This window comes from Variovorax sp. Sphag1AA, assembly GCF_014192575.1.
GTDB lineage: Bacteria > Pseudomonadota > Gammaproteobacteria > Burkholderiales > Burkholderiaceae_C > Variovorax.
Map to the genome: position 1 here is coordinate 1 of NZ_JACHYC010000012.1, position 99,924 is coordinate 99,924.

Genomic DNA, 99,924 nt, shown 5'->3' on the forward strand with positions numbered 1-99,924 from the left:
GACATGGATGCGGACTACTACCTGGAGACCATCCGCACGGTGTTCCAGGAGTTCGACCTGGTCAACGGCACCTGGGAGGTGAAGAGTCCCGAGGGCGTTCAGGAGCTGGTCCGCCCGCAGGACATCCGCTCGACCGGGCTGCTCACCATCGAAGGCGAGCTGGACGACATCTCGGGGGCCGGCCAGACGCGCGCCGCGCACGACCTGTGCACCGGCATCGTCTCGGAGGAACAGCGTCATCTCGAGGTGAAGGGCGCGGGGCACTACGGCATCTTCAGCGGCCGCCGGTGGCGCGAGAAGGTGTATCCGGAGGTCAGGGCTTTCATTGCTGCGCGTGGGTAAACACCGATCCCAGGCCGGCGATCCGCGGGCGGACAATCTGGCGTGTCACCCGGTGCTGCCGCTCTCGCGGCTTCTACCCTCATGCCAGAACGCCCCACTCCCACTTCGCGGTCCGCGTGCGGACCGGATGTGAAGCCGCTCTATGAGAACTGCATCTTTCGATCGGCTGAACGGGCCCGCGCCTTCGATTTCCTGGGCGAAGAGCTGGTCGATCATTCGATGAAATGGGGCCGGGGCCTGGCCGACACCGCACTGTTCAAGGGCAAGCTCAAGCATCTGGAGCTGTTCGTGCTGCGCTACGGCGCGGAAGTCACGGTCGATTCGGACACCTTCGACGGCTTCGCGCTGGTGCATATGTCGCTACGTGGCGGCACCGGCATCGAGGTCGATGGACGCGACCTCCATGTGGCCGAAGGCCGCGCGGCCGTCATCGCGCCTCGCAAGCGCCTTCGCCTGCATTGCCTGCAGGGCGCGGAGCGCATGGTGGTCAAGGTGCCCTACGAATTGCTCGGGCCCGCGCCGGAGCGCGGTGAGGGCGACATTCCTGTCGGATCGGGCTTCATGGTGTCCCGTTCGCTGACGCCCCAATGGGTTGCGCTCAGCCAGGCGTTACTGGGCATGCTGGCTGCACCGAGCGATGCGGTCTTCAGTTCCGCGTGGGTCGAGCACTTCGAGCGCAGCTCGGCGCTCTTTCTTTCGAGCCATCAGCCAGATCCCTCGTATGCATGGATGTCGGCCGAGAACGTGCGCGAGGACACCACGCGAGTTGCCTCCGAGCCGCTGGCGCTCTCCCATGGCGCGCAATGCATGGAACGCGCGCTCGAGTACATGCAGTCGCGCATGTTCGCGCCGATTTCGTTGAGTGATCTGGCGCGAGCGGCGTCGGTGAGCGAACGGACGCTGAATGTGCTGTGTCGCCGCTTCCACGGTGTGGCGCCGATGACCTTGCTCCGCAATCTCAGGCTGGACGCCGTGCGCTCACGGCTCCTGCTGCAACCCGACGCCAACGTCACGCAGACGGCGCTCGAATACGGATTCGCGCACCCGGGCCGCTTCGCCGCCTGCTACAGGGAGCGCTTCGACGAACTGCCGCACCAGACGCTGAGCCGCGCCACTCGCTAGCTCAAGCGCCTGGCGCGTCGTCTCACTGTCCGGGAGAGCCGATCGACGCGGGTTTGGACGGCTGGGAGATGCCGCCATTCGTGCCCACTGCCGCTTCGACATAGTTCGGCGTGGCAGTCGAAACGGTGTCCCACACCGCGGACACCTTCGCGTTGCCGCCGACGAAGATGGCACCTGCATGGTTTCCGGCCGCCACGAGGGTGGCATCCGCGCCTGTGGCCGTCGGGATCGCCTTCAGCGTTCCGTCGCCCTGCGTCGCGTTGATCGGGGTGCCGTAGTTCATCGCGGCCACGACATTCCCGTTGGCGTCATAGACGATCACGGCATCGCCCTTGCCCAGGCCGATCGGATTGGCCGGGTCGTTGTTGACGTTCAGCATCGCAACGACCGGCACCGTGCCTGCAAGACCCCAGGTCGTGCGGAACACGTTCTCGTCCGTTCCCGGCACACCCGGAACGACGACCAGCCGTGCGCCCGGCGCGAGGATCGTGCCGGCCACGAATGCGGCGCTGTTGTTGGCATCGTTGACGTCGGCATGGTTGTCGCCCCACTTCCAGCCGGTCAGATCGATGGCGGCACTGCCGTAGTTGTAGAGCTCGAAGAAGTCCTGGCCACCGTCGGCGTTCGAGTTCACTTCCGTGACCAGAACGGTCGGTGCCGGCGAACCAGCGGCTGCGGTGGTGAAGCTCTTCGTCGTGCCGGCGAAGGCGTTGCCATACAGGTCGGTGATCACGCCGCTGGCCACCTGCACGGTGTAGCGGGAGTTGGCCTGCAAGGGCGTCGTCAGCGTGATGCTCACCCGGCCGCCGTTGAACTTGACTTGGGTCGTATCGTCGATCGAGACGTTGCGCGTATCCGAGCCATTGCTGATGACGATGTTGCCGGCACCCGCCTGCACGATCTCGCTGAACGTCAGCGTGACGTGACTGCCGGTGATGCCGGTCGCGCCGTCGACGGGCGCAGTGCTGGTCAACGTCGGAGCAGTCTGGTCCACCGTACCGATCGTCGTGAACGAGAGCGTCGATGCGTCGCCGACTGCAGCGGTGTCGCTGCCTGCTGCGGTCTTGATCGCGCCTGCTTGGTACGTGATGCTGTAGCTGGTGTTGGCCACCATGAAGAACTTCGGATGGATCTTCATGACGCTGCCGCTGAAGCTCACCTGCGAGTTGTCGCTCACCGGAATGGCACGCGTATCGCCGGCGCCATTGCTGAGAACGAGGTTGCCGGAGCCCGCCTTCACCGATTGATTGAACGTCAGGTAGAGGTTGCTGCCGATGCCGACGTTCGATTTGCTCGTGGTCGGCTTGAAGATGGTCAGCCCCGGCAGGCTCGGGCCGGCAGCCTGCTCGCCGACGGCATAGATGGTGCCGTCCGGGCCCATCGTCACGCCCTCGTTCTGGGCGGTCGCACTCATGTAGAGGCTGCTCAGCAGCTTGCCGGTGCGATCGGTCTTGACGATCTTTCCGTCCGGCGCGCCGATGATGATGACGTTGTCGTAGTCCGGCGCGCTGCTCGGCACGATGTTCGAGAACGAGAACACGTCGTTGAATGCGGAGAGGCCCGTCTTGGCCGCATCGAACAGCACCGGCGGGTTGTCGGTCGTCGACAGGATGGGCGTGCCGTCCGACGCCGTCGCCGTACCGCCCGCGAAATCGATCGCCGCCTGGAAGATGTTGGTCGGCTGCGACTGGCGCACGGCGATATAGCCTGCCGTCCGGGTGTCGAAGGTGATGCCCTCGATGCCGACATTGCCGACTGTCGCGCCCAGCTTGACGGACTGCACGTCTGCCCTGCGAAGGGTTCCACCGGGGACATAGGTGAACAGGTCCACCTGACGCAGGCGCTCTTCCACCAGGACGAACTTGCCGCCACCGACATAGGTGATGCCTTCGGTGTCCACGAAGTCCCCGGCGTTGAGCGTCATGGAATCGAGAACATGACCGTCGCTTTTGGCAATCTGCACGACCGATGTGCCGCCGTCGCCGACGACGAACAACGAATCGGTGTCCTTGTCGTAGGTCACGCCCGATGCTTCGGCATTCAGCAGGTTCGTGCCGCTGGTCGCGTACTGCAGCGCGTAGCTGGCTGTCTGCGTGTAGTTGTTCAGGTCGTAGGTGCTCTGGGGATCGGTAAACGAGAGCACGGGCTTTCCGTCGACCGCGCCGCCGCTGCTGGTGCCAGTCGTGTTGGTGGTGCCGGTGCCACCGACGACGGCGCCGGTATTTCCGCCACCGCCACCACATGCGCCAAGGCTGGCCGCCAGGATCGAAGAAACAAGGATTGAGTGAATTCGGGTCGAGCGTGCGGTCTTCACAATGTGTAAGGGGTTGTGAGATTGACGAAGCCCGCGACGCTATCAGCCTCGTATTTCATCTCCGTGACGTGCCTGTGCGGCCCGCCACGGAGTCCCCCTTGCCTAGTTGGACGAGCCGCGCGGGTTGTCCAACTTCTGCATGGCCGATTCGACGGCCTTCTTCATGCTCAAGGTGTCGGCACCCTGGCTGGGCGGGAAGTCCTGCAGGCTCTTCAGATGGGCAGCGAGGAAGGGGCCGGCGGCCGTCGGTGCCCAGAGCTTCTGTGCAAGGAACTTGCGGCCGATGTAGCCCCATTCCTCCGAGTCCGGCGTCATCTTCTCCATGGGGTCCATGAGCAGGTTGACCACGTACGGAACACTCGGGTACTTCTTCTCGTCGAACCACGTTCCGTGGGGCTTGACGCCGATATGCATCTTCCACCCGTCCACCCGCACGGCCATCAGGTCGGTTTCGTCGTAGTAGAAGAATTCGCGTCGGGCGGACTTCTGGGTCTGGCCTGTCCAGAGCGGCAGGTTGTCGTATCCGTCGAGGTGGACCTTGTAGGTGCCGGCGCCCAGCTTCACGCCTTTGAGCAGGTCATCCTTGAGATTGGGTAGCCCGCACGCCGCTGCGAGCGTGACGTAGAGATCCTCGTGACTCTGGACGCCGTTGGAGGTGCTGCCCGGCTGGATCCTGCCCGGCCATTTCACGATCATCGGCACGCGCACGCCGCCCTCCCATGTCGTGCCCTTCTCGCCGCGGAAGGGCGCATAGCCGCCGTCGGGCCAGTACATCAGCTCGTTGCCGTTGTCCGTGGTGTAGATCACGATGGTGTTCTTCGCGATGCCGAGGTCGTCCAGCTTCTTGAGCAGAAGGCCGACCTGTTCATCGTGTTCGATCATGCGCGCCCGCACGATGTCTTCCTCGGCGCGACCTTCATCCACCGCCTGCTGCACATACTTGTTCTGCGGGTGAGACCAGATGTGGATCGCAGTTGTGTTGAACCAGACGAAGAACGGCTTGTCGCCCTTGCCATTCTTGTCGAGCCACTTCAGGGTCTCGTCGGTCACCTCCGCGTCGATGGTCTCCATGCGCTTGCGCGTCAGGGGGCCGGTGTCTTCGATCTTCTGCTTTCCGATGCGGCCGAACTTCGGGTCGGTCGTCGCATCGTCCTTGTCGGTCGCCCAGCTATGCAGGACGCCGCGAGGGCCGTACTTCTTCTTGTATTCCGGGTTCTTCTGACCCGGGTAGTCCAGCTCCTCCGGTTCCTCTTCGGCATTGAGGTGGTAGAGGTTGCCGTACCACTCGTCGAAGCCGTGGACCGTGGGCAGGAACTCGTTCCTGTCGCCCAGGTGGTTCTTGCCGAACTGCGCCGTGGCGTAGCCCCGCGTCTTCAGCACTTCGGCCAGCGTGGGATCGGACTTCTGGACACCTCGCGCCGATCCGGGAATGCCCACGGTCGTCATCCCCGTGCGCACCGGCAGTTGGCCCATGAGGAACGCGGCGCGTCCCGCGGTGCAACTGGGTTGCCCGTAGTGATCGGTGAACAGCATGCCTTCTGCTGCGATGCGGTCGATGTTGGGCGTCCTGCCCATCATCCCGTGGGTATAGGCGCCGACGTTCCACATGCCGATGTCATCGCCGAAGATCACGAGGATGTTCGGTCTCCCTTCATCCCCGGCCGCCCAGACGGGCGCGGCGGCGACTGCGAGCAGGCACAGCGCGAGCACGCGATGGGCAATGCGAAACGGGTTGAAGCCAGTAAGGGACCGCATGAATGCGGACAAGAAAAGCCGGACCGAAAGGGTCGCCATGGTTTGCCTCCTCACCATTCAGAGTTCTGAAGCCGTCGAATCTTCCCCAACCGAGAGTGCGCGGCTATGCAGAAAACGAAAGTGGAAATCCGCTGGTCTTCGTCGTGCCCTGCGGCTAGCATGGCCGTGATCCATCCGGGGGGGGATTGGTCCATGGAGCCGTTGTCACGTCATCGTGTTTTCTCTACGGGCGATGTAGCCGCAGGCGAACAATTTGCCTGCCGGATCTGGGAGCGAAACAGGACCTCCATCAAGGAAGGTAGCTACGGCCTCCGCTGGAACCATCTGGCGGGCGACCGGGTCACGTTCTCCTACATCCAGCACGACTGCGTCGTGGACCTGAGGGCCCAGGGACCGCTCTCCGATCGATTCCGCTTCTTTCTGCATGACTTCGGAGCGATGGAGCACCTCACGCTCCGGAACCCCTCCGTCTCGAATTCGGACAACGTCGTGGTTCACAGCCCGGGCATGGATCTGCGCGCGAATCTCGGACCCGCCAGGTTCCTGCTCGTGAGCCTCGATGGCCACTTCGTGCGTTCGGCGATGGAACAGCGCTTTCGTCGACTGTCTCCCTATCGCGACTGGCTCGACGTGCTGCCGAAATCGCCTGCCCTGCAATCCCTTCGCGCGTTCACTTGCAGGATGGTTGCCGCACTCGATGCGCCTGAACCTGCCCTGCTCGATGCAGCGAGTGCGCGCGAGCACGCCGAGCGCGAGCTTCTGGGCCTGTTCACCGAATGCCTTGCCGAAGTCGCACCAGGCTCCGTTGGCCGCAACGAAAGCATCGGCTTCCTGCGTGTACGACGGGCCGAGGAGTGGATCGACGCCAACCTGGGTGAGGCGATCGGCGTCGAGGAGATGGCGGCGGCGGTCGGCGTTGGCGTGCGTTCGCTGCAAATGAGCTTCAGGCAGTCACGCGGCTACTCCCCGCAGGAATTCCTCTTGCGAAGACGCCTCGAGGTCGCGCGTCAGATGCTGACACGTGCGCGAGACGGGACCACCGTCACCGGGATTGCGACGACGCTTGGCTTCTTCGAGTTGGGCCGTTTCGCACAGCGGTACAAGCGCTGCTTCGGTGAAACGCCTTCCACGACTTTGGCGCGAAGCATCGACCTGTGATGGCAGCGCTTGCGCCGTTCAATACTCGACCAGCGAGCCCGGACGCAAGCAGGGGTTGCGGTCGGCGGTGCGTGCGCGACGCATGACGTCGCGGCCGATCACGGTCTTGTGGACCTCGCTCGATCCCTCTCCAATCTGGTTGAGCTTGGCGTCGCGGAAGAAGCGTTCGAGCGGAAAGTCCTGCAGGTAGCCGCGCCCGCCGGTCAGCTGGAGCGCGTCGGTCACGACCGCCATGCACAGGTCGGTCGCCTGGAGTTTCGCCATCGACGCGAAGATCGCCACGTCCGCATCCCTGGCGTCGTACTTCTCCGCGGCGAGCGCGACCAGTGCGCGGGTCGCTTCGATCTTCGTCACCATCTCCGCCAGCATCCACTGCGGCCCCTGGTGCTCGCCGAGTGCCTTGCCGAACAGCTTTCGATCCGACATGTAGGTGGCTGCGATCTCGATCGCGCCGATGGCGCGGCCCAGCGCCATGGCGGCATGCCCGATGCGGGCGCGGAGCAGCGCGTCCTGCGCAAGGTTGAAACCTTCGCCCTCGGCCCCGAGCAGGTGGCCGTGCGGCACCTCGACGTCGCGGAATTCGAGCGACGAGATCGGCACGCCGTGCCAGCCCAGCTTGCCGACTTCGGGGCTGATGGTGAAGTCGGCGGCTTTACGCGGCACCAGCACGGCGATGAAGACCGAAGGATCTTCCTCGGCGCGGCCGACCGTGACGAACCAGTCCGAGGTCGTTCCGCGCGTGATGAACTTCTTGCGTCCGTTGACCACGTACCGGCCGCCTTCGCGCCGGATGCGCGTCTGCAGGCCGCGCACGTCCGAGCCTGCATCGGGCTCCGTGAGTGCGAAGGCCGCCTGCAGCTCGCCGGTGCAAAGGCGCGGCAGCAGTTTGTCTTTCATCTCGGCGGACGCGCCAGCGACGATGGCGCGGCTGGAGAGATCGGTGCCGGTGATGAGCGACGCGGACGTGCTGCACACCCGTCCAAGCTCTTCGATGATGCGGATGCGCAGAGCCTGCCGCGCATCGCTGCCGCCGTACTCGCGCGGGAACGCGGTGCCGACGATGCCCTCGCGTGCGAGCAGGCGGAAGGTGTCCCACGCGAAGGTGTCGGTCTTTGCCACATCCGCGGCCGACGGGCCCAGGACTTCGGCAGCGAGGCCTCTGACGCGGTCGACGACGGCCCGTTCCTCGCTGTTCAGTTGGCGAAGAAAGTGGTCTCCGAAAAGGCGTACGGGTGGTTGGATGGATTTCATGAGCGGGTCTCCTGGGCTAGATGACTTTCTGCTCGCGCAGGCGCGCGAGTTCCTGGGGGCCGATGCCGAAGCGGGCATAGACGGTTTCGTTGTGTTCGCCGGGCGAGGGCCCGGTGCGGGGGATGGCAGGCTCGTGCCCCACGACGCGCGGCACGATGCACGGCCCGGGCACGGAGCCCAGCTCCGGATCGGCCATGCGCACGATCGCGCCGCGCTCGGCAAAGTGCGGATCGCTGCGGATGTCCTCGATCGAATAGACCTTGCTGAACGGGATGCCGCCCGCTTCGAGCTTGCCTGCGATGTCGGCGTAGTCGTGCGCGGCGAACCAGCGGCCCAGTGCGCCATCGAGTTCATCGAGGTTCTGCACACGCGCGGGATTGGTGGCAAAGCGCGGATCGGTGGCCCAGCCGGAAAGACCGACCACATCGCAGGTGCGCGCGAAGATGGCATTCGACGACGCCACCAGCGACAGCCACACGCCGTCGCGGCTGCGGTACATGTTGGACGGCGCGGTGTAGCTCGCGCGATTGCCCGACGGCCCGCGCACGTAGTCCATCTGCTCGTGCTCCACCGGCAGTGGGTCGAGCAGCCTGAAGAGCGCTTCGGTGGCCGCGAGGTCCACTTCGGTGCCGGGCGCATCGGGGTCGCCTCGCAGCCGCGCGACCTCCATCGCGATGGCGAAAGCGCAGAAGAGGCCCGCGATGTAGTCGCCGATCGGATAGTTGCTGTGCAGGGGCGGGCCGCCGGCTTCGCCCGTGAGGTTGGTGAAGCCGCTCATGGCTTCGAAGATCCGCGCGAAGCCGGGGCGCTCCCTGTACGGGCCCGTCTGCCCGAATCCCGTGAGGCGGATGACGATCAGGCGCGGATTGGCGCGATGCAGCGTCTCGGTGTCCAGGCCCCACCGGGCCATCGTGCCGGTGCGGAAGTTCTCCACCAGCACATCGAATTCCGGAAGCATCGACAGGAGGAGCTCGCGCCCCTTGGGCGTGCGAACGTCCAGCGTGATGCCCTGCTTGCCGCGGTTGGCGACCTTCCACCACAGTGGCACGCCGTCCTTCACCGGCTGAAGGCCGCGAAGCGCGTCGCTGCCGTCCGGCAGTTCCAGCTTGACGACATCGGCGCCGTGGTCCGCGCACAAGGTGGCGCCGAGCGGCGCGGCGAGGACCGTGGCCATGTCGAGGATGCGTACGCCATGCAGCGCACCTTGGGGCTTGTGAGTCGTCGGCACGGGTTGTTCCTTGGCAGCTTGCTTGTTGCTCGAGGCATGGTTTGTGGCAGATGCGGATCAGCACTACAACCACTGTTTCGATACGCGAAACTGCGAGCCGATTTCGTTGACGGGAACAGTGTGGAGAACGGAACATGAAGTCACGCAACACCGCACCACGCAGCATGAGCGCCATCGCACTTCCCGGCCTCGTCGATCCGCACGACCTTGCGGATGACAGGCAGTTCTCCATGAACCTCGCAAGAGGCATGGAGGTGCTGCGCGCCTTCACGGCCGACACGCCCGTGCTCGGGAATCGCGACATCTCCGACCGCACCGGTCTGCCCAAGGCCACGGTGTCGAGGCTGACCTACACGCTGACCCTGCTGGGCTACCTGTCGCGCGACATGGCGCTGCAGAAGTACCGCCTTGGCCCCGGCGTGCTCTCCCTGGGCCATCCGCTGCTTGCGAGCATGCAGGTGCGGCAACTTGCCAAGCCGATGATGGAAACGCTCGCGCGCAAGACCGGATGCACCGTGAACCTCGGCGTCCGCGATCGCGCGAGCGTGGTGTACGTCGACTCCGTGCGCGCCGACAGGGCCAATTCGCATCTGCCAGACATCGGGACGACGCGGCCGCTGCTGGCGAGTTCGATCGGCCGGGCGCTGATCCTCGCGTCGCCGCCGGCGGAATGCACCGCGATCGTCAACTACCTCAAGGTCCACGACCCCGGGCAGTTCGATGCGCACCGCGAGGCCTTCGAACACAACCGCAAGCTCTTCGCGAGCGAGGGCTACTGCATGGCGCTGGGCGAATGGCGCAAGGAGATCCATGCAGTCGCCCTGCCCATCGGACACCGACCCGGAGACCCCGCGCTCGCGATGAACTGCTCGCTCTACTCGCACCGCGCAGCGGAAGACAAGCTGGTCCGCGTGGTCGTGCCGCTGCTCAAGGATGCGGTGCGCGAGCTGGAAGAGGCCATGCGCATTCGCTAGCGGGCCACCCGATCCGACACCAATGAATGGAGACTTCATGACATCGTTCCGACCTCTTCTCGCCGCGCTCGGTAGCATCGCTTGCCTTGCCGCTGCAGGGCCCGCTGGTGCGCAGGGCACCTACCCCGACAAGCCGATCCGCATCATCGTTCCGTTCCCGGCGGGCGGCGTCGTCGACGGCGTCGCGCGCATCGTCGGACAGGGGCTGTCGTCGAAGTACGGCCAGCCGGTGATCGTCGAGAACAAGCCCGGCGCCGGCGGCGCGCTGGGCACCGGCGTGGTGGCGAAAGCACCGCCCGATGGCTACACACTGCTCATGGTGTCTCCGAGCCATGCAGTCGCGCCTTCGCTGCAGAAGGGCATCACGTGGGATCCCGTCAGGGACTTCCGCGGCGTGGCGGGTTTCGGTGTGATCCCGAACGTCATCGTGGTCCACCCGAGCGTGCCGGCCAAGAGCATGAAGGAGTTCATCGAGCTTGCGCGCAGCAGCAAGGAACCGATGACGTATGCGAGTTCGGGCATCGGCACGTCGTCGCATCTCACGGGCGAGCTTCTTGCGCAGTCCGCGAAGGTGGAGCTGGCGCATGTGCCGTACAAAGGGCAGCCTGACGCAACCAGCGACCTGCTGAGCGGGCGCGTCAACATGATGCCGATGTCGACTTCGCTTGCGCTGCCTTACATCAAGGCGGGCAAGCTGGTGGCGCTGGGCGTGACGACCGCGCGTCCCTCGTCTTTGCTGCCGCAGGCGCCTCCGATTGCCGATGCGGCCGGCCTGGCTGGGTTCGACGTGGGTACGTGGCTCGCGATGCTGGCGCCGGCGAAGGTGCCCGATGCGATCCTCAAGAAGCTGTCGGACGACGTGGCCGAAGTGTTGGCCAGGTCCGACGTGAAGCCGCGGATCGAAGCGCTGGGGCTCGAAGGCGACTTCAGGACCGGCCCGCAGGTCGACGCGCTCGTGAAGGAAGAAGTGGCCCGCTGGAGTCGCGTCGTCAAGCAGGCCGGCATCCGCGCCGAGTAGCGCGGATGCACAAGGCCGACGGTCAGCTCGGCATCTGCGAGATGCCCATCAGGACATAGTCGGTATCACCATTGAGTTCCGGCGTGGTGGAGTCCTTGCGGGTGTTCACCATGACGTACACGTACTTGGTGAATCCATCCACCGTGTACTTGAACGCCTTGGCGCGCCGCACGGCAAGCCCACCCGTCTCCTGCTTTTCGAGACCCGCTTCGGTGAAGGCTTGCGCGATGTTCATGTCGGGCGCATCGCTGGGTCCGCTGGTGGGCGTGAACACGAAGGAGCCGTCCAACAGGAACATGGAGGTGCCCGTGGCAGTGCAGTTCTCGTACTCGATGAAGTACTGGCCCTGCAGCTCGGTCGGATCGGTCACCGGAACCAGGTCTTCGGCCACGAAGACGTACTGGCTGCGTTGTGCGCCGCCGGTCCACGAGCACAGCTCGACGGCCCGGTTCTGATCCTTGCTCACGACGCCGACGTACGGGCCCAGTTCCACGCTGGTGAGATTGCCGTTCGAGTCGAGTCCGCCGGTGGCCCATGTCGCGCCGCGGTTCGGGTCCGGGATGGCCACTGCGTATTGGCCTGCCAGGGTCTTCGCCGCACCGACGCGGAATGCCGTGAGGTTCGGCGTGGTGAACGCCGTCGCCACATAGGACTCCTGCGTCAGGTCTTCTCCGGCGGCCGCATGCGCGGCGGCCTGCGCTTGCGTGAGGCCGGAGGCCTGCAGCGCGGCGCTGTAGCTTTCGAGGATGTCGTCGCCCGCGTCGCCCTTCTTTGCGCTGAACGCCGACGTCAGCGGATTGAAGCCATCAGGCAGGGACGGCTTGCCCGGGAGCGTGGAAAGCGTCGTCTTGAGCTTGGCCAGTGCGTCGGCCAGGGCGCTCGACGTGATCGCGCCGCTGAGGGTGCCGTTGGTCACAGCCGCGAACCAGGTTGCGGGATCCTGGTTGCCGAGGATGCCCACGATCAGGTCGGTGAGCGGCGTGATGTTCGCCGTGCCGGGTGCCGCCACCACGGAATGAATCCAGGTCGTCGTCGTGGTGGGCAGGGCGTTCGCGTAGAGCGATGTGTAGACGTTGTTGACCTGCACGAATTGCACGCGTGCGACGCATGGGTAGTCGGTGCTCTTGAACGTTGCCGTCCAGACGCCGTTGGCGTCAGTCGTCGCGGAGCCCGTCGCGCCCGAAGCGCACTTGAGTTCCACGGCGCTGCTGGCGATCGGAGAACCCGTTGCCGCCACGCCGGTCACGGTGGTGGAGTCGGTCTGCGTGGTGGTGGTCGGCGAGCTGGTCGCGACGGGCAGGGCGAAGCCGCCGTTGCCGCCGCCTCCGCATGCTGTGATTGCGGCCGCCGTCAGGGCGCTCAGCGCGAGCAGAGCCAAGCGCTTCTTGTTGTTTGCTTTCAATTCCAAGTCCTTTAGATCCTGTGAAGAATCCGCCCTGCCCGGCATGCCGAGGGGCGGCTTTCAGGCGCGCCATGCGACGCCTATCGGACTTATCGGCTGCTCGGAGCCCGGTTTTAGGGTGGGCGGCCCATTGGCCTCTACTCGACCGTCGCGCCGGACCGCTTCACGACGTCGGCCCACTTGACGCGTTCGGATTGGATGTACTTCGTGAGCTCCTCCGGCGTCGAGCCGATCGTCTTGACGCCGTCGGAGGCGAAGCGCTCGCGCAGGTCCTTGGATTGAAGCGCGGCCACCGAACCGTCATGCAGGCGCTTGACGATCTCCGGAGGCGTTCCGCGCGGCGCGAGCAGCGCATACCAGACACCGGACTCGTAGCCCGGCACGCCGGCCTCAGCAATGGTCGGAACATCCGGCAGTGCGGACGAGCGCTGGCTGGAGGTGACCGCAAGCACCCGGATCTTGCCGGCCTTGATCTGCGCACTGCCGGTGCCGTAGCTCACGAACATCGCTTGCACGTTGCCAGACAGCAGGTCGGTCAGCGCAGCGCCGCCGCCCTTGTACGGCACGTGGACCAGATCGATCCCGGCCATCGACTTGAGAAGCTCCATCGACAGGTGCAGGCCGCTGCCGTTACCCGTCGATGCATACGACATGCCACCGGGCTTGGACTTCGCGAGCTTGATGAACTCGTCCAGGTTCTTGACCGGCAGCGACGAGTTGACCGCGAGGAAATACGGTGCCGAACCGAGGAGCGTGATCGGAACGAAATCGTTGAGCGCATCGTAGTGCAGCTTCGGATACAGGGCCTGGTTGATGGCAAGTTGCGAGGTGAGAGCGAGCACCACTGCGTAGCCGTCGGCCGGCGACTGCGCCACGTACTCCATGCCGATGTTGCCGCCCGCGCCGCCCCGGTTGTCGATGTAGAACGAACCGCCGAGCTGCTTTCCGAGTTCCTGCGAGAGCGGGCGGCCCACCACATCGCCGCCACCGCCCGGCGAGTAGGGCACGACGATGCGCACCGGCTTGTCCGGGTAGGACGCGGCCATGGCCGACAAGGAAACGGCCAGGGCCGCGAACAGCGAGAGAAGTCTCTTCATGATGTTGTCTCCGGGTTCGAAACGATGGGGAAAGATGCGGTTGCGCCGTCCGCGATCGCCGCGACGGCGGCATCGAGTTGCGCCTCGGCGAGTGACAGGTGCGCGCGGCGCGAGTGCGTCCAGGAAAGATCGGTCGCGAGTTCTTCGCGCTGCCGGGCAAGCATCCGATCCACCTCCGCGATCTGTGGGCCACCGGCTCCCCTGCGGCCGAACACCATGTACTCGGGGCTCGTGACCTCGGAGAAGGCTTGCGCGTCCAGTGGAAAGGCCTGCGATGCCATGGCTTCGTAGATGCGCGCGGCTTCGCGATAGGGGATGTCGCGCAGGGCGAGATGGCGCGAGCGGCCGTAGTCGGTCAGTGCCGACGCGAAATGATGGCCGATGCGGAAGGGGACGTCCGCGCGCTGCAGCAATGCGTCGGCGATCTCCGTCGCCGTCGAATAGTCGGCATGGACTTCGGCGAGCGCGCGTTCCTTGTCGACGACGAGGCCGCCGAGAACCTTGCGCAAGAGCTCGAACAGGGCAAGCGCGCGGGCGCTCGGCACGGGGTCGTAGGCGCGGTAGTCGAACATCCCGCTGCGGACGTTGTGCGCCAGCAGCGAGACGGCCTGCATGTCGCCGAGGAGCATGCTGCTCTGCACGCGCAGTTGCTCCAGGGCAGCCGGATTGCGCTTCTGCGGCATGATGCTGCTGACCCCCACGAGCTCGCCTCGCTGCAGGGTCATCCACGGTTCGGGCGCCGCGTATTGCGCGTGAAGATCCTGCGCGAACTGCCCGATCTGCACGGCTGCAATGCCGAGTGCGGTCGCCACCTCCAGACTGGTGTCGACCGGCGCGAAATGGTTCGCGTCGTAGGCGTTCTCAACCAAGCCGTCGAAGCCCAGCAGCCATGCGAGACGGTCGCGGTCGAGTGCGAAGCTCGATGTCGTCAGCGCGGCCGATCCCAGCGGGCCCTGGTTCACGTGCTGGTACGCAGCGCGCAGGCGGGAGGTGCTGCGCGTCAGCGCGCCATCCATGGCCAGCAGGTAGTGAGCGAAGGTCGTCGGCTGCGCCTGCACGCCATGCGTGTAAGCCGGCACGATGGTGCGCGTGTGCTGCGCGGCAAGAAAAAGTAGCGCCTCCCGGGCCTGCACGAGCGCATCGCATTCGTCCAGCAAGCCCGCACGGAGATTCATGCGCGCGATGGTTGCCGAGATGTCCTGCCGGCTGCGTCCGCAATGCAATCGCGAGGCATCGGCGCCCACGATGGCGAGCAGCTTGGGTTCGTAGTCGAGGTAGTCGGCGGACCATTGCCGCGGCTTGTCGCGCTCGGCTCGGATCAACGTGAGGACGCCGGCTGCGATCCGGCTGGCGACATCCGGCGACACGATGCGCGCCTCGGCCAGCGCGACGATCGAAGCCTTGTTGATCTGGTCGAGGTATTCGACGGAGCGCCCGCCGCCGCGGAAATCCGCGTTCACGTCGTGGGGCTCGGCGGTGGGTTGGAGGTTTTTCATGGGAGCGATGCCTTGATGACCGCAATTCTTCGCCTTGCGGATCATTGTGTGAAATGAATATTTGGTCGATCATCATTCCTTCAAAGGAATAGTGGAGAAGACCTTGCCAATCACCTTCCAGCAACTCCAGTGCGTGCGCCAGGTGGTCGAAAGCGGCTTCAGCGTGTCGCGCGCCGCCGAATCGCTGCATACGACGCAGCCCGGCGTCAGCAAGATGATTCGTCTGCTCGAAAAGGAGATCGGCGTCGAGTTGTTCACCCGGGCCGGCAACCGCCTGACGGGATTGACCGAGCCCGGCAAGGAAGCGCTTTCGCTGTGCGCGCGGGTGCTTCAGGATGCGCAGGCGCTCAGGCGTCTGAAGCAGGACTCGCCCGCCGAAAGCGAAGGCACCTTGCGCGTGGGGACCACGCACATCCACGCGCGCTATTCGCTGATCGAGGTGACGCGCCGATTCCTCGCCGTCTATCCGCAGGTGAAGCTCGAGTTCACGATCGGCCCGCCGTCGCAGATCCTGGCGGGCGTGACGGCGGGCACCATCGACATCGGCCTTTGCACGCTGCCGGATACCGTGCCTAAGGGCGTTGTCTCGGTGAAGGCCTATGACATCGACCGGTGCCTGATCGTGCCGCCGCGCCATCCGCTGTTGAAGATGGCGAAGACGGGGAGGGTGACGATGGAGCAGATCGCGCGATGGCCGCTCATCACCTACGACAGCAGCTTTACATCCGGCTCAGTGGTGCAGGGTGAGTTCCGCAGGCATGGCATCACGCCGTGGGTCGTGATGCGGGCCATGGACGCCAGCATCATCAAGGCCTACGTCGCGGCCGGCGTCGGTGTCGCCGTGCTGCAGAAGATGGCGTTCAGCGCAAGATTGGACAAGGACCTGCGCGCCATCCCCGTCGACCATCTGTTTCCATCGTCGAGCGCGATGATCAGCCTGCGGCGGGACCACCTGCTGAAGAAGTTCGCGTTCGACTTCATCCAGATGGTTGCGCCCGAATGGTCGCGGGAGGCGATCGACGCCCAGCTTCAGTGAAGTCAGATGTCGAGCACCAGCCGCGCCGAGAGGCTGCCGGAGCAGCAGACCATCATGGCCTGATTGGCCGCCTTCTCCTCGTGGGTGAGGTAGTCGTCGCGGTGGTCGGGCGTGCCTTCGAGCACGGGCGTGCAGCAGGTGCCGCAAATTCCCTGGGAGCACGAGTACTGGACGGTCACGCCAGCGTCGAGCAGGGTGTCCAGAAGCGTTCTTCCGGCCTCCACGTTCAAGGTCTTGCCGCTGCGGGCCAGCCGCACTTCGTATCCGCCGTCGGTGGCCGCTTCCTGGCTGGCGCTGAAGCGCTCCAGATGCACCCGCTGCGACGGCAGGCCACTGCAGGCGCTGGTGAATGCGTCCAGCATGCCGTTCGGCCCGCAGCAGTACAGATGCGACCCTGCCGGGGCTTCGCGCACGATGGCGGCGATGTCCGGGCGTGCCATGTTCTCGCTGGTGCAGTGCAGGTTCACCGCCGTACCGCTGCGGTCCAGCGCGTTGAGTTCCTGGAGGTAGGCGGCGCGTTGTCGCGAGCGCACGGCGTAGTGCAGGCGCCAGGCGCGGCCCAGCGTGTTCAGGCGCGCGGCCATGGCCATGAACGGCGTGATGCCGATCCCGCCGGCAATGAAGATCGAAAGCGGCGCGTCTTCGTACAGAGGGAAGTCATTGACCGGTACGCTGCTCGCGAAACCATCGCCCGGCCGCGGCGTGCTGTGCATCCAGGCCGAACCGCCGCGGCTCTCCGCCGCGCGGTCCACCGCAATCACGTAGCGATGGCGCTCGCTCGGGTCGTTCACCAGTGAGTAGCTGCGCTGCAGGCCGCCGGGCAGTTGCAGGTCGATGTGCGCACCCGCAGTGAAGGCCGGCAGCGGCGCGCCGCCGGCGGAAACGAACTCGTACGAGACGATGCCTTCCGCTTCGCGACGAAGCTGGCGTAGCAGCAGTTGCGGCCCGCTCACGGCGTGTAGCCGAAGCCGGCGTCCAGCCGCGCGGTCATGTGCTCGGCGTGTTCCTGCCACGGCACTTCCGCGGGCAGCGTGAGCGAGACGGCGCGCACCATGTATGTCGATGGGTCGGCCACACCCTGCGGCTCGGTGCCGCTGGCCTGCATGTTGCGCACCGTGTCCAGCAGCAGGCGGCGCGTCATCGCGACGCCGGTGTCGCTGATGCCGAGATGTTCCTTGCTGCGGTCATAGATCGCGGCCACGCCCGACTGGCAGGCCGCATCCTGCACCCACAGGCCCGGCAGGCCGGAGAACCACGTCTTGGTCTGCGCGTCGTAGTTGAAGAGATAGCCGTTCTGCCGGTTGTACTTGGTCCAGTACTTGGCGAAAGGTTCGGTCGCCGGTCGCGGCTCGAAGGCGTCCTGGCTGGCATGGCCGGTCTCGCGGCCCGCGTGGCCCTTCTCGAACAGCGCGCGCGACTTGTCGTAGAGCTTCTCCGAGGGGTGGTAGGAGAACATGATGCACAGCGAGTTGTAGTCGTCGATCGGCACCCACGCGTGACCCGACAGCTCAGGGTATTGCGACTGCGGCGGCACCAACGTCCAGAAGGGCAGGAGGAACTGGTTCACCCGCCAGTAGTTGGTCTCGTCGTCGAGCTTGCGGCGCGAGGCGATGCTCATGCCGAAGGGCTGGCGCTGGCATTGGAAGGTGGGCCGCAGGTCGCGCTTGGCGATCCAGTCGCTGATGGCGCCCTGTGCATCGATACGGCCGTGCAGGATCGGCGCGTGGGCGGAGTCGATCTCGCCTTCCACCGCCTGCAGCCAGTTGCATTCCTGCACGCGGAAGCTCACGTGAACGCGCTCGGCAGGCACGAGGTTCCATTCCACGTCGGGCAGCGGCGGCGGATTGTCCTGCTGCGGGCCCATGTAGGCCCAGGCGATGCCGTTTCGTTCGCGGCAGGCGTAGGCCTTGAGACGGACCTTGTCCTTCAGCCGGCTCTCTGGCAGTTCGGCCGGCATGTCCTGCACATGGCCGTCGGTGCCGAACTTCCAGCCGTGGTAGACGCACCGAAGGCCGCAATCTTCGTTGCGGCCGAAAACCAGCGGCGCACCGCGGTGCGGACAGGCGTGGTCCACGAGGCCGAGCCTGCCTTCGCTGTCGCGGAAAGCGATGAGGTCTTCGCCCAGCAGCCGTACCCGTTGCGGCATGCCGCCTGCAGGCAGGTCGCTGGTGGGCAGGAAAGGAATCCAGTACAGGCGCATCAGGCTGCCCATGGCGGTGCCTGGGCCGACGCGCACGAGCGTTTCGTTGTCTTCAGGGGAGAGCATGGGGGGCTCCGTGAAATGAGGTTGGATTGGATTATTGGTTAAACCATTCTAATCTCGAACTCGAAGAAGCGAAAGATGGAACGAAGCATTGCGACTCGGGGTATTACCGGGGAATGATCCATTGGTCTGTCCATTATGCTTTTGAGCAGATCTTTCGTTTCCTCAGGAGTCCTGACATGCCCACGACACGCTGCGGCCGTCGCACCGCGCTTTTCCGGATCGCGGCGGGTGCCGCCGCCCTCGCCGTTTCCCCCGATCGCCTGTTCGCGCAGGGAACCTGGCCGGATCGGCCCATCACGCTGATCACCCCCTTCGGCGGTGCCGTCGACATCCTGGCGCGCCTGATCGCCGCCGACCTCACCGGCCGGCTGGGGCAGACCGTGATCGTGGAGCAGAAGATCGGCGGCTCGGGAACCATCGGCATGGCGGCGGTGGCCCGCGCGCGTCCCGACGGCTACACGATCGGCATGGGCACGACCACGTCGCTGACTTCCGCGCCGCACCTCATCAAGAACCCGGGCTACGACGTCGAGAAGTCCTTCACCTACCTCGGCCTGATCCAGACATCGCGCCAGGTCCTGACGGTGTCGCCCAAGCTTGGCGTGGACACGCTGCAGGATTTCATCGCACTGGCCAAGGCCAAGCCCGGCACGCTCAACTTCGGATCGAGCGGGGTGGGCAACAGCATTCACCTGGCGGTGGAGCAGTTCAACGCGGCCGTCGGCATCAAGGCGGTGCACGTGCCTTTCAAGACGGGCAACGAGACCGACACGGCCATGATTGCCGGCGAAGTGCAGTACACGATTGCTTCGCTTGCCACTTCGCTGCCGCTCATCCAGGCCGGGCGCATCAAGGCGCTGGCGGTGACGGGCGAGGGCCGTGATCCGGCTTTGCCGAACGTGCCCAATCTGAGTGAATCCGGCCTGCCGGTGCGGATTCCGGATCAACTCTTCGGCATGGTCGGGCCGGCCAACATGCCGGCTCCGGTGACGCCGAAGCTTTTGAAGGCCGTCGCGGACATGCAGGCCGATCCCGCGTTCCAGGAGTCCGTGCGCCGCACCGGCGGCGTGCCTTCGCTGGTGCATGGCGAGGCCTTCCGCAAGCTGGCGCTGAGCGACAGCCAGACATGGGGCGATCTCATCAAGCGACTGGGCATCACGCTCAGCAGCTGAGGCGCCCGCATGCAAGAGAAGAAGACGGCGCTGATCGCTGGCGCGAGCGGCATCGTGGGGCGCGGCATTGCCGAGCGCCTGGTCCGTGATGGCTGGCGCGTGCTGTGCGCGAGCCGCTCCGGTGGCGGCAACTTGCCGGGTACGGAAGGTGTGGCGGTGGACCTTCTGGATGCCGAGGCTTGCGCGAGGGCCATGGCGCCGCACACCGGCATCACGCATGTGTTCCATGCGGCCTTTCAACCGGCGCCCAGTCGAGCTGCCGAAGTGGCACCCAACCTGGCGATGCTGCGCAATGTGGTCGAGGCGGTGCAGCAGGCCTCGCCGGCATTGCGTAAGGTGGTGCTGGTCACGGGCGCAAAGTTCTACGGCATCCAGTGGGGCGAGAGCCCGACGCCTTGCCGCGAGAGCGACCCGAGACAACTGCCGCCGAACTTCTACTACGACCAGGAGGACTGGTTGCGCGAAGCGAGTCGCAGCGCGCGCTGGCGCTGGGTCAACCTGATTCCGCCCTTCGTCTCCGGCTATGCAGTGGGCAATCCGATGAACCTGGTGCTGGGCATCGGGCTCTATGCCGCGGTGTGCAAGGAGCTTGGCATTCCACTGCGCTTTCCCGGCAGTGTGGGCGCCTACGAGGCTCTGCACCAGATCGCGGACGCGCGGCAGATCGGCGCCGCGGCGGCGTGGGCCGCGGACGCGCCGGCAGCCGAGGATGAGGTCTTCAACATCACCAACGGCGATCCGGCGCGCTGGCGTCATACGTGGCCTGGGCTCGCGGAAGCGCTCGGGATGGCCTTCGCCGAGCCGAAGACGCTGCCTCTCGCGGACCTCATGCCGGCGCAGCAAGCAGTGTGGGATCGCATCGCGTGCCGGCATGGCCTGCGGACGATCGACATTGGCAAGATCGTCGACTGGCGATGGATGGACTACATGCTGCGCCAGTCGCACGACATCGTGCTGGCGACGGCGAAGATCCGGCGGGCCGGCTTCCACGACTGCATCGAGACCGATGCGACGCTGGTGCAGCGCCTGCGCGAACTGCAGGCCAGCGAGGTGTTGCCGGCATGAGCGGCAATCCACGTCGCCGCGAAGTCCGCGCGCTCACGCTGGGCTTTCTTTCTCTCGGTGCCAATGCGGCGGCGCTGGATGTGCTCTCGGCAGCAGCCGAAGCAGGCTTCGGCGCTGTGGGCTTGCGTGTCAGCGGTCGCAATCCCGGGGATCCGTGGCCGCAGCCGAATGCCGAGGGCGATGGCTTCGAGCAGATACGCGCGCGAGCCGAGGCGCTCTCGATCCGCATCTCCAGCATCTCCGGCTACTACCTGTCGGAGAAGACGAGCCTGTCGCACCTGCTCGCCAACGTGGAAGCCGCACGCCGCGTCGGTGCACCGCTGATCTCGCAGGGCTGCTTCGAGCCTGATCTGCCGCGCGTGGCGGAACTGCTGCGCGACTACGCGCGCGCGGCGGCCGATGCTGGCGTGCGCATTGCGCTCGAGTTCATGCCCATGAGCTCGCTCAAGACGATTGCCGATGCGCAGCGCGTGATTGCCGACAGCGGTGCGCGCAATGTGGGCCTGCTGATCGACTCGCTCCATCTCGCGCGTTCCGGCGCAGGCAGCGCGGACGTGCGTGCGCTCGACGCCCGATGCATCTATCTCACGCAACTCTGTGACGCGCCCGCCGTGCGGGCGGCTGAAACGACCCTGTTCGACGAAGCGATGTCGGGCCGCATGTACCTGGGCGATGGCGGCCTCGATCTGAAAGGGCTTGTGGAAGCCTTGTCGCCTGACGCGGAGATCGAGTTGGAAACGCCCATCATTGCCGACTCCGCGCTGCCAGGAGGCGAGCGCGCGCGACGCGCAGCGGAGAAGGCCTTGGCCTTCTTCGCATCGCACTTCGGCTGAGCGCGTCAACCTCGCGCGGACTTCAGGCCGCTGAAGGCCGGACGCTGCTTTCCAAGAATCGCTTCGACCTGCGCGGCCGGTTCCGGCGCCGCGAAAGCGGCGGCCTGGCTCGCAGCTTCCAGCGCGAAGGCACTCTGCCTGTCGCTGTCGAGCGAGGCATTCAGCATTGCCTTGGTAAGCGCGACTGCGGTCGGCGCGGCGCGGGCCATGCGTTCGGCCATGTCGCGCGCACGTGCTTCGAGCGCTTCGCTGGCGTGCACTTCCATCACGATGCCGAGTTCGCGAGCTTCGTCGACGCTGACATCGCGGGTGGAGAACACCAGCTCCTTCGCACGCTGGAGACCCACGACACGCGGCAGCAGATAGAGCGCGCCAAGGTCCGGGACGAGGCCTAGCCGCAAATGCGCCATGGCGAACTTCGCGCGCGGGCTGGCGATGATCATGTCCGCACACAACGCCAGCGCGAAGCCGGCACCGATCGCCGGACCGTCGATCGCGGCGATCACGGGGCAGCCCACGTTAAGTAGATCGTCGGTGAGGCGAAGCCCAGCGTTGATCCGCCGTTGCCAGTAGGCGGGCCCTGCATTCGCATGCTCCTGCAGCGCGTGGAGGTTGCCCCCGGCGCAGAAGGCGCCCGCGCCGCCGGTGAGGACGAGCACGCGCACGGCAGGGTCGTTGCGCACTTGCTCCAGCACCGTCATGAGGTCGGTGCGCAGCGGCACATCCAGCGGGTTGTGGATCTCAGGCCGGGTGAGGCGAATCCAGCCGACCGCGTTCTCCACAGAGAAGTCGAGCGTCTCCATCTGCACTGTGCTCAGGCCGGCTTGAACATCGGGACCATCGCGCCGCCGTCTGCCGGCTTGAAGGTCACCTCGACGCGTTGCCCGATCTTCAGATCGTCGAAATCACAGTCGACGATGTTGGTGAGCATGGTGATGCCTTCATCGAGCGCGACGTAGGCGATTGCGTAGGGAATGGGGCCGGCGCGTCGCGTGACGCTCACGCTGTAGATCGTGCCCAGTCCCGAGAGGCTGCACCACTCGGTGTCGCCCATGCAGAAGGGGCAGAGCGCGCGCGGATACCAGTGGACCTTGCCGCAACTGGTGCAACGCCGCGTGCAAAGAAGGCCTTCCTTGGCCTGCGTCCAGAAGTGCTCGGTGGCGGCGTCGACGGTCACGGGTGCCAGAGGGCGATCGGTGTAGGGAGTGGTCATCGCTTATTGCCTTTCCATGATCAGGGTGGCGCTGCCGTGGCGCGAGCCGAGCAGGCCGCCGGTGCCTTGCGCCAGAGCCAGGGTGCAATCGGGCACCTGAACCTTCGGGTGCGCTTCACCGCGCAACTGGCGCACGGCCTCGATCACCTTCGTGATGCCGCCGCGATTGGCCGGATGGTTGTTGCACAGGCCGCCGCCATCGGTATTGAAGGGCAGCTTGCCGACGCCCGAGATCAGGTTGCCGTCGGCCACGAAGCGACCGCCTTCACCCTTCTTGCAGAAGCCCAGGTCTTCCAGCTGCATCAGCACAGTGATGGTGAAGCTGTCGTAGATCGATGCGTACTGGATGTCGGCGGGGCTCACACCCGCTTCCTTGAACGCGATCGGTCCGGAGATCGCCGCGCCGGACCAGGTCAGGTCGACCTGCCCGCCGAGCTGGCCCTTGATGGTTTCGCCCGCGCCGAGGATGTTGATGACCGGGCGTTTCAGGCGCGCAGCGATCTCGGGCCGCACCACCACCAGCGCGCCACCGCCGTCGCTCACCACGCAGCAGTCCAGCTTGTGCAGTGGGTCGGAAATCATCGGGGAGGCCAGCACTTCTTCCACGGTCACCGGTTCGCGCAGCATCGCGTTCGGGTTGTGCTGCGCATGGGCAGCGGCTGCCACCTTGATCCACGCGAGCTGCTCGCTGGTGGTGCCGTACTCGTGCATGTGGCGGGCTGCTGCCAGCGCGTACATGTTGACGGTGACGGGGCTGTAGGGCATCTCCCAGGGCACGTCCGGCGTGTTGGCCGTGACGAGCCGGGGCGCGACGCCGCTCGATCCTTCGCTGCGCGGACGACCCGCGAGGGTCACCAGCGCGACATCGCACTTGCCGGCTGCAATGGCCTGCGCAGCATGCGACACGTGGATCAGGTACGCCGACCCGCCGGTGTCGGTGGTGTCTATATGGCGCAGCTTGGTCAGGCCCAGATAGTCGGCCATGTTGTTGGCACCCAGGCCGGGCGCATCGCCGGCGCAGAAATAGCCGTCGACGTCCTGCAGGGTGAGTCCGGCATCCGCCAACGCGCCGCGCGCGCATTCAGCGTGCAGTTGCGCCACTGTCTTGTCGGGGGCCTTGCGGGTCGGGTGTTCATAGGCGCCTGCGATGCAGGCCTTGCGTTTGATGGTCATGTGTTTGCTCCAGCCACTGTTCGCGAGTAGGATATCATTGGTTCAACCATCGAACAAGCAAACAAGGAGCATCAAAGTGGATCCCATCGTCAGCCTGCAAGGGCGCACCATCGTCGTCACCGGGGCCGGCCAGGGCATCGGCAAGGGCATTGTGGAACTGGCCATCGACCTCGGTGCCAACGTGGTGGCCGTCGACCTCAACGGTCAGACGCTCGACGCTGCGGTCTCTCCGCTGCCGCAGGCGCGCGTGCTTGCGGTGCAAGGCAGCGTGGCCGACCCGGCCGTGGCCGATCGCGCGGTTACCGAAGCGGTTGCCAAGTTTGGCGCTGTGCACGGCCTCGTCAACAACGCCGGCATCATCCGCCCCGCCATGATCGACAAGATGACCGACCAGCAATGGCAGGAGGTGATCGACGTGCACCTCACCGGTTCCTTCTACTGGATGCGTGCCACTGGCCGTCACATGGTCGAACGGGCCAAGGGTGGCGACAAGACGGGCGGCTCGATCGTCAACATCTCGTCCGACGCCGGTCGCAAGGGCTCGATCGGCCAGATCAACTACGCAGCGGCCAAGGCCGGCATGCTGGGCATGACGATGACCGCCGCACGCGAATGGGGCCGCTACAACATCCGCACCAACTCGATCTGCTTCGGCGTGGTCGAAACGCCGATGACCGAAGTCGTGCGTGGCGAGAAGTTCCGCGACGGCATGCTCGCCCAGATTCCGTTGGGTCGCTGGTCCACGCCGGGCGAGGTGGTGAAGAGCGTCTGCTTCCTGCTGTCGGATGGATCGAGCTACATCACGGGCCAGCATCTGGGCGTGAACGGCGGCTTCCACATCAGCCTCTGACATGACGGGCGACAGCGTCCTCCTGGAGCGCGCGGACGGCGTGGCCGTCCTCACGCTGAACCGGCCGTCGGCGAAGAACGCGATCGACATCCCGACCACCGACGCACTGGTGGCCTCCTTGCGCGCGCTGCGTGCTGACGACGACATCCGCGCCGTCGTGCTGACGGGTGCGGGCGGCGACTTCTGCGCGGGCGGCGACGTCAAGGGCATGGCCGATGGCGGCTCGCGGACTGTCGAGCAGCGCCGCGCGGGCATGGCCCGCTATGCCGAACTGGCGCGCGCGTTGGCGTCGCTGGACAAGCCGCTGATCGCCGCAGTCGATGGCGTCGCCTTCGGCGCGGGCCTCAGCATGGCGCTCTATGCGGACATCGTGCTGGTGAGCACGCGCGCGCGGCTGGCCATGGTGTTTCATCGCATCGGCCTCGTGCCCGATGTAGGTGCCTGGTACCAGTTGCCACGTGTGGTGGGATTGCAGCGTGCCAAGGAACTGATCTATTCGGCCCGCGAGTTCGGTGCCGACGAGGCAGTGCGCATGAACATCGCGCTCGAGGCTCTCGCGCCGGAGGCCCTGATGCCACGCGCAATGGAACTGGCCCGCAGTCTCGCGGGTGCATCGCCGACGGCATTCAGCCTCTCCAAGCGCGCGCTGGCCGCGACGCTGCAGAGCGATCTGGAGACCATGCTGGACATGGAAGCGTCCTCGCAGGCGATTGCCTCGTCCAGTGCGTACTTCCGCGAAGCGATCCGCCGCTTCGCTGCCAAGGAGCCGGCGCAGTTCCGCTGGCCGAACAAGGATTGAAAGCATGATCGACTACGAGAAGACCAAGGCCTGGCGTTCCGATCCGGTGCGCCACACCTACACCGAGCGCGACACCATCCTCTATGCCCTCGGCGTGGGTTTCGCGTCCGATCCGCTGGTGTTGGAAGAACTGCGCTTCGTCTACGAAAAGGAACTCCAGGCCGTGCCGACGATGGCCGCGGTCCTGGCATCGCCCGGCTTCTGGATGCGTGATCGCAAGGAGCTCGGCATCGACTACCTGAAGCTGGTGCACGGCGAACAGGGCGTGACGATCCATTCGCCGTTGCCCGCAGCCGGCACGCTGATCGGCCAGAGCCGCGTCACCCGCATCGTCGACAAGGGCGAGGGCAAGGGCGCGACGATGCATGTGGAGAAGACCCTCACCGACGAGGCGAGCGGCCAGCATGTCGCCACGTCCGAGATGGTGCTCTTCCTGCGCGGCGATGGTGGGTTCTCGAAGAACGGCGGTGGCGACGAGCCCGCACCTGCTGCACCTGCGACACCCGACGCGGCGCCGGACGTGACGATCGAGCTGCCGACCCGCGCGGATGCCGCCGTGCTGTACCGCCTCTCGGGCGACATCAATCCGCTGCACATCGATCCTGCAGTTGCTACCAAGGCCGGCTTTCCCCGACCGATCCTGCATGGCCTCGCCACCTATGGCAACGCATGCCGCGGCATCCTGGCAAAGTTCTGTGGGCACGATGCCTCGCGCATGAAGTCGATCCGCGCGCGGTTGACCTCGCCGGTCTATCCCGGCGAAACGCTGGTGCTTGATTGCTGGCAACTGGGCTCGGAGGAGATCGCCTTCCGTGCCAGCGTGAAGGAGCGCGGCGTGCAGGTGCTGGCCAACGGACGCGCTGTCCTGGGGGCTTGATGACGGGGCTGGTCGCGGCCAGCGTGCCGAACCTGCGCGACCTGGGTGGCATCGCCACCGCGTCGGGCCATGTCATTGCACCCGGGCGACTCTGGCGTTCCAGTCATTTCGGTTCGGTCTCGGACGACGAACTGGACGCGCTGCGCGCCATTGGACTGCAGTCGGTGATCGATCTGCGCGGCGCGGACGAGCGGACGCGCGCGCCGTCGCGCCTGCCGCAATTCGGGATCCGCGAGCTGCATCTGCCGATCGAGCCGCGCGCGATGGGCGCGCTGCGCGAACTGCGTGAGGCGGGTGAACCCGACAAGTCCGCGCTGGCCGCCATCATGTTCGAGGTCTATCGGCGCTTCGTGAACGAACACACGCCTGTCTTCGCCTCGCTCCTGCGGCTGGTCGCCGATGAGGCGACGCCGCTCCCGTTGGTGATTCACTGCACCGCCGGAAAGGACCGCACCGGCTGGGCTGCGGCGTTGCTGCTGCTTGCGCTTGGGGTGCCGCGCGAAACCGTGCTCGACGACTTTCTGGCGAGCAACGGGCGCTGGTCCATGCAGGGTGTATCGGCCGATTGGGCACTGCTGGCGACGGTGCACGCCGACTATCTGCAGTGCGCGTTCGATGACATCGACAAGCGCTGGGGCTCGTTCGACGCGTACCTGGAAGGGCCGCTCGGTCTCGATCAGCAAGCGCGCGAACGATTGAGCGCGCGCCTGCTGGTCAGGCGCTGAGGACTAGAGTTTCACGCGCCCGGCATCGACGAGCTTCTGCGTGAGTGCGAGCTGGTCCTTCATGAAGCGCTGCGTCTTGTCGGGGCTCCACGGTGCCGGCTCGAAGCCCAGCTCCAGCAGCTTCGCGCGCACATCCGGCATCACGAGGATGCGGCCCAACTCCGCGTTGAGCTTGTCCACGATCGCCTTCGGCGTCTTGGCCGGCACGAAGGCGGCGCCCCAGCCCGGCATGTCGACTTCCGGATAGCCGAGCTCGGCGAAGGTCGGCACGTCGGGATACGCAGGAAAGCGCGTGGCGCTGGCAACGGCGAGCGGCTTGATCTTGCCGGGGTAGCGGTTCACGCCGCCGACCGACGCCACTGCCGCGTCGATCTGTCCGCCGATCAGGTCCTGCAACGCGGGCGTCTCGCCCTTGTACGGCACATGCACGGTGTCGATGCCGGCCGCCATGTTGAACAACTCGCCGACGAAGTGACCACCCGAGCCTGGACCATAGGAGCCATATGAAAGCTTGCCGGGCCGTGTCTTGGCGAGCGCCACGTATTGCTTGAGCGTCGAGGCAGGCAGGCTCTCGCGAACGCCGAGTGCGATCGGCGTGAGCGCCAGCATGCCGACCGGCTGCAGGTCTTCGAGCCGATAGCCCGGCTTCGGCATCAGCACCGTGTTGCTGAGGAGCGCGCTGTAGCCGATCAACACCGTGTATCCGTCGGCCGGTGCCTGCGACACCGTGGCTGCGGCGATGGCGCCACTCGCACCAGACCGGGATTCGACGATGCAGGGCTGGCCCCATGCATCGGTCAGCTTCTGGCCAATGATCCGCATCATGGTGTCGTGGCCTCCGCCCGCCGGCGTAGGAATCACGAACTTGATGACCTGTGAAGGGAAGGGCTGCGTCTGCGCCTGCGCGAGCGGCAGCACGCCCGCACCGAGCGAGCCCAGGGCTGCAGCAAGCGTCTGGCGTCGAGTGAACTTCATTGCGATGTCTCCTTGTGTGATGGATTCGGGTGCTATACGATTCGTCGAAATCATTGGTTCAACCATAGATTAAACGACAAAGTGAACAATTCATCCACCCCAACATTCACGACAGCAAGTGCGTTCGACCCGGCGCAGACGAGCGCGCTCGATGCGTTGATTCGCCGGGAGATCGGCGCCTTCGACGGCGCTCTGCGGGTACGGCAGGTGGAAGGCGGGCAGTCCAACCCCACTTTCATCGTCGATGCAGGCACGCGGCGGCTCGTGCTGCGACGCAAGCCGCCAGGCGTGCTGCTGCCTTCGGCGCATGCGGTGGAGCGCGAATTCCGCGTGCTGCGCGCGCTCGAGGGATCGGACGTGCCGGTGCCGCGCGCACGCGTGCTGTGCGAAGACCCGGCGGTGCTGGGCAGCACGTTCTACCTGATGGACTTCGTCGAAGGGCGCATCCTCACCGACCAGACCTTGCCCGGCATGGCTGCGGCCGAGCGTCGCGCCCACTACGCCGAGATGGCTCGCGTGATGGCGGCGCTTCACTCGGTGGATTGGCGTTCACGCGGCCTTGGCGACTATGGCCGCGAAGGCAGATATGTCGAGCGCCAGCTGGACCGCTGGACACGCCAGTACCGCGCGAGCGAGACCAGCCGCATCGATGCAATGGAGCGCCTGATCGAATGGCTGCCCGTGCATGTGCCGCCGCAGGAAAGCACATCGCTCGTGCACGGCGACTTCCGGCTCGACAACCTCGTGTTCCATCCGACCGAGCCGCGCATCGTTGCCGTGCTCGACTGGGAGCTCTCCACCTTGGGCGATCCGCTGGTGGACTTTGCGTATCACTGCCTCGCGTGGCGCCTGCAGCTCGGAACGCATCGCACGCTCGCGGGACTCGACCTCTTGCCGGAAGGCATTCCGACCGAAGCGCAGCACGTGGCCGACTACTGCCGCGCAAGCGGTCGCAGCGATGCGCGCATTGCGCACTGGCACTACCACCTCGCATTCAACATGTTCCGCCTTGCCGCTATCCAGCAGGGTGTCGCCCGTCGCGCGCTGGACGGCAACGCGGCCAACAGCCGGGCCGCCGCTGTGGCTGCGCGCGTTCAAGCCACCGCGGAAGCCGGTTGGGCGGCAACGAAGGAGTCTTGATGACGAGCAACCTGCCATCCTCGATGCGCGCATGGCGCGTCGAGGAAATCAGCGACCGCGGCGAGATGCATCTTCGCGACGTGGAGGTGCCCCAGCCCGCCCCCGATCAATACCTCGTCCGCGTCGAGGCCGCGGGCCTCGCCTTCGGCGACACGTTGATCGTGCGCGGCAAGTACCAGATCAAGCCATCGCTGCCCTTCACACCCGGCTCCGAAGTGCTGGGCACCATCGTGGCGGGTGAGGGCGGCGATCTACCGGTCGGCACGCGCGTCGCGAGCTCTTCGCGGCAGGGCGGCTTCGCGCAGTACGCGCTGGTGCCGCGCAGCGAAGCCATCGCGATCCCGCAGGACATCGACCCGGGCGATGCGCTCGCACTGCGCAGCAACTATCCGACGTCGCTGTTCGCGCTGCGCATGGCCGGGCGTCTGCAGCCTGGCGAGACACTGCTCGTGCATGCCGCTGCAGGTGGCGTCGGCAGCGCGGCGCTGCAACTCGGCAAGTTGATGGGCGCACGTGTGATCGCTACTGCGGGTGGACCGGAGAAGGTGCAAGCCTGTCTTGATGCGGGCGCCGATGCCGCGCTGGACTACCGCGATCCCGATTGGGTCGATGCGTTTCGCAAGGTCGCGCCCGGTGGCGCCGACGTGATCTACGACCCCGTGGGCGGGGAGATCGGTGCGCAGAGCCTTCGCTGCCTTGCCTTCGGCGCACGCTACCTCGTCATCGGCTTTGCGGCCGGCACGCTGACGCAACTGCCGGCGAACCGGCTGCTGCTTCACAACGCCAGTGCGATCGGCGTGCTGTGGGGCGAGGTGCGCAAGCGCGACATCGCGCTCGCCGCGCAGCTCACGCGCGAGGTCTATGACTGGCATGCCGAACGCCGCCTCCGGCTTATGCCCGGTCCTGCGTTCGACTTCAACGAGGCACAGACGGCGCTGGCCGCGCTCGAAGGCCGCTCCACAGTCGGAAAGGCGTGGCTTCGCGTTCCGCACTAGCGGCGCCTCTCGGTACTTACCCCGATTCAATGGCCGTCGATTCAATACTTTAATGGTAGAACCATTAAGGAGACAAGCGTGATGCGCAGCATTCTTTCTTCCGCGATGCGCGGCCTCGTCGGCGCAGGTGTTCTTGCCGGGCTTCTCACGGGGGCGCCCGCGCTCGCGCAAGAGGTCAAGATCGGCGTGCTCTATCCGATCAAGACCATGCTCGGCCAGCAGGGCCGCAACGGCTCGGAGATCGCCGCCGACATGATCAACGCCAGCGGCGGCGTGCTGAACGGCCGACAGCTCAAGCTGGTGGTGTACGACGACAACTACCAGCCCGCCGATGCCGTGGCTGCGGCGCGCAAGCTGCTCAGCGAAGACAAGGTGCCGGTCATCGTCGGTGCGATCAACACCGCGGTGTCGCTCGGCGTGACGCAGGTCGCGCAGCAGAGCGGCGCGATGTTCCTCGCCGCCGTGACGAAGGCGCCGCAGGTCACCGAGTACGACCGCGCTTTCCGTTTCAATCCGCTGGTGTCCACCGACGGCGAGGTCTTCAACCAGTACCTCAAGGACAAGGTGAAACCGCAGCGCATGGCCGTGGTGGTGGAGAACGGCGACTACGGCCGCTCGATCATCGCGAGCATGAAGAGCAGCTTCGGCAACGCGGTCGTCGCGACAGAGCTGTACGAGATCCTGAAGCAGACGGACTTCAGCACGGTTGCCGCGCGCGTGAAGGCGGCCAACCCCGATGTGGTGTGCATGGCTTTCTCCGCGCCGGAGCAGGGCGGCAGCCTGCTGCGTACGCTGGCCGAAGCGGGCGTCAACGCCAAGCGGTGCATCCTGCCCGGGTCGGTGACGCCTGCGCTGCTGCAGGTGGCCGGGCCGGCGGCCGAGGGCGCGTTCACGCTCGACATCTGGGCGCCGACGATGAGCACCGAGACCAACCGCAAGTTCGTTGATGCCTACCAGGCCAAGTACAAGGCGATGCCTGGCAAGGTGGACTTCCTCGGCTTCGAGAGCATGTGGATCCTCGGCCAGGCCATTCGCAAGGCCGGCACGGTGACCGACACCGCCAAGCTCGCCTCGACCCTGCGCGATGGCACCTGGGATTCGCCGCGCGGCACGGTTCGCTTCCCGGGCAACCAGGCGACGTCCGACAAATGGGTCGTGCTGGAGGTCAAGGACGGAAAGATCGCTTCGTCAGGCGATTGAAGTCGAAGAACGCGACACGGAAGCCATGACCGAAGCGCTGCTTCAGCAACTGCTCAACGGCTTGTCGATCGGCTTCGGCTATGCGCTGATCGCACTGGGCCTCACGCTCGCCTTCGGCGTGCTGCACATCATCAACTTCGGCCACGGGGAAGTGGTCATGCTCGGCGCCCTCACCGTGGTGCTGGCGAACAAGCTGCTGGGCCTGCCCTATCTCGCGGCGTTGCCGCTTGCGATGCTGGTGGGCGCGATCGTCGGGTGGGTCTTCGATTGGCTCGCGGTGTCGCCGCTGCTGCGCCGGGCGGATGGGCGCACCGACATCCTGCTCACGACTTTCGCAGTCGGCGTGCTCTTCAATCAGGCCGTGCTCTCGGTGTGGGGACCGGCGCCGGCGCGCGTCGACGGGCTGCAGGGCCGCATCGAACTTGCGGGCGTGGGGCTGAGTGCGCAGCGCCTGTTCGTCATCGTTGCCAGCATCGTCGCGCTGGTGGTGCTGGACCTGCTGGCACGCCGCACGCGCTTCGGGGTTGAGATGCGCGCGCTTGCGCAGAGCGAGCATGCCGCGCGCGTGGTGGGCATCAATGTGAAGTCGGTGGGCACGCGCGCATTCCTGCTCGCTGCGGTGGTCGGCGGCCTCGGCGGTGCGCTGCTGGCACCGATCACGTCCTACTCGCCGATGCTGGGGCAGGCGGTGCTGATCAAGGCCTTCGTGATCGTGGTGCTGGGTGGCCTCGGCAGCGCGGGCGGTGCAGTGCTGTGCGCACTCGCGGTGGGCGTGATCGAAGCGATGCTTGGCCTCGTCATGGAAGAGGGCATGGCCGCGGCCACGGTGTATTCGCTGATGCTCGTGGTGCTGCTGGTGCGGCCCCAGGGCCTTGCAGGAGCGGCACGATGATCCGGACGCTGCGCGACATGCTGGTCGGCATCGCCGTGGCGGCGCTTCTGGCGAGCGTCATCCGCTCACCGTACCTGCTGGATGTTGCCGCCTACGCCGCTGTGCTCGCGATCTTCGTGCTCGGCGTGTCGGTGACCTTCGGACAACTCGGCTACGTGAGCTTCGGGCATGCGGCCTTCCTGGGATTGGGCGCGTACACCGTCGGCATTCTGGTGACGCAGCACGGGTGGAACTACTGGGCTGCTGTGCCGCTGGGCATCCTGCCCGGCCTGTTGCTCGGCGGGCTGGTGGGCATCGTGTCGGCGCGGCTGAGCGGGGCCTACTTCGCCATTGCAACGCTGGTGGTGGCCGAGATCCTTGTGCTGCTCGTGGTCAACTGGGTGGACCTCACGCGCGGCCCCATGGGATTGATGGTGACGGCATCGCCGCTGCCGCTCGCGCAGAACGTGGGCTGGAATGCGCAGCAGGGTTATCTCTTCGCGGTGATCGCAGCGCTCGCCATCGCCTTCGTGCTGCTGCGCAACCTACGTGGCAGTGCAACCGGGCGCAGTTGGACCGCAATCCGAGAGGCACCGGCGTTGGCCGAATCGCTCGGCATCGCGACCGTGCGCTCGCGGGTGCTGAACATCGCGGTATCAGGCGGCGTCGCCGCGCTGGCCGGGGCGCTTCTGATTCCCAAGGTGTTCGTGCTCTCGCCCTCGCTGCTGGGCGTGACCTATTCGGCCACCGGCATCCTGGGCGTGATCCTCGGCGGCAAGGCGACCTTGGTGGGCCCTGTTCTGGGCGGGGCACTGTTCGCGATCATTCCCGAGGGCCTGCGCTTTCTCGGCGACCTCAACTTCGCGGCTTTCGCGCTGATGCTGCTGCTCGCGGTGCGATTGCTCCCGGGTGGCCTCGTGGGTTGGCTGGTCGACCGGCCAGCCTTTGCACGTTGGCGCGCGGCGCGTGCGTCGCATACATCCGAAGACTCACAGCCAGAGCCCCTCGCGCCGCGGCAGCATCGCGAAGGCATGGTGCTCCAAGTCGCCGGCGTGAGCCGTCATTTCAAGGGACTCAAGGCGGTGCAGGATGTGTCGTTCGATGTGCGCGCGGGCGAGATCCTCGGGCTCATCGGTCCCAATGGCGCCGGCAAGACCACGCTGTTGAGCATGCTGTCGGGCTTCCTGTCGGTGAGTACGGGCGCAATCCGCGTGCGCGGGCAGGACATCGCGGGGCGCCCCGCCCATCGCGTGGCTCGTCTGGGCGTGGTGCGCAGCTTCCAGCAGACCGCGCTCTGTGCGGGCCAGACCGTCGCAGCCAACATGGCGATCGCCAGCCACCTGCATCGGCCCGGAGGCTTCTGGAGCGCGCTGCTGCGGACCCCGGGCTGGCGGGCGCGCGAGCGGGAGCGCACCGCGCATGCACTGGGCTGTCTCGCCGAAGTCGGGCTGCTGGCACGTCGCGACGACTTGGCGGGCAGCCTGCCCTACGGTGAACAGAAGCTGCTCGGCGTGGCGATGGCGCTTGCTGCGCAGCCTGAACTCCTCTTGCTCGACGAACCGGCCGCCGGCCTCAACCAGGTCGAAGCGACGCGTCTCGCCGAAGTGCTGCGCGGCCTGCGCGACAAGGGCATGACGCTGATCGTGGTCGACCACAACCTGAAGATGCTGATGTCATTCGTCGATCGCGTTGTGGTGCTGCACCACGGCGTGAAGATCGCCGACGGCGTTCCGGGCGACGTGACGCGCATGCCCGATGTGGTGTCGGCCTATCTCGGCAGCGCGCCTGCCGCTCCGGTCGAGGAGCTGGCCGCATGACGTCTCCACTGCTGCAGATCGAAAACCTCGATGTCCGCTATGGCGAAACGCGTGCACTCGTCGACGTGAGCATGACACTCGGCGCACGCGAGGTTGTTGCGCTGGTCGGTGCCAATGGCGCGGGCAAGTCCTCGCTGCTCAATGCGCTGTTGGGGCTTGTGCCGCAGGCAGGTGGCGCAGTCACCTTGGCTGGCAAGCGCATCGAGACGCTGCCCACCCGCGAGCGCATCGCCACGGGGCTCGCACTGTCGCCCGAAGGCCGGCGTGTGTTTCCGGATCTCTCCGTCGAGGAGAACCTTGACCTGGGCGATCTGGGGCGCGACCCGGCCGCGCGGCGTGAGCGACGCGAGACGGTGTACCGCTGGTTCCCGCGACTGCGCGAACGTCGGCAGCAACTCGCCGGCACCTTGTCAGGCGGCGAACAGCAGATGCTGGCGATCGGCCGCGCGCTGATGGCGCAGCCGCGCGTGCTGATGCTGGACGAACCCACGCTGGGGCTTGCGCCGCTGATCGTGCAGGAGATCGCGGCCTTCATTCGGCACATCCGTTCGACCGGCGTCTCGGTGTTGCTGGCCGAGCAGAACGCCGAGATGGCGCTGTCCGTTGCCGATCGCGCCTACGTACTCCAGAACGGCGAGGTCGTGATGCACGGCGGCGCTCGCGAACTGGCTGCGCATCCGGATGTGCGCGCCGCTTATCTCGGCCTGTAGATGCGCCCCAAGAGGAACCGTCGATGAAGATCGTTGCAGAGAACCTGGACTTCCCCGAGGGCCCCGTCGTCCTCGCAGATGGCTCGCTGCTGGTGGTGGAGATCGAATCGGGAAGCCTCACCCGCGTGTTCGGCGACGGGCGCCGCGAAGTGGTGGCGAAGACCGGCGGCGGCCCGAACGGTGCCGCCATCGGTCCGGACGGCGCCTGCTACGTATGCGATGGCGGTGGCTTCGAATGGCATCAGCATGCGGACGGAACGCAGACGCCCGGCCTGCAGCCGTCGGACTATTCCGGCGGCCGCATTCAGCGTGTGGACCTGCGCACCGGCAAGGTCGAGGTTCTCTACACGCACAGCAACAAGGCGCCGCTCAAGGGACCCAACGACATCGTGTTCGGCGCCGACGGCGGCTTCTGGTTCAGCGACCTCGGCAAGCGTCGCCAGCGCGACATGGACCACGGCGCGATCTGCTGGGCGCGGCCCGATGGCAGCGAATGCAGGGAGGTCATCTTTCCCATGAACACGCCCAACGGCGTGGGGCTCTCGCCCGACGGCAAGCGCCTGTATGTGGCAGAGACCGCACCAGGCCGCCTGTGGGCCTTCGATGTGATCGAGCCGGGGCGCATCGCACGCGCGCCGGACTCTCCGGCACCGCACGGCGGCACGCTGGTTGCGGGCCTGCCGGGCTACCAGCTCTTCGACTCGCTGGCGGTGGAGGCGGATGGCCGCATCTGCGTGGCCACGCTCTTCAACGGCGGCATCACCGTCATTGCGCCCGACGGCAGCACGATCGAGCACGTGCCGCTGCCGGACCGCTTCACCACCAACCTCTGCTTCGGCGGGTCGGACATGAAGACGGCGTACATCACGCTGTCTTCCACAGGCCGTCTCGCCGCGGTGGACTGGCCGCGCCCCGGACTGCGGCCGCACTTCTTCAAACGCGATGGACTTTGAACACAGCCCCCGTACCACCGAGCTGCGCGAGCGGCTCGCCGCCTTCATGGATGCGCACGTCTACCCGGCCGAGCGCGCGGCGCACGAGCCTGCCGTCATGGAAGAACTCAAGGCGAAAGCGAAGTCGCAGGGCCTGTGGAACCTGTTCCTGCCCGACAGCGAGCACGGCGCCGGCCTGAACAACCAGGACTACGCACCGCTGGCCGAATTGATGGGGCGATCGCCGATCGCGCCCGAGGTGTTCAACTGCTCCGCGCCCGACAGCGGCAACATGGAGATCCTGGCCCGCTACGGCACCGAGGCGCAGAAGGAACGCTGGCTCATGCCACTCCTGGAGGGCCGAATCCGCTCGTGCTTCTCGATGACCGAACCGGCAGTAGCGTCTTCCGATGCCACAAACATCGAAGCCGAGATCCGGCGCGACGGCGATCACTACGTGGTCAACGGTCGCAAGTGGTGGACATCTGGCATCACCGACCCCCGCTGCGAACTCATCATCTTCATGGGCAAGACGAATGCCGCGAGTGAAGACAAGCACCGCCAGCAGTCGATGCTGCTGATTCCGCGCAACACGCCCGGCGTGCGCGTCGTGCGCAACCTGGAGGTCTTCGGCTGGGACGATGCGCCGCACGGCCACTCGGAAGTGGTGTACGACAACGTGCGCGTGCCGGTGGAGAACATCCTGCTGGGCGAAGACCGCGGCTTCGAGATCGCGCAGGGCCGCCTCGGGCCGGGGCGCATCCACCACTGCATGCGGCTGGTGGGTCGCGCCGAACGCTGCCTGGAGCTGATGTGCGCGCGATCGAAGGAGCGCGTCGCTTTCGGCCGCCCGATCGCGAACCAGACCGTGACCATGGAGCGCATCGCGCAGGCGCGCGTGTTGATCGACCAGACGCGCCTTCTCACCCTGCATGCCGCCTGGAAGATGGACACCGTCGGCATCAAGGGTGCGCGCAAGGAGATCGCCATGATCAAGGTCGCCGCGCCCTCCATGGCCTGCCAGGTGATCGACTGGGCCATCCAGGCCCATGGCGCTGCGGGCCTGTCGCAGGACTTCATCCTCGCGCGCTCGTATGCACAGGCGCGCGGCCTGCGCATTGCCGACGGCCCCGACGAAGTACATCGCAACCAGATCGCCCGCCTCGAGCTGGCGACCCATTGAAAGGATTCCCCTCATGTACATGCCGCCCGATACCCGACTCAAGCTGGACCCCCGCGACGAATACACGCACCCGCCCGAAGCGGTGGGCAACTACAACGAGAGCATGTATTTCAATGCCTTCGATTCCGCGCGCCGCATCGGCGCATGGGTTCGCGTGGGCAACCGGCCCAACGAAGGCCATGCGGAGATGACCTGCTGCGTCTACCTGCCCGACGGCCGGGTGGGCTTCATGTTCGCCCGCCCCAGCATCACCGGCAACGAACGGATGTCGGCCGCGGGCATGACCTTCGAGGTGATCGAGCCCTTCAAGCGGCATCGCGTGACCTACGAGGGCGACCTGCTGGTGATGGACGATCCGCTCGCCATGGCGGACCCCAGCACGGCGTTCAAGCGCTATCCGAAGCGGCCCGCGTCGATCGCACTGGACTTCGAAGGCGTCTCGCCCATGCACGGCGGCGAGATCGTCGACATGCAGGGGCGTCCGATCGAACTCGACCCCGAGCACGCGGTGTATCGCGGACACACCGAGCAGAACATGGCGGTGAACGGGCACATCACCGTGGACGGCGTGAAGCACGATCTCGTCGGCGGGACCGGCTATCGCGACAAGTCCTGGGGCCCTCGGCACTGGCACAGCTTCTTTTGGTACAAGTGGCTGCCCGTCACCTTCTCGCGCGATTTCGGCATCCTGCTGTCGATCAAGGGGCGTCCCGAGGGTGGCCCGAACCGCATCAGCGGCAACGTGCTTCGCGATGGGGTCTACGAACCCGTGATCGACGGCCGCATCGAGACCGAGTACGACGAGGCGTGGATTCCGAAGGGCCTGACCGCGTGGGTAACGACCGAGCGCAAGACCTATGTGATGAAGGGCCGCATCGTGACCACCGTGCCGTTGCGGCACCGGAAGGTCGGAGCCCGCGACTTCAAGACCTACACGCGGATCACGGAGAGCATGTCGGAGTACACCTGTGAAGGCCACACCGTTCTGGGCATGACGGAGTACTGCGACCTGATGAACGACGGCGTGCCGATTTCGGAGCGGCAAGCGGACGCCGTGCAATGAGCGTCTTCAGCGGCCTCAGGGTCCTCGACGTCGCAAGCTTCATCGCCGGCCCAGCGGCGGCGACGATCCTTGCCGACTTCGGCGCCGATGTGATCAAGGTCGAAGTGCCCGAGGGCGATGGTTTCCGCAAGACCGTCCTCAATCCGAACCTCGCGTACTCCGAGCACAACTATCTCTGGATGCAGGGCGCGCGCAGCCGGAGAGCCATCGCGCTGGACCTCAAGAAGCCCGAAGGCCAGGCGGTGCTGCATCGGCTCGTGCGCGAGGCCGATGTGCTCATCACCAACTACCCGCTGCCGGTGCGTGCCCGCCTTGGGTTGGCGTGGGAGACGATTCGCGAGCTCAATCCGCGCCTTGTGTATGCATCGCTGACGGGCTACGGCGAGACCGGCCCTGAAGCCGGCAAGCCGGGCTTCGATGCCACCACCTACTGGGCTCGCAGCGGGCTGGCCGATCTCACGCGGCCCGACCCCGAAGGCCCGCCCGCGAATCCGGCCAACGGTCTGGGCGACCAGCCCACTGCAGTCACGCTGTTCTCGGCGATCGTCACTGGCCTGTACGCGCGCGAGCGCACGGGCAAGGGTGGCATGGTGAGCACCTCGCTGTTGGCCAACGGCGCATGGGCGAATGCGATGGCGATTCAGGGCATGCTGGTCGGCGGACAGCTGGTGTATCGGCAGCCACGCAGCCAGCCGCGCAATGCGCTCACCAACTTCTATCGCTGCCGCGATGGCCGATGGTTCATCCTGAGCCTTGTGACGGAAGAGCGCGACTGGGAGGCCTTTCTGCGCGCGATCGAACGTCCCGCGCTTGCTCAGGACCCGCGCTTCGCCGCCACGCCGGCGCGACGCGAGAACGCACCGACGCTCGCTGCGCTGCTGGACGAGGTTTTCCAGGAGCGCGACAGCGCGGAGTGGACCTCGCGCTTCGGCGACGAAGGGCTCACGGTCGGCGTGGTCGCACGCAGTGGCGATGTGCTGGGCGACGAGCAGATGCGCATCTGCGGCGCACTGGTGCCGGGCGAAGGCATTCCGGGCACCGGTCTGACGGTCAGCAGTCCGTTTCAGGTCGACGGCGCAGACAAGACCTATCCGCGACACGCGCCCGGCATCGGCGAGCACACCGACGAGGTGCTGCGTGAAGCCGGCTACGGGGAGGACGAGATCGCGCGCCTGCGCTCGGGCGGAGCGGTGAAATGAGCGTGGTGCTGCGCGAGGACCACGACGGTGTCGCGCTCATCACGATCAACAGGCCACAGGCGCGCAATGCGATCAATGCCGAGGCTGCGCTCGCGCTCGCCGGCATCGTGGCCGATGTCGAGCGCGATCCTGCTGTGCAGGTTGCGATCCTGACCGGTGCCGGCGACAAGGCCTTTTGCGCCGGTGCCGATCTCAAGGAACTGGCGAGCGGCTCCGCGCCCGGCGGACGCTCCACATCCGAAGGCGGCTTCGCCGGCTTCGTGCACGCCCCGCGCGAGAAGTTGTGGATCGCAGCAGTGAACGGTGCGGCAGTCGCAGGCGGTTTCGAGCTCATGCTGGCTTGCGACTTCACGATCGCATCGGTCAATGCAGTATTCGCCTTGCCGGAAGTGAAGCGCGGACTGGCTGCGACCGCGGGTGGTGTGTGGCGACTGCCGCGCAACATTGCGCGCGGCGTGGCGCTGGAGATGATCGCCACCGGTGAGCCGATCGATGCCGCCGAGGCACTGCGTCTCGGCCTCGTCAACCGTGTGACGGCGCCTGAACACCTGATCCCCGAAGCGATGCGTGTGGCTGCCCTGGCGGCGGCCAATGCACCGCTGGCCCTGCGCGCCAGCCTCGCGCTCGCGCGCCGAGCCTTCGACCTGAACGATGCCGTGTTGCGCGCCGAAGCCGATGCGACGGGTCGCCGCGTCATGGCGAGCGCCGACGCGCGCGAAGGCCCGCGTGCGTTCGCCGAGCACCGACCACCGCGCTGGACTGGCGCATGAAGGAGCAAGAACATGGATGAAGACTTGAAGATCCTGGCCACCGGCCTGCAGTTTCCCGAGGGACCGGTGGTCCTTGACGACGGCTCCGTGCTGTTCGTGGAGATCGCGGCTGGGCGCTTGAGTTGCCTGCGTCCAGATGGACGCGTGGAGATTGTGGCCAAGCCCGGCGGAGGCCCCAACGGCGCGGCGATCGGGCCGGACGGCGCCTGCTATGTCTGCAACAACGGTGGCATGCAGTGGCACACCGATCCGAGTGGCGGGCTCTATCCTCATGGCCGGGCAGCGGACTACGACGGCGGACGCATCGAGCGCATCGACCTCGCGAGCGGCCGCGTCGAGCGCCTGTACGACCGCACCAGCAACGGGCCGCTGCAAAGTCCCAACGACATCGTGTTCGACGCGCACGGCGGCTTCTGGTTTACCGATCTCGGGTCGATGGGACACGATGCGCTGCATCGCGGCCGCATCTGCTATGCGCGGGCCGATGGTTCGTCGATCCGCGAGGTGGTGTTCCCGATGCTCACGCCCAACGGCATCGGCCTGTCGCCGGACGGCCGATGGTTGTACGTGGCCGAGACCGTCACCGCACGCGTATGGCGCTTCGCCGTCAGTGGGCCGGGCGAACTGGCGCTGCACGGCTGGCCGGCACTGACGCCCGGCGACATGCTGTTCGCCTCGCCCATCTATTGCATGTTCGATTCGCTCGCGGTCGAGGCTGGGGGCAATGTCTGCGTCGCGACCATCGGCGCGCCAGGCATCGCGGGCATCACGGTGATCGACCCGAACGGCGCGCTGGTCGAGCGGGTGCCGATGCCGGACCGCTCCACCACCAACATCTGCTTCGGCGGCGCCGACGGGCGCGACGCGTACATCACGCTGTCGCGCTCGGGGCGCCTCGCGGGCACGCGCTGGGCCCGCGAGGGTCTTCTCACTCCATCGTGATGCCGGTCGCCTTGATGGCGTCGGTCCAGCGGGTCGTCTCTTCCTGCACGAAGCGCCGGGCCGCGTCGGAGGTACCGCCCTCGGGCTGGAAGCCGTAGGCGAAGATGCGCGCCGATATCTCGGGCGTCTGGACGATGCGCGTGATCTCGGACGACAGCCGGTCCACGATCGGCTTGGGTGTGCCCGAGGGGACCGCCATCACCGACCAGCCCGAAAGGCTCACCGCGGGATAGCCCAGCTCACCGAAAGTGGGCACGTCCGGAAAGTCCTTCAGCCGGTTGGGCAGCGCGACGGCCAGCAGCTTCATCTGCCCCGCCTGGGCTTGGGCAGCGAGCGTGCCCGCTGCGCCGATCACGACGGCGATCTGCCCACCCAATGCGGCCTGCACGGCCGGCGCCTCGCCCTTGAAGGGCACGTGGACCATGTTGATACCGGCCTGCTGCGCGAACATGCTGCCCAGGATGTTGGCCGAACTGCCTGGGCCGCTGGTGCCGTAGTCGACGCCTTCCTTGCGGTTGCGTGCCCATGCGATGAAATCGCGCAGGTTGGTGGCGGGCACATGCTTGGCGACGGCAAAGCTGTTGGGCAGCATCGCCACCAGCGACACCGGCGTGAGCTCCTGCAGCGTGTATCCGGGCGACTTCACCATCAGGCTGGTGAGGATGAGGCTGCTCAGCGTCAGCACCATCGTGTTGCCGTCCGGCGGTGCCTTCGCGACCACGCCATAGGCGATGGCGCCATTGGCGCCGGCGCGGTTGTCCACCACCACCGGCTGTCCGAGCGAAGCTGCGAGGCGCTCGGCGATCAGGCGAGCGGTGCCGTCCAGTGCGCCACCCGGCGGCGTCGGGATGACGATACGAAGCGGCCTGTCGGGCCAGCGGGCGCTGTCCTGCGCACCGGCAGCGCCGGCGAATGCGAACGAGGCGGCGGCCAGGGCGCAAAGGGCCCGGCGTCGGGTGGTGTTGAGCATGCTTTGTCTCCTTGTTGTTCAGGCGCGTTCGGTGGTCCAGGCGGGGCTGTCGATGGCCAGTGCTTCGCGCAGGCTTTCGCGGAGGTGACGGATCAGCGCCTCGTCAGCGAGGTCTGCTGCGCCGGACTCGATGCGCTGCGCCAGCGCCGTGCGCAGCGCCGGCAGGTCCTCGTCATCCGTGTCGAGCAGCGCCTGCAGCCGTGCGTGCTCGGCGGCATCGGCCGCATCGCCCAGTGCGAGTTCGCGCGTCAGCAGTCGCAGCACGTTCACGATGACGCGCGTGCGAAAGCGCGGGAATCCGGCGAGCGCGGGAAGTACATCGCGTTCGAGGTCGTCGGCTGCGGCCTGCAGCAACGTCGAGGCGGGTGGGACGAAGGCGGGCATGGGTCGTTCTCCTCAGTCCTTGGCGGTTGCGAGCGTCATGAAGTCCCACAAAGGCTCTTCCAGGCGGCGTCCGATGGCGGCGAGTTCGCTGCTCGCGGGCTTTCCGTCCGCACCGCGCGCGAGGCCACGCCGCACGCATGAGATCGCCCACTTGAGGTTGGACATCGCTTCCCAGAAGCGCACGCGCCGTGGATCGACCGAGATGCCCGAAGCGCGCTCGTAGGCCGTGTACAGGTCCTCGCGCGAACCGAAGCCACCGACTTCGCCCTTGCCGCCGAAGCGCCAGCTGCGCATGCACAGCACGCCGAGATCGTGCATCGGATCGCCGATGCGTGCGATTTCCCAGTCGAGCACGCAGCGCACGCCTTCGGCCGGATCGACGATCAGGTTGCCGGTGCGGAAGTCGGCGTGCACCACGCGGGCCTGATCGTCCGGTGGGAGGCGCTCGCCGATCCAGCGCACCGCATATGAGAGCGCGGGATGCACGAAGGCATGCTCCTTGAGCAAGCCGGCGTAGATCGCAAGCTCGTCAGCCGGGCTCAACCGTGCGAGGAAGGGGAGCCCGTCCACCGGCATGCGGTGGATGGCAGCGAGGATCTCGCCGCACTGTGCAGCGAGGCGCGGACGCACGGCGTCGAAAGCGGCATCGGCCACGATGCGCTTGCCGAGTGCCTCGCCGTCGATGCGTTCGGTGATGTAGCCGCCGCCGAGTCCGTCCGCGGGCGCAAGCACATGCACGACGCGCGGCGCTGCCACGCCTGCTTCGCGCGCGACGATCATCAACGCGGCGTCTTCGTCGCCCGAGAGTTTGGGCGGTCGGCGGGTGGAGGTTTCCGCATCCTGCATACGCGGGGGCGTCTGCTGAAGGATGAACGGATGACGGCCTTCGTCGTCGAGCCAGTCGAAGGACCATGTCGTCTTGGTCGCACCACCGGTGAGCCGCGCCAGCGACTGCACTTCGCCGCGGCGGCCGTTGCGCGCGAGTACCGCCGTGAGAGCGCCGCGCGTCTGTTCGTCGTTCATGCCGCTGCCAGAGCCGCTGCGGCAGCGAGCCGCGCGCGGCACTGCGCAACCATGCGTTCGATCAACTCGCCGCACGAAGGAATGTCGTCGATCAATCCCGCCACCATGCCGGCCCAGATCACGCCATTGGTGGTGTCGCCACTCTCCAGCGCTGCACGCCCGCGCTGCCCGTTGACCAGCGGCCGCAGCACTTCGAAGGCCGCGCCGCCCGGGCGATGCTCCAGCTCGAGCACTTCCTCGGAGACAGGATTGAGCAGCACGCGCGAGCTGTTGCGCAGCGTGCGCATGATCAGCCGCGTCTCGTTCTCGCGCGCCTTGACCAGTGCCTGCTTGACGTTGTCATGCACCGGTGCCTCGCGCGTGGCCACGAAGCGGGTGCCCATGTTCACGCCCTCCGCGCCGAGCGACAGGGCCGCTGCCATGCCGCGCCCATCGGCGATGCCGCCGGAGGCGATCACCGGAACGTTGAGCGCCGACACCGCGGCCGGAATCAGCACGAGGCCGGGTACGTCCTCTTCGCCCGGATGGCCCGCGCATTCGAAGCCGTCGATGCTCACGATGTGCACGCCGCGCTTCTCGGCTGCCAGCGCGTGGCGCACCGAGGTGCACTTGTGCACGATCACGATGCCAGCGGCACGCAGCCGATCGAACACCGCTGCGGGCACGTTGCCGGCCGTCTCCACGATGCGGATGCCGCCTTCCACGATCACGTCGAAGATGCGCTCGTAGGGCGGCGGATTCACGGTCGGCAGCATGGTGACGTTCACGCCGAAGGGCCTGTCGGTCATCGCGCGGCAGCGCTCGATCTCGCGGGCGAGGTCCTCGGGCGTGGGCTGGGTCAGCGCGCCGAGCGTGCCGAGCCCGCCAGCGTTGGATACAGCGGCGGCCATCTCGGCACGGCCGACCCATTGCATGCCGCCCTGGATGATCGGATAGCGGATGCCCAGCAGTTCGGTGATGCGGTTCTTCATGTTTTCTTCAGTCCAGGCGAATGTCGTTCTCGCGCGCGATGCGGGTCCAGCGCTTCAGGTCTTCCTGAAGGAACTGCGCGAACTCGGTGTTGGTGTTGGCCACTGGTTCGTAGCCGAGCTGATAGATCTTGGCCTGCACGTCAGGCAAAGCCGTGATGCGGCGGATCTCCTGCACGTACTTCTCCACGATCGGCGCCGGCGTGCCGGCCGGCAGGAACATCGCGCCCCAGCCGGGCAGGTTGATGTCCGGATAGCCGAGTTCGGCGAAGGTGGGCAGGTCGGGAAAGGTCTTCAGGCGATTGGGCGAGGCCACCGCGATCAGCTTGACCTTGCCGGAGGTGATCTGGTTGGCATAGAAGCCCACCGAGCCATAGGCCAGCGCGATCTCGCCGCTCGCCACGTCGGTGAAGGACGCAGCCTCGCCCTTGTATGCGGCGTGCTTGATCCGGATGCCTGCGGCCTTGTTGAGGCCTTCGCCGATCAGGTGCGCGCCGGAGCCCACGCCGTAGCTGCCGAAGGTGTATTTCTCCGGGTCCTGCTTCGCGAGGCGGATGACGGCCGCCAGATCATTGGCCGGCAGCGCCGCGTTGGCCGCGAGCGCGATCGGAAAGCTCGCCACCAGCGACACGGGCGCGAGGTCGCTCATCTTGTACTGCGGGTTCGACTGCAGCACCAGGTTCTGGATGAAGCCGCTGATGGTGAAGAGCGCGGTATAGCCATCGGCCGGCGACTTGGCGACGTACGAAGTCGCGAGGATGGTATTGGCCCCGGGCTTCGGTTCGACGATGACCTGCTGGCCCCAGGCCTCGGTGAGCTTGGCCGCGTACAGGCGCGCCAGCGCGTCCATGTTGCCGCCCGGCGCCGTGGGGATCACGATGCGGATCGGCTTGTTCGGGAAGGGCGCGTTCTGCGCCGCTGCGGGCAACACCGCACCCAGCGTCAGGGCGGCGGCAAGGACCGCGCGTCTAGCGCGCGTGAAATGCTTCTGCATGCTTGTCTCCTTGTAGGACCGGGGAAATTCACCAGCTCGGCCGGGCGACGCCCTCGCCGAAAGGCTCGTCGCGCTTGCGCACTGCAGCCTTGAAGCCGAGCGTTGCGACCTCGGCATCGAAATCCTTCTTGGCTCGCGAGAGATGAGCGCGTGCATCCATCTCGGCCGCCAGACGCGGCAAGGTCCCGGCACCCGCCAGCTCGAGCGCGAGGTTGACGATGCGCTTCTGGGTTGCCAGCAGTTCGGGGTCGACGGTGGCGAGGCGATTCGCGAGCGTCGATACCTCTTCCTCCAGGCGATCGGCCGGAGCGCTCGCCACTACCAGGCCGATGCGCGCAGCGTCGGTGCCGCTCACCACGTCGCCGCTCAACAGAAGGCGCTTGGCCCACTGCGGCCCGACGTTGTAGATCCACATGTGGTTGGGCGGCGATCCCATCGCGCGCGTCGCGGGGAAACCGATGCGCGCGTCGTCGGCCGCGATGACCATGTCGCAATAGAGCGCGAGGTCCGTCCCACCTGCCACGCAATGGCCGTGCACCTTGGCGATCACCGGCTTGTGCACCACGAAGGCAGTGCGCAGCAGCTCCTGAAAGCGCTCCAGCTTCCACACGTCGTCGTCGAAGGAGCCGCTTCCGCTGCGGTAGTCGAGCGCGGCATCGCCTTCGGCGGCGTAGCGTGCGTAGGCTGACTTCATGTCGTAGCCCGCGCAGAAGTCCGGGCCTGCGCCTTCGAGCACGATCACGCTCACGCTGCGCAGGTCGTCCGCCTCCAGCAGCGCGGCGCGCAGCTCGGAGAGCATCTCCCACGACAGCGCATTGCGCCGGTCCGGTCGGTTGAGGGTGATGCGCGCGACGCGCTCTCTCACCTCGAAGGTGAGGTGTTCACTGGATTGCAGCCACTTGCCCATGCGCTGCCCCTCAGATCTTGCGCCCGGCGTTCTGCCAGAACGGGTCGCGCAAGCGGCGCTTGAAGATCTTGCCGCTGTCCTCGCGCGGCAGCGATTCGTGGAAGTCGATCCGCTTGGGCACCTTGAACTTGGCGAGACGTTCGAGCAGATAGGCCCGGATCTCCTCCGGTGTGACTTGCGACTCGGGCATGCGTTCGACGGCTGCAGCGAGCGATTCGCCGAAGTCGTCGTCGGGAATGCCGAACACCGCGCAGTCCTTCACGCCGGGGCACTGGGTCAGCACCATCTCGATCTCGGCCGGGTAGATGTTGGTGCCACCGAAGATCACCATGTCCGAACGGCGGTCGCAGAGGTACAGGCGCCCCTCCTTCATGTAGCCCACATCGCCCAGGCTGACGAGGCCGTCGCGCTCCACGCTCTTTCGCTTCTCTTCGTGGTTGAGATAGGTGAAGTCGGCATACGCTGGCACGCGGGCGAAGATCTCGCCGATCTCGCCTTCGGGCAGGCGATTGCCCTCCTCGTCATAGAAGGCCATGCGCGTGCCGGGCGTGGGCATGCCGACGCAACCGGGATGCTCCAGCCAGTCCTGCGGCGTGGCGAGCGTGGCGGTACCGACTTCAGTACCGCCGTAGGTCTCGTAGACCACAGGGCCCCACCAGTCCATCAGGTCCTTCTTCACCTCGCGCGGACACGGTGCACCGGTGTGCGTCACCCATCGCAGCGAGCGCACGTCATAGCGGTTGCGCACCTCGGGCGGCAGCTTGAGCATGCGAACGAACATCGTCGGCACCATCACTGCGTTGTCGATGCGGTGCGTCTCGATCAGCGAGAGCGTTTCTTCCGGATCGAACTTGGACTGCAGCACCAGCACGTCGGCCGTCATCAGCGCCTGACGGCCGTACGCGTTGGGCGACGCGTGGTAGAGCGGGCCGCTCACCAGCGCACGCACGCCGGGCTTGAGTCCGTAGACGCTGGCGAACAACTCGACATAGGCCTTGCTTTCCTCGGGCGTGGCGGGCTGGCGCTTCACGCCCTTTGGATGGCCGGTGGTGCCGGAGGTGTAGATCATGGTCGCGCGGGCGCGGCGCGGCGGTGCCTGCAGTGGCTCGAAGCGCTCGGCCCATTCGCGCCACACCGTGTCGCCCGGCAAGGGCCGCGCGAGTTCGGCCGGGACGCCGTAGCGCTGCTGGATTTCCGGCGGGGTCGGCACCACGAAGACGCGGATGCCCGCGGGCACGAGCGCGCGGATAGGCGCGAGCAGGTCGGCATGCGCGATCAGCACCTTCGGCTTCGCGTCTTCGAGCACGTAGATCACTTCTTCCGTGCGGCCGTGCCAGTTGAGCGGCACGCCGTAGGCGCCCACTGCGGCTGCGGCCTGCTGCACTTCGAAGAAGGCGAAGTCGTTGCGCAGCAGCAGGGCGACGGTGTCGCCCTCGCTCACGCCGAGTTGTTCGAAGCCGGTGGCTGCCTGCTGCGCCACGCGCAGCACCTCGTCGCGCGTCACGCCGCGGCCGTCGAGGTAGATCATGGGGGTGATGCTCATCGGTGTAGGTCTCAAAGAAGGGCAGCCGCGAGACGCGCGGCATGGGCGTCGGCGTCGCCGAACATCTGGTCGAGCACGTGGATGCGCCGCAGGTAGTGCCCGACGGCGTATTCCTCTGTCATGCCGATGCCGCCGTGAAGCTGGATGGCACCGAGCGCCACGTTGCGCGCGTTGCGGGCAACGGAGAGCTTCGCGCGGTGCAGGTCGAGGGCACTGTCTTCCGCGCTGGAATCGTCTGCTGCGACCGCCGCGGCCATGGCCATGCTGCGCGCCATTTCGAGGCTGACCAGCATCTCGGACGCGCGATGGCGCAGCGCCTGGTTTTCGCCGATCAGTCGGCCGAACTGCTTGCGCGTGCGCAGGTAGTCCATCGCGAGTTCGAAGGCGGCCTGCGCGGCGCCGCTCATGTCGGCGCACACGGCGGCGATGCCAGCGGCCACGGTGCCGTCGATGGCAAGACGTGTGCGAGTCGAATCTTCGGGGTTGGCCAATGGCTGTGCCGCGGCCTGCTTCAGCACCAGTTCGCCTGCTGCCGTGTCATCGACCAGGCGGAACTCGCGCAGTGCGACGCCTGCGTCCTTGGCGTCCACGAGGAACAGCGCGCAGCCATTCGCGTCGGCCGGTGCGCCGGCGATACGCGCACTCACGATGAAGTACTGCGCCAAGCCGCCGGACAGGACGTTCGACTTGATGCCGTCGAGCTTCCAGCCGCCGTCCTTGCGTTCGGCGCGCGTTTCAATCCACAGTGGCGCGTGGCGGCCGGCGGGTTCGTCATGCGCCCAGGCCGACACGATCTCGCCACTGGCCATGCCCGGCAGCAGTCGTGTCTGCATCGCTTCGTCGGCGCCGAGGCGCAGGGCGGTGCCTGCGAGCACCGCGCTGGCCAGGAAGGGTTCCATCGAGAGCGAACGGCCGAAGGCCTGCATCGCGGGCAGCAAGTCGCGCGCACCGCCGCCGAAGCCGTCGAGCGATTCGGGCACCGGCAACGCGGTCAGGCCCAGCTCCGCCAATCCAGCCCAGGTCTTCTCGTCATGCGCTGCGCCGGAGGCGGTGAGCGCACGACGCTTCTCGAATCCATAGCGATCGGCCAGCAGGCGGGAAAGGCTCTCCGTGAGCGCCGCCTGATCCTCATTCAGTTCGAAATTCATGATTGCCTTATCCGACGATGGCCTTGGCCAGGATGTCCTTCTGCACTTCGGTCGTGCCGCCGTAGATCGACGCTGCGCGCGAATAGAAATAGCGCGGCGTGATCGGGCCGTGCGTGACTTCGTCGGCGGAGCGGCGCTCCAGGCCGCCCGGGCCGACGATGCGTGCAAGAAGCGCATTGATCTCCTGCTGCAGCTCGGTGCCCTTGAGCTTGAGCACGGACGCGAAGGCCGGCAGGCGCTTCTGCTCGCTGTCGGTGAGCAGGAAGCGCCAGTTGGTGATCTCCAGCGCGCGCGTTTCGGCCTCCAGCATGGCGATGTCTGCGCGCAGCTTGGGGTCGTCGAGCAGCGGCTTTCCAGCCTGCGTGTAGCGCCCGGCGAGTTCGCGCGCGTAGTCGAGCCGCTCGCGGCACAGGCCGACGTTGGCGATGCCGGTGCGTTCGTTCGACAGCAGGAACTTCGCGCAATCCCAGCCCTTGTTCTCCTGGCCGACGAGGTTGGTTGCGGGCACGCGAACTTCATCAAAGAAGACTTCGTTGAGGTGATGCTCGCCGTCGATGGAGTGGATCGGCCGGATCGTGATGCCGGGCGTGCGCAGGTCGATCAGCAGGAAAGAGATGCCTTCCTGCTTGCGCGCTTCGGAATCGGTGCGCACGAGGGCGAACACCCAGTCGGCCAGATGGGCGGTCGTGGTCCAGATCTTCTGGCCGTTGACGATGTAGTGATCGCCTTCGCGGCGCGCGGCAGTGCGCAGCGACGCGAGGTCGGAGCCGGAGCCGGGCTCCGAGAAGCCCTGGCAGAACCAGATGTCGAGGTTGGCCAGGCGCGGCAGGAAGTAATCGCATTGCGCGGGCGTGCCGAACTTCATCAGCACCGGGCCGAGCATGCCGACGTTGAACACCTGCGGCAGCGGGGCGGGGGCGCGATAGGTTTCGTCGAGCAGGATCAGGCGTTCCATCGGGCCGAGGTCGGCGCCGCCGTAGCGCTTCGGCCAGTGCGGCGCAGCCCAGCCACGCTCGTTGAGGATGCGCTGCCAGATCACGGTGTCCTGCTTGCGCGGCGGATGGCCGGCGCGCAGGCGTTCGCGGATCTCTGCAGGTAGTTTTTCGCGGATGAAGGTGCGCACCTCGTCACGGAAGGCGCGCTGTTCGGGGGTGAGGTCCAGGTCCATGGCGAATCATCTTATGGTTCAACCAATGAATATGCAATACTGCGGAACCCTCAAAAGGATCTTTCATGACCAACGAATCGCTCTTCCAACCTGTGCGCACCCGGCGCGGCTTCGAGGCCGTGTGCGACCGCATTCGCGAACAGTTGATGAGCGGCGAGCTGAAGCCGGGCGACCAGCTCCCCGGTGAACGCGAACTGGCTGAGCGCTTCGGCATCGGACGCGCGGCAGCACGCGACGCATTGCGCAGCCTCGAGGTCTCGGGCGTGGTGGAAGCGCGCAAGGGCATCCAGGGCGGCTTCTTCATCAGGAATGGCGGCAGCGGCGGGCTTGCGCAGACGGTACAGGACATGGTGTCGCTCGCACAGGCGTCACTGGAGAACGTGATGGAAGCGCGCACCGAGATCATCTGCGTGGCGATCCGCCTCGCCTGCCCGCGCGCAACGGATGAGGAGTTCGACGTGATCCAGCGCGACATCGACCTGCATGCGGATCTGTTCCGCCTGGGGCGTGCATCGCGCAACACGCAGTCGGTGATCGAGTTCTACCGGCTCATCGCGCAAGCGACGCACAACCCGCTGGTACTGATGATGGTGGATGCCCTGTCGGAGGCATACCGCGCGATGCTCGCGAGCGTGGACCCGCGCCCGAACAAGGACATCATGGTGGTGCGCCAGCGCGTGCTCGACCTCATGCGAAAGCGCAACGCGCAGGCCGCCTCCGATGCCATGGCGGAACACCTGCGAAGGGTGACGGAATACCTCATCAGCGAGCGGGACAAGAAACCCAAGCGGCCCTCGACGCGATCCGCCAAGTAGCAGTCAGCCTGTGACGAGCACCACCTTGCCGGTGGTGCCGCGCGAGGTGATGCTGCGCATTGCCTCCACCGCGCGACCGAGCGGGTAGCTGCCCGAGACGAGCGGGCGCACGCTGCCCTGCTCGTAGTAGTCCAGCACCTGCTGCAGGTTGGCGCGCGCCTCGGGCCAACTGCCGTCGCGCCACACGTCGTAGCGAACACCGAGGATGTCGAAGCCCTTCACCAGCGGGTAGTTCACCTTGATGTCGGGGATGCGGCCGGAGGTGAAGCCGATCACGAGGTAGCGCCCGTCAAAGGCCATGCAGCGCACCGCCTCGTCGAAGGCATCGCCGCCCACCGGGTCATAGGCGACGTCCACGCCGCGTCCGCCGGTGAGCGCCTTGACCTCTTCGCGCCAATCGGGGCGTGTGTAGTCGATGGCGTATTCGGCACCGTGCTCGAGGCACAGGGCGCGCTTCTCGGGTGTGCTGGCAGCGGCGATCACGCGCGCGCCCATGGCTTTGCCGAGCTGCACGGTGGCGAGGCCGACGCCGCCGGCCGCGCCCAGCACCAGCAGCCATTCACCGGGTGCGAGGCGGCCACGTTGCTTGAGTGCGTAGAGCGTGGTGCCGTAGACCACCGGGGTCGCAGCCGCTTCCTCGAAGGTCATCGCCGAGGGCAACGCGAACACGCGTGTCGCATCGAGCACGATCTGCTCGGCGAAGCCGCCGCCGCGTGCGTCTGACACACCCATCACGCGATCGCCGGCCTTGACCGATTGGACGTCGGCACCGACCGCCTCCACCACGCCGCCCGTCTCGCTGCCCGGCACCCAAGGCAGCGGCGGCTTGATCTGGTGCAGGCCCTCGACCTTCAGCGAATCAGGAAAATTGACGCCAGCAGCATGGACGCGGACACGCACTTCGTGCGGCAGCAGCGGGCGGGCGGGGATCTCGGCGTAGTCGAGCTGGTCGACGGGCCCGAAGTTGCGACAGACGATGGCTTTCATGGTTGGCATTGTGATGTAAATGGTAGAACCATACAATCCTTCAACCAAAACGAATCGCCAGCCATGTCGACTCACATCCTTTGCCTCGCGGGTGACGCTGCCGTGCGCGCTGCGGCGCCTCGACTGCCCAACGCGCAGGTGCACATCTACAGCGTGCTGCGGCACATCCCGACCGATTCGGTGACCGAGGAGCAGGCGCGGCGGCCCATCGTGCCGGACGCCGAGCGCATCCACACCATCGTCGAATGCAGCTTTCCCGATGCGGCCGCGCGGGCCCAGGCGCAAGCCGGCGCGCAATGGCGCGCCTTTGCTGCCGCAGTGGAAGAGTCGGGTGAGCGAATCTGTGCCTTCGATGTCTTTTCCAACGTGCCGGTTGCATCAGTGCGCGGTGCTGTCGACGGCGGCTTCCGCCGCTGGATGCTGCTGCGCCGTGCGGCGGCCAGTCCCGAGGCCTTCCGCGATGCGTGGTTCGGTCGGCATGCCGATCTAGTGAAGCAACTGCCGCGGGTCGATGGCTATGCCCAGCACCTGGTCACGGCGCGCTTCGGCGCCGACGGCCGGCCGGCGGCGTACGACAGCCTGCGCGTCGATGGCATTGCCGAGCTCTGCTTCGCCGACGAGAGCGCGATGCTGGAGTCCTACGCCTCCGATGCACGCCTGCCGCTGCGCGACGACGGGCGTGAGCTCCTGGCAGGCAACGTCACGCTGCTCGTGCATGGAGTGCGCTTGTCATGAGCGAGCATCTCGACGAAGTGGACGTGGTGGTCGTTGGCAGCGGTGCTGGCGGACTGGCCGCAGCCGTGGCCGCGAGAAAGCTCGGGCTGGAAGTACTGGTCATCGAAAAGGAGGCCTGCTACGGCGGCACCACCGCGCGATCCGGCGGTGTGCTGTGGATCCCGAACAACCCGATCTCCACCTTCAGGCCGGAGCCGGATTCAATGGATGACGCGCGCACGTATCTGCGCCACGAGTGCGGCGCGCACTACGACGCGGCACGCGTCGAAGCCTTTCTGACGCAGGGTCCGCGCATGGTGGACTTCTTCGTGCGCCACACCGACGTGCAACTGATCCCGCTGCCCGAGTACCCGGACTATCACGCCGAGAGCCCGGGCGGCCGCACGGCGGGCCGCTCGATCATGGCGGCGCCGATGGATGGCCGCGAGTTGGGCGATCGCATCCGCCAGCTGCGCCCGCCGCTGCGCGAGATCACGTTCGTGGGGATGATGTTCAACTCCAGCGCGGAGATCTCGCACTTTTTCAATGTCACGCGTTCGCTGCACTCGGCAGCCTACGTAGCGCGGCGGCTGCTCACGCATGCGAAAGAGATGCTGGTGCACGGCCGCGCGATGCGGCTGACCAATGGCAACGCGCTCGCCGCCCGTCTGGCGAAGAGCGCGTTTGCACTGGGTATCCCGCTGTGGCTGCAATCGCCTGCCGTCGCGCTGCTGCGAGACGGCGAGCGGGTCAGCGGCGTGGTGGTGGGTCGCCGCGACGGGCAGTGCGTGCAGGTGCGCGCGCGCCGTGGGGTGGTGCTCGCAGCCGGCGGCTTTCCGCAAGATGTGGCGCGCCGTGCCGAGTTGTTCCCGCATGCGCCCACCGGTCATGAGCATCATTCGCCCGCGCCGCCCGGCAACACCGGCGATGGCTTGCGGCTTGCCGAATCGGTCGGTGGACAGGTTGCGCGCGACCTGCCGAATGCAGGGGCCTGGATTCCGGTCTCGCGGGTGCCGCGCAGGAAGGGCATCACGGGCGTGTTCCCGCACCTCATCGATCGCTACAAGCCGGGCGTGATCGCGGTCAACCGCCGTGGCCAGCGCTTCGTCAACGAATCCGACTCGTACCACGACGTGGGTGTGCAGATGCAGAAGGCCTGCGCGGACAAGGCCGAGGTCGAAGCGTGGCTGATTGCGGATCACCGCACCATCCGGCGCTATGGATTGGGCTTCGTGAAGCCCTTCCCGCTGCCGTTGGGCTCGCATCTGCGTTCCGGCTACCTTCTGCGTGGCGCTACGCTCGCCGAACTGGCAGCAAAGGCGGGCATCGATGCGGCGCAGTTGCAGAAGACGGTGGACACGTACAACGTCGGTGCCGTCGATGGCAAGGATCTGCAGTTCCGCCGTGGGTGGCGCGTCTACAACCGCTTCCTCGGCGACCGCACTCACCAGCCTAACCCTTGCGTGGCACCGGTCGTGCAGGGACCGTTCTACGCGGTGAGGATCGTGATGGGTGACTTGGGCACCTTTGCTGGCATTCGCACCGACGAGCATGCACGGGTGCTCGACGCGCATGGCCGTGCCATCGAAGGCCTCTTCGCCGCGGGCAACGACAACTCGAGCGTGATGGGCGGAGGCTATCCGGGCGGTGGCATCACGCTTGGCCCGGCGTTGACCTTCGGCTTCGTCGCCGCGGAGTTCATGGCGGGACGCGCCGGCGCGTCGACGACGGCGCCGGGCGAAGCCGCAGAGCTCAGTCCATCGTGATGTTGTTGTCCTTCACCACCTTGGCCCACAAGGTGTGGTCGGACACGATGATGTCGCCCAACGCCTTCGTGCCGCCCTTCGGGACCACATAGACCTCGCGGAACTTCTCCTGGATATCCGGCTGCGCGAGCACCTTGGCGATCGCGTCGGCCATCTTCGAGACCACTTGCGGCGGTGTGCCGGTACGTGCGACCAAGCCGAACCAGGTTTGGGTGTCGTAGCCCGGTACCACTTCGGAGATGCTCGGCACATCGGGCAGCAGCGGGCTGCGCTGCGCGGTGGACACGCCCAGGATGCGCATCTTGCCGTCCTTGACGAAGCCGGAGGTCACGGACGACGGCGTCGAGAGCATGTACTTGGTCTGCCCGGCGAGCAGCGCCTGGGCGGACGGCCCCGCGCCGGGGTAGGGCACCATCACCATCTTCTTGATGCCGGCCGCTTCGTGGAAGGCCTCCATCGCAAGCTGGCCGACGCCGCCCAGCGCAGAGGCGCCCCATTCGAGCGAGCCCGGGTTGGCGCGGGCCTGCTGCACGAACTTGGCAAGCGTGTCGGGCATCGACGGATTCGTCATCAGCACCATCGGCGAAGTGCCAAGCAGCGTGACCGGGACGAAGTCCTTCACCGCGTCGTAGCTCGGCTTGCGCTGCACGAGCGGCACCGTCACTAGACCGCTACCGTGCAGGAGGAAGGTGTAGCCGTCGGCCGGCTGCTGCAGGACATACTGCGAGGCGATCTGGCCGCCGGCGCCGGACTTGTATTCCATCACCACCGGCTGGCCGAGGAGCTTCTGCAGCGGCTCCTGGATGTAGCGGCCGAGCACGTCGTTGGTGCCGCCCGCTGCGGCGGGCACGATGAACTTGATGGGGCGATCGGGCCAGCGGTCCTGGGCCAGTGCGGGGGCGCTTGCGGCCACGGCGGCGAGCAGGGCGCCCGCCATGAGGGTACGGCGATACATGACAGAGTCTCCTTGTGGGCCGGATGATCGACCCAATTGGCCTAAATGTCTATAGGTCTTACCAAAAGACCACGAGCGGCGTATGATCGCTCCGATGAATACAACCCCCGCCACCCGCACCGTGGCCGAGCGTCAGTTCGATGTCGAAGACGCGCGCGGCCGCACCTACCGCGTGACCCGCTATGTGTGGGAAGAAGAACGCGACGGCGCCTGGATCGAGCTGTGGGACATGCTGCTCACCGCGACCGGCGGCCTGCTCGATGAAATGCCTGGCGGCGGCTACACCGTGGACGGCACCGGCACTTTCGTGCGCGAGGTACCGGGCAGCACCCGCACGCGTGCGTCTCGGCAAATGGAAACCGTCGTGCCCGCCGGCGCCACTGGGGCGCATTGATGTCACCCGCACGGCAAGGCCCGCTGGCAGGGTTGCGGGTCGTGGAAATGGCGGGCCTCGCGCCCGGCCCGTTCGCCGCGATGATGCTGGCCGACATGGGCGCCGAGGTGCTGCGCATCGATCGACCCGAGCCTGCAGCGCGTCCGATGCCGCAGCAGTACTGGTTCACCGACCGCAACCGGCGCTCGATTGCGCTGGACCTCAAGACCGAAGAGGGGGTGAGCTTCGTGCGGCGTTTGATCGGCGAGGCCAATGCGCTGATCGAAGGATTTCGTCCCGGCGTGATGGAACGCCTGGGCCTCGGCCCCGAAGAATGCCTGGCGCTCAATCCGCGTCTGGTCTACGGCCGCATGACTGGTTGGGGGCAGGAGGGCCCGCTCGCGCAGGCGCCGGGCCACGACATCAACTACATCGCACTCGCAGGCGTACTCGATGCGATCGGCCCTGCCGATGGTCCCCCTGTGTTGCCGCTGAACCTCGCGGGCGACTTCGGCGGTGGCGGCATGTATCTCGCCTTCGGCATCGCGTGCGGGCTGATCGAGGCCGCGCGATCGGGCAAGGGACAAGTCGTCGATGCCGCGATGGTCGATGGCGCCGCTTCGCTGATGACCTACTTTTACGGCTACATGGCCGGCGGCAAGTGGCCGGGCCGCGGGCGCTCGACTCTCGGCGGCGCGGCGCCGCACTACGGCGTGTACGAGACGAAGGACGGCAAGTACGTTTCCGTCGGCTCGGCCGAGCCGAAGTTCTATGCGGAGCTGCTGCGCCTCACCGGGCTGGATCGCGATCCGGTGCCGGATCGCGCAGATCCTGCAAACTGGCCCGAGCTGCGCAATCGTTTGGCCGCCATCTTCCGCACCCGTACGCGCGACGAGTGGACCGCGCTGATGGAATCGGCAGAAGTCTGCTATGCACCCGTGCTGGATCTGCGCGAGGCGGCAGCGCATCCGCACAACGCGGCGCGTCGCACCTTCATCGAGATCGACGGCCATGTACAGCCTGCGCCTGCCCCTCGCTTTTCGCGCACGCCGAGCGCAATGCCTGAGGCCGGCGTCGCTGCGGGGGTGGATGCAAGGGCCGCGCTGCAGGGGTGGGGACTGCCAGCGGAAGAGGTCGATGCGCTGGTCGCGCGCGGCGTGATTTCCTGAAGCACCTCAGTCCGCGTTGAGCCAGTCGGGCGTTGCTTGCCGCTGGCCCTTCAGCGCCGGCGGCTGCGACGCGTCGACCGGGTCGATGCGCAGCCGCGTGAGGCGCAGGAAGCTGATCTTCCATTCGCCATTGACCTCGCGGTACTCCTCTTCGTAGTGGCCATAGCCGCGAAATCCGCGGCTGCCTGGCGCCTCCTTCACCGTGCTGCCGTCTGTCCAGTCGACGTAGTCCTCCATCGCCCAGACCACGCGCGCGTGACCGGCACTGAGCAGGCGGATCTCCGGCATGTGGCAGTGGTGCACGGAGATGGTGTTCGCGAGTCGCGTCGAAACGCCCTGTACGAATGTCGCCACGTCTGCGCCGGCGGGTGCGGAGCCGAGCCCTTCGAAGCGGCAGTCGGGCGTGAACAACGAGGCGAGCCGCGACCACTGCTTGGTATCGATGTACCGGCAATAGCGTGCCTTGGTCTCGGCAATGGCCTGCGCGGCCAGCAGGCGTTGAAGCGGGGCTTCGGATTCCGACATGCGTGTTCCTTCGATGAATGCGTTGACGCTTCGAGAATTGCGTAAGTATAATGGTCTTACCAATGATATTTTAGGGTCGCCTTCCATGTTCGAACGCCTCGAAAACGACTTCCCGGTGCACACGCCACGCCCTGCCGATGCGCCCGTGGCGCTGGAGGGCATCCGCGTCATCGACTTCAGCCACTTCCTTGCTGGCCCCTTCGCCACCATGATCCTCGGCGACATGGGCGCGGACGTGATCAAGGTGGAGACGCCCGGACGCGGCGATGAATTCCGCCACTACCCGCCAGTGCCTGCCGAGGCGCCGGCGCAAGGTGCGCCCTACGCATGGGGCAACCGCAACAAGCGCAGCGTGGCGCTCAATCTCAAGAGCCCGGAAGGCGTCGCGGTCGTGAAGGAGCTGATCGCGCAGGCCGACGTGCTGTGCGAGAACTTCTCTACGGGCGTGATGGAGCGCTTCGGGCTCGACTACGAGAGCGTGAAGAAGATCAATCCGCAGATCATCTATTGCTCGGTCTCGGCGTATGGCCGTGAGGGTGCCTTCAGCGATCGGCTGGGTTTCGACCCGATCGCGCAGGCAGAAAGCGGCTTCATCTCGATGAACGGCTATCCCGATCGCCAGGGCGTTCGTACGTTGTCGCCGGTGGTGGACATCAGCACCGCGATGATGGCCTGCAATGCCATCCTGGGTGCGCTGCTGGCCCGTGGGCGCACGGGGCAGGGGCAGCAGATCGAAATCGCGCTGTTCGACAACGCAGTGCTGATGACCGGCTACGCCGCCCTGCAGCACCTCTACACCGGCGCGCATCCGCAGCGACATGGCAACACCAGCCCGGACACCTGCCCATCGGGCGTGTTCATGAGCCAGGACAAGCCCTTCTATATCAACTGCGGCAACGACAAGATCTTCCATCGCCTCGCTGGGCAGGTGCTGGAGCGGCAGGACCTGGCGGATGACCCGGTCTACTCCGATCGCAACGGCCGCATGAGCAAGCGCGACGAGATCTTCAAGCTGCTGGAGGAGCTGTTCGTGCAGCATCCATGGTCTTACTGGCAGCCGCGCATGCGAGCCGCGCAGATTCCGTGCGGCGAGGTGCGAAGCGTTGGCGATGCGCTGCGCTCGCCCGAAGCGAAGGAGCGCGGCCTCGTCTCGCGCGTCGAGCATCCGACGCTGGGATGGATTCCCAACGTGCGCCTGCCGATCCTCTACTCGGGCACGCCGCTGGCAGACCCGAAGGCTGCGCCGGCGGTGGGCCAGCACACGGAGGAGGTGCTGACCGAGGTGCTCGGCTACGACGACGCGCGCATCGCAGCGCTGCAGGCCAGTGGCGCCTTGGAGCCGGCCGCTGCCACACGACGGCCCGCTCCGGCAGCTGCGGAGGCGACCGCGGGATGAAGCAGCTCTCGCCTGCGGCGCCACGCGCACTGCTGCATACGCGGCGAGTGGAATGCACGGGGTGGGAGCGCGAGGATGGCCTCTTCGACGTCGAGGGACGTCTGTCGGACGTACGCGAGTTCGACCAGGACGGCTCTCGCGGCAACGCGCCGCGCAAGGCGGGCGATCCGGTGCATCTGATGTCGCTTCGCATCACGCTGGACGACCGCTTCACCATCGTGGCGGCGGAAGCCTGTTCGCACCAGGTGCCCTATGCGGACTGCGGCGGCATCAATGACGCCTACAAGCAATTGGTCGGGCTGCAGATCAAGGGCGGGTTCACCAAGGCAGTGAAGGAACGGTTCTCGGGCGAGCAAGGGTGCACGCACCTGACCGAACTGCTAGGCCCTATGGCCACGACCGCCTTCCAGGCGATCAACCCTGCTCTCGAACGCCGGCGCGTGCGGCGTGGCGAACCGATCGATGACCCGAAGTCTGCAGACCGCCTGCTGGGCAGCTGCCATGGGCTGCGCCGCGGCGGCGAGCCCGCGATCATTCGCTGGGGCCAGCGCGGCGCCTGAGCGCCGCGGGCCGTCGGACTCATTCCGGTTGGATGCCCTTCGCTTGCAGCAACGCTCCGAAGCGCGCACCTTCCTTGTCGACCAGCGCGCGGAACTGCTGCGGCGAGCTGAACTTCGGCTCGTTGCCCGAGCGTTGCAGGGCTTCGCGGACGGCGGGGTCCTCCAGCGCCTTGCCCATCGTCTCGTTGAGCTTCATCACCACCGCGTGGGGCGTTCCGGGCGGTGCCACGAGACCGAAGAACACCTCTGTCGTCATGCCGGGGTAGCCTTGCTCGGCCATGGTCGGAACTTCGGGCAGTTCCTTCTCACGCTGCGGGCCGGTCACCGCCAGCGCCTTGAGCTTGCCCGAGCGCACGAGGGGAATGTTGGACGACAACGCGTCGAACAGGAACTGGATGTTGCCGCCCAGGATGGCACTCGCCGATTCCGCGCCGCCCTTATAGGGCACATGGAGCGCCTCGAAGCCGGCCTCGCTCTTGAGCAGTTCTGCCAGCAAGTGCAGGCTACCGTTGACGCCGTTGGAGCCGAAGCTCAGTTGTCCTGGATGCGCCTTGCCGTAGGCCACCAGTTCCTTCACGTTGTTGACGCCGAGCGATGGCGACGCGACCAGGATGAAGCCCGAGGTGGTCGCCTGTCCCACGGGGATCAGCGTCTTCACGTCGTAGCCGGGGTTCTTGTAGAGATAGGGCGAGATCGCCATCACGCTGTTGCCGACCCACACCAGCGTGTAGCCGTCGGCGGGTGCGCGCACCGTTTGCGCCACCGAGAGCGTTCCCGAGGCGCCTGGCTTGTTGTCGATCACCACGGGTTGGCCGAGCAGCTTGCCCATCTTGTCGCCCACCAGACGGGCGGTGATGTCGGTGGTGCCACCGGCACCGGCACCCACGAGTATCTTGATGGGCCGCGACGGGAACGGCTCGTCAGCCGCCCAGAGGGGCTGGGCGGCAATGGCAGCGCCGGCGGCAAGCAGTGTGCGGCGCCGGATGCGGTACTCGGTCATGGTGTCTCCTTCGTTGAACAGGGTCCGGCTGGTTTGACTCGGCCTGGAAATGTCATTATATTGGTCCTACCATTCAAATATGCAACCAATAATCGATCCCACGATGAACTCCACGCCGGCACAGATGCTGGATTCGCTGCTCGCTCAGCGTCACAGCTGTCGCGCTTTCCTGCAGAAGCCGGTGGAGCGCGCCACCCTCGAGTCGGTCCTGCGCACCGCCCAGCGCGCCGCCTCCTGGTGCAACTCGCAGGCCTGGCAGGTCAGCGTGACTTCGGGCGACGCGACCGAGCGCCTGCGCGCAAGGCTCGTTGCCGCAGCGCGTGCTGGCGAAGGCGGCAGCACTGACTTTCCCTTTCCGCAGGAATACCGCGGCGTCTACCTGGAGCGTCGACGCGAATGCGGCTTCCAGCTCTACAACGCAGTTGGCGTGGAGCGCGGAGACCGGGAAGGCTATGCGCGCCAGACGCTCGAGAACTTCCGCCTGTTCGGTGCGCCGCACGTCGCGATCCTGACCAGCGATCCTGGTCTTGGCGTCTACGGCGCCGTCGATGTGGGCGGCTACGTGCAGGTGGTGTTGCTCGCCATGCAGGCACACGGCCTTGGCGCCATTCCGCAGGCGGCGCTCGCACACCACAGTGACCTCATCAAGCAGGAACTCGGGATTCCGAAAGAGCGCCTGATGGTGTGCGGCATCTCCTTCGGCTACGAAGACACCGCGCATCCTGCCAACAGCTATCGCACCTCGCGCGCGACGGTCGAGCAAGCGGTTCATTTCGTGGACGCGTGATGGCATGAAGTCTCTCGCAGACCGCAGCATCGCGATCGTCGGCTACGCCGAAACCAAGCTGGTGCGCCGCAGTGGACGCACCGCGCTCTCACTGGCCGGCGAAGCTGTCGATCGGCTCATCGCGCAAACCGGCATCGACCGCGCACGCATCGATGGCTTTGCCACCACGCTGGCCATGAGCGAAGGTGGCAACCCGTTCTACAGCAATCTGCTGGCCGAGGGGCTGGGGCTGTCTGTCACCTGGTGCCAGGCGACGGAGATTGGCGGCGCATCTTCGGGCGGCAACATCGCGCGCGCGGCGGCAGCCATCCAGGCGGGCCTGTGCGACATCGGGCTTTGCCTTGCATCGGATGCGGTGTCGACCGTCGATCGCTCGGTTCAGTCGGGGCATCGCACCGAGTACTGCGACCCGGCAGGTTACGCCGGGCCTCTGTCGGCCTTCGCACTGCTGTCAAACGTGTACGACCAGCGCTACGGACTGCCGCACGACGCATTGGCGAAGCTGGCAGTGACGCAGCGCGAGGGGGCGTTGCTCAATGAGAACGCGTGCGACGTGTTGCGCCGTCCGTTGACGGAGCAGGAATACCTCGACTCCAAGATCGTGTCTGACCCTCTGCGCATCCTCGATTGCGTGATGCGCTGCGATGGCGCGAGCGCGGTGCTGGTGATGTCGACGCGACGTGCGCGAGAGATGGGTTTCCAGAAGCTCGTGCACCCGATTGCCTATGCAGAGCGCATCAACTTCGATCCGACCGAGGCGTCTGGCGACATGTTGCGAACCGGCTTCACCGACGTCGCGCCCCGTGCCTTCAACGCGGTGGGATGGAAGCCTGCCGACGTGAAGATGCTGCACTGGTACGACGACTTCTTGATCGCGCTGATCTTGCAGTTGGAACAGACCGGCTTCTGCGGCCCGGGCGAGGGCGGCGCGTTCGTCAAGGCGCACGACATGACCTGGCGCGGCGAACTGCCGCTGAACACAGGCGGTGGCCAGATCTCTGCCGGCCAGCCTGGACTGGCCGGCGGCGGTGTCAACCTCGTCGAGTGCCTTCGCCAGATGTTCGGCGAGGCCGGCGAGCGACAGGTCCGCGATGCCAGCAACGCGATGCTCTCGGGCATTGGCGTGATCCAGTACGCCCGCACCTGGGGCACCAGCACGGTGATGCTTCTGGAGCGAAGCCAATGAGCACGACAACCGAACTGCCCGACGTGGGCGCTCCGTTCATCGAAGGCTTGCGTGACGGCCGCCTGATGCTGCAGTTCGATCGCAGCAACGGACGCGCGCAGTTCTATCCTCGTCCGCAGAGCCTCTGGAGCGAGTCCGGCACGGAGTGGCGCGAAGCCAGCGGCCGCGGCGCGATCGTCGCGCTGACGCTGAGCCGCGTCGGACCGCCGCATCTGGCCGACGCGGTGCCGTACCCGATGGCGCTGGTGCAACTGGCTGAAGGCCCGCGCATGCTCGCCCGCGTCCACGCGCGCTACGAGGACCTGGCCATCGGCCAGGCGGTGGAGGTGGACTGGAGCCATCCCGACTCGCGGCGTGCCTTCCCGGTGTTCAGGCCATCGAGCTGACCGGCGCGCCGCTTCCGCGTTTCTTCACTACACGATCCCAGGAGACAACCCATGATGTTCCGACGCCAATGGCTGGCCATGTCGGCGCTCGCGCTTTCCGCGCTGGCGCTGGGCAGTGCGCAGGCCGACACCTTTCCGAGCCGGCCGATCAAGATCATCGTGCCCTTCGCCGCGGGTGGCACCGGCGATGTGCTGATCCGCACACTGCAGGAGCCGCTGCAGCGGCGTCTCGGGCAGCCGATCATTGTGGAGAACCGCCTGGGTGCGAGCGGGTCGATGGGCACGGTGTTCGTCAAGAATTCGCCGGCCGATGGCTACACGCTGCTGCAGGTGGGCAACTCGACCGTGACCACGCCGATGCTGCAGAAGGCGGCCAACTACGACTCGCAGAAGGATCTCGCGCCGGTGGGCCTGATCGCCACCACGCCGATGGTGTTCCTGATCAATCCGGTGGTGCCGGCCACGAACATCAAGCAGCTCATCGACTACGCCAAGGCCAATGCCGGCAAGCTGGAGTTCTCGTCGGCTGGCCGCGGATCGCTGGCGCATCTGGCGACTGAATCCTTCAACCAGGCAGCTGGCCTGAAGATGGTCTTCGTGCCTTATCAAGGCGCTTCGCAGGCGTTCAACGCGGTCCTCGCGGGCGATGTCAAAGTGGCCCTGACCACGCCCTCCGACGCGATCAATTCCTTCGTAGGTGCGGGCCGCGTGCGCATGCTCGCGGTGTCGAGCGAGAAGCGCAGTCCGCTGCTGCCCGATGTGCCAGCCATCTCGGAGACCCTGCCCAACTTCGTGGTGAACGCCTTCTTCGGGATGTCGGCGCCCGCGGGAACGCCTCCCGCAGTGATCGCAAAGCTCAACGACGCGCTCAACAAATCGATTGCCGAGCCTGCAGTGCAGGAGAAGCTCAAGGCGCTGGGCATGTTCCCGCATCCCGGCGATGCCAAGAGCTTCGGCGACATGATGACGCGCGACCATGCGCTGTGGACAGGCGTGATCACCAAGGCCGGCATTGAGGCGGAATGACGATGAGCAATTTCCTCGACGACTACTCGCCCGAGCGCATCGCAGACCGCATGCAGATCCAGGACTGCATGTACCGCTGGTGCCGCGCGGTGGACCGGCTGGACTTCAGCGGCATCCGCGATGTTTTTCATCACGACGCGACCGACATGCATGGTGCCTACGATGGCCCGGTGGATGGCTTGATCGACTGGATTCGAAGCCGCCATGCGGCCATTCCCTTCTCGATGCATGCGGTGAGCAACCTGCTGATCGAGTTCGCCGGCCCCGACCTCGCGTTGGTGGAGACTTACGTTCGCACCACGCAGCGCTACCCGGCCGAGGCGCGCGCCGCGCTGGACCAACTCGCTGGCGGCAAGGCGGGTGCTGATGGCGGCGGCATGGACCTCATGACCTGCTCGCGCTATGTCGACCGCTTCGAGCGGCGCGAGGACCGTCGCTGGAAGATCGCGCGACGCACGCTGGTGGCGGACTGGAAGCAGTTCGTGCCGGTGCCTGCCGACCTGCCGAGCCCGCCTGCATCGCAACAGACGGGCCGGCGCAATCAGGACGACTTCATCTTCCAGGAACGCCAGGCATTGGGGATCCGACCATGAACCGAAAGCAATTCCTCCGCTTCAGCCTTGGTGCGATGGCTGCTGGCGCCGCGTGGCCTGCGCTGGCCGCCTATCCCGACAAGCCGGTCATGCTGATCGTTCCCTATCCGCCGGGCGGCATGGGCAGCACCTTCGGCAACATCGTCAGCGAAGCGCTCACCCCCAAGCTGGGCGAGAACGTCGTGGTCGACTACAAGGCCGGCGCCAACGGCGCGCTCGGCGCTGCGTACGTGGCCAAGGCGCAGCCGGATGGCTACACGCTGCTGATGGCGGTCAACAGCACCATGGCCATCAATCCGCATCTGTATTCGAAGCTGCCCTTCGATCCGATCAAGGACTTCACGCCGGTGTCCATGATCTTCACCAACGCGAACGTGCTGGTGGTCAATGCGTCGAGCCCGGTGCGTTCGGTGAAGGACCTGATCGCCTATGCCAAGGCCAATCCGGGCAAGGTGAACTACGGCTCGGCCGGCAACGGGTCTACGCCACACCTGTCAGGCGAAATGTTCCGCCAGCTCACCGGTGCGCCTGTGGTGCACGTGCCGTACAAGGGCAGCGGTCCGGCCATCGTGGACCTGCTCGGCGGCCAGATCGACTTCCTGTTCGTCGACACCTCGGTGCTGCCGCAGGTGCGCAGCGGCAAGCTGCGTGCGCTGGCCGTCACCGGCCGCACCCACTTGGGCGCTGCACCCGAGTTGCGGACGATGGAGGAGGAGGGCGTGAAGGGCTTCGTGGTCGACACCTGGTACAGCATCTGCGCGCCTGCCGGCACGCCGCCCGAGGCAGTGAAGCGCTTGAACACGGAGATCGCGAAGATGCTGGCCGATCCCAAGGTGCGCCAGCGAATGCGCGATGTGGGCGTGGACCCGGCCGAGGACACGAGCGCGGCCTATCTGCAGAAGACCATCCAGGCCGACAGCGCGCGCTGGAAGACGTTCATCAAGTCGACCGACATCCACCTCGACTGAGGCGGACGGCCAGCGCTCAGATCACGCCGTCGCGCTCGAAGGCGCGGATATCCGCGCTTGCGTAGCCGAGCAGCTCGCCCAGCACGTACTCGTTGTCCTCGCCATAGACGGGCGCGCCGCGCTGCGGCAGGCCGCCGACATGGCTTGGCGTTCGCGAGAGCCTTGCAGGCAGTTCGGTGATGGGCCAGGTGCCGATGCGCGGCGCCGTCACTTCGGTCATCCACTGCTGCTGCGCGAGCTGCGGGTCGAACTCGCAGCGGTCTTCCGCGGTCTGGCACACGCCTGCGGCGATGCCATGCGATTGCAGCAGCGCCATGCAGGCATAGCGCTCCTGCGTGCGGGTCCAGTTCTCCACGGCTTCGTCCAGCGCGTCCTGATGTGAGATGCGAGATTCGAGCGTGGCGAAGCGCGGGTCACGCAATGCCTCGGCATCGCCGGCGGCACGCACGAGTGCCTGCCAGTCGCGATCGTCGAAGCAGGCGATGGCGATCCATCGGTCCTCGCCCGCGCATCGGTAGGCGCCATGCGGTGCCGCGGGTACATAGGGTGAGCGATTGCCGGTGCGTGTGAAAGGCTTGCGCTGCAGCGCCCATTCCAGGCATTGCACGCCGGTAAGCATCAGCCCGGACTCGCATTGAGATGCATCGATCCATTGACCTTCGCCGGTGCGTTCGCGGTGCAACAAGCCAGCGAGGATGGCCTGCGCGAAGCCATAGGCGCCCATCCAGTCGAGATACGAATAGCCCCAACCCGCCGGTGGCGCGGGATCGGGCAGGCCGGACATCTCGCTGATGCCGGTGAATGCCGCGGCGATCGGGCCGACCGTGCGCATGCGGCCGTAGCGTCCGTGCGCGCCCATGCCCGATTGCTGCACGTAGACGATGTCCGGGCGGATGCGCTTCATTGCCTCGTAGCCCAGGCCCCAGCGGTCCATCACGCCGGGCGAGAAGCCCTCGGCCACGACATCGCTGACTGCCACCAGCTTCCGTGCGATCTCCAGTCCGCGCGGGTCGCGGATGTTGAGCGACAGGCCGCGCTTGCCGGCGTTCTTGTGGTTGTAGTGGCCGCCCATCGTGGGGTCGTCGACGCCTTGCAAAGGGCCGGTGGCGCGCCGGCGTGCCTCGCGGCCGCCGACCGGTGCCATGGCACCAAGGCGGCTGTCGAGGTTGTCCTTCCACTCGACCTTGATGCATTCCGCGCCGAGCGCCGTCACCATGCGCGTGCCGCCGGCGGAGGCGAGGAACCACGAGAAGTCAAGGATGCGGATGCCCTGCAGCGCGAAAGGCCTGCCGCGCGCGGAGCGTGCGCTTCGCTCATTGGTCGGCGTGTCCTTGCGGGCAGCCCGCGGTTCGCTCTTCCGCTGTTCGCCAGGTTGAGGCGCCGCACGATCGGCAACCCATGCAGTCGTCGAGCCGATCCACTTGCTGCGCGGATAGGGCAGCCCGTCGATCCACGCATACGTGCCGCGCGCGGCCCAGTGCGGGTCGTCGAGGTTCTCGTGCGGCTTACGCAGGGGCGCCCACATCAGGCCGTGCGCCTGCGCCGCTTCCCAGGGCAGGTCGCGGAATCGGAAGCTGCGCACGAAGCGCTGCACCACTTCGAAGACATGGGCCTTGTGCTCTTCGAAAGCCGTGGCGCCGGGCACGTCGCGCTTCTTCGGATCACGCGTCGGGTCCGGGCCGGTGAGGTCGTAGGCCATGTCGCGGGACGCGAGGAACTCGACGAGCTTCTTCTCATCCGCCGCGGTCACCATCCAGCCGAGGTTCCAGCGCCCGTCCTTGGTCTGCGCGAGCGGCGTCGTGATGTTGGGCAGCTCGGCAGAGTGTCTGCAGGTCTGCCGCTGCTGATGGGCGGCGCGCATCGCCCAGGACATCAGGTCCATCTCGGTGGAGACCGACACTGCGGTGTGGATCGCACAGCTCACGTCCTGGCCCTCGCCGGTGCGTTCGCGATGCATCAGCGCGCCGAGGATGCCGATCAGCGCCTGCTCGCATGCGATGTGGCCGGCGTGGAAGGCCTGCGGCGCGATCGGAGGCAGGTCGTAACGGCCCTGTGAATCGGGGTCGTAGCCCGTGTTCATCATCACGCCGCCCAATGCCAGGTGGATGAGATCGCTGCCGCGGAAGTCCTTCCAGGGCCCGTCGTCGCCGAAGGGCGTGATCCGCGCGGTCACCAGGCGGGGGAAGCGTCGGGCGAGTTCCGGCAGCGCGAGCCCGGTCGCGAATTCCGCTTGAGCCATGCTGCCGCACAGGAACACATCGGCGTCTTCCAGAAGCGCGAGCAGCGAAGCGCGCGCGGGCGCACTCGGCAGGTCCAGCAGCACCGAGTCCTTGTCGCGGTTGTAGGCTTGGAAATAGAGCGAGCGCCCGTCCGCCGCAAGCGGCGGCATGCGCCGCGACGCGGCGCCTGCGAGTGGTTCGATCTTGGTGACATGGGCGCCGAGCCCGGCGAGCAGCAGGCCGCAGTACTCGGCCTCGGGTTCGCACAGCTCCAGAACGCGCAAACCCTGGAGCAGGCCGGGATTGTCTGAATGATTGAATGGTTGGACCATTTGGAATATTATAGGCACCACTCGCGCTTTGCACGCAGAGAGAACCAGGAGACATATCCCATGAAGACCGCCCGCCTATTCGCCGCCGCCGCGATGCTCGTGGCCGCAGCGACCTCGTTCGCGCAGGGCCCGGACAACTACCCCACCAAGCCGGTGACGATCATCGTGCCCTTCTCCGCGGGCGGTGCCACCGACCTGTCCGCACGCATGATCGCGACGCTGCTGTCGAAGCAGCTCGGCCAGCCTTTCGTGGTCGAGAACCGCGCCGGTGCGGGCGGCATGATCGGCATGGGTGTCGTGGCGCGCGCCCAGCCGGACGGCTACACGCTGGGCTGGGGCGGCAACAGCCCGATGAGCGTGACACCCCATGTGACCAGGAACCCGCCCTACGACCCGCGCAAGGCCTTCGCGCCGGTGAGCCTGGCGGCGATCTCGTCTTGGACGCTGACGTCGCGGGCCGACCTGCCCGCCAAGGACTTCGGCGATCTGGTGAAGCTCGCAAAGGCGTCGCCGGGCAAGATCAGCATCGCGTCCTCTGGCAACGGCAGCGCGCCGCATCTGCTGGCCGAGATGCTCAAGCAGTCTGCCGGGATCGACCTGCTGCATGTGCCCTACAAGGGTGAGATCGAGGGCGTCAATGCGCAGCTCGGCGGGCAGGTCGACATCATGTTCACCTCCACCTCGGCCGCCACGCCGCAGATCAAGGCCGGCAAGCTCAAGGGCTACGCGGTGACCACGCCCAAGCGCGAGCCGGCGCTGCCGCAGTTCCCGACGATGAAGGAAGTGGGTCAGCCGGACCTCACGATCGAGATCTTCTTTGGACTGGTCGCGCCGGCCGGTACGCCCAAGCCGGTGTTGGACAAGCTCTCAGCGGCGATGAAGGTCGCCGTGGCCGACGCCAACTACCGCGAATCCATGGAAAAGGCCGGCGTCACCGCCACCAGCAGCACGCCCGAAGAGTTCGCGGCCCTGCTGGCCCGTCACAACGAGCGCTGGCTCGATGTCATCAAGCGCAACAACATCACTCCCGAATGAACCCGAACGCACCTGGCGTGGAGCCGAACGCCGTTACCGCCGACACCTATGCCCTGCGCGAGCTGACTTTTCCGAAAGTGCTCGCCAGATTTGCGCAACGATCGCGCGACAAGGTTTTCCTGACCGAAACGGCCACCGGTCGTACTTTCACCTACGGCCAGCTCGACGCCTGGACCGACCGCGTCGCGCATGCGCTGCACGGCTTCGGCGTGAGGCGCGGCGGGCACACCGGCCTGCTGATGGGCAACTCGGCGGAGCACCTCGCGACCTTCCTCGCCATCGCCAAGATCGGCGCGGTGTCCGTGCCGGTCAACACCGCCGCGCGCGGCGAGCTTCTGCGCTACTACCTCGGCCAGTCTGATTGCGAGACGGTGATCGTCGATGCAGCGATGGCCTCGCGTCTGCATGAAGTGCTGCCGGACCTGCCGCTGCTCAAGCGCGTCGTCATCCTGCGCACAGGCGAGGAAGACGAAAGCACGATCGAGTCGACCGGCTCTTTCGAGGTCGCCGACTTCCACGCGCTGGTCGAGCGCGCAGCCGCCACACCTTTCGTCCCTGCGATCGAGCCGCGCTTCTGCGATCTCGTGCTGATCGCCTACACTTCCGGCACCACAGGGCCTTCCAAGGGCAGCATGTTGTCGCAGGCAGCGGCCCTCACGTATGGCACCAGCGCGGCCGAGGCACAGGGCTATCGCGCATCGGACATCTTCTATGTGTGCCTGCCGCTCTTCCATAACAACGCACTGCTGGCGGCCACGGGTGCGGCGCTGGTGTGCGGCGCATCGGTGGTGATGTCGCGGCGCTTCTCGGTGTCGAGGTTCTGGGACGAGATCCGGGCGTCGAAGGCCACGATCACCAACTTCCTCGGTGCGATGTCCAGCTTTCTCTGGAGCCAGCCGCCGTCGCCCGCCGACGCCGACAACTGCCTGCGCCTTGTCAGCATGGCGCCGACGCCGAAGTACGCGGCCGAGTTCGAGGAGCGCTTCGGCCTGCGGGCGATGAACAACTACGGCCTGTCCGACTACGGCATGGTCACGTCCTTCACACAGTGGGACCCGCGCGACAAGCTCGGCTCCATCGGTCGCCCGCGGCGCGGCGTGCAAGTGCGGATCGTGGACGACGACGACTTCGAGGTGCCGGCCGGTGAGCCGGGCGAAATGGTGCTGCGATTCGACGAGCCCTGGCGCGGCACCATGGGCTACTACAAGATGCCCGAGGCCACGCTCACGTCACGCCGCAACCTGTGGTTCCATACCGGCGACCGGGGCATGCGCGACGCCGACGGCTATCTCTACTTCGTGGATCGCAAGAAGGACTGCATCCGTCGTCGCGGCGAGAACATCTCGGCCTTCGAGGTCGAGCAGATCATCGCCACGCATCCCGGTGTGGCCGATGCGGCGGTCTTCCCGGTGGCAACGGCGACCAACGACGAGGAGGTCGCCGCGGTGATCGTCATCAAGCCGGATGCGCAGTTGGACGAATTGCAGCTCGTCGCGCATTGCCAGCGCAACATGGCCTACTTCATGGTGCCGCGCTACATCCAGTTCCGCGATGCGCTGCCCACCACCATGAGCCAGAAGGTCGAGAAGTTCAAGCTGCGCCAGGAGCTCGAGGCCGCGCTTTCGCAGGCTTGGGATCGCGAGGCGGCCGGGGTGGTGCTGGCGCGTTAGCTCCGGGAGTTTCGGCATTGATCATGTAGCCGCGGTGCAGCTTGGTCAGTGCCGAAGTCATCTCGGCCACCGCCTTCTCCGTGTCCCGTGCACGCAGGTGCTTGAGCAGACGCTTGCGCGAAGGATGGGTGTAGTCCTGCTGGTCGGTCGGGCCGATCGCCTTCACGAACTGGCGGGTGATCTCCATGATCCCCTCGGTGGTCGCGATCAGCACGGGGTTGTGCGTGGTTCGCGCCAGCATGACGTGGAAGGCCTGGTGATGCCGGGTGCGCTCCTCGAAATCGCCGGCCTTCTTTGCTTGCTCTGCGGCCGCGACGTTGGCCTCCAGCGCATCGATCTCCTCGTCGGTGATGCGCTCGCAGGCCACGCGGATCACCGCGGCGCTCACTGCGATGCGTGCCTCCGTGAGGTGCTGCGGTGTGATCGCGCCAAGAAAGTAGAGATCGCGCATGCCCGCCACCACGGCGTTCGAACTGCCCGGCAGCACGAACGCACCGCCCGTTGCACCGAGACGCAGCTCGATCAGTCCGCTGAGCTCCAGCGCGCGCAAAGCCTCGCGCATGGTGTTGCGGCTCACGCCGAAGCGCTTGGCCAGTTCCCGCTCCGGCGGAAGCTTGTCGCCCGGACGCAGCTTTCCCTCGGAGATCAGCCGCCGCAACTGGTTGGCCACCTCCTGGAAGATGCGTTGCGGATTGATGGGGACGACGTCGAAGTCGTCGCGGTCGAGGGGGCTGGGCATGGGGCGGATCGTAGCGGCAACGAGCATGTTTGCGTCACATTGACCTAATGGTTGGACCAATAATATGATGAACCCAATGAACAATGCCATCCCTTCCACGCTGCAGGGCCAGGTGGCCATCGTCACCGGCGCCGCGCGTGGCCTCGGGCGCGGCTATGCGTTGCGACTCGCACAACTCGGCGCCGACGTGGTGGTTGCCGACGTCGACCTCGAGTCGGCACGCGAATTCGGCGAGACGCTCACCGCAGCGAGCGTGCCGGAGGAGATTCGCGCGTTGGGCCGCCGCAGCATCGGCATTCAGGCGGATTTGCGCCATCGCGAAGGTGCTCGCATGCTCGTTGAAAGAACGATGGCCGAGTTCGGCCGCATCGACATCCTGGTCAACAACGCAGGCGGAGCCTTCACGCCAATGGAGCGAAGCACGGCCTCACGCATGCCGGACGAGGACAGCGACGCGATGCTGGACGTCAACTACCGCAGTGCGCTCTCTTGCAGCCAGGAGGTACTGCCCGCGATGCGCGCCCAGGGCGGTGGGGTGATCGTCAACATCGCTACCCTGGCCGCGCTCGATCCATCGCGCGCAGCGGGGCGTCTCGCGCCGTACGCCGTTGCGAAAGGCGCGGTGCTCACGCTGACGCGCTATCTCGCCTACGAACTGGGTCCGGAGGGAATCCGCGTCAACTGCATCGCGCCGGGGTCGATGCTCACCGAGCGCATTCGCAAGCAGGCGGCAGAGCGCGGCATGCAGAACGAGAAGGAACTCAAGCGCATCCCGCTGCGCCGCTTCGGCGAGGTCGAGGACTGCGCGAACGCGCTGGAGTTCCTGGTGACGCCGTTGTCGTCCTACGTGACGGGGCAATGCATCTCGGTGTGCGGCGGCCAGGTGCTGACGCCGTCGTGAAGTGGGCCCCGCGCCGCGTCAGCCCATGAACACGCCGCCGTTCACGTCCACGCAAGCACCGGTGACATAGGACGCCTCCTCGCTCGCAAGAAAGAGCACGGCACCCGCAACTTCGTCGGTCGTCCCCAGTCGCCCCAACGGAATCGCTCGCGTCGCCGCTGCGATGACTTCAGGACTGGATAGCGATGACAGCGCAGTCTCTATACGGCCCGGTGCCACGCAGTTGACCGTGATGCCGTCCGGCGCATAGGTGCCCGCTAGGTGCCGCGTGAGACCGATCAGCGCTGCCTTGGAGGCGGCATAGTCAACGCCGGCCGGTGCGACGAAGGTGCGCCCGGCCCGCGAGGCGATGTTGACGATGCGCCCGAAGCCGCGCTGCCGCATTCCCGGGATCAGCTCGCGCGAGAGCAGGAAGGGCGCTGTCAGATTGACGCCCAGCACGCGATGCCAGTCGGCGGTGGTGACCTCGGTGGGAGGAACGGGTTGGCCGTTGCGCTTGCTCGAGATGCCGGCGCAGTTGATGAGGATGTCGCAGCCGCCGAACAGCTCCTGCACGCGCGCCGCGACCCGAAGCACCTGTTCCTCGTCACCGATATCGGCCAACTGCGAATGCACCGGTGCCTGCGGCGTGGACAGCCGGTTCGCGGCGGCGTGAACGGTCTCGCTTACATCGGCCAGCAGCACGCGGTGCCCGAGACCAGCAAACCCGCGAGCGATGGCCAGGCCGATGCCGGCTGCACCGCCGGTGACGAGTACGGATCTCTGGATGGGCATGACTGGCGGGCTCCTTCGCAAATCGGTGGATGAAGAGCGCGCGAGTATAGGGACTGTGATAGCATTGGTCCAACCATTTAACAGTTAGATGTTTTGAGCATGGACAACCGAACATTGCGCGGTCGCGTCGCCATCGTCGGCATCGGCGAGACGACCTACTACCGCCACGGGCAGTCGCCCGATGCCGAGTTCAAGCTGGCGCTCAAGGCGGTCCTCGCCGCCTGTCAGGACGCTGGAATGGACCCGCGCGAGATCGACGGCTTCGCCTCGTACAGCAACGATCGCAACGATCCCTCGCGGCTGGCTGCAGCGCTGGGGCTGCCGCAACTGCGCTCCACCACCATGCAATGGGGCGGCGGGGGCGGGGGCAATTGCGCGGCGATTGCCAATGGAGCGGCCGCCGTGGCGTCGGGCTTGTCGGATTGCGTCGTCGCTTTTCGCGCACTGGCACAGGGGCAGTTCGGCCGCTTCGGGCAGGCGCCTACCGCGCCCACGATTTCCGGCGACATGGCCTGGCAGGCTCCTTACGGCGTGCTGTCGCCCGGCCAGAAGTTCGCAATGAAGGCGCGTCGCTTCATGCACGAACACGGCGTCAAGCAAGAGGCGCTGCGCGCGATCGCGATGGCGTCCTATGCGCATGCCCAGCGCAATCCGCGTGCCGTGATGCATGGCAAGCCGTTGACCGAGGCGCAGTACGACGACTCGCGCTGGATCGTCGAGCCCTTCCATCTGTTCGACTGCTGCATGGAGAACGACGGTGCGGCTGCGGTGATCATGGTGCCGGCGGAACGGGCGAAGGACTTTCCTAATAGGCCGGTGTATGTCCTCGGCGCGGCCACCGGGTCGGACGAGCGCGTGGCCGCGGTGCCGCACAACACGCCCAACTACGCGAGCTCCAGCTTTGCCACCGTGGCGCCCAACCTCTACCAGATGGCCGGTGTCACTCCCAAGGACGTGGGCGTGGTGCAGAGCTACGAGAACTTCACCGGCGGTGTGCTGATGGCACTGGCCGAGCATGGTTTCTTCCATCCGGACGAGGCCAACGATTTCCTGCGACTCGAGAACCTGCTGTCGCCCAGCGGCAAGCTGCCGCTCAACACCAGCGGTGGCAATCTCGCCGAGTGCTACATGCACGGCTTCGAGCTCGTCCTGGAGGCGGTGCGCCAGGTGCGCGGCACCTCCACCGCACAAGCGCCGCGCAACGACGTGGCGCTGGTCATCGGCGGGCCCATGGTCACGCCCGTCAGCAATTTGATGCTCGGATCGGAGGCCGTGTTGTGAGCACCGAAACCTACCTGCCGCCCGGCTTGCCGATCCCCGTCCCCGAGGCCGACGGCCTGTCGAAGCCCTACTGGAGTGGCCTGAAGGAAGACCGCTTGCGAGTGCAGCGTTGCGGCGGCTGCGGCACATGGCAGTTCGGCCCGGAATGGCTCTGCCATCGCTGCCATCGTTTCGATCCGGACTGGGTCGAGGTCGCGCCACGCGGCCGCATCTACAGCTGGGAGCGAGTCTGGCACCCCGTGCATCCCTGCCTGAAGGGCGCGGGGCCGTACCTCGTTGTGCTGGTCGAACTGCCGGAGGCCGGCAGCGTGCGCATGCTGGGCAATCTGCTCGGCGATCCGATGCAGGACGTGGTGATCGGCGCCGAGGTGGAGGGCGTCTTCGAGCACCATCCGCAGGCCGATCCGCCGTACACGCTGATGCAGTGGCGCTGCGTGGCCTAGATTCGAGCGGCTTGCCGCTCGGGCTGATCGTCGCGCTCGCGATCGGGCACGCGGCGTTCTCCGGCAACCGCTTCACGATCACGCTGCATGCGGTCGCACTGCATGCGTCGCCGCTCGCGATCGGCACCCTCCTGGGGCTCGTGATGATCGTGCCCATGCTGGCCGCGGTGAAGATCGGCCGCTGGTCCGATCGCATCGGCTATGTGCCCTTTGCGGCAGGCGGCCTCGCGCTGCTGCTGGCGGGTGGCCTGCTGGTCGGCGCGTGGCCTTCGATGCCTTCGCTCTTCGTCGCGAGCGTGCTCACGGGCACGGGCTACATGTCGGCGCATGTCGCGATCAACCTGGCGATCGGCCGCGCCAGCACACCGGAGCGCCGCACCGATGCCTTCTCCGCAATGGCCGTCGCGTTCTCGCTGTCGGGGCTCACGGGGCCGATGCTCGCTGGCGTCGTCATCGATCACGCCGGGCATCGATGGGCCTTCCTGGTCTTGTGTGCCTTCTCGCTCGCGAGCATGGTGCTGCTGCGCCGCGCGGCACGCCGGTATCGTCTGGCGTCGACCGGCGATGGTGCGCAAGCGCAGCCGCGGCTCGTCGATCTGCTGGCTCACCGGCCGCTGCGCGCGGTGTTCCTCGTCAGCGGCCTGCTTTCCATGGGTTGGGATCTGTTCACCTTCCTCGCGCCGCTGCAGGGTGTGCGAGCCGGGCTGAGCGCGACCAGCACGGGCGTGTTGATGGGCGCCTTCGGCGTCGGGACCTTTGCGATTCGCCTGGTGCTGCCACGCATCTCGCGCGGCGCTGGCGAATGGGCCACCATGGCCGGTGCGCTGTTCGTCACGGCGCTGGGCTACCTGGCCTTCCCGCTCCTGAGTGCCTTCGGACCGCTGCTGCTGGCGTCCTTCCTTCTGGGGATGAGCCTTGGCTGCGGTCAGCCCGTCTCGATGGCGCTCGTGCACAGCCACTCGCCCGAGGACCGCATCGGCGAGGCGGTCGGCGTGCGATCCACCATCACCAGTGCGAGCCAGACTTTCCTGCCGATGTTGTTCGGCGCACTGGGCTCGGCGGTCGGGATGATCACGGTGTTCTGGGCCGTGTCGGTGCTGCTGGCGGCCGGCGGCGCCTTCGCTATCCGGCGACGCTGAGTCGCCGCCGAAGCAGAGCGGCGAAGCCGGCTCCCACGATGGCGAGGGCCACCGCGGGCAGCAGCAGAAGGGCGGCATACGCGTGCAGGTCGACCGTGCCGCCGAAGGCCACGACACCCACGGACTGGCCGGCAAACAGGCAGAACGAAAACAGCGAGACCGCACTGCCGCGCGCCTCTGGAGCCATCTGCGTCGCATGCGTCTGCAGGGTGTTGTGATACAGGTAGGTGCCGAAGCCGAGAAGCACCGACAGCGGCGCCGCGGCCGACCAGTGCGGCAGCAGCCACAGGCCTGCAAGCGCGGTGGCCATCAACAGCCCGCCGGCTGCCGCCATCCGGATCTCGCCGAGCGTGCCGACGACGCGTCGCGCGCAGATCGCGTAGACCAGCCCACCCACCGCGTAGAGCGCCGCGACGGCCGAGGCAGCGGCGAGGCCGAGGCCTTCTCGGGCATGGAGATAGGTCGGCAGGTAGCTGAGTGCACCGAGCAGAAATACGCCCTCGATGAACACCGCCAGCAGTACGACGCGAGCCCACGGCTGTGCAATCACGACGCTGATGCCTCTGCGGCTTGCAGCAGGTGCACGCATCGTCTTCGTTCGTGCTGCATCGCGCCATAGGAGCCCGCCCACGACCCAGTAGCCGATGCTGAGTACCCCGAAGGCCCCGCGCCAACCCAGCGCCGTCTCCGCGAACAGCCCGCCCAGCAGCTGGCCGATCACCATGCCCGACAGCGTGCCGAGCAACAGGCGTGCGAGTGTCGCCTGGCGAGCCTCGTAGGCAACCGCGTCGCCGATCCAGGCCATCGAGAGCGGCACGATGCCGGCTGCCGCCATGCCCCACAGTGCGCGCCAGGCCAGCAGCGTGTCGAACGAGCCTGCGAATGCGGCTGCTGTTGAAGTAAGACCACAGCCCGCGAGCGCGAAAGTCATCAAGCGCTGCTTGCCGAAGCGGTCCGCGAGCGGGCCGGACAGCAGTTGCATGAGTCCGTAGGCGACGGCGAACGCGACGATCAGGCGGCCCGCTTCGCCGGCGCTGCGCTCGAACTCAAGCGCGAAGCGCGGCAACAGCGAATCGCAAACCCGAAGTGCCGCGGCGCTGAAGAAGGCGGCTGCCGCGAGCAGCCGGACCGGCGCGCTCGGCGCGGCGCTCATTGCCAGCGAGCGAGAACGTCCGCCGAGGGCGTCGGCTGTTTCGGCGCCGGGCCCTGGATCTGCGAAGGGGTGCGGGAGAAGCGCGGCGCGGGTGCAGGCTGGCGGACGCCCTCTACCTCGACGAAGGTGTTGCGCGCGCGGTTGTGCGGATGCAGTTGCGCCCGCGACAGGGGCAGCACTGGGGCGAAGCACACATCTGTGCCTTCCAGCGCGTCCGTCCATTCCTGCTGCGTCTTCTGCTTGAAGATGCGGGCGAACTCATCGTGCAGACGAGGCCATTGCGCGCGGTCGTTCTGCGCGCGATGCAGCTCGGAAGGCACGCCCACGCGCTCACAGAACTCCGAGAAGAACTGCGGCTCGATGGCACCCAGTGTGACGTGCTCGCCGTCTGCGGTCTCGTAGACGCGGTAATAGGGTGCGCCGCCGTCCAGCAGATTGCTGCCCCGCGTTTCGCCGAACACGCCGCGCATCTGCTGGCTCACGAAGTTGGTCATGAGCGAGGCCGCACCGTCGGTCATTGCTGCGTCCACCACCTGGCCGTGGCCGGAAAGGTTTGCTTCGCGCAGCGCGGCCAGCACGCCGACGATCAGGTAGAGGCTGCCGCCGCCGTAGTCGCCGATCAGGTTCAGCGGCGGCACCGGCGCGCCGCCCTTCGGCCCGATGGCGTGGAGCGCGCCGCTGATGGCGATGTAGTTGAGGTCGTGACCCGCAGCCTGCGCGAGCGGGCCCTCCTGGCCCCAGCCCGTCATCCGGCCATAGACGATGCGCGGATTGCGCGCGAGCACGGCATCCGGGCCGAAGCCGAGGCGCTCCATCACGCCGGGGCGATAGCCTTCGATCAGCACGTCGGCCTTCTCCAGCAACTGGAAGACCTGCTCGCGCGCGGCAGCGTCCTTCAGATCGGCCAGCACCACGCTGCGTCCGCGGCCGGTGATGTTGTGCGGCTCGCCAAGCTTCTTGCCGGGCCGGTCGATAGAGACGACATCCGCGCCCATGTCGGACAGCAGCATGCACGCGAAGGGACCGGGGCCGATGCCGGCGAACTCGACGACGCGCAGGCCGCGCAACGGGCCGGAAGGGGTTTCGGACTTCATCCAGTTTCTCCAGGGGTTTGTAAGGCTCAGGCCAGGAGCAGCAAGGCGGCCTCGCGGGCGGACTGCCCGACGCGCACGCCCTTGTCGCGGGCGATGCGGTTGGCGGCGCTGATCACGCCGTCGAAATACGTGCTCTGGCCGTCGCCCATGCGTGCGGTCAACGCGCTGACGCTGGCGCCGGCGATGCCGTCGGGTTCCACTGCCTCGAGCGCACTCAGGCCGCTGTCGTTCTTGCCGCCGCCGCCGTCGGAGCAGATGAAGGCCCAGGGCCGGAAGTCACGGAAGTACCCGATGACGCTTCGCCCTGTATGACCGGCGGTGCACAGCACATTGCGCTCGCGGTCCTCCGGCAGGGCATAGGCGATGGAATCGGTGCACACGATGCTGCGGCCACTGTCGGCGGTGTGGATCACCAGGCGGCGTGCGGGATCGAAGGTCGCAGGCTTGTTCTCGCCGGTCAGCATGCACCGCGCGGCGTCGCGAACCGTCATGCCCTGCACGATGCCCAGCGCCTGCGCAGCGTCGTTCACGCGGCTGACGATGCCGTGGTCGTACAGGTCGGCACCGTTGCCCATCTCGGCGGTCATCACGTCGGCTGCGGCAGCGGGTACGCCCAGCGCTTCGTAATACCAGAGGCCAGCGATGCCTGCGCCGTCCTTGCCGATGGCGCAGTCCAGCCCGATGACGGCCTGCGGCCGGGCGCGCATCACCATGCGCGCACAAAGCACGCCGCTGTACGAGGCGTTGACGACCACGCCGCCGCTGGTCTCCGGCGCATGGGCAACGTGGCTCTCAACATAGGTGGCGGAATCGAAGACCAGCACGCGGCCGGCGGGAATGTCGTGGATCTGGGGAGGGGTGGCCATGGATGAAGTGTAATGGTCAGTCCATTGCAAGTCCATGAGATTGAGCAGTCCGACCCTTGGTGGCCTTGGGCTATCCTCGCTCAACACAACTATGTCGAGTCCAGTCATGCAACCCATTCCGCAGCTGTCCTTCCAGGAGGTGAAGACGCGCCGTGTCTTCGAGGAGATCTGTGAGCAGATCCGAAAGCGCCTCGCTTCCGGCGTGCTCAAGCCCGGCGACAAGCTGCCGGCCGAACGCGACCTGGCGGTGGAGTTTCAGGTCAGCCGGCCGGCGGTGCGAGAGGCGTTGCGCACGCTCGAGATATCCGGCGTCGTTTCCCTGCAGAAGGGTGTGAAGGGTGGTGCATTCATCCGCGACGGCAACCCGGCGCTTCTCACCCAGTCACTGCAGGACTTGATGATCCTCGGGCGCGTGTCGCTGGCCGGCCTTGCCGAGGCGCGAAGATTGATCAACGGCATGGTGATCGAGTTGGCCTGCGAGCGCGCGACAGAAGAAGACTTTGCCGCCATCGAGCAGAACATGATGGAGATCGAGAAGAGCGAGGACCTCCCGCAGCGCGCCGACGAGGGCGTTCGCTTCTTTGGTCTGATCGCCCGCGCGACGCGTAACGAAGTGCTCTCGATGCTGGTGGATTCGCTGTCGGACATCATCCGCTACGTGATCGACCGCACCGGCCGAAAGGCGCGTCCTGAACTAGTGCCGGTGCGTCGCCGCATCCTCAAGGCGATGCGGGCCCGCGATGCCAAGGCCGCCGCCAAGGGCATGGACGAATACCTGACGATCGTGCAGGAGGGCATGGACGCCGTGCCCGAGCCTGCGCCGGCTCCCAAGAAAACACGCTGATTTCCGGCCCGCTTTGCGCGGGCTTGCCTCGCTTCGGGGCTTGACAGGGGTTTTTCGCTGTTTAGAATGGTCAAACCATTCAAATCTAGTGGTTCAACCTTCCACGCAATCCCACCGAGGACCCCCGTCATGACCGAGATCGTCGTCAACGAAGCCAATCAATGGCGCCTGAACACCCCCGGCTCCGCCGGATGGGAGAAGTCGCCTCAGCCCGGAGCCGCCAACAAGTACCTGATGATCTCGGCGGACACGCATGCCAACGAGCCGGGCAACCTGTGGGCCGAGCGCATCGACGCCAAGTACCGCGACCGCCTGCCCAAGGTGTGGATCGACGAGAAGGGCGTGCAGTGGCGCAAGATGGAAGCGTCGGAGCAGCCTGACCGCCTGATCCTTGCCAAGCTGGAGGGCGAAGATCTGGCCCGTTCCAAGGCCGGCGCCACCGCCTCCGAGCGTGGCCCGAGCGTCGAGCAGCGGCTGCATGACCTGGAGCTCGACGGCATCGACGGCGAGATCATCTTCCCCGGCAAGGGCCTGGGCATGTGGTACACGTTCGACCCCGACTTCGCCCATGCACAGTGCGAGGTCTACAACACCTGGGCCTGGGAGAACTTCGGTCCTCACGTCGAACGCCTGTCGCCCGCAGCGGCGCTGGCCACCGGCAACATCGAGGCGACGCTCAAGGAAATCGACCGCTGCCTGAAGCTGGGCTTCCGTCATTTCACGTTGCCGTGCAAGCCGCTCTTCGGCCCGCCGAAGACCAACGAGCTCAACTACAACAAGGTCGAGTTCGACCCGATGTGGGCGCGTTTCGTCGAAGCGGGCGTGCCGGCCACGTTCCACGTCTCCACCGGCAAGGACCCGCGCACCACCCGCGGCAATGGCGGTGCGGTGGTGAACTACGTGGTGCACTCGCTGTCGCCGACGCTGGAGCCGCTGGTGAACATCTGCGCGGCCGGCGTGGCCGAACGCTTCCCGGAACTGCGCTTCGGCAGCGTCGAGGCCGGTATCGGCTGGGTGCCATGGATGCTCGACGCCATGGACGAGGCCTATCTGAAGCACCACTTCTGGGTGCGGCCGAAGCTGAAGATGCTGCCTTCGGACTACTTCAAGGCACGCGGCTTCGCGACCTTCGGCGAGGACCGCGCCGGCCTCGGCCTGATGGAAGAGCACGGCCTGCAGGACAACTTCATGTGGGCCAACGACTATCCGCACCACGAAGGCACCTGGCCGCATTCGGCCCAGGCCATCGAACGGCAGATGGGCCACATGAGCGAGGTGTCGCGCCGCAAGGTGCTGGGTGAGAACGCCGCGCGCGTGTTCGGCTTCAAGGAAGTCGCCGCCAAGTACGGCTACAAGTTCTGACAGACAGGGCGATGACGACCATCACGCCCTTTCATCCCCGGCACGATGGGCTGGCGGAGGATGCCTCCCGCTACGTGGACGTGGCAAGCCTGCCCTGGAAGCCCACGCCCACGCCTGGCATCGAGATGAAGGTACTGATGCAGGACGACGCCAGCGGCTTGCTGACGGCGCTGTTCCGCTGGCAGCCGGGCACGCAGCTGCCGCTGCACGAGCACGTGGAGGTCGAGCAGACCTACGTGCTCGAAGGCAGCATCGTCGACGACGAGGGCGAGGTGCGCGAGGGCGACTACGTCTGGCGCCCGAAGGGCAACCGGCATCTGGCGCGCTCGCCCGGCGGCGCGCTGGTGCTGTCCTTCTTCCTCAAGCCCAACCGCTTCCTCGAAGGGGAGCATGCGGGCAAGGAACTCAAGTGACGGTCTATCGGTGTGCGCTGTTCAGTCGGCGAGCGGATGTGACGCCGGCGCAGTTCGCGAGCCACTGGCTTGGCGTGCACGGGCCGTTGGCGGCCAAGCTGCCGGGGCTCGGCACCTATCGACAGAATCACATCCGCGAACGCTTGTACGAGTCGCCGAATTCGCCCGTGCAGGCGATCGACGGCATCGCGCAGCTCTCTTTTCCGAGCATCGCGGCGATGGAGGTGTCCGATGCCTCGCCGGAGTACGCGGCCTGCAAGCTCGACATTCCGAAGTTCCAGGGCGGCATCACCATCCTCGTGATCGAAGCGGATGAACTGTTGGCGGGTGAGAACGCGCCGACCAAGCTGATGTGGGTGTCGACGCGGCGTTCAGATGCGCCGTCGGCCGGCCTGCGTGAGCAGTGGGTAGCGGCGAACCGTGACGCCACCCGTGCGTTGCCGGGTGCCCGTCGATTCGTCCAGAACTTCGTGGTGGACCGCGCCCATCCCGTGGCGGCCGGCGTGCCGTCGGGCGATCCATCCGGTGCCGAAGCGGTGAGCGAACTGTGGTTCGACGATGCAGCTTCTGCGCGCACTGCGCTGGAGTCGCCGCCCGGGCGCAGGTTGGTCTTCGAAGACCCGTTCCTCGCGCCCGTGGGCGTGTATCTGATGCAGGAAGTGAAGATCGTGTGAGCGGGTCGTCCTCTCGCCAAGGGGGCGATGTTGAGGCGGCCGATGTCGTCGTAGTGGGCGGCGGTGCTTCCGGCCTTGCGGCTGCCATCGAGGCTGCAGCGGCGGGCGCCAGCGTACTGGTGCTTGAGAAGAACCCGATCCCGGGCGGCAGCAGCCGGCTGTCCGTCGGCTCCATCAATGCGGCGGGCTCACGCCTGCAGCAGCACGCCGGCATCATCGATTCGCCCGACGAGCACTTCGACGACATGGACCATTTCATGGGCCCGTTCGCGTCGCAGGAGAACCGTGCGCTGCGGCGCCTGCTGGTCGACAACGCGGCCGACACGCTGCACTGGCTGATGTCGCTGGGGCTGAGCTTCTACGGGCCCACAGCCGATCCGCCGCATCGCCATCCGCGCATGCACAACGTGCTGCCGAACTCGCGGGCCTACCCGTACTACCTGTCGAAGGAAGCAAAGCGCCGCGGTGTGCGAGTGCTGCTCGGCGCAGAGGTGACCGAGCTGCTGCGCGCGGAAGACGGCGGCGTTTGCGGTGTCGAAGCGCTGGTTGGCGGCCGGCGCATGAAGATCACCGCGCGGCGTGGTGTGGTCCTCTGCTCGGGCGACTACAGCAACGGTGCCGCGATGAAGGCGCGCTTCCGTCCCGAACTCGAAAACATCCCAGGCGTCAATCCGACCGCGACGGGTGACGGCCATCGACTGGCGGAAGCGATCGGCGCGCGCATCGTCAACGGCGATGTGGTCTTCGGCCCTGGCCTGCGGTTCGGCGCGCCGGCCAAGCCGAGCCTCGTGCAGCGGCTGCCGCCTTCTTGGGCGCTCGGAAAGCTCATGTCGGTGGCGCTTGCGACGCTGCCAGCCGCGCTCTTCCGTCCCTTCGTCATGTCCTTCATGACCGCCTCGCTAGGGCCGGAGGCAAGCCTGCTGCGCAGCGGCGCCGTGCTGGTCAATCGCAACGGCGAGCGTTTCGTGGATGAACAGCAGGCACCTGGCCTCGCCATTGCCGCGCAGCCGGGCGGGCAGGCCTGGCTGCTGTTCGACGATGCGCTCGCGCGCAAGTTTTCGGCGGCGCCGAACCATGTCTCGACCGCCCCGGGCGTGGCCTTTGCGTACCTGCCGGACTACCGGCGGCATCGCAAGGACCTGTACCGCACTGGTGCGACGCCGGCGGCGCTGGCCCGCGCGACGGGCCTGCCGGCCGATGCACTCGAAAGCACCTTGCGTGATCGACAGTGGCAGTCACCGCTGCATGCGCTCGGCCCACTGGAAGCAAGGATCGTCATCACCGATGGAGGACTGGCGGTCAACGGCTCGCACCAGGTGCTGCGCGCCGACGACACCGTGATCCCCCGGCTCTACGCGGCAGGGGCCGCAGGTCAGGGCGGTTTGCTGCTGGCCGGCAACGGCCATCACATCTGCTGGGCAGTGACGTCGGGAAGGCGGGCGGGTCGGTTCGCGGCGAAGGCTGCCGCGTGACTCACTGCTTGCGCGAGCCCCAGAGTTCCATGTAGTTCGCCTGCAGGCGTTCCAGGAACTTGTTCATTTCGGCGACCGCCGCGTCGGCATCGCGCGCACGCAGGTGCTTGAGCAGCCGGCGGCGCGAGGGCAGGGTGTAGGGGTTGTCGCTCGGGCCGATGGCCTTGACGAACTCGCGCATCACCTCCATCACGCCTTCCATCGTGATCTCGATGATGGGGTTCCGGGTGGCGGCGGCCAGCAGGTTGTGGAACTCGCGGTGCAGGTCCGCGCGTTCCTGGAAGTTACCGGCCTTGTCAGCCTTGGTGGCCTGCGCCACGTTCGCCTCGAGTGCCTTCAGGTCCTCTTCCGTCAGGCGCTCGCAGGCCACGCGCACCACGATCTCGCTGAGCCAGACCCGCGCTTCCGTGAGGTGCTCGGGCTTGATGGCGCCGAGGTGATAAAGGTCCCGCAGGCCGTTGACGACCACGCCGGAGTTGCCCGGAAGCACGAAGGCGCCGCCGGCGGCGCCCTTGCGCAGTTCGATCATCCCGCTCAACTCGAGGGCGCGGAGCGCCTCGCGCAGGGTGTTGCGGCTGACCTTGAACTTGGCGGAAAGATCGCGCTCGGCAGGGAGGCGATCGCCGGGCTTGAGCCGGCCGGTGGCCACGAGATCGCGGATCTGCGCTGCGATCTCTTCGAACGCGCGCGAAGGGGCGATGGGCTCGAATCCGAGGGAGGATTCGAAGGCTTCTTTGGTGCGGAAGTCGGCGTGGCTCACGGCGCGGATTCTAGTCCCTCGCCCCGTTCAAACGGCCAGCGGAAGGGCTGCAGCGAGCAGTTCGTTGGCAATCCGCACGACCGCCGGGCCGTCCTTGTCCGACTCGGCCAGGGCCTTGTGCCAGGCGGGATCGGCACGAAAAGCCGCCCATGCGCGGTCGCGTTGCTCGTGCGATTCCCACTGAAGCAGGTACTTGAGCTGCATGTTGTCTTCGCCGACAGCCACTGTGAATACCGGCGTCACGCGGCGGATGCCGTACTTCTCGAACAGCGCGAGGGTGGCCGTTTCGAAGCGCTTGAGGGCCACCGGCAGCTTGCCCGGGGCGCAGGTGTAGGTGCGTAGTTCGTAGAACAAGTTGAAACTCCTTTTGCTAGAGCGGACGCGAGGCGAGCAGCGGCCCGTCCTCGTACTGCAGGACGACGAGTTCGACCGGCATGCCGCACTCGAACGGCTTGCCCTCGCGCTCGACGAGCCGGGTCGCGATGCGCAGGCCGATGTCGAGGTCGACCACGCAGACGGCATAGGGCGCCTCGTCCACGAACACCTTGGGTGCGGCGTGGATGCGGGTCCACGAATAGAGCGTGCCGCGCTGGCTCAGCTCCTTCCACTGCATCTTGGGCGACCAGCAATGCGGGCACACGGGCTTGGGCGGAAAGGTGAACTTGCCGCAGGCTTCGCAGCAGGTGCTCTGCCAGCGGCCATCGCGAAGGCCTTCCCAGAAGGTCTGCGTGAAGGTCGACACGCGTGGCGGATAGGCGCGCGTGCGCGCCACGGGAATCATCTCGAGCGTCATCGTTGGGCCTCCATCACATGGACAAGTGCGGCGTTGTAGTTGCCGAGTTCGCCGGTGGTGAGGCCCAGCTGCGCATTTGCGACCTGGCGCTCGCCGGCACGGCCGCGCAGTTGGTCCGCCATCTCGCAGTAGTTGTAGAGCGACGTGACGTACGCCGGATGGCCGCGCGAGGTCAGGCCGCCGGAGGTCGAGATCGGGATCTGCCCGCCCAGCTTGGTGCAGCCTTCCGCTGCTGCGGGCGCGCCTTCACCGCGGCCGAAGAAACCGACCGCCTCGCTCACGAGCACCTCGACGATGGTGCAGGGCGCATAGAACTCGGCCAGGTCGATGTCCTTGGCGGAGATCCCGGCCTGCGCGTACGCCGTGGCCGACGCCTGCTTGGCGGCGATGAGTTCGGTCATGTCGTTGGGCACTTCGTTGATCTGGTGCGAGCCGTCGTGGCAGAAGCCGCGTCCGCGCACCAGCGCATAGGGCCGGCCCAGCGACTTCGCGACTTCTTCGGAAGCCAGCACCAGGCAGGCCGCGCCGTCGCTGCGGCCCGGCACGTCGTAGAGGCCCAATGGCTCGACGATGGGGCGCTGCTCCAGCACCTCCGGCAGCGTGATCGGCTTGCGATATTGCGCCAGCGGGTTCATCGATGCATGCCAGCGGTTCTTGACCGCGACCGCGCCGAAATGCTCGCGCGTGGCGCCGTATTCGTGCATGTAGCGCATGGCGTCCATGGCGTACCAGCTGATCGGGATGAATCCGCCCGAGGCATGGAAGTCCACGTCGCCGGTGGTTCGCATGCTGCTCATCGCATGCTCGGAGGCCGACGTGGCCGCCTCCATATTGATACCTACCGCCAGTGCGACGTTGGTGCGGCCGAGCAGGATTTCGTCGCAGGCCCGGTCGAAGCAGACCGCGCCGGTCATGCCGTTGCCCATGACCTCAAGCACGCTGCCGGTGCATTGGAGGCGCAGGTGGCTGACAAGGAAGGTGGAAAAGTACTTCTGCAGCGTGTAGGGCCTGGGCAGCGTCAGCACCAGGCTGCCGATGTCCTTCTTCTCGACGCCGGCGTCCGCGACCGCATCGACCACCAGCTTCGTCATGATCTCCTGCTCCAGCACCTGAAGCGGCTCTTCCGCCTTGGTCTGGTGGCGGCCGACCGGAATCGCGCTGGTGCCGATGATGGCAACTCGACGAGTCATTGGGTGGGTCCCCTTGGTTGTAATGGCAGGCCAGTATATCTATAATGGTCAAACCATTCAACTTTTGGAACGACCTCATGACGATTCCGAACCTCGCGTCCACCGAGATGCAGAACGCCTTCGACGTGCGGGCCTTCCGCAGCGCGCTCGGCAGCTTCCCGACTGGTGTGGCCATCATCACCACGACCGGTCCCGACGGCACGCCGATCGGGCTCACCTGCAACTCGTTCAGCTCGGTATCGCTCGATCCACCGCTGGTGTCCTGGGGGCTCAGGCTCGCCAGCAAGAGCCTGGAGGCCTTCCGGCAGAGCGGGTCCTTCGCGATCAACGTGCTGGCCGAAGACCAGAAGGACCTGTCGGCACGCTTCGCGAGCGGCGCCATCGCAGACAAGTTCGAAGGCGTGGCGTGGGCGCCGGGCCATCGCGGGCTGCCGGTGATCGCCGGCAGCGTGGCCACTTTCGAATGCGACAAGTTCGCCGAGCATCTCGCGGGCGATCACGTGCTCTTCCTGGGCCAGGTGGCGAAGTTCGACCATGGCCGGCAGGAAGCCTCGCTGGTGTTCTACAAGGGCGCCTACATGATGCTGGCGCAGTCGCTGCGCGAACTGGCCGCCAGCGGGCAGCTCGATTCGATCCACCTCGACCAGGCGCGTCGGCTGATCAATTGCATGCTGCTGCGCCTGGCCTGCCAGAACGGCGCAACGGAAGACTTCGATGCCATCGAACGCAACATTGCAGAGATCGAGAACTACCCCGATGCGGCGCATCGCGCGGAAGCCAGCATCGAGTTCTTCCGTCTGGTGACCAAGGCGGCACACAACGACGTACTGGTGGTCGTGGCGGAGACGCTCACAACGCTGTTGCGTCATGTGCTGCAGACCGATTCGACGCTCCGCGCCCGTCCCGAACTGGTGCCGGTGCGTCGGAAGATCCTCACGCACATGCGCGAGCGCGATCCTGATGCGGCGGAAGCCGAAATGAGCCACTACTTCGATCAGCTTCGCAGCGGCGCAGCGGTGCAGGAGGCCAGCGCATGAACATGAACGAACTGCCCACGACGGAATGCGACGTGCTGGTGATCGGCGCGGGTGCCGGTGGCCTCTCGACCGCGATCACCGCCAGGAAGAACGGCCTGGATGTCGTCGTCGTCGAGAAAGAGCCGGTGTTCGGCGGCACCACGGCGTTTTCCGGCGGCGTGCTGTGGATCCCGCTGTCATCGCATGCGAAGAAGGCCGGTTACGCCGACACGCGCGAGGCCGTGATCCGCTTCATGAAGGCCGAGACAGGGCGCTGGTACGACGCGCCTTCGGTGGAAGCCTTCATCGAGAAGGGCCCCGAAATGGTGGACTTCTTCGAGCGCGAGACGGAGGTGCACTTCATCACCACGCTCTATCCCGACTACCACCCGGACGCCGACGGTGGCGTGGACATCGGCCGTTCGATCCTCGCCGCGCCCTACGACATCCGTGGGCTGGGGCCGGAGATGGCGCGACTGCGTCCGCCGCTTGCGACCATCACCTTCATCGGGATGATGTTCAACTCCGCCAACGCGGACCTCAAGCACTTCTTCCGCTTCACCAAGTCCTTCACTTCGTTCAGCTACGTCGTCAAACGTCTGCTCAACCATGTGAAGGAGCTGGCGCTCTACCGGCGCGGCATCAACGTGACGAGCGGCAATGCGCTGGCCGCGCGGCTGGCGAAATCGGCGCTCGACCTGAAGATCCCGATCCACACGAGCACGCCGGCGCAGGAGCTGATCACCGACAACGGACGCGTCGTCGGTGCACTGGTGAAGGGCCCCGAAGGGCTGCAGCGCATCATCGCGCGCAAGGGCGTTGTGCTGGCCGGCGGCGGCTTCTCGCACGACCGGCAGCGCATCGCCCAGGCCTATCCGCACGTGCGTGCGGGGGGTGAGCATTTCTCTCCCGTGCCCAGGGGCAACACGGGTGACGGCGCGCGGATGGCCGAGAAAGTGGGCGGGCGCGTGGAGATCCGCTTCAGCTCGCCCGCGGCCTGGATGCCGACATCGAAGGTCCCGCTGGGCAACGGCGAGTACGGCGCGTTCCCGCATCTGCTGGACCGCTACAAGCCCGGGATCATCGGCGTGCTGTCGAACGGCAAGCGCTTCACCAACGAATCGAATTCGTACCACGACGTGGGCGCCGCGATGGTCGCGGCAGGGCAGGGGGCGGACGCCGGTATGTGGCTCGTCTGCGACCAGGCCACGATCGGCAAGTACGGCTTGGGCTATGCCAAGCCGGCGCCGATGCCTCTCGGGCCGCTGGTGCGCAACGGCTACCTGGTCAAGGGCGCGACGCTGCGCGAGCTTGCGCAGAAGGCCGGCATCGACCCTGCCGGTCTCGAGCAGACGGTGCGCGAGTACAACGAAGGCGCTGTGCATGGCGAAGATCGCCAGTTCGGCCGCGGCACCACTTCCTTCAACCGCTACCTCGCGGACCCCGACAACAAACCGAACCCCTGCGTGGCGCCGGTCGGCCAAGGGCCCTACTACGCCCTGCGCGTGGTGATGGGCGACCTGGGCACCTTCGACGGCATCGGCACCGACGTGGTGGGGCGTGTGCTCGATGCACAGCGTCAGCCGATCGAAGGCCTCTACGCAGTGGGCAACGACCGCGCCAGCGTGATGGGCGGCAACTACCCCGGTGCCGGCATCACGCTCGGGCCGATCATGACCTTCGGCTACATCACCGGCCGCCATCTGGCAGGGCTCGAGCCGTCGCTTTCTTCCACGACCACAAGCAATACCACTGCAAGACAAGCCGATGTCATTCCCGCCTAAGCCGCTGGTCGATCAGCGCATCTATACGATCCGGTTGCGCAAGATGCCGGAGTTTCTGGAGGTCTTCAACCGGATGGCGATGCCGTTCCTGATGGAGACGCTGGGCACGCCGTTGGGCTTCTACGTGAGCCATGTCGGCCCGCTCAACCAGTTCGTGCATCTGTGGGGGTACGACGATCTGGCCGACTACGAGCGGCGCTGCCAGGCACGCGACACGCACCCGGACTTCCCCGCCTACTTGAAGGCATCGGAGCACTTGATCACGGCGCAGGAGACGCGGCTGATCAAGGCCGTCCCGATGCCCGGGCTTGGCCTCTCCTAGCCGGCAGCCGCAAGCTGCTTGAGCACCTGGAGGAACGCGTCGGCCGCCGGCGAGAGTGATCGCTCTCGCCGGAAATGGACGCCGATGACACGCTCGATGGTCGGCCGGATGAGCCGCTGCGTCACCAGCTTTGTCTCGTGCGCGACGATGGATGGCGGCACCACGACCACGCCGAGGCCGTTCGCCGCCAATGCCACGGCCGTTGCGAGCAGGGAGACCTCGTGCGCCACCTTGAGCTCGACCCCGGCATCCCGCGCAGCAGCCTCGATGCGGCCCCGGATGCCGTAGCCCGAACGAACCGTCACCAACGGAAGCGCGCTCAGTTGCTTCCAGGTCATCGGAATGCCGCCCGGGAACGCAGGCGACGGGAGCGACGCCGCGACCAGGGTCTCGCGGATCAGCACTTCCTCGCGAAGACCGGATTCGGAACTCTCGAGCGTTCCCACCCCGAAGTCCGCCTGGTTAGCTTCGATCGCCTTGACGAAATCCGCCGGTGCGACTTCGTCGATCTCCAGGCTGACGCCGGGGTGCTTGTCGATGAACTTGCGCATCGCCGGAGGCAGCATCGCCTGTGCGACCGCTGCGGTAGCGACAACGCGGACACGGCCCGCATGAAGTCCGGCCAGCTCGCTCATCGAAGTCGACAGGCCTTCCATTTCGGCGAGGGCCCTTTGCGCATAGCCGATCGCGCGGGTTGCGGCATCCGTGCGGTGAATCGCCCGGGTGTGGCGATCGAACAGACTGACGCCGAGCCGGGTCTCCAGTTCGCGCAGCAGCATCGTGACCGCGGGCTGCGTGAGCGATAGCTCCTGCGCAGCAGCGGAGACACTGCCGGTGTGATAGACCGCCACGAAGGCACGAAGCTGCCGGACGGAGGGGAGGGAAGATAAGGGTTGCTTATGAATCGACATGCAAGGATTCATTTCTCAAACGCACACCCTTGAACTCTAATCAAAGACATTCCCTCTGAATACCAACCTGCAGACCCGGCGCCGAACGCCCCGCTGCACTGGAGACATTCGATGAACAGACGCAAAGCGATCATCCGGCTGGCAGGCACTGTCGCCGCAGCCACGGCCACAGCCAACGTATTCGCCCAGGGCGACAAGCCGATCACGCTCGTGGTGCCCTATGCCCCGGGTGGAACGACCGACCTGCTCGGGCGCATCCTGGCCAAGGAGATGGCGCCCTTGCTGGGCACCAACATCATCGTGGACAACAAGCCGGGCGCAGGCAGCGGCCTTGGGGCTACCTTTGCTGCGCATGCACCGGCCGACGGCCGTACGCTGCTCGTTGCGACGAGCACCACGCTCGCGATCAATCCGTGGCTCTACAAGCGCCTGGGCTACGACCCGATCAAGGATTTCACGCCCATCGGCATGATCGGCTCGGTTCCGCTGGTTGCCGTGGTCAACGCATCGGTGCCGGCGAAGACGATCGGCGAACTCGTCGCATTGTCGAAGGCCAAGCCGGGCAAGCTGAGCTATGGCTCCGCGGGCAATGGCAGTCCGCAGCACCTGGCTGTCGAGATGTTCAAGGCGGCCACCGGCGCCGACCTGACCCACGTGCCGTATCGCGGCAGTGCGCTCGCGTTGACCGACCTGCTCGGCGGCCAGATCCAGCTGATGTTCAGCGACATCCCGCCGGCGCTTGCGCATGTGCGCGGCGGGCGTCTGCGCGCGTTGGGCGTGACCTCGTCCAAGCGGCAGGTCGCCATGCCCGAGGTGCCGACGATTGCCGAGTCGGGCGCTCCCGGCACCAAGGACTTCCAGGCGGTCGCCTGGCAAAGCCTTGTTGCACCGGCTGGCACGCCGCCGGAGCTGATCGCCAAGTACGCGGCTGCGCTCGAGAAGGTCATGAAGCAACCCGAGATCCAGGAGCGCTTGGCCGCCGATGGCGTGGAGCCGCCGACGCTGCCGTCGCAGCAACTCGCTGCGTACGTGAAGTCGGAGACCGCTCGCTGGGGCGCGGTCGTGAAGGCGTCCGGCGCCACGATGGACTAGAGCGCCGCGAGAAACCTGTCGATCTCGGCCGGCGTGCCGATGCTGATCCGAACCCAATCGGCCAGGCCGTAGGACGTCACCGGGCGAACGATCAGGCCATGCTTTTCCAATCTGCCGGCGAACGCGGCCCCGCCGCCGACATCGGCCAGGACGAAGTTGGTATGGGACTCGATGCATCGATAGCCCTTGGCGGCGAGCCCGCTGGTCAGCGCCTTCCGGCCCTGTTCGGTCATTGCCACGGTGTCTTCGATGAAGCCGACGTCTTCGAGCGCCGCGATCGCGGCGACTTGCGCGGCCTCCGAGATCGTGAACGGCGACCGAACCCGGCGCATCACGTCCGCGAGGCCCGATTGCGCGATGCCGTAGCCGATCCGCAATCCTGCGAGGCCGTAGGCCTTGGAGAACGTCCGCGTGACCACGAGGTTGGGGTGCTGGCGCACCCAGGCCACCGAGTCGCCGCGCAGCGCCGCCGGCATGAATTCGAAGTACGCCTCGTCGAGCAGCACGACCACGTGTGCAGGAACGCGGGCCAGGAATGCCTTCAGCGCATCCGGATCGACCACCGTGCCGGTCGGATTGCCGGGATTGGCGATGTAGACGAGTGCGGTCGACGGTTCGATCGCATTGGCAAGGCCGTCCAGGTCGATGCCGAAGTCGGGCGACGGCACGACGATGGAACGCGCACCGAGCTTCTGCGCCGCATTCACGTAGGCCTGGAAGGAGTACTGGGCATAGACCGTCGAGCGGCCCGGTTGCAGCAGCGTCGAGACGAGATTGCCGAGCACGCTTTCGGAGCCGGCCCCCACGACGATCCAGTCGCGGGGCACACCATGGAACTGCGCGATCGCGTCCGTCAACGCCGCACAGTCACTGTCCGGATAGCGCGAAAGATCGATGGCAGCGCGCGACAGCGCGTCCAGCGCCTTGGGGCTGGCACCCAGCGGGTTCTCGTTCGATGCGAGCTTGACGATGCGATCCTCGGCAATGCCCGAGCGAGTGGCTACTGCGGAAATCGGAAGGCCCGGGACGTAGGGTTTGAGCGCGGCAACGTGCGTGGGATAGGAGATAGATGAACTCATCATTCAATGGTCCGTCAGTTCGGTATGCGTTGACCAGCGCAATGCGCGCTTCGCGATCGCCTTTGGCGATCAGCTGCCGCCACCTGCCATGAACGTCATGCGACTGCAGCAACTTCGTGATCTCCTGGCGGTGGTGTCCCACGGCGGCTACCGCGCGGCGGCACGTGCGCTGGATGTGTCCCAGGCCGGATTGACGAAGAGCCTGGCAAAACTGGAAGAGGAGCACGACATCGTGCTGATCGAGCGCACCTCGCAAGGCATCGCGCTGACTGCCGAGGGTGAGGAGTTCGTCACCTATGCGCGTGCGGTCCTGCACGAAGCGGATCGGGCCGAAGCGTGGCTCAACCGCGCCCGTCGGCCGGCGCCCAAGCAGGTCAAGGTGGGTGCTTCGGTCGAGCCTTCGCTCAGGCTCGTGCCTGCGGTGCTGAAGGACTTCCGCAACGCCTTTCCGAAGACGACGATCCACCTGACCCAGCGCTCGTCGAACGAGCTCGTTGCGGCCGTGCTCGACAATCGCCTCGATTTCGCTGTGATGAGACTCCCGCAGGATGCGATGTCGGATGACCTGCAGGTCCAGCCGCTCTATTCGACCAGCGCCGCGATCGTCGCGCGTCGAGGGCATCCATTGAGCGACGCCACGAGCGTGAGCGAACTGGTCGACTCGCACTGGATCGTCGTCGGCGATCCTTCGCGCCCGGGGCACCAGGACGAAAGCATCCAGGAGCTCTTCCTGCAGCATCGCCTTGGTCGACCCCGGTTCGCCGCGGTCTCGGACTCGGTGTTCGGCGCGATCTCGATGCTGCTCGAATCCGACTGCGTCGCGCGGTTGCCCGCGCAGCTGCTGCGGCATCCGCTCACCGCGGGCAACCTGATCGAGATCCCGGTGCGCGAGCAGTCGAACCTTGCCTACCAGGTGGGCATCGTGTCGAAGGCCACCCGTCGGCTGAGCCCGGAGGGCGCGCAGCTCGTCGCGATGCTGCGCTCCTACGCACGCCTGACGGGCGTGCTCGATCTGGACGCTGTCAGTCGGGCTTGAAGCCCGAATCCCGCACCACCGGCGCCCACTGCTGGAGCTCTGCGGCCTGCAGCCGGGTGAAGTCTGCCGAGTTGAGATAGGCGGTCTGGAGGACCAGCTTGTTCAGCTTTTCCTTCACCTCCGGATTGGCAATCGCCTTGGCCATTGCCTGATCGAGCTGGGTGACCACGGCAGCGGGCGTCTTGGCCGGCAGGAAGGCACCGAACCAGCCTTCGGCCGTCGGCACCTTGATGCCCTGTTCGGCCAGGGTGGGGACGTCCGGCGCCAGCGAGTAGCGCTTGTCGCTGAAGATTCCGAGCACGCGGATCTTGCCGCCGCGCTGGTGCTCGATCTGGTCGACCAGCGTGTCGATCGCTACCGGCAGATGCCCGCCGATCAGATCGGTGATCAGTGGCGCGCCGCCCTTGTAGGCCACGTGCGTCCACTCGATGCCCGTCGCCTTGCCGAATTCGAGCCCGGCGAAGTGCGCGAGGCCGCCCGCGCCCGAGGTGCCGTAGTTCGCTTCCTTCGCACCCTTCATCGCGGCGACGAGTTGGGGTGCAGTCTTGAATGAGCTCGTGGCAGGCACTGCGAGGCTGATCGGAAAGCTGGTGAGGCGCGACAAGGGAATGAAGTCATCCATCACCTTGTAGTCGAGCTGCCCCGCATACACGAGCGACTGGATGGTGGTCAGGGCATTCGGCGCGATGAGGATCACGCTGCCGTCCGCAGGCGATCGCTTGAGTTGCGACGCCGAGATGCGCCCACCGGCGCCCGGCTTGTTGTCGACGACCACGGTGGTCTTGAGCTGCTCCTGCAGCGGCTGCGCGATCAGTCGCGCCAGCGTGTCGACGCTTCCACCGGGCGGGTAGGGGACGATGAGCTTGATCGTCGGCGGGAGCGTCTGGGCATGCGACGCGCCGGCCACGGCGATGAGGGACAAACCACAAGCAAGCAGAGTGCGCCGAGCGAAATTGGGCATGTGAGATTTCAGTGAGTTGAACCTTGCGATGCTGTCGGCAAGCGGCGCAAACGCCTAGCCGGCATCGCGAATCGCGATTGCCTTTGGCGATCGATCGGTGATTGCCTATTTCTGCGGTTGCTTGGGCAGGCCGGCGATCACGGTCGCCCAGCGCCGGGATTCGGCGTCGATGAAGGCGGTGAACGGCTTGGGACCGAGGTAGGCCGGTTCGGCCGCCAGATTGAGGATCTGCGCCTGCACCTCAGGCTTCTCCAGCACGGTCTGGATGCTCTTCGCAAGCTTGTCGCTCACGTCGGCCGGAACCCCCTTCGGCGCGAACATGCCCAGCCAGCCAGGCGCGGCGTAACCGGGGACGGCTTCGGAAATGCTCGGGATCTCGGGTGCCAGCTTCGATCGCTTTGCGCTCGTGACGCCCAGCGCCCTCACGGTGCCCGCCTTCAGTTGCCCGGCCACCGAGGTCAAGTCCACCATGGCGAGCGGAACCTGGCCGCCGATGACGTCGGTCACCGCCGGTGCGCTGCCGCGGTACGGAATCGCGGGGAGCTTGGTCTTCGTCGTGCTCGCCAGCAGTTCGGCGGAGAGGTGATGTGCTGTGTACTGGCCCGCATTGCCAACGGGCACTTCGGTGGTCTTCGCTGCGTTCAGCAACGCTTGCAGATTGCCGTAGCCGGAATTGGCGCCCGAGACGAGCACCAGCGGAATATCCGCCAGCTTGGCCAGCGGCTGGAGTTGCTTCTCCGGATTCAGCGGTGGCGCATCGGGCAGGTGAGGGCCGATGACGATCGCCCCCGCCGCACCCATGCCGATGGTGTAGCCATCGGGCTTGGTATTCGCCACCACGATCAGTCCGGTCGCGCCGCCGGCGCCCGGCCTGTTGTCCACGACGACGGACTGGCCCAGCGTCTGCTGGAGCTCGCGGGCCACGATACGCGCGATGCCGTCCGCCGATCCGCCGGCCGCGAAGGGCGCAATGATGGTGATCGGCCGGGAAGGAAAGCCTTGTGCGCAGACGCCGAGCGCCGCGGTGGTCAGGCTGATCGCACACAGAAGCTTTTGGGCAAAGGAAGGGCGCACGGTTGTCTCCGTCAATTTGTTGAAGTGGGGTGATCGGTCAGAACGAAATGCCGGCGCGCCTGAGCATCGTGTCGAAGATGACGCGATGGACTTCGCCCTTGCCCGCGACGCGTGTCTCCGGCACGGTGCGCAGGATCGATTCCGGGATGGCGCGGTTCGGCCCGCTGCCGGCATCCGAAGCGAGTTGGATCTCGCAGGCGCGCTGCAGCACCCACAGCCGGTTGAAGGTGGTCGGGATGTCCGGACCGACCACCAGCAGGCCATGGTTTCGCAGGATCAGGTGGTTGCGCTTGCCGAGCGACTTTACGAGGCGCGGCTGCTCGTCCAGGTTGGTCGTCACGCCTTCGTAGTCGTGATAGGCGACATCGTCGTACAGCATGGCGCTGTAGAAGTTGTCGTGGCGCAGGCCCGATTCCTTCGACGCCACTGCGCACCCGGCCGTGGTGTGCACATGCATGATGCAGTGCGCGTCGTTACGCGCCGAATGGATCGCGCTGTGGATCACGAAGCCTGCGCGGTTCACCTGGCCGGTGCTTCCACCGCGCGGCGTGCCGTCGATATCGATGCGCACGAGGTTCTCGGGCGTGACTTCGGCGTAGTGCAGGCCGAAGGGGTTGATCAAATATTCGGGCTTGTCGCCCTCCAGCGTGGGCACGCGCACCGTGATGTGGTTGAAGATCAGTTCCGTCCAGCCGAGCCAGTCGAACAACCGGTAGCAGGCGGCGAGGTCTTTGCGGATCTTTGCTTCTGATTCCATCGTGATCTTTCGTGATGACTACGGCTTGAGTCCGCCGAGGCAGACGTACTTGGTTTCCATGTATTCGTCGAGGCCGAATTTGGAGCCCTCGCGGCCCATGCCCGACTGCTTGACGCCGCCGAAGGGTGCCACGGCGGTGCTGATCAGGCCGGTGTTCACGCCGACCATGCCGGCCTCGATCGCGCCTGCCACGCGCCAGACGCGGGCAAGGTCGCGCGAGAAGAAGTACGACGCCAGGCCGAACTCGCTGCTATTGGCGATGGCGATCGCATCGTCTTCCGTCTCGAAGCGGACCAGCGGCGCAACCGGGCCGAAGATCTCCTCGTTGACGACGCGAGCATCAGGTGCAACGTTTGTCAGCACCGTGGGTTCGTAGAAGGTGCCGCCGAGCGCGTGGCGCCTTCCGCCGATCGCCACCTTGGCGCCCGATTGAACCGCTTCGGCAACGAGCTCTTCCACCTTCGCCAGCGAAGGCGCATCGATGAGCGGCCCCTGCTGCACGCCGGCATCCACGCCGTTGCCGACCTGAAGCCGCGAGACGGCCGCAGCCAGCATATCGGCGAAGCGGTCATAGACACCCGACTGCACCAGAAAGCGGTTGGCGCACACGCAGGTCTGGCCGCTGTTGCGGTACTTCGATGCGATCGCACCTTCGACCGCCGCTTCGAGATCCGCGTCGTCGAAGACGATGAAAGGCGCATTGCCGCCCAGCTCGAGCGACAGCCGCTTGAGCGTCGGTGCGCATTGCGCCGCAAGCGTGCGGCCGACTTCGGTAGATCCGGTGAAGCTGAGCTTGCGCACCAGAGGGCTGCTGGTCAGCGCACCGCCGATCTCGCCTGCGCTACCCGTGATGACGCTCAATACGCCAGCAGGAACGCCGGCTCGCGATGCAAGCTCAGCCAGCGCGAGCGCCGACAACGGCGTCTGCGATGCGGGCTTGACGATCATCGTGCAGCCAGCCGCAAGTGCCGGTGCCACCTTGCGCGTGATCATCGCCGCCGGGAAGTTCCACGGCGTGACTGCCGCGCACACACCGACCGGCTCCTTGCGGATCACGATGTCGCGGTCGGCCCATGGTGAAGGAATCAGATCACCATAGGTACGACGTGCTTCCTCCGCGAACCACTCGACATAGGCGGCGGCGTAGGCGATCTCGCCTTTGGCTTCCGCGAGGGGCTTGCCTTGTTCAAGCGTCATGATCAGCGCGAGGTCGTCCTGATGCTCGTTCATCAGGTCGAACCAGCGGCGCAGGATGCGTGCGCGGTACTCGGCCGTTGTCGCGCGCCACGGCTTGAAGGCGCGATCAGCGGCTTCGATGGCGCGCTGGGTCTCGACTGCGCCTGCCTTGGGCACCGTGCCGACTACTTCGCCAGTGGCGGGGTTGCGCACGCTGATGGTGAGTCCGCTGTCTGCGTTGCACCATTCGCCGGCGATGTATGCCGCCGAACGCAGGAGGGAAGGGTCTTTCAGTTGAATCATCGATAGGGCTCCTCAGACAAAGCGGAACTGGAAGCGGCCGAGTTGACCGTAGTCGGCGTCAAACACGTCGCCTTGCTTTGCTGCCACAGGACGGGTGAACGAGCCGGCCAGAACGATCTCGCCGGCCTCCAGGCATTCACCCCACGGAGCGAGCTTCATCGAGAGCCATGCGACGCCAATCGCAGGATCGCCCTGCACGCCAGCCGCGAGGCCGGTCTCTTCGACGGCACCGTTCTGCCGGAGGATCGCGCCGCACCAGGGCAAGTCCAGCTCGCGCGGATGCATCTTGCGGCCGCCAAGCACGATGCCGGCATTGGCTGCGTTGTCGCTGATGGTGTCGTAGACCTTGCGCATCACCTTCGTGTGGCGATCGAACTGCTCGATGCGCGAATCGATGATCTCGATGGCCGGCGTCACGTACTCGGTCGCGTCGATGACGTCCTGCACGGAGATCTGCGATCCCTCCAGCTTCCTCTTGAGGACGAACGCGAGTTCGACTTCGACGCGCGGTGCGATGAAGCGCGACGTTGGAATGTCGCCCGGCTCGAACAGCATGTCGTCGAGCAGCGTCCCATAGTCGGGCTCGTGGATCTGGCTGGCCACCTGCATGGCGCGAGAAGTGAGCCCGATCTTGTGGCCGATGGTCTTGCGGCCTTCGGCGAGTTTCATCTGCACCCAGGCGCGAGAGACGGCGTAGCCATCCTCGATCGTCATGCCGCGGAAGCGCTTGGAGAAGTGCTCGACCTGCACGCGGCGCTTCTCGCTTTCGTGAAGCTCGCGCGCGAGTTGTGTGATCTGTTCAGTGGTGAATGTCATGGGTGCGGATCTCAGAGGCGTGAAACGGCCTGGAAGCCCTCGGCACTCGAAGCCTGGGCCTTCGGGATGGCGCGGCCATCCTGCGGCGTGACCGGGAAGATCGCGTTGATCTGTCCGGTGCCCGACGAGCCGAAGTACGGCGTCACCACTTCCGCGTTGCCGTCATAGGCCGACCAGCCCAGCGCGCCGAGGACCATCGCGGTGTCGTGCATGAAGCCTTCACCATGGCCCTTGACGGCGTACTCCGGCAGCATCGAGCAGAAGTCGGCCCACTCGCCGTTCTCCCACATCTGCACCACGTCGTGATCCATGCGTTGAAGCAATGGGCTCCAGATGCGATCGGCGAACTGCGGTGCGAGTCCGTTCTGCGCAAAGCGATGCGAGAGCGACCCGCTCGCGAAGAAGGCGACAGTGCCGTCATAGTGGTCTTCCACCGCACGGCGCATCGCCCAGCCAAGGCGTGCGCTGTCGTTCAGGTAGTGGCTGGTGCACAGCGCCGACACGCAGATCGCCTTGAAGTGCAGGTCCTCGTTCATGTAGCGCATCGGCACCAGCGTGCCGTACTCGGGTCCGAGCGTGGTCGCGTCGTGTGCGAACGTTTCCACGCCCCACTCATTGCACGTCTTCGCCAGCAGCTTGCCGAGCTCCGGGTTGCCCGGAATCTCGAACGGCATGTTGCTGATGAAGTGCGGCAGTTCGTTGCTCGAATAGATGCCCTTGAAGTGCGGCGCGCAGTTCAGGTGGTAGCTCGCGTTGACCAGCCAGTGCGTGTCGAACACCACGATGGTGTCCACGCCCAGTTCGCGGCAGCGGCGGCCGATTTCGCGATGGCCGTCGATGGCGGCCTGACGGCTGCCCTTGCGCGGGCCATCGAGTTCGCTGAGATACAGCGAGGGGACGTGCGTGATCTTGGCGGCGAGTGCGAGCTTGCCCATGTCACACGCCCCAGTGCGGAATGTGATGCCCGCCGAGCGACACCGCCACGTTCTTCGGCTCGCAGAAGACTTCGTAGCTCCAAGTGCCACCTTCGCGCCCCGTGCCCGATGCCTTGGTGCCGCCGAAAGGCTGGCGCAGATCGCGCACGTTCTGGCTGTTGACGAAGCACATGCCGGCCTCGATCGCAGCAGCGACGCGATGCGCCTTGCCGATGTTCTCGGTCCAAACGTAGC

Annotated in this window: 98 protein-coding genes and 1 pseudogene; 54 read left to right on the forward strand and 45 right to left on the reverse strand. The window is 66.4% G+C overall.

Annotation, left to right across the window (positions count from 1 at the left end):
• Both FHW64_RS32120 and FHW64_RS32125 read left to right on the forward strand, forming a co-directional pair.
• Positions 1-342 (forward strand): annotated as a pseudogene (locus tag FHW64_RS32120) (polyhydroxyalkanoate depolymerase); the annotation flags it as partial.
• Between the two features lie 129 nt (positions 343-471).
• Entirely contained in the window at positions 472-1,464 is a 993-nt protein-coding gene (locus tag FHW64_RS32125; RefSeq protein WP_184533174.1) for an AraC family transcriptional regulator, read from the forward strand.
• 22 nt (positions 1,465-1,486) lie between these two features.
• On the opposite strand, the gene FHW64_RS32130 is transcribed toward FHW64_RS32125, so the two are convergent.
• Both FHW64_RS32130 and FHW64_RS32135 read right to left on the reverse strand, forming a co-directional pair.
• Entirely contained in the window at positions 1,487-3,778 is a 2,292-nt protein-coding gene (locus FHW64_RS32130; RefSeq protein ID WP_184533176.1) for an SdiA-regulated domain-containing protein, read from the reverse strand.
• A gap of 102 nt (positions 3,779-3,880) precedes the next feature.
• Positions 3,881-5,572, reverse strand: coding sequence for an arylsulfatase (locus FHW64_RS32135; RefSeq protein ID WP_260306533.1), 1,692 nt, complete (start codon positions 5,570-5,572; stop codon positions 3,881-3,883).
• Between the two features lie 153 nt (positions 5,573-5,725).
• On the opposite strand from FHW64_RS32135, the gene FHW64_RS32140 reads away from it, so the two are divergent.
• On the forward strand, positions 5,726-6,691 hold the full coding sequence (locus FHW64_RS32140; protein ID WP_184533178.1) for a helix-turn-helix domain-containing protein: 966 nt from the start codon (positions 5,726-5,728) through the stop codon (positions 6,689-6,691).
• 18 nt (positions 6,692-6,709) lie between these two features.
• Here FHW64_RS32140 and FHW64_RS32145 read toward each other — a convergent pair whose 3' ends face one another.
• Both FHW64_RS32145 and FHW64_RS32150 read right to left on the reverse strand, forming a co-directional pair.
• Positions 6,710-7,942, reverse strand: a complete 1,233-nt coding sequence (locus FHW64_RS32145) for an acyl-CoA dehydrogenase family protein (protein ID WP_184533180.1) — start codon at positions 7,940-7,942, stop codon at positions 6,710-6,712.
• Between the two features lie 16 nt (positions 7,943-7,958).
• Positions 7,959-9,170, reverse strand: a complete 1,212-nt coding sequence (locus FHW64_RS32150) for a CoA transferase (RefSeq protein WP_311733426.1) — start codon at positions 9,168-9,170, stop codon at positions 7,959-7,961.
• Positions 9,171-9,334: 164 nt separating this feature from the next.
• Here FHW64_RS32150 and FHW64_RS32155 point away from each other — a divergent pair, with 164 nt between their 5' ends.
• A complete protein-coding gene (locus tag FHW64_RS32155) occupies positions 9,335-10,144 on the forward strand; it encodes an IclR family transcriptional regulator (RefSeq protein WP_184533351.1) in 810 nt (269 codons plus the stop codon).
• A 37-nt stretch (positions 10,145-10,181) separates the two neighbouring features.
• Entirely contained in the window at positions 10,182-11,162 is a 981-nt protein-coding gene (locus FHW64_RS32160) for a tripartite tricarboxylate transporter substrate binding protein (RefSeq protein ID WP_184533182.1), read from the forward strand.
• Positions 11,163-11,184: 22 nt separating this feature from the next.
• Here the strand turns inward: FHW64_RS32160 and FHW64_RS32165 are convergent, their stop codons facing one another.
• From FHW64_RS32165 to FHW64_RS32175, 3 genes are all read right to left on the reverse strand, one after another.
• Positions 11,185-12,570, reverse strand: a complete 1,386-nt coding sequence (locus FHW64_RS32165) for a hypothetical protein (protein ID WP_221210581.1) — start codon at positions 12,568-12,570, stop codon at positions 11,185-11,187.
• Between the two features lie 131 nt (positions 12,571-12,701).
• Positions 12,702-13,661, reverse strand: coding sequence for a tripartite tricarboxylate transporter substrate binding protein (locus FHW64_RS32170; RefSeq protein WP_184533184.1), 960 nt, complete (start codon positions 13,659-13,661; stop codon positions 12,702-12,704).
• A complete protein-coding gene (locus FHW64_RS32175; protein WP_184533186.1) occupies positions 13,658-15,157 on the reverse strand; it encodes a lyase family protein in 1,500 nt (499 codons plus the stop codon). Before FHW64_RS32175 ends, FHW64_RS32170 begins: the two co-directional genes overlap by 4 nt.
• A 103-nt stretch (positions 15,158-15,260) precedes the next feature.
• Between FHW64_RS32175 and FHW64_RS32180 the strand changes: the two genes are divergently transcribed.
• Positions 15,261-16,193, forward strand: coding sequence for a LysR substrate-binding domain-containing protein (locus FHW64_RS32180; protein WP_221210582.1), 933 nt, complete (start codon positions 15,261-15,263; stop codon positions 16,191-16,193).
• Between the two features lie 2 nt (positions 16,194-16,195).
• On the opposite strand, the gene FHW64_RS32185 is transcribed toward FHW64_RS32180, so the two are convergent.
• Positions 16,196-17,146: a PDR/VanB family oxidoreductase gene (locus FHW64_RS32185; RefSeq protein ID WP_184533188.1), complete on the reverse strand. Its 951-nt coding sequence runs from the start codon at positions 17,144-17,146 to the stop codon at positions 16,196-16,198.
• Complete coding sequence (locus FHW64_RS32190) at positions 17,143-18,459, reverse strand: Rieske 2Fe-2S domain-containing protein (protein WP_184533190.1); 1,317 nt, start codon at positions 18,457-18,459, stop codon at positions 17,143-17,145. Before FHW64_RS32190 ends, FHW64_RS32185 begins: the two co-directional genes overlap by 4 nt.
• 176 nt (positions 18,460-18,635) lie before the next feature.
• On the opposite strand from FHW64_RS32190, the gene FHW64_RS32195 reads away from it, so the two are divergent.
• Genes FHW64_RS32195 through FHW64_RS32205 form a run of 3 tightly spaced genes read left to right on the forward strand, consistent with a single transcriptional unit; the run spans position 18,636 to position 21,529 of the window.
• Entirely contained in the window at positions 18,636-19,631 is a 996-nt protein-coding gene (locus FHW64_RS32195) for a tripartite tricarboxylate transporter substrate binding protein (RefSeq protein ID WP_184533192.1), read from the forward strand.
• A gap of 9 nt (positions 19,632-19,640) precedes the next feature.
• On the forward strand, positions 19,641-20,696 hold the full coding sequence (locus tag FHW64_RS32200) for an SDR family oxidoreductase (RefSeq protein WP_184533194.1): 1,056 nt from the start codon (positions 19,641-19,643) through the stop codon (positions 20,694-20,696).
• The gene (locus tag FHW64_RS32205; protein WP_184533196.1) at positions 20,693-21,529 is read left to right on the forward strand and encodes a sugar phosphate isomerase/epimerase; all 837 of its coding nucleotides are present in this window, start codon (positions 20,693-20,695) and stop codon (positions 21,527-21,529) included. The genes FHW64_RS32200 and FHW64_RS32205 overlap by 4 nt, the downstream gene beginning before the upstream one ends.
• A gap of 5 nt (positions 21,530-21,534) precedes the next feature.
• On the opposite strand, the gene FHW64_RS32210 is transcribed toward FHW64_RS32205, so the two are convergent.
• From FHW64_RS32210 to FHW64_RS32220, 3 genes are read right to left on the reverse strand one after another with little or no spacing between them, the layout of a single operon-like run.
• A complete protein-coding gene (locus tag FHW64_RS32210) occupies positions 21,535-22,332 on the reverse strand; it encodes an enoyl-CoA hydratase/isomerase family protein (RefSeq protein WP_184533198.1) in 798 nt (265 codons plus the stop codon).
• Between the two features lie 11 nt (positions 22,333-22,343).
• Positions 22,344-22,742 carry a Zn-ribbon domain-containing OB-fold protein gene (locus FHW64_RS32215; RefSeq protein WP_184533200.1) on the reverse strand — a complete coding sequence of 133 codons (399 nt, stop codon included), beginning with the start codon at positions 22,740-22,742 and terminating at the stop codon, positions 22,344-22,346.
• Between the two features lie 3 nt (positions 22,743-22,745).
• Positions 22,746-23,915: a thiolase domain-containing protein gene (locus tag FHW64_RS32220; RefSeq protein WP_184533202.1), complete on the reverse strand. Its 1,170-nt coding sequence runs from the start codon at positions 23,913-23,915 to the stop codon at positions 22,746-22,748.
• 76 nt (positions 23,916-23,991) lie between these two features.
• On the opposite strand from FHW64_RS32220, the gene FHW64_RS32225 reads away from it, so the two are divergent.
• The 4 genes from FHW64_RS32225 to FHW64_RS32240 are packed head-to-tail and all read left to right on the forward strand — an operon-like array spanning position 23,992 to position 27,166.
• Positions 23,992-24,765: an SDR family NAD(P)-dependent oxidoreductase gene (locus FHW64_RS32225; protein WP_311733427.1), complete on the forward strand. Its 774-nt coding sequence runs from the start codon at positions 23,992-23,994 to the stop codon at positions 24,763-24,765.
• A gap of 1 nt (position 24,766) precedes the next feature.
• On the forward strand, positions 24,767-25,564 hold the full coding sequence (locus FHW64_RS32230) for an enoyl-CoA hydratase/isomerase family protein (RefSeq protein WP_184533204.1): 798 nt from the start codon (positions 24,767-24,769) through the stop codon (positions 25,562-25,564).
• A gap of 4 nt (positions 25,565-25,568) precedes the next feature.
• The gene (locus FHW64_RS32235; protein WP_184533206.1) at positions 25,569-26,441 is read left to right on the forward strand and encodes a MaoC/PaaZ C-terminal domain-containing protein; all 873 of its coding nucleotides are present in this window, start codon (positions 25,569-25,571) and stop codon (positions 26,439-26,441) included.
• A 23-nt stretch (positions 26,442-26,464) separates the two neighbouring features.
• Complete coding sequence (locus tag FHW64_RS32240) at positions 26,465-27,166, forward strand: tyrosine-protein phosphatase (protein WP_184533208.1); 702 nt, start codon at positions 26,465-26,467, stop codon at positions 27,164-27,166.
• Between the two features lie 3 nt (positions 27,167-27,169).
• Here the strand turns inward: FHW64_RS32240 and FHW64_RS32245 are convergent, their stop codons facing one another.
• Positions 27,170-28,141, reverse strand: a complete 972-nt coding sequence (locus FHW64_RS32245; protein ID WP_184533210.1) for a tripartite tricarboxylate transporter substrate binding protein — start codon at positions 28,139-28,141, stop codon at positions 27,170-27,172.
• Positions 28,142-28,222: 81 nt separating this feature from the next.
• Here FHW64_RS32245 and FHW64_RS32250 point away from each other — a divergent pair, with 81 nt between their 5' ends.
• From FHW64_RS32250 to FHW64_RS32305, 12 genes are all read left to right on the forward strand, one after another.
• A complete protein-coding gene (locus tag FHW64_RS32250) occupies positions 28,223-29,281 on the forward strand; it encodes a phosphotransferase (RefSeq protein WP_184533212.1) in 1,059 nt (352 codons plus the stop codon).
• Entirely contained in the window at positions 29,281-30,276 is a 996-nt protein-coding gene (locus FHW64_RS32255) for an NADPH:quinone oxidoreductase family protein (protein ID WP_184533214.1), read from the forward strand. Before FHW64_RS32250 ends, FHW64_RS32255 begins: the two co-directional genes overlap by 1 nt.
• Before the next feature lie 81 nt (positions 30,277-30,357).
• Positions 30,358-31,476: an ABC transporter substrate-binding protein gene (locus FHW64_RS32260; protein WP_184533216.1), complete on the forward strand. Its 1,119-nt coding sequence runs from the start codon at positions 30,358-30,360 to the stop codon at positions 31,474-31,476.
• Between the two features lie 25 nt (positions 31,477-31,501).
• Positions 31,502-32,368, forward strand: coding sequence for a branched-chain amino acid ABC transporter permease (locus tag FHW64_RS32265; RefSeq protein ID WP_184533218.1), 867 nt, complete (start codon positions 31,502-31,504; stop codon positions 32,366-32,368).
• The gene (locus FHW64_RS32270) at positions 32,365-34,164 is read left to right on the forward strand and encodes an ABC transporter permease subunit (protein ID WP_184533220.1); all 1,800 of its coding nucleotides are present in this window, start codon (positions 32,365-32,367) and stop codon (positions 34,162-34,164) included. Before FHW64_RS32265 ends, FHW64_RS32270 begins: the two co-directional genes overlap by 4 nt.
• A complete protein-coding gene (locus FHW64_RS32275) occupies positions 34,161-34,874 on the forward strand; it encodes an ABC transporter ATP-binding protein (RefSeq protein WP_184533222.1) in 714 nt (237 codons plus the stop codon). The genes FHW64_RS32270 and FHW64_RS32275 overlap by 4 nt, the downstream gene beginning before the upstream one ends.
• Positions 34,875-34,897: 23 nt before the next feature.
• Positions 34,898-35,827 carry an SMP-30/gluconolactonase/LRE family protein gene (locus FHW64_RS32280; protein WP_184533224.1) on the forward strand — a complete coding sequence of 310 codons (930 nt, stop codon included), beginning with the start codon at positions 34,898-34,900 and terminating at the stop codon, positions 35,825-35,827.
• A complete protein-coding gene (locus FHW64_RS32285; protein ID WP_184533226.1) occupies positions 35,817-36,989 on the forward strand; it encodes an acyl-CoA dehydrogenase family protein in 1,173 nt (390 codons plus the stop codon). Before FHW64_RS32280 ends, FHW64_RS32285 begins: the two co-directional genes overlap by 11 nt.
• Positions 36,990-37,002: 13 nt before the next feature.
• Positions 37,003-38,052: a hypothetical protein gene (locus FHW64_RS32290; RefSeq protein WP_184533228.1), complete on the forward strand. Its 1,050-nt coding sequence runs from the start codon at positions 37,003-37,005 to the stop codon at positions 38,050-38,052.
• On the forward strand, positions 38,049-39,251 hold the full coding sequence (locus FHW64_RS32295; protein WP_184533230.1) for a CaiB/BaiF CoA-transferase family protein: 1,203 nt from the start codon (positions 38,049-38,051) through the stop codon (positions 39,249-39,251). Before FHW64_RS32290 ends, FHW64_RS32295 begins: the two co-directional genes overlap by 4 nt.
• Positions 39,248-40,021, forward strand: coding sequence for an enoyl-CoA hydratase-related protein (locus FHW64_RS32300; RefSeq protein ID WP_184533232.1), 774 nt, complete (start codon positions 39,248-39,250; stop codon positions 40,019-40,021). The genes FHW64_RS32295 and FHW64_RS32300 overlap by 4 nt, the downstream gene beginning before the upstream one ends.
• Before the next feature lie 12 nt (positions 40,022-40,033).
• Entirely contained in the window at positions 40,034-40,963 is a 930-nt protein-coding gene (locus tag FHW64_RS32305) for an SMP-30/gluconolactonase/LRE family protein (RefSeq protein WP_184533234.1), read from the forward strand.
• Here FHW64_RS32305 and FHW64_RS32310 read toward each other — a convergent pair.
• From FHW64_RS32310 to FHW64_RS32350, 9 genes are read right to left on the reverse strand one after another with little or no spacing between them, the layout of a single operon-like run.
• Positions 40,950-41,933: a tripartite tricarboxylate transporter substrate binding protein gene (locus FHW64_RS32310; protein WP_184533236.1), complete on the reverse strand. Its 984-nt coding sequence runs from the start codon at positions 41,931-41,933 to the stop codon at positions 40,950-40,952. The genes FHW64_RS32305 and FHW64_RS32310 overlap by 14 nt on opposite strands.
• An 18-nt stretch (positions 41,934-41,951) precedes the next feature.
• Positions 41,952-42,317, reverse strand: a complete 366-nt coding sequence (locus tag FHW64_RS32315) for a DUF6285 domain-containing protein (protein WP_184533238.1) — start codon at positions 42,315-42,317, stop codon at positions 41,952-41,954.
• Between the two features lie 12 nt (positions 42,318-42,329).
• Positions 42,330-43,340, reverse strand: coding sequence for a phosphotransferase family protein (locus FHW64_RS32320; RefSeq protein WP_184533240.1), 1,011 nt, complete (start codon positions 43,338-43,340; stop codon positions 42,330-42,332).
• Positions 43,337-44,311 carry a nitronate monooxygenase family protein gene (locus tag FHW64_RS32325; RefSeq protein WP_184533242.1) on the reverse strand — a complete coding sequence of 325 codons (975 nt, stop codon included), beginning with the start codon at positions 44,309-44,311 and terminating at the stop codon, positions 43,337-43,339. Before FHW64_RS32325 ends, FHW64_RS32320 begins: the two co-directional genes overlap by 4 nt.
• A gap of 7 nt (positions 44,312-44,318) precedes the next feature.
• On the reverse strand, positions 44,319-45,302 hold the full coding sequence (locus FHW64_RS32330; protein ID WP_184533244.1) for a tripartite tricarboxylate transporter substrate binding protein: 984 nt from the start codon (positions 45,300-45,302) through the stop codon (positions 44,319-44,321).
• Positions 45,303-45,330: 28 nt separating this feature from the next.
• Positions 45,331-46,209 (reverse strand): crotonase/enoyl-CoA hydratase family protein, encoded by an 879-nt coding sequence (locus FHW64_RS32335; RefSeq protein ID WP_184533246.1) that lies wholly within the window; start codon positions 46,207-46,209, stop codon positions 45,331-45,333.
• Positions 46,210-46,219: 10 nt separating this feature from the next.
• Complete coding sequence (locus FHW64_RS32340; protein WP_260306536.1) at positions 46,220-47,752, reverse strand: acyl-CoA synthetase; 1,533 nt, start codon at positions 47,750-47,752, stop codon at positions 46,220-46,222.
• Positions 47,753-47,763: 11 nt separating this feature from the next.
• Positions 47,764-48,900: an acyl-CoA dehydrogenase family protein gene (locus FHW64_RS32345; RefSeq protein WP_184533248.1), complete on the reverse strand. Its 1,137-nt coding sequence runs from the start codon at positions 48,898-48,900 to the stop codon at positions 47,764-47,766.
• 7 nt (positions 48,901-48,907) lie between these two features.
• Positions 48,908-50,068: an acyl-CoA dehydrogenase family protein gene (locus FHW64_RS32350; RefSeq protein ID WP_184533250.1), complete on the reverse strand. Its 1,161-nt coding sequence runs from the start codon at positions 50,066-50,068 to the stop codon at positions 48,908-48,910.
• A 65-nt stretch (positions 50,069-50,133) separates the two neighbouring features.
• On the opposite strand from FHW64_RS32350, the gene FHW64_RS32355 reads away from it, so the two are divergent.
• The gene (locus FHW64_RS32355; RefSeq protein WP_184533252.1) at positions 50,134-50,883 is read left to right on the forward strand and encodes a FadR/GntR family transcriptional regulator; all 750 of its coding nucleotides are present in this window, start codon (positions 50,134-50,136) and stop codon (positions 50,881-50,883) included.
• 3 nt (positions 50,884-50,886) lie between these two features.
• Here FHW64_RS32355 and FHW64_RS32360 read toward each other — a convergent pair whose 3' ends face one another.
• Positions 50,887-51,870 carry an NADPH:quinone oxidoreductase family protein gene (locus FHW64_RS32360; RefSeq protein ID WP_184533254.1) on the reverse strand — a complete coding sequence of 328 codons (984 nt, stop codon included), beginning with the start codon at positions 51,868-51,870 and terminating at the stop codon, positions 50,887-50,889.
• Positions 51,871-51,933: 63 nt separating this feature from the next.
• On the opposite strand from FHW64_RS32360, the gene FHW64_RS32365 reads away from it, so the two are divergent.
• Together FHW64_RS32365 and FHW64_RS32370 are read left to right on the forward strand one after the other, a co-directional pair.
• Complete coding sequence (locus tag FHW64_RS32365; protein WP_184533256.1) at positions 51,934-52,605, forward strand: EthD domain-containing protein; 672 nt, start codon at positions 51,934-51,936, stop codon at positions 52,603-52,605.
• The gene (locus tag FHW64_RS32370) at positions 52,602-54,350 is read left to right on the forward strand and encodes an FAD-dependent oxidoreductase (protein ID WP_184533259.1); all 1,749 of its coding nucleotides are present in this window, start codon (positions 52,602-52,604) and stop codon (positions 54,348-54,350) included. The genes FHW64_RS32365 and FHW64_RS32370 overlap by 4 nt, the downstream gene beginning before the upstream one ends.
• Here the strand turns inward: FHW64_RS32370 and FHW64_RS32375 are convergent.
• Positions 54,337-55,305 (reverse strand): tripartite tricarboxylate transporter substrate binding protein, encoded by a 969-nt coding sequence (locus tag FHW64_RS32375; RefSeq protein WP_184533261.1) that lies wholly within the window; start codon positions 55,303-55,305, stop codon positions 54,337-54,339. The genes FHW64_RS32370 and FHW64_RS32375 overlap by 14 nt on opposite strands.
• Positions 55,306-55,399: 94 nt before the next feature.
• Between FHW64_RS32375 and FHW64_RS32380 the strand changes: the two genes are divergently transcribed.
• Both FHW64_RS32380 and FHW64_RS32385 read left to right on the forward strand, forming a co-directional pair.
• Positions 55,400-55,699: a hypothetical protein gene (locus FHW64_RS32380; protein WP_184533262.1), complete on the forward strand. Its 300-nt coding sequence runs from the start codon at positions 55,400-55,402 to the stop codon at positions 55,697-55,699.
• Positions 55,699-56,847 carry a CaiB/BaiF CoA-transferase family protein gene (locus FHW64_RS32385; protein ID WP_184533264.1) on the forward strand — a complete coding sequence of 383 codons (1,149 nt, stop codon included), beginning with the start codon at positions 55,699-55,701 and terminating at the stop codon, positions 56,845-56,847. Before FHW64_RS32380 ends, FHW64_RS32385 begins: the two co-directional genes overlap by 1 nt.
• 6 nt (positions 56,848-56,853) lie before the next feature.
• On the opposite strand, the gene FHW64_RS32390 is transcribed toward FHW64_RS32385, so the two are convergent.
• The gene (locus tag FHW64_RS32390) at positions 56,854-57,372 is read right to left on the reverse strand and encodes a nuclear transport factor 2 family protein (protein WP_184533266.1); all 519 of its coding nucleotides are present in this window, start codon (positions 57,370-57,372) and stop codon (positions 56,854-56,856) included.
• Between the two features lie 85 nt (positions 57,373-57,457).
• On the opposite strand from FHW64_RS32390, the gene FHW64_RS32395 reads away from it, so the two are divergent.
• Positions 57,458-58,768 carry a CaiB/BaiF CoA-transferase family protein gene (locus FHW64_RS32395; protein WP_184533269.1) on the forward strand — a complete coding sequence of 437 codons (1,311 nt, stop codon included), beginning with the start codon at positions 57,458-57,460 and terminating at the stop codon, positions 58,766-58,768.
• Positions 58,765-59,328, forward strand: coding sequence for a DUF2889 domain-containing protein (locus FHW64_RS32400; RefSeq protein WP_184533271.1), 564 nt, complete (start codon positions 58,765-58,767; stop codon positions 59,326-59,328). Before FHW64_RS32395 ends, FHW64_RS32400 begins: the two co-directional genes overlap by 4 nt.
• A 19-nt stretch (positions 59,329-59,347) precedes the next feature.
• On the opposite strand, the gene FHW64_RS32405 is transcribed toward FHW64_RS32400, so the two are convergent.
• On the reverse strand, positions 59,348-60,328 hold the full coding sequence (locus tag FHW64_RS32405) for a tripartite tricarboxylate transporter substrate binding protein (protein ID WP_184533273.1): 981 nt from the start codon (positions 60,326-60,328) through the stop codon (positions 59,348-59,350).
• 103 nt (positions 60,329-60,431) lie between these two features.
• Here FHW64_RS32405 and FHW64_RS32410 point away from each other — a divergent pair, with 103 nt between their 5' ends.
• From FHW64_RS32410 to FHW64_RS32435, 6 genes are read left to right on the forward strand one after another with little or no spacing between them, the layout of a single operon-like run.
• A complete protein-coding gene (locus tag FHW64_RS32410; RefSeq protein WP_184533275.1) occupies positions 60,432-61,115 on the forward strand; it encodes a nitroreductase in 684 nt (227 codons plus the stop codon).
• Between the two features lie 4 nt (positions 61,116-61,119).
• A complete protein-coding gene (locus FHW64_RS32415; protein WP_184533277.1) occupies positions 61,120-62,301 on the forward strand; it encodes a thiolase family protein in 1,182 nt (393 codons plus the stop codon).
• Positions 62,298-62,687: a Zn-ribbon domain-containing OB-fold protein gene (locus FHW64_RS32420; RefSeq protein ID WP_184533279.1), complete on the forward strand. Its 390-nt coding sequence runs from the start codon at positions 62,298-62,300 to the stop codon at positions 62,685-62,687. The genes FHW64_RS32415 and FHW64_RS32420 overlap by 4 nt, the downstream gene beginning before the upstream one ends.
• Positions 62,688-62,738: 51 nt before the next feature.
• Positions 62,739-63,713: a tripartite tricarboxylate transporter substrate binding protein gene (locus FHW64_RS32425; protein ID WP_184533281.1), complete on the forward strand. Its 975-nt coding sequence runs from the start codon at positions 62,739-62,741 to the stop codon at positions 63,711-63,713.
• A 2-nt stretch (positions 63,714-63,715) separates the two neighbouring features.
• Positions 63,716-64,306 (forward strand): nuclear transport factor 2 family protein, encoded by a 591-nt coding sequence (locus FHW64_RS32430; protein WP_184533284.1) that lies wholly within the window; start codon positions 63,716-63,718, stop codon positions 64,304-64,306.
• A complete protein-coding gene (locus FHW64_RS32435) occupies positions 64,303-65,274 on the forward strand; it encodes a tripartite tricarboxylate transporter substrate binding protein (protein ID WP_184533286.1) in 972 nt (323 codons plus the stop codon). The genes FHW64_RS32430 and FHW64_RS32435 overlap by 4 nt, the downstream gene beginning before the upstream one ends.
• A 16-nt stretch (positions 65,275-65,290) precedes the next feature.
• On the opposite strand, the gene FHW64_RS32440 is transcribed toward FHW64_RS32435, so the two are convergent.
• Positions 65,291-67,825: a CoA transferase gene (locus tag FHW64_RS32440; protein ID WP_184533288.1), complete on the reverse strand. Its 2,535-nt coding sequence runs from the start codon at positions 67,823-67,825 to the stop codon at positions 65,291-65,293.
• Positions 67,826-67,885: 60 nt separating this feature from the next.
• On the opposite strand from FHW64_RS32440, the gene FHW64_RS32445 reads away from it, so the two are divergent.
• Complete coding sequence (locus FHW64_RS32445) at positions 67,886-68,860, forward strand: tripartite tricarboxylate transporter substrate binding protein (RefSeq protein WP_184533290.1); 975 nt, start codon at positions 67,886-67,888, stop codon at positions 68,858-68,860.
• Positions 68,857-70,530, forward strand: a complete 1,674-nt coding sequence (locus tag FHW64_RS32450) for an AMP-binding protein (protein WP_184533292.1) — start codon at positions 68,857-68,859, stop codon at positions 70,528-70,530. Before FHW64_RS32445 ends, FHW64_RS32450 begins: the two co-directional genes overlap by 4 nt.
• Here the strand turns inward: FHW64_RS32450 and FHW64_RS32455 are convergent.
• Positions 70,451-71,269 (reverse strand): FadR/GntR family transcriptional regulator, encoded by an 819-nt coding sequence (locus FHW64_RS32455; RefSeq protein WP_184533294.1) that lies wholly within the window; start codon positions 71,267-71,269, stop codon positions 70,451-70,453. The two genes, FHW64_RS32450 and FHW64_RS32455, sit on opposite strands and share 80 nt — an antisense overlap.
• A 76-nt stretch (positions 71,270-71,345) precedes the next feature.
• Between FHW64_RS32455 and FHW64_RS32460 the strand changes: the two genes are divergently transcribed.
• Positions 71,346-72,170 carry an SDR family NAD(P)-dependent oxidoreductase gene (locus FHW64_RS32460; RefSeq protein ID WP_184533296.1) on the forward strand — a complete coding sequence of 275 codons (825 nt, stop codon included), beginning with the start codon at positions 71,346-71,348 and terminating at the stop codon, positions 72,168-72,170.
• A gap of 18 nt (positions 72,171-72,188) precedes the next feature.
• On the opposite strand, the gene FHW64_RS32465 is transcribed toward FHW64_RS32460, so the two are convergent.
• Positions 72,189-72,944, reverse strand: coding sequence for an SDR family NAD(P)-dependent oxidoreductase (locus FHW64_RS32465; RefSeq protein WP_184533298.1), 756 nt, complete (start codon positions 72,942-72,944; stop codon positions 72,189-72,191).
• 99 nt (positions 72,945-73,043) lie between these two features.
• Between FHW64_RS32465 and FHW64_RS32470 the strand changes: the two genes are divergently transcribed.
• The 3 genes from FHW64_RS32470 to FHW64_RS32480 are packed head-to-tail and all read left to right on the forward strand — an operon-like array spanning position 73,044 to position 75,807.
• Positions 73,044-74,225, forward strand: a complete 1,182-nt coding sequence (locus tag FHW64_RS32470; protein WP_184533300.1) for a thiolase C-terminal domain-containing protein — start codon at positions 73,044-73,046, stop codon at positions 74,223-74,225.
• On the forward strand, positions 74,222-74,668 hold the full coding sequence (locus FHW64_RS32475; protein ID WP_184533302.1) for an OB-fold domain-containing protein: 447 nt from the start codon (positions 74,222-74,224) through the stop codon (positions 74,666-74,668). Before FHW64_RS32470 ends, FHW64_RS32475 begins: the two co-directional genes overlap by 4 nt.
• Positions 74,650-75,807 carry an MFS transporter gene (locus FHW64_RS32480; RefSeq protein ID WP_184533303.1) on the forward strand — a complete coding sequence of 386 codons (1,158 nt, stop codon included), beginning with the start codon at positions 74,650-74,652 and terminating at the stop codon, positions 75,805-75,807. The genes FHW64_RS32475 and FHW64_RS32480 overlap by 19 nt, the downstream gene beginning before the upstream one ends.
• On the opposite strand, the gene FHW64_RS32485 is transcribed toward FHW64_RS32480, so the two are convergent.
• The 3 genes from FHW64_RS32485 to FHW64_RS32495 are packed head-to-tail and all read right to left on the reverse strand — an operon-like array spanning position 75,791 to position 78,920.
• Positions 75,791-76,960 carry an MFS transporter gene (locus FHW64_RS32485; protein ID WP_184533305.1) on the reverse strand — a complete coding sequence of 390 codons (1,170 nt, stop codon included), beginning with the start codon at positions 76,958-76,960 and terminating at the stop codon, positions 75,791-75,793. The genes FHW64_RS32480 and FHW64_RS32485 overlap by 17 nt on opposite strands.
• Positions 76,957-78,054: a CaiB/BaiF CoA-transferase family protein gene (locus tag FHW64_RS32490; RefSeq protein ID WP_184533307.1), complete on the reverse strand. Its 1,098-nt coding sequence runs from the start codon at positions 78,052-78,054 to the stop codon at positions 76,957-76,959. Before FHW64_RS32490 ends, FHW64_RS32485 begins: the two co-directional genes overlap by 4 nt.
• 26 nt (positions 78,055-78,080) lie before the next feature.
• Entirely contained in the window at positions 78,081-78,920 is an 840-nt protein-coding gene (locus FHW64_RS32495; protein WP_184533308.1) for a hypothetical protein, read from the reverse strand.
• Between the two features lie 106 nt (positions 78,921-79,026).
• Between FHW64_RS32495 and FHW64_RS32500 the strand changes: the two genes are divergently transcribed.
• The 5 genes from FHW64_RS32500 (at position 79,027) to FHW64_RS32520 (ending at position 83,685) form a co-directional block, all read left to right on the forward strand.
• Positions 79,027-79,764 carry a FadR/GntR family transcriptional regulator gene (locus FHW64_RS32500; RefSeq protein ID WP_184533310.1) on the forward strand — a complete coding sequence of 246 codons (738 nt, stop codon included), beginning with the start codon at positions 79,027-79,029 and terminating at the stop codon, positions 79,762-79,764.
• Positions 79,765-79,893: 129 nt separating this feature from the next.
• Positions 79,894-81,126: an amidohydrolase family protein gene (locus tag FHW64_RS32505; protein WP_184533312.1), complete on the forward strand. Its 1,233-nt coding sequence runs from the start codon at positions 79,894-79,896 to the stop codon at positions 81,124-81,126.
• A gap of 11 nt (positions 81,127-81,137) precedes the next feature.
• A complete protein-coding gene (locus tag FHW64_RS32510; protein ID WP_184533314.1) occupies positions 81,138-81,539 on the forward strand; it encodes a cupin domain-containing protein in 402 nt (133 codons plus the stop codon).
• Complete coding sequence (locus tag FHW64_RS32515; RefSeq protein WP_184533316.1) at positions 81,536-82,213, forward strand: EthD family reductase; 678 nt, start codon at positions 81,536-81,538, stop codon at positions 82,211-82,213. Before FHW64_RS32510 ends, FHW64_RS32515 begins: the two co-directional genes overlap by 4 nt.
• The gene (locus FHW64_RS32520) at positions 82,210-83,685 is read left to right on the forward strand and encodes an FAD-dependent oxidoreductase (protein ID WP_184533318.1); all 1,476 of its coding nucleotides are present in this window, start codon (positions 82,210-82,212) and stop codon (positions 83,683-83,685) included. The genes FHW64_RS32515 and FHW64_RS32520 overlap by 4 nt, the downstream gene beginning before the upstream one ends.
• Position 83,686: 1 nt before the next feature.
• Here FHW64_RS32520 and FHW64_RS32525 read toward each other — a convergent pair whose 3' ends face one another.
• Genes FHW64_RS32525 through FHW64_RS32540 form a run of 4 tightly spaced genes read right to left on the reverse strand, consistent with a single transcriptional unit; the run spans position 83,687 to position 86,428 of the window.
• Positions 83,687-84,445: an FCD domain-containing protein gene (locus FHW64_RS32525; protein ID WP_184533320.1), complete on the reverse strand. Its 759-nt coding sequence runs from the start codon at positions 84,443-84,445 to the stop codon at positions 83,687-83,689.
• 27 nt (positions 84,446-84,472) lie between these two features.
• Positions 84,473-84,799 carry an NIPSNAP family protein gene (locus FHW64_RS32530; protein ID WP_184533322.1) on the reverse strand — a complete coding sequence of 109 codons (327 nt, stop codon included), beginning with the start codon at positions 84,797-84,799 and terminating at the stop codon, positions 84,473-84,475.
• A gap of 16 nt (positions 84,800-84,815) precedes the next feature.
• Positions 84,816-85,238 (reverse strand): Zn-ribbon domain-containing OB-fold protein, encoded by a 423-nt coding sequence (locus tag FHW64_RS32535; RefSeq protein WP_184533324.1) that lies wholly within the window; start codon positions 85,236-85,238, stop codon positions 84,816-84,818.
• Entirely contained in the window at positions 85,235-86,428 is a 1,194-nt protein-coding gene (locus tag FHW64_RS32540; RefSeq protein ID WP_184533326.1) for a thiolase family protein, read from the reverse strand. Before FHW64_RS32540 ends, FHW64_RS32535 begins: the two co-directional genes overlap by 4 nt.
• Before the next feature lie 77 nt (positions 86,429-86,505).
• On the opposite strand from FHW64_RS32540, the gene FHW64_RS32545 reads away from it, so the two are divergent.
• From FHW64_RS32545 to FHW64_RS32555, 3 genes are read left to right on the forward strand one after another with little or no spacing between them, the layout of a single operon-like run.
• A complete protein-coding gene (locus tag FHW64_RS32545) occupies positions 86,506-87,465 on the forward strand; it encodes a flavin reductase (protein ID WP_184533328.1) in 960 nt (319 codons plus the stop codon).
• Positions 87,462-89,228 (forward strand): FAD-dependent oxidoreductase, encoded by a 1,767-nt coding sequence (locus FHW64_RS32550; RefSeq protein ID WP_409350667.1) that lies wholly within the window; start codon positions 87,462-87,464, stop codon positions 89,226-89,228. The genes FHW64_RS32545 and FHW64_RS32550 overlap by 4 nt, the downstream gene beginning before the upstream one ends.
• The gene (locus FHW64_RS32555; RefSeq protein WP_184533330.1) at positions 89,212-89,550 is read left to right on the forward strand and encodes an NIPSNAP family protein; all 339 of its coding nucleotides are present in this window, start codon (positions 89,212-89,214) and stop codon (positions 89,548-89,550) included. The genes FHW64_RS32550 and FHW64_RS32555 overlap by 17 nt, the downstream gene beginning before the upstream one ends.
• Here the strand turns inward: FHW64_RS32555 and FHW64_RS32560 are convergent.
• Positions 89,547-90,461, reverse strand: coding sequence for a LysR family transcriptional regulator (locus FHW64_RS32560; RefSeq protein ID WP_184533332.1), 915 nt, complete (start codon positions 90,459-90,461; stop codon positions 89,547-89,549). The genes FHW64_RS32555 and FHW64_RS32560 overlap by 4 nt on opposite strands.
• A gap of 111 nt (positions 90,462-90,572) precedes the next feature.
• On the opposite strand from FHW64_RS32560, the gene FHW64_RS32565 reads away from it, so the two are divergent.
• Complete coding sequence (locus FHW64_RS32565) at positions 90,573-91,553, forward strand: tripartite tricarboxylate transporter substrate binding protein (protein WP_184533334.1); 981 nt, start codon at positions 90,573-90,575, stop codon at positions 91,551-91,553.
• On the opposite strand, the gene hisC is transcribed toward FHW64_RS32565, so the two are convergent.
• Positions 91,550-92,635, reverse strand: a complete 1,086-nt coding sequence (gene hisC / locus FHW64_RS32570; RefSeq protein ID WP_311733428.1) for a histidinol-phosphate transaminase — start codon at positions 92,633-92,635, stop codon at positions 91,550-91,552. The two genes, FHW64_RS32565 and hisC, sit on opposite strands and share 4 nt — an antisense overlap.
• An 85-nt stretch (positions 92,636-92,720) precedes the next feature.
• Here hisC and FHW64_RS32575 point away from each other — a divergent pair, with 85 nt between their 5' ends.
• Positions 92,721-93,668, forward strand: coding sequence for a LysR family transcriptional regulator (locus tag FHW64_RS32575; RefSeq protein ID WP_260306537.1), 948 nt, complete (start codon positions 92,721-92,723; stop codon positions 93,666-93,668).
• On the opposite strand, the gene FHW64_RS32580 is transcribed toward FHW64_RS32575, so the two are convergent.
• From FHW64_RS32580 to FHW64_RS32610, 7 genes are all read right to left on the reverse strand, one after another.
• Positions 93,655-94,629, reverse strand: a complete 975-nt coding sequence (locus tag FHW64_RS32580; protein WP_184533336.1) for a tripartite tricarboxylate transporter substrate binding protein — start codon at positions 94,627-94,629, stop codon at positions 93,655-93,657. The two genes, FHW64_RS32575 and FHW64_RS32580, sit on opposite strands and share 14 nt — an antisense overlap.
• 105 nt (positions 94,630-94,734) lie before the next feature.
• Positions 94,735-95,703 carry a tripartite tricarboxylate transporter substrate binding protein gene (locus tag FHW64_RS32585; protein WP_184533338.1) on the reverse strand — a complete coding sequence of 323 codons (969 nt, stop codon included), beginning with the start codon at positions 95,701-95,703 and terminating at the stop codon, positions 94,735-94,737.
• A gap of 37 nt (positions 95,704-95,740) precedes the next feature.
• On the reverse strand, positions 95,741-96,460 hold the full coding sequence (locus FHW64_RS32590) for a class II aldolase/adducin family protein (RefSeq protein WP_184533340.1): 720 nt from the start codon (positions 96,458-96,460) through the stop codon (positions 95,741-95,743).
• An 18-nt stretch (positions 96,461-96,478) separates the two neighbouring features.
• Positions 96,479-97,939, reverse strand: coding sequence for an NAD-dependent succinate-semialdehyde dehydrogenase (locus tag FHW64_RS32595; protein WP_184533342.1), 1,461 nt, complete (start codon positions 97,937-97,939; stop codon positions 96,479-96,481).
• Positions 97,940-97,951: 12 nt separating this feature from the next.
• Positions 97,952-98,755: a 2-oxo-hept-4-ene-1,7-dioate hydratase gene (gene hpaH / locus FHW64_RS32600; protein ID WP_184533343.1), complete on the reverse strand. Its 804-nt coding sequence runs from the start codon at positions 98,753-98,755 to the stop codon at positions 97,952-97,954.
• Positions 98,756-98,766: 11 nt separating this feature from the next.
• Complete coding sequence (gene hpaD, locus FHW64_RS32605; RefSeq protein ID WP_184533345.1) at positions 98,767-99,690, reverse strand: 3,4-dihydroxyphenylacetate 2,3-dioxygenase; 924 nt, start codon at positions 99,688-99,690, stop codon at positions 98,767-98,769.
• Between the two features lies 1 nt (position 99,691).
• Positions 99,692-99,924, reverse strand: a 233-nt coding sequence (locus tag FHW64_RS32610) for an aldehyde dehydrogenase family protein (RefSeq protein ID WP_184530500.1), incomplete at its 5' end; no start/stop codon positions are given.

What these genes read in the sequence shown, in the direction of transcription:
- FHW64_RS32135 (WP_260306533.1), bottom strand. Translation starts at nt 5,572, where the DNA reads ATGGCGACCCTTTCGGTCCGGCTTTTCTTGTCCGCATTCATGCGGTCC.
- FHW64_RS32140 (WP_184533178.1), top strand. Translation starts at nt 5,726, where the DNA reads ATGGAGCCGTTGTCACGTCATCGTGTTTTCTCTACGGGCGATGTAGCC.
- FHW64_RS32145 (WP_184533180.1), bottom strand. Translation starts at nt 7,942, where the DNA reads ATGAAATCCATCCAACCACCCGTACGCCTTTTCGGAGACCACTTTCTT.
- FHW64_RS32155 (WP_184533351.1), top strand. Translation starts at nt 9,335, where the DNA reads ATGAGCGCCATCGCACTTCCCGGCCTCGTCGATCCGCACGACCTTGCG.
- FHW64_RS32160 (WP_184533182.1), top strand. Translation starts at nt 10,182, where the DNA reads ATGACATCGTTCCGACCTCTTCTCGCCGCGCTCGGTAGCATCGCTTGC.
- FHW64_RS32170 (WP_184533184.1), bottom strand. Translation starts at nt 13,661, where the DNA reads ATGAAGAGACTTCTCTCGCTGTTCGCGGCCCTGGCCGTTTCCTTGTCG.
- FHW64_RS32175 (WP_184533186.1), bottom strand. Translation starts at nt 15,157, where the DNA reads ATGAAAAACCTCCAACCCACCGCCGAGCCCCACGACGTGAACGCGGAT.
- FHW64_RS32190 (WP_184533190.1), bottom strand. Translation starts at nt 18,459, where the DNA reads ATGCTCTCCCCTGAAGACAACGAAACGCTCGTGCGCGTCGGCCCAGGC.
- FHW64_RS32195 (WP_184533192.1), top strand. Translation starts at nt 18,636, where the DNA reads ATGCCCACGACACGCTGCGGCCGTCGCACCGCGCTTTTCCGGATCGCG.
- FHW64_RS32200 (WP_184533194.1), top strand. Translation starts at nt 19,641, where the DNA reads ATGCAAGAGAAGAAGACGGCGCTGATCGCTGGCGCGAGCGGCATCGTG.
- FHW64_RS32205 (WP_184533196.1), top strand. Translation starts at nt 20,693, where the DNA reads ATGAGCGGCAATCCACGTCGCCGCGAAGTCCGCGCGCTCACGCTGGGC.
- FHW64_RS32210 (WP_184533198.1), bottom strand. Translation starts at nt 22,332, where the DNA reads ATGGAGACGCTCGACTTCTCTGTGGAGAACGCGGTCGGCTGGATTCGC.
- FHW64_RS32215 (WP_184533200.1), bottom strand. Translation starts at nt 22,742, where the DNA reads ATGACCACTCCCTACACCGATCGCCCTCTGGCACCCGTGACCGTCGAC.
- FHW64_RS32220 (WP_184533202.1), bottom strand. Translation starts at nt 23,915, where the DNA reads ATGACCATCAAACGCAAGGCCTGCATCGCAGGCGCCTATGAACACCCG.
- FHW64_RS32230 (WP_184533204.1), top strand. Translation starts at nt 24,767, where the DNA reads ATGACGGGCGACAGCGTCCTCCTGGAGCGCGCGGACGGCGTGGCCGTC.
- FHW64_RS32235 (WP_184533206.1), top strand. Translation starts at nt 25,569, where the DNA reads ATGATCGACTACGAGAAGACCAAGGCCTGGCGTTCCGATCCGGTGCGC.
- FHW64_RS32245 (WP_184533210.1), bottom strand. Translation starts at nt 28,141, where the DNA reads ATGAAGTTCACTCGACGCCAGACGCTTGCTGCAGCCCTGGGCTCGCTC.
- FHW64_RS32255 (WP_184533214.1), top strand. Translation starts at nt 29,281, where the DNA reads ATGACGAGCAACCTGCCATCCTCGATGCGCGCATGGCGCGTCGAGGAA.
- FHW64_RS32260 (WP_184533216.1), top strand. Translation starts at nt 30,358, where the DNA reads ATGCGCAGCATTCTTTCTTCCGCGATGCGCGGCCTCGTCGGCGCAGGT.
- FHW64_RS32265 (WP_184533218.1), top strand. Translation starts at nt 31,502, where the DNA reads ATGACCGAAGCGCTGCTTCAGCAACTGCTCAACGGCTTGTCGATCGGC.
- FHW64_RS32270 (WP_184533220.1), top strand. Translation starts at nt 32,365, where the DNA reads ATGATCCGGACGCTGCGCGACATGCTGGTCGGCATCGCCGTGGCGGCG.
- FHW64_RS32275 (WP_184533222.1), top strand. Translation starts at nt 34,161, where the DNA reads ATGACGTCTCCACTGCTGCAGATCGAAAACCTCGATGTCCGCTATGGC.
- FHW64_RS32280 (WP_184533224.1), top strand. Translation starts at nt 34,898, where the DNA reads ATGAAGATCGTTGCAGAGAACCTGGACTTCCCCGAGGGCCCCGTCGTC.
- FHW64_RS32285 (WP_184533226.1), top strand. Translation starts at nt 35,817, where the DNA reads ATGGACTTTGAACACAGCCCCCGTACCACCGAGCTGCGCGAGCGGCTC.
- FHW64_RS32290 (WP_184533228.1), top strand. Translation starts at nt 37,003, where the DNA reads ATGTACATGCCGCCCGATACCCGACTCAAGCTGGACCCCCGCGACGAA.
- FHW64_RS32295 (WP_184533230.1), top strand. Translation starts at nt 38,049, where the DNA reads ATGAGCGTCTTCAGCGGCCTCAGGGTCCTCGACGTCGCAAGCTTCATC.
- FHW64_RS32300 (WP_184533232.1), top strand. Translation starts at nt 39,248, where the DNA reads ATGAGCGTGGTGCTGCGCGAGGACCACGACGGTGTCGCGCTCATCACG.
- FHW64_RS32305 (WP_184533234.1), top strand. Translation starts at nt 40,034, where the DNA reads ATGGATGAAGACTTGAAGATCCTGGCCACCGGCCTGCAGTTTCCCGAG.
- FHW64_RS32310 (WP_184533236.1), bottom strand. Translation starts at nt 41,933, where the DNA reads ATGCTCAACACCACCCGACGCCGGGCCCTTTGCGCCCTGGCCGCCGCC.
- FHW64_RS32315 (WP_184533238.1), bottom strand. Translation starts at nt 42,317, where the DNA reads ATGCCCGCCTTCGTCCCACCCGCCTCGACGTTGCTGCAGGCCGCAGCC.
- FHW64_RS32320 (WP_184533240.1), bottom strand. Translation starts at nt 43,340, where the DNA reads ATGAACGACGAACAGACGCGCGGCGCTCTCACGGCGGTACTCGCGCGC.
- FHW64_RS32325 (WP_184533242.1), bottom strand. Translation starts at nt 44,311, where the DNA reads ATGAAGAACCGCATCACCGAACTGCTGGGCATCCGCTATCCGATCATC.
- FHW64_RS32330 (WP_184533244.1), bottom strand. Translation starts at nt 45,302, where the DNA reads ATGCAGAAGCATTTCACGCGCGCTAGACGCGCGGTCCTTGCCGCCGCC.
- FHW64_RS32335 (WP_184533246.1), bottom strand. Translation starts at nt 46,209, where the DNA reads ATGGGCAAGTGGCTGCAATCCAGTGAACACCTCACCTTCGAGGTGAGA.
- FHW64_RS32340 (WP_260306536.1), bottom strand. Translation starts at nt 47,752, where the DNA reads ATGAGCATCACCCCCATGATCTACCTCGACGGCCGCGGCGTGACGCGC.
- FHW64_RS32345 (WP_184533248.1), bottom strand. Translation starts at nt 48,900, where the DNA reads ATGAATTTCGAACTGAATGAGGATCAGGCGGCGCTCACGGAGAGCCTT.
- FHW64_RS32350 (WP_184533250.1), bottom strand. Translation starts at nt 50,068, where the DNA reads ATGGACCTGGACCTCACCCCCGAACAGCGCGCCTTCCGTGACGAGGTG.
- FHW64_RS32355 (WP_184533252.1), top strand. Translation starts at nt 50,134, where the DNA reads ATGACCAACGAATCGCTCTTCCAACCTGTGCGCACCCGGCGCGGCTTC.
- FHW64_RS32360 (WP_184533254.1), bottom strand. Translation starts at nt 51,870, where the DNA reads ATGAAAGCCATCGTCTGTCGCAACTTCGGGCCCGTCGACCAGCTCGAC.
- FHW64_RS32365 (WP_184533256.1), top strand. Translation starts at nt 51,934, where the DNA reads ATGTCGACTCACATCCTTTGCCTCGCGGGTGACGCTGCCGTGCGCGCT.
- FHW64_RS32370 (WP_184533259.1), top strand. Translation starts at nt 52,602, where the DNA reads ATGAGCGAGCATCTCGACGAAGTGGACGTGGTGGTCGTTGGCAGCGGT.
- FHW64_RS32375 (WP_184533261.1), bottom strand. Translation starts at nt 55,305, where the DNA reads ATGTATCGCCGTACCCTCATGGCGGGCGCCCTGCTCGCCGCCGTGGCC.
- FHW64_RS32380 (WP_184533262.1), top strand. Translation starts at nt 55,400, where the DNA reads ATGAATACAACCCCCGCCACCCGCACCGTGGCCGAGCGTCAGTTCGAT.
- FHW64_RS32385 (WP_184533264.1), top strand. Translation starts at nt 55,699, where the DNA reads ATGTCACCCGCACGGCAAGGCCCGCTGGCAGGGTTGCGGGTCGTGGAA.
- FHW64_RS32390 (WP_184533266.1), bottom strand. Translation starts at nt 57,372, where the DNA reads ATGTCGGAATCCGAAGCCCCGCTTCAACGCCTGCTGGCCGCGCAGGCC.
- FHW64_RS32395 (WP_184533269.1), top strand. Translation starts at nt 57,458, where the DNA reads ATGTTCGAACGCCTCGAAAACGACTTCCCGGTGCACACGCCACGCCCT.
- FHW64_RS32400 (WP_184533271.1), top strand. Translation starts at nt 58,765, where the DNA reads ATGAAGCAGCTCTCGCCTGCGGCGCCACGCGCACTGCTGCATACGCGG.
- FHW64_RS32405 (WP_184533273.1), bottom strand. Translation starts at nt 60,328, where the DNA reads ATGACCGAGTACCGCATCCGGCGCCGCACACTGCTTGCCGCCGGCGCT.
- FHW64_RS32410 (WP_184533275.1), top strand. Translation starts at nt 60,432, where the DNA reads ATGAACTCCACGCCGGCACAGATGCTGGATTCGCTGCTCGCTCAGCGT.
- FHW64_RS32415 (WP_184533277.1), top strand. Translation starts at nt 61,120, where the DNA reads ATGAAGTCTCTCGCAGACCGCAGCATCGCGATCGTCGGCTACGCCGAA.
- FHW64_RS32420 (WP_184533279.1), top strand. Translation starts at nt 62,298, where the DNA reads ATGAGCACGACAACCGAACTGCCCGACGTGGGCGCTCCGTTCATCGAA.
- FHW64_RS32425 (WP_184533281.1), top strand. Translation starts at nt 62,739, where the DNA reads ATGATGTTCCGACGCCAATGGCTGGCCATGTCGGCGCTCGCGCTTTCC.
- FHW64_RS32430 (WP_184533284.1), top strand. Translation starts at nt 63,716, where the DNA reads ATGAGCAATTTCCTCGACGACTACTCGCCCGAGCGCATCGCAGACCGC.
- FHW64_RS32435 (WP_184533286.1), top strand. Translation starts at nt 64,303, where the DNA reads ATGAACCGAAAGCAATTCCTCCGCTTCAGCCTTGGTGCGATGGCTGCT.
- FHW64_RS32440 (WP_184533288.1), bottom strand. Translation starts at nt 67,825, where the DNA reads ATGGTCCAACCATTCAATCATTCAGACAATCCCGGCCTGCTCCAGGGT.
- FHW64_RS32445 (WP_184533290.1), top strand. Translation starts at nt 67,886, where the DNA reads ATGAAGACCGCCCGCCTATTCGCCGCCGCCGCGATGCTCGTGGCCGCA.
- FHW64_RS32450 (WP_184533292.1), top strand. Translation starts at nt 68,857, where the DNA reads ATGAACCCGAACGCACCTGGCGTGGAGCCGAACGCCGTTACCGCCGAC.
- FHW64_RS32455 (WP_184533294.1), bottom strand. Translation starts at nt 71,269, where the DNA reads ATGCCCAGCCCCCTCGACCGCGACGACTTCGACGTCGTCCCCATCAAT.
- FHW64_RS32460 (WP_184533296.1), top strand. Translation starts at nt 71,346, where the DNA reads ATGAACAATGCCATCCCTTCCACGCTGCAGGGCCAGGTGGCCATCGTC.
- FHW64_RS32465 (WP_184533298.1), bottom strand. Translation starts at nt 72,944, where the DNA reads ATGCCCATCCAGAGATCCGTACTCGTCACCGGCGGTGCAGCCGGCATC.
- FHW64_RS32470 (WP_184533300.1), top strand. Translation starts at nt 73,044, where the DNA reads ATGGACAACCGAACATTGCGCGGTCGCGTCGCCATCGTCGGCATCGGC.
- FHW64_RS32485 (WP_184533305.1), bottom strand. Translation starts at nt 76,960, where the DNA reads ATGAGCGCCGCGCCGAGCGCGCCGGTCCGGCTGCTCGCGGCAGCCGCC.
- FHW64_RS32490 (WP_184533307.1), bottom strand. Translation starts at nt 78,054, where the DNA reads ATGAAGTCCGAAACCCCTTCCGGCCCGTTGCGCGGCCTGCGCGTCGTC.
- FHW64_RS32495 (WP_184533308.1), bottom strand. Translation starts at nt 78,920, where the DNA reads ATGGCCACCCCTCCCCAGATCCACGACATTCCCGCCGGCCGCGTGCTG.
- FHW64_RS32500 (WP_184533310.1), top strand. Translation starts at nt 79,027, where the DNA reads ATGCAACCCATTCCGCAGCTGTCCTTCCAGGAGGTGAAGACGCGCCGT.
- FHW64_RS32505 (WP_184533312.1), top strand. Translation starts at nt 79,894, where the DNA reads ATGACCGAGATCGTCGTCAACGAAGCCAATCAATGGCGCCTGAACACC.
- FHW64_RS32510 (WP_184533314.1), top strand. Translation starts at nt 81,138, where the DNA reads ATGACGACCATCACGCCCTTTCATCCCCGGCACGATGGGCTGGCGGAG.
- FHW64_RS32535 (WP_184533324.1), bottom strand. Translation starts at nt 85,238, where the DNA reads ATGACGCTCGAGATGATTCCCGTGGCGCGCACGCGCGCCTATCCGCCA.
- FHW64_RS32540 (WP_184533326.1), bottom strand. Translation starts at nt 86,428, where the DNA reads ATGACTCGTCGAGTTGCCATCATCGGCACCAGCGCGATTCCGGTCGGC.
- FHW64_RS32545 (WP_184533328.1), top strand. Translation starts at nt 86,506, where the DNA reads ATGACGATTCCGAACCTCGCGTCCACCGAGATGCAGAACGCCTTCGAC.
- FHW64_RS32550 (WP_409350667.1), top strand. Translation starts at nt 87,462, where the DNA reads ATGAACATGAACGAACTGCCCACGACGGAATGCGACGTGCTGGTGATC.
- FHW64_RS32555 (WP_184533330.1), top strand. Translation starts at nt 89,212, where the DNA reads ATGTCATTCCCGCCTAAGCCGCTGGTCGATCAGCGCATCTATACGATC.
- FHW64_RS32560 (WP_184533332.1), bottom strand. Translation starts at nt 90,461, where the DNA reads ATGTCGATTCATAAGCAACCCTTATCTTCCCTCCCCTCCGTCCGGCAG.
- FHW64_RS32565 (WP_184533334.1), top strand. Translation starts at nt 90,573, where the DNA reads ATGAACAGACGCAAAGCGATCATCCGGCTGGCAGGCACTGTCGCCGCA.
- hisC (WP_311733428.1), bottom strand. Translation starts at nt 92,635, where the DNA reads ATGATGAGTTCATCTATCTCCTATCCCACGCACGTTGCCGCGCTCAAA.
- FHW64_RS32575 (WP_260306537.1), top strand. Translation starts at nt 92,721, where the DNA reads ATGAACGTCATGCGACTGCAGCAACTTCGTGATCTCCTGGCGGTGGTG.
- FHW64_RS32580 (WP_184533336.1), bottom strand. Translation starts at nt 94,629, where the DNA reads ATGCCCAATTTCGCTCGGCGCACTCTGCTTGCTTGTGGTTTGTCCCTC.
- FHW64_RS32590 (WP_184533340.1), bottom strand. Translation starts at nt 96,460, where the DNA reads ATGGAATCAGAAGCAAAGATCCGCAAAGACCTCGCCGCCTGCTACCGG.
- FHW64_RS32595 (WP_184533342.1), bottom strand. Translation starts at nt 97,939, where the DNA reads ATGATTCAACTGAAAGACCCTTCCCTCCTGCGTTCGGCGGCATACATC.
- hpaH (WP_184533343.1), bottom strand. Translation starts at nt 98,755, where the DNA reads ATGACATTCACCACTGAACAGATCACACAACTCGCGCGCGAGCTTCAC.
- hpaD (WP_184533345.1), bottom strand. Translation starts at nt 99,690, where the DNA reads ATGGGCAAGCTCGCACTCGCCGCCAAGATCACGCACGTCCCCTCGCTG.